The organism is Thalassotalea sp. G2M2-11 (genome assembly GCF_017168195.1).
Lineage (GTDB): Bacteria > Pseudomonadota > Gammaproteobacteria > Enterobacterales > Alteromonadaceae > Thalassotalea_E.
On record NZ_JADNYL010000005.1, the window covers coordinates 1 to 115343 of the forward strand.

A 115343-nucleotide genomic window follows, 5' to 3' on the forward strand; every position below is an offset into this window, starting at 1 on the left:
ATGATAAAGTAACTGATGACTGCTTCATCATTTACTTTATTTGTGCTTGTTAACATAACCTAGTTATGATCTTAACAAAACGCTCTTGCTAGTTTAAATCGAACAAAAGATTTCATAGGTTATTCAATGAATCGCATTATTAATTAATTTCATGATCTCGCTAGAGTTAGCGATATTTTTATTAAGAAATAAATAAACAGGCAGTGAGTCTATTTGATGGAAATAGAACTTAACATCTTGATGTATTGCCTTTTCAACAAGAAAGGGCCCCTCATAGCCTAAAACACAATCTGCTCTGTTGTGGATAAGTGCTTTAATAGCACTTTCATGGTTTTGTGCCTGTAAAACGACCTTATAGCCTTCTGTATTATCGATCTTTTTATCTAGACCGTATGTGTAGCCGGATAATAGGATGAGTTTTATCTCTTTTAGGTCATCGATAGTATTTATCTTGCTAATTTCATCAAGGCAAATTGCCCCTAATGTAATAGTGTAGATAGGCTTTGTACTCCTTAAATATAAAGAACTGTTTTTAACGAAGCTTTCTATTACGGTTGTGAAGCCTATTCTTCCTTGATCTACATAATACTTTGCTCTTTTATTGGGTAGTTTAACTGTTGAGTAGTTTAAGTTAGCATTAGTAAATATTTGCTCAACAGTTTCAGCGATTTTTCCTTGTACTTTGTTATTAACACTATAGTGATATGGCTTAAAATCTATGTAGCCCCAGCTAAGATCGGTAGTGAATTTCGCTGCCGCTACATTAATATTTAATATCACCATCAACAATATAGTGATCAAATTTGTACGCATGATTATAGGTTTGAATTTTGTATTATTATCTTCTTAGATCAATAGTTGCATAAATTTGAATATTTACAAGTTTTGTCAGACAAAGCGATGATTTACTCGTTCGATAAATAATAGTGATGATATATAAGCAGGTGTTACTTTGGAGTGGGTATATGGCTGAACTATAGAAAATATAATTAACTTAATTGTTTTTTTAAGATTTTTTAATTATTAAAATGATAAGAGTATAAAAAAGTGGTGGACGATACTGGGCTTGAACCAGTGACCCCCGCCTTGTAAGGGCGGTGCTCTCCCAACTGAGCTAATCGTCCATATTGGATAATTCTTTGGATTAAAATGACTGGTGGACGATACTGGGCTTGAACCAGTGACCCCCGCCTTGTAAGGGCGGTGCTCTCCCAACTGAGCTAATCGTCCAATCATTTTGTTACAGAGGACTTAAAAAAAGTGGTGGACGATACTGGGCTTGAACCAGTGACCCCCGCCTTGTAAGGGCGGTGCTCTCCCAACTGAGCTAATCGTCCGTCTCTGTGGGGGCGTATTATAGGTGGAACACAAAAACTGTCAACTAAAACTAAGCTATTTTTTCTTTTTTTTTCACTTATTTGTGTCGAATGATTATATTTCGTTCATCATGGTGTTTTTGTGAGCTTTTTATTATCAGACATTCAAAAAATATCGTTAATGATTTGATGTTTTCCGTGAAATAGCCTGATAAAATGCGTCTAATTTTTACATTTGATTATTAGTGATTATTCATTAATACATAATCTTTTATTACAGCGAGTTTTATATGAGTTTGACAACCCGTTTCGCACCAAGTCCAACAGGGTATCTGCATGTCGGTGGAGCGCGTACCGCTCTTTATAGTTGGTTATATGCCAAGAAGAATGGTGGAGACTTTATTTTACGTATTGAAGATACAGATCTTGAACGTTCAACTCAAGCATCAGTGGATGCCATTATGGATGGTATGAACTGGTTAAATTTAGCGTGGACTAAAGGGCCTTATTTTCAAACTGAGCGCTTTGACCGCTACAAGGAAGTTATTACACAACTTATTGAGTCAGGTCATGCATATCGTTGTTATTGTACTGCTGAAGAAGTTGAGGCAATGCGAGAAGAAGCTCGCGCAAAAGGGGAGAAGGAAAAATATAACGGCATGTGGCGTGAGCGCACTGATCACCCCGAAGGGAAACCTTATGTGATCCGTTTTAAAAACCCACAGTCAGGAAATGTTGTAATTAATGATATGGTTAAAGGCGATATTACCATTGCTAATGAGGAATTAGATGATTTGATTATTGCTCGTTCCGATGGTTCTCCAACATACAATTTAACCGTGGTGGTTGATGATTGGGATATGAAAGTAACCCATGTGGTTCGTGGTGATGATCATGTCAACAATACGCCCCGTCAAATTAATATTTTAAAAGCTTTAGGTGCTCCACTTCCCGAATATGCACATATCCCTATGATTTTAGGTGACGATGGCAAGCGTTTGTCAAAACGTCATGGTGCTGTCAGCGTGATGCAATATAGAGATGATGGTTACTTACCAGAAGCATTATTAAACTACCTAGTTCGTTTAGGTTGGTCGCATGGCGATCAAGAAATTTTCTCTCGCGAAGAAATGATCGAGTTATTTGATTTATCTGGGTGTAATCGTGCTCCATCGGCTTTTAATACCGAAAAGCTTATTTGGGTAAATCAACATTATATGAAGACGCTAGAGCCAAGTTATGTTGCTGAGCATTTAGCCTGGCATATGCAAGATCAAGGAATAGACGTAAGCAATGGCCCTGCACTAGAAGAAATAGTAAAAGTACAAGCAGATCGTGTTAAAACATTAAAAGAGATGGCGGACATTTCTCGTTATTTTTATCAAGAATACAGTGAGTTTGATGCGACTGCATTAAAAAAACATTTACGTCCAGTAGCACAGCAGCCGTTGGAAGTTGTTAAAGAAAAATTATCTCAATTGACAGAATGGAATGCAGAAGCTATTCATCATGCTATTAATCAAACTGCTGAAGAATTAGAAGTCGGTATGGGCAAGGTAGGTATGCCATTACGAGTTGCTGCAACAGGCGCAGGAAATTCACCGTCGCTGGATGTAACGCTTGCATTGCTAGCAAAAGAAGATGTGTTAAGCCGTATCGATAAAGCATTAGCTGCTATTGCAGAGAGAATTGCTAATAGTTAGTAGGTTAGTTTTTCGATAGGTTACAAATAATAAAAGGCATGTTAGATAGCTAACATGCCTTTTTGCTTTTAGTGCTAATAATTTTGTCAGTTTCGCTACATATTCGTTATTATTAAAAATGAATTTTCAATAACTTACTGATTATTAATGTTTTTATTTATGGTCTGAATTGTGCTTAATATACGCCGGTAAGGTTAATAAATAATAGAGGAGTGAAAGGATGCCAGTAGTCATTGAAGATAGGCCGATAGAAGCTGTTAGAGAAGAGGTGATAGATCAACTAATAATGAACTATAGCCATGGCAAGCTTTCTTTTGAAGCCTTTGAGAGGCGCTTAGATTGCGCTATGGCGAGTCAAGATAACAAAGAGATAGCTGCGCTGGCCGAAGATCTCGAGCTTGATGTTGATCAGGATTTTGTCGAAAGTAAAAGAAAGGACTTTCATGCAAATGTTTCTCCGTCAAATTTTCAAGAAATCGATTATTTAGTGAATATTTTCGGTGGTAGTGATCGCAGTGGCTATTGGACTGTAGCTAAGGAAATACGTTCAATTAGTATTTTTGGTGGTAGTACTATCGATTTTTCTGAAGCAAAATTTTCACAACTTGAAACGACAATAAAAGTATTGTGCTTATTTGGTGGTGATGATATTTACGTTCCTGAAAATGTGAATGTAGTGTCTAAAGCGTTTTGTATTTTTGGTGGTGTTAATAATAAAGCACCTTCTATTGCTGATAGAAATGCACCTACCATTATTATCGAAGGGGTTTGTATCTTTGGAGGCTTAAATATAAAGCTGAAGCGGACGATAAAAGAAAAGTTTGTTGCTTTTGCTGATAGCATGAAGAAGATGTTCAATTAGCTTAAACACATTACTAGCGGCAAATAGACACTCTGGCGAGTGTCTATTTGCTACTTTATTATTAAAACATTTTTCTGTGGATCACTCTGCCGAGTATAATAATAGTAAATAAAGCTGTATATAAGCCATAAACTACGACCATCCATTGAGGCATGCTCAACCCTAAAAATTGCCAATTAATCTCACCGCAATCTCCAGTTGCTGCAAATAATGCGGGTATCCATTCATGGAGGGGAGCCCATTGTGGAAAGTTAGGGACAAATTCACAGCTGAACAAAAATGACATGGTAGAGGTTTGCATTTCTACATGTTCTAAGGCGATCAATAACCCCCAAATAGCTCCTGTTGCCCAAAAGCTATAGGAAAATAGCCGGCCTAAAATAAATTGATTACTGAAATATCCGATGAGCCCAGCAAAGAAGATAGCCCAAATTGCAACACGTTGATAAATACACATAATGCATGGCTTCAAGTCCATTACATATTGAAAAAATAGGGCGGCAAGCTCTAATCCTAAAGCACTCGCTGCTAATAAAAACCAAGCATTCTTGTTGGTTGAAAGGTCACTAATAAATTTCACTGCTAGTCCTAAAATGTTGTTATTCTTGTGAGTAAGATTATAAAAGTAAGAAAAGAATTACACTATTGTTTTTGTCACTAAAGGTTAATTTTAACATTAAAAAAGCGCCTTAAGTATTGCAATTTAAGGCGCTGTTTAACGATTAGTTATTTTTAATGGTGAGAGGGCTCTGGAGCTCCTTTACCATCAGTAACACTATGATGCTGGATAACTCCTGAATCATAATAATCCGCTGTTTTAGATTCAAGGAAACCCGTTGAAATCGCGATCAAACCTACAATCGTTAAAACAATTGTATAAGGCAGCGCCATAAAGACCATTCTACCATAGGACAAGCGAATTAACGGAGCAAGTGCAGAGGTTAATAAGAATAAAAATGCTGCCTGACCATTTGGAGTTGCAACACTAGGCAAGTTAGTACCTGTATTAATCGCTACCGCTAATAAATCAAATTGATCACGAGATATTGTGCCTGCTGCTAAGGCTTTTTGAATTTCAGTAATATAGACAGTACCAACAAACACGTTATCACTTACCATAGATAATAACCCGTTAGCTAGATAGAACATAACAAGTTGCATATTCCCTTCGTAGGTTAATACCCAAGTTATCACAGGTGTAAATAGTTGTTGGTCAACAATGACGGCAACAACAGCAAAAAATACAGCAAGTAATGCCGTAAATGGCAATGCCTCTTCGAAGGCGTGCCCGATTTGATGTTCTTCGGTTATACCAGTAAAAGTTGTCGCTAAAATGATAACCGATAAACCTATCATACCAACAGGCGCTAAATGTAGGGCTAAGCCAATGATGAGCCATACAGCAATAAAACCTTGCATCACTAGTTTTACATTATCGCGAGTATTGCGCTTTTTACTTTCTTCTACATCAAATTCATGAAGAATATGATGAACATTTTCGGGTAATTGAACGCCATAGCTGAACCACTTCATTTTCTCCAAAAACACACAAGTTAACATGCCGCAAATAAACACAGGGATAGTGACAGGTGACATCCGAATGGCAAATTCTACAAATTCCCAGCCCGCCTGTTGTCCAATGATTAAGTTTTGTGGTTCACCGACAATGGTACAAACACCACCCAAAGCGGTACCAACACCAGCATGCATTAATAAGTTGCGTAAATAACCACGAAATTGTTGTAAATCATTGCGTGAGTATTCAGTCACTTCGTTATCGGATGTATGATCATGATCATGGTGAGTTTCTTTACCAGAAGCTACTTTGTGATAGACAGAGTAGAACCCAACGGCAACACTGATGATAACGGCGATAACGGTTAATGCATCTAAAAAGGCAGACAAAAATGCACCTGAGAAACAAAAGAGTAGAGATACTAGAGTTTTAGAGCGAATTTTTGTGACTATCTTCGCAAATAAAAACAGTAACAAGCCTTTCATAAAATAAATACCCGCGACCATAAATATCAGCAGTAGTATTACTTCAAAGTTGATCACCATTTCATGCATCACTTGACCAGGTGAAGTCATGCCGATAGCTACGGCTTCAATGGCGAGTAAACCGCCAGGCTGCAAAGGGTAACATTTAAGTGCCATTGCGAGGGTAAAGATAAATTCTATTACTAACGCCCAGCCTGCAACGTAGGGGTTAATAAAGAAAAATATAATCGGGTTAATAATAAGAAACGCGATTATGGCCAATTTATACCATTCTGGTGAATTACCCAGAAAGTTTTTATAAAATGCACTGGTAAATGATTGTTGCATAAAGAACCTTTTGGTTTAGTACGACAATGTTTAACTAAGATGTTGTCATTGTTATTAATTATTAAACAATAGTCTTTAGTGTAAGCATTAAATGGAACCTTGTAAATTAGAATAGAGTGATCGTGATCACAGCAAATGCAAATTTTTCCAAAAAGCTTAAAAATTAATTAAAAATATAAGATGATACTTATGTGCAAAGTTTATTCAAACGTGCTTGTACCAAATAAATCTTCTGGTACAATCAGTTTCAATTTCCCATTATCTAAAGAGTCTCGTGGAGCCATATGGTTATTAAAGCACAAAGTCCTGCAGGGTTTGCAGAACAGTACATAGTTGAGTCTATTTGGAATGGCGGTTTTCCTCCAGGCTCTATTTTGCCTGCTGAACGAGAACTGTCTGAATTAATTGGTGTTACACGAACAACCCTAAGAGAAGTATTGCAAAGGTTGGCTCGCGATGGTTGGTTAACCATTAAACATGGTAAACCGACTAAGGTGAACAACTTTTGGGAAACTTCAGGTTTGAACATTCTTGAAACATTGGCGCAGCTAGACCAAGAAGGGATCCCTGATCTTGTTGACAACCTGATGTCTGCTCGCACCAATATCAGTGCAATATATGTACGCGGTGCAATAAAAAATAATCCTGAGAAAACCATAGAGCTGTTAAAAGCGTATGAAGAGATTGCCGATACAGGGGAAGCTTTTGCAGAGTTTGATTATCAATTAAATAAAGAGCTTGTCGTTGCTTCTGGTAACTCTATTTATTTGTTGATTTTAAACGGTTTTAGAGGATTATATTCTCGTTTAGGTGCTTTGTATTTTTCTCACCCTACAGGTCGTGAAATATCTCGCCAATATTATCAGAAGTTGATTGAACTTGCGCAAGCGGGTAAACATGACGAATCCGTATTAACTGTACGTAAATATGGTATTGAATCTGGTAAATTATGGGCTGAATTGAAAGATGATGTATTGAAAGAATTATCTGAGTAGCATTTTTGTGTTTAGTAATATTCTTACTTATAAGGCAAGCAGTTAGCTTGCCTTTTCTTTATCTTCTGCTGGTGGTGGACATTGCGCAATAATTTCATCATGACCATTTTGGTCTTCTTGGATCAGTTTTACCTCAAATTGCCATAGATAATACAAATGTTTTAAAACCTCATCTTTCGACTCTGCTAATGGTACCTCGTTGTGCGGTGTATACTTAAGTGTTAATGAACGATCTCCATTAATATCTGCTTTAGTAATTTGAATATTTGCTTCTAGATTACTTAGATTATATTGGTTTGATAGTGTTGAGCGAATATTTTGGTAGCCTTTTTTATTATGTATGTCAGAGATTTCGATAAAGTTCTCTTTTTCATCATCATGAATATGAAAGAGTTTAAAGTCTCTGATCAGTTTGGGTGATAAAAACTGGCTAATAAAACTCTCATCTTTAAAGTTTTCCATGGCAAAATGAACGGTATCTAACCAATTACTGCCTGCAATATCAGGAAACCATTGTTTATCTTCTTCAGTAGGGGATTGGCAAATACGTTTGATATCAATAAACATATTAAAGCCTAAAGCATAGGGATTGATCCCTGAATAATACGGACTATTGTAGTCAGGCTGAGCAACAACATTTGTGTGGTTATGTAAAAACTCTAACATGAACTGATCACTGACTAGGCCTTCATCATACATATGATTTAAAATGGTGTAATGCCAAAAACAGGCCCAACCTTCATTCATTACCTGGGTTTGTTTTTGTGGGTAGAAGTATTGAGAGACTTTACGCACAATTCGTACAATTTCTCTTTGCCAGGGCTTGAGCAATGGCGCATTTTTCTCGATGAAATAGAGCAGGTTTTCTTGTGGTTCATTTGGAAAGTTATCTTGCTTCAAAGCACCTTTTTTTTGGCTTTTTGGAATAGTTCGCCACAGGGAATTTACTTGTGATTGTAAATATTCCTCACGTGCTTTTTGACGTTCTAATTCTTGTTCAAGAGATATTTTCTGTGGGCGTTTATAACGATCAACACCATGATTCATTAATGCATGACAAGCATCCAAACACGCTTCTACTTCATCGATGCCATATTTATGTTCACATTTAGCGATATAGTTTTTGGCAAATAGCAAATAGTCAATAATGGAACTTGCATCTGTCCATGACTTGAATAAATAGTTGCTCTTAAAAAATGAATTATGACCGTAACAAGCATGGGCCATCACTAATGCTTGCATAGCCATCGAGTTTTCTTCCATCAAATAGGAAATACAAGGGTCGGAATTAATGACAATTTCATACGCTAATCCCATTTGTCCACGTTTATAAGTTTGCTCTGTCTGAATAAACTTTTTACCAAATGTCCAGTGGTTATAACCAATCGGCATGCCTACACTGGCATACGCATCCATCATTTGTTCAGCCGTAATGACTTCTATTTGGTTAGTGTAAGTATCTAGGCGATAATGTTCAGCAATACGGGCAATTTCGTGCTGATATTGCTCGAGTAATTCAAACGTCCAATCAGGACCATCAGACAACATTTTATTTTTTTTTGCCATATTAACTCCCTAAGCGCTGTGCTAAGCAACTTGCTTTTGGTTCTTTTTAAACAGTTCTCTAAATACCGGATAGATATCTTCAACCGATTTGATGTGTTGCATGGCAAAGTGCTCATGAGTACTTGCAACTTGTGAATAATATTGCCACAGCGTTTGATGGGCGCGTTGGGTTATTTCTATATAGGCAAAGTAGCGCGTGATGGGTAATATTTTTTCTACCATTAATTCGCTACAGTGAGGTGAATCATCAGCCCAATTATCACCATCTGAAGCTTGTGCACCGTAGATATTCCACTCTCTGGGGTTATAGCGGTCATTCATAATTTTTACCATTAACTCCAGCGCACTTGATGCGATCGTGCCGCCTGTTTCTTGAGAATAGAAAAACTCCTGCTCATCTACCTCTTTAGCTTGAGTGTGATGGCGAATATAGACTACATCGATGGTTTTATAAGTACGCGTAAGGAAAAGGTATAATAAGATATAAAAACGTTTAGCTATGTCTTTAGTGGCTTGGTCCATCGAACCAGAAACATCCATCAAACAGAACATCACCGCTTTTGATGTTGGCACAGGCTGTTTGGCGTAATTTCGAAACTGTAGATCAAAGGTATCAATAAAAGGCACTTTTTTGATTTTCTCTTTCAGTGCTTTGATTTCTTTTTTTAGGCCTTTTATTTCTTTGATGTGTTCATGTGTATCTTGTTCTAAGGCTAGAAGTTGTTGTTCTAACTCTTTGAGGTGCTTTCGTTTCCCTGACGTCATGGCAATGCGTCTGGCGATAGACCCTTGCAACGATTTTACAATATCAATATTGGCAGGCATGCCTTCGGCACAATAACCGGAACGTACGGTTTTATAATCAATCAACTTGTCTAGCTGGTTTTTTTCTAAGTTTGGTAATTCAAGATCTTCAAACAATAAGTTCAAATATTCATCCTTTGATATAGAAAAAACGAAATCATCTTCTCCTTCACCAGAGTCACTTGCTTCACCTTGTCCACTACCTTGACCTTGTTGTTGCGGTGGGCGTTTAATTTTATCTCCTTCACTGTATTGATCATTACCTGGATGAACGCGATCTTTTATGCCTCCTTTTCCTTGATGGAAGATTGGCTCACTAAGATCTTTTTTTGTAATGGTAATACTTTCACCACTGTCAACATCAGTAACGCCACGCTTATTCACCGCTTGTTCAACTGACTTTTTTATCTGTTGCTTATAGCGTCGAATAAAGCGCTGTCGATTAACGGTGCTTTTATTCTTACTGTTTAACCTTCTATCGATAAAATTGGCCATGTAGTTACCTCAAATTAACCAGGTTAACGCGTATCATTAAGAAGATTTTCGAACACGTAAGTACCATTCAGATAATAAACGTACTTGTTTTTTGGTATACCCTTTGCTCATCATACGTTCAACAAAATCATCGTGTTTTTGTTGATCGTCATTGGATGTTTTGGTGTTAAAAGAAATAACTGGCAATAAGTCTTCAGTATTAGAAAACATTTTTTTCTCGATCACTGTCCGTAGTTTTTCATAACTGGTCCAGAGTGGATTTTTGCCGTTATTATTGGCTTTCGCCCGTAAGACAAAATTGACAATCTCGTTGCGAAAATCTTTTGGATTACTAATACCAGCGGGCTTTTCAATTTTTTCCAACTCGTTATTCAGTGCTTCACGGTCGAATAATTGCCCGGTTTCAGCATCACGGTACTCTTGATCTTGGATCCAAAAGTCTGCGTAAGTGACGTAGCGATCAAAGATGTTTTGCCCGTATTCTGAGTATGACTCTAAGTAGGCGGTTTGAATCTCTTTACCGATAAATTCAATGTATTGTGGAGATAGATAGCCTTTAATAAATTCTAAGTAACGTTCTGCTGTTTCTTTTGGTAATTGCTCGCGTTCAATTTGTTGTTCTAACACATAGAATAAATGAACAGGGTTTGCGGCTACCTCCATATGATCGAAGTTGAATACCCTTGATAGAATTTTGAAAGCAAAACGAGTTGAAAGCCCTGACATGCCTTCGTCTACTCCTGCATAATCTCGATATTCTTGATAAGATTTTGCTTTGGGATCTGTATCTTTTAAGCTTTCACCGTCATAGACGCGCATTTTAGAATAAATGCTTGAGTTCTCAGGCGCTTTTAATCGCGATAATACAGAAAATTGCGCGAGTGTTTCTAAGGTGTCTGGGGCGCATTGTGCACCAGCTAATTCACTATTTTTTAATAGTTTTTGATAAATTTTAACTTCTTCCGAAACACGCATGCAATAAGGCACTTTTACAATATACACCCGATCTAAAAAGGCTTCGTTGTTTTTGTTATTTCGAAACGTTTGCCATTCGGATTCATTGGAATGAGCTAGTAATATACCGTCAAAAGGTAAAGCTGAAAGTCCTTCGGTTGGGTTGTAATTACCTTCTTGAGTTGCCGTTAACAAAGGGTGTAAGACCTTAATAGGGGCTTTGAACATCTCGACAAATTCCATCAGCCCTTGATTAGCCCGACATAAAGCGCCTGAGTAACTGTAAGCATCTGGATCATTTTGTGCAAAATGTTCTAACTGCCTTATATCAACTTTACCAACGAGCGCTGAAATATCTTGGTTATTATCGTCACCAGGTTCAGTTTTTGCGATGGCGATTTGATCTAGAATTGACGGAAAGACTTTCACCACATCAAATTTGGTGATATCACCTTTAAATTCATGTAATCGTTTAGCCACCCAAGGCGACATAATAGTATTAAGATAACGTTCAGGAATGTTGTATTCATCCATTAATATTTTTCCATCAGAATGTTTATCAAACAGACAGAAAGGGTGGTCATTTACTGGGCTTCGTTGACCATTTGCACTTAATACATAAATAGGCTCTTGTTGCATCAATGATTTTAATTTTTCAGCTAAAGAGGATTTACCGCCACCAACAGGGCCGAGTAAGTAAAGAATTTGTTTCTTTTCTTCTAAGCCTTGTGAAGCGTGTTTGAGGTATGAAACGATTTGTTCAATCGCTTCTTCCATGCCGTAAAAGTCTTTAAATGCAGGATATCGTGCAATAATACGGTTAGAGAAAATACGACTTAAGCGAGGCTCTGTTGATGTGTCGATCATCTCTGGATCGCCAATCGCATGTAAAAGACGCTCAGCTGCACTGGCATAGGCAAAGCGATCTTTTTGACAAATGGTTAAAAAGTCCTGTACTGAGCAAGTTTCTTCTTGCGCTTGATCATATCGTGATTGATAGTGCTGAAAAATACTCATAACCGCCTCCACAGCAAAATTGACTATCGGAAGAATAAGAGTGAAATATAGTGTTGTATTACATTGTGAGCTATCTTATTCAACCTGATTAATCATATAGACCGAAAATTTAACTTATCTATTTATAAGCTTAGTCTTTATTTTTTATTATGGTGAAATTATTAGTAAATATTTTTTACAACGGCAGTTTAAGGTTAAGTGAAATATCTAATTGATTTTTATTAATAAGGCATAAAAAAAACCAGAGCAAATGCTCTGGTTTTTTCATTTATTTACTGGTGAGAATTAAGCGAAATTTGCTGATGCAAAATCCCAGTTCGCTAATGCCCAAAATGCTTCCATGTAGCTTGGACGTAAATTACGGTAGTCAATGTAGTATGCATGCTCCCATAAATCTACTGTTAAAAGAGGAGTTACTCCCTCATCTGTCAGTGGTGTTGCCGCATTTGAGGTATTAACAATGGCTAAACTGCCATCATTTTTCTTCACTAACCATGTCCAGCTTGAACCGAAGTTATTTACTGCGCTGTCGGTAAATTTCGCTTTGAATTCAGCAAATGAACCGAAGCTTGCGTTAATAGCTTCAGCTAAAGCGCCAGTTGGTTCGCCGCCACCATTAGGGCTTAAGCTGTTCCAATAAAATGTGTGGTTCCAAATTTGTGCTGCGTTATTGAATACACCACCTTCAGATGACTTGACGATTTCTTCTAATGATTTACCTTCAAAGTCTGTACCTTCGATTAAACCATTAAGCTTAACCACATAAGTGTTGTGGTGTTTGCCGTAATGGTACTCCAAAGTTTCTGCTGAAATGTGCGGTGCTAAAGCGTCTTGTGCATAAGGTAACGCTGGTAATTCAATAGCCATTATATTCTCCAGGAATTGATTAGAAATATTTATTTTGCCCAAAATAAAAGAAGTTGTTTGATTTTATAAAAATCCGAGTAAAATACTCAGGTATTAACAACTTTGCATAGTTTACCCAAATATATAGGTATTGCCAGCGTAATTATCAAGGTTAATATCTTTTAACATAGAACGAAATATTAATTAGTTAATGGTAATTGCATTGAATAATGTATTGGTTGTCTCCATTATTCAATGCAATGGCTATTAAAATAGAGGTTTATATGGATACTATTGAACGTATTAAACAACAAATTGCAGAAAACAATATCTTATTATATATGAAAGGTTCTCCTAAGCTGCCAAGTTGTGGTTTTTCTTCTCAAGCATCTCAAGCATTAATGGCTTGTGGTGAAAAGTTTGCTTATGTTGATATTTTGCAAAACCCGGATATCCGTGCAGAGTTACCTAAATATGCAGATTGGCCAACATTTCCGCAATTGTGGGTGGAAGGAGAGCTAATTGGCGGTTGTGATATTATCATGGAAATGTATCAGCAAGGTGAATTACAACCTTTAGTAAAAGAGGCTGCAGTGAAAAACACGACTGAAGAGTAAATTTATTTTACTTTTTGGTTGAAAAAACAAGTAATGCCTCAATACTTATTGAGGTAAAAATAATATATTAATCACGACAACAATCGGAGAAAAAAATGAGTGTATTAGTGGGTCGTCCAGCACCGGATTTTACCGCAGCAGCAGTACTAGGAAGTGGTGAAATTGTAGATGGTTTTAACCTATCTGAAGCAATTAAAGGTAAAAAAGCGGTTATCTTTTTCTATCCATTGGACTTCACATTTGTTTGTCCTTCTGAGTTATTAGCATTTGATCATCGTTTTGAAGAATTCAAAAGCCGTGGTGTTGAAGTGATCGGTGTTTCTATCGATTCTCAATTCTCACATAATGCATGGCGAAATACTCCAGTAAATGAAGGCGGTATTGGTCCAGTTCAATATACTTTAGTTGCTGATACTAAACATGAAATCTGTCAAGCATATGATGTTGAACATCCAGAAGCTGGCGTTGCATTCCGTGGTTCATTCTTAATTGATGAAGAAGGAAATGTACGTCACCAAGTAGTGAATGATTTACCATTAGGTCGTAATGTTGATGAAATGCTTCGTATGGTTGATGCATTACAATTCCACCAAGAGCACGGTGAAGTTTGCCCAGCAGGTTGGAACAAAGGTGATAAAGGTATGACAGCTTCTCCAGAAGGTGTTGCTTCATACTTAACAGACAATGCTGACAAGTTATAATTGTTGAGTAATTGTGTCCTGTAAAAGCCGCTTGTGCGGCTTTTTTATTGCTTATAAAAAATAAGTGATTGAATAGTACAGAACAGAATAAAATTTAATTATTACACTTTTCAGACTACACTGAGATTTATCAATAAGGAGATGGTTATTGTGGTGTTGCCTAAACCGATTTATGAAAACTTACCTTATCTGTACTTTTTAATAAGCGGTGCTTTACTCGCTTATGGAAAAAGTTGGCACTTTATATTTTCAGCGTCAATTTTTTATATTGTGGCTTGTGTTGTCCTTGTCACTCGCTCTGCGCATCGACGGTTAGATAAAACCCCCCATCTTAAAACAAAACATGTCATCCCTGAACTGATATACGAATACTTACCATACTGTTATGGTGCGATCGGAATTTTTATCTTAATGAGTACCGTACAACCGATATTACAGTTTATTGCATTTGCGTTATTCGTCTTGGCTTTTCGTAATTTAATGTGTCGAAGAGCGAATAGAAGTAAAGGTAAAACGCTTTTTTAATTATCTTGATCTGTGTCTGTTATCAGAGGCCAACCACCAAGTGTTTGCCATTTATTAACAATATGGCAAAACAACTCAGCCGTTTTTTCTGTGTCATATAACGCTGAGTGAGCTTCTTTATTGTCGAAATCTAATTGAGCAACCTGGCATGCTTTGGCCAATACGGTTTGTCCAAGTGCTAAGCCTGATAAAGTTGTGGTGTCGAAGCTGACAAAAGGGTGAAAGGGGGAACGTTTAATTGAGCAGCGCTCGGTTGCTGCATTGACAAAGCCCAAGTCAAATGCTGCATTATGGGCCACCATAATGGCTCGTTGGCAACCTACCGCTTTCATTTTTTTTCTGATCAGTTTAAAAATCGCTTTTAATGCTTCTGCTTCAGGGACAGCTCCTCGCAGCGGGTTATTAGGATCTATGCCGGTAAATTCTAGCGCAGCAGGCTCTAAGTTAGCGCCTTCAAAGGGCTCTACATGAAAGTGAATCGTTTCATCTAAACTAAATAATCCTGAATGCTCATCAAGTGTTAATGTGGTTGCTGCAATCTCTAATAATGCATCCGTGTTGGCATTAAAACCAGCTGTTTCTACATCAACAACTACGGGAAAATAGCCTCTAAATCGCTTTGCATATTGGTGTAGATTTTTCGTTTGTTCGCTGGCGTTAGTGTTTACTTCTGTCATTTTGTTTTAAGGTAGATAATTTTTGTTAGCTGAACTGGAAAGGCATTATCGCAGATTTTTACTAGTAAAACTAAAGCGTTTCAGTAAAAATAATTAATAATGAGTAAATTTAAAAAAAATGCTTAAGTTATTGGCTGATTTGTCGATAGTTATAATGAAGTTCTTAAATGTAGATAAGATCGTGATGAAAAAAACTCTAATAGCTTTATCGTTATGTGCATTCGTTAGTCAAAGTCATGCAGGGATCAGACAGTATCAAGCCGATCTTGGTAGTGCTAAGTGGCAATTAACCAATGACTCTCGTCTTGAGTGTACTTTATCGCACCAAATTCCAAATTATGGTGAAGCCAAGTTCTATAGCCGTGCTAACCGCAATACCAACATGGAATTTGAGCTAGACATGCTTCGTCTGCCAGATAACTATTCCCTTGCTCAGGTAAAATCGGTTGCCCCTAATTGGAAACCCGGTGTTGCAGGGCGAACTCTCGCTGATATGAAGTTGCATAAGCAGTTCTCCCCAGATCTGCCGAAAAAAGTCGCTTGGACTATGTTATCAGAGCTAGAACAAGGGATGAGCCCAACTTTTTATTATGATGATTGGTACAATGATAACGATCAAATTACCGTTGGGTTATCAACTTCGCGTTTTCATAAAGCGTATCAAGATTTTGTTGCTTGTGTGGGTAATCTACTCGATTATAGTTTTGATGACATTGCCTATACGGTACTTAATTTTAAATTTAACAGTGATGAATTCACTAAAGCGTCCAAGCGCCGTATCGCCATGATACGTGAGTATTTAAGCTTAGATACCGAGTTGGAGTTAGTGTTGGTTGATGGCTTTACTGATAGCTACGGTTGGAAGTCAACTAACCAGAAAACTTCAGAAAAACGTGCCAATAAAATACGTGATTATTTTATCAAGTATGGTATTGATGCGGGTCGCATTGAAGCGAAAGGTTATGGTGAAAAACGCCATATAGCCTCAAATGAAACGGTACTTGGTCGAGCGAAAAACCGAAGAGTGGTTATTCGTATGGATAAAGAGTAACGCGAGTGATAAAAAGCCAATTTACTCTTTGGCTTTTTTATTGTCACCTTGTTGGCTGGGAGCTACTGAATCAATTCGATTGCTTATGACGAAGAAATAGCAGATACCGGCAATCACTCCCCAAAGATGTGCATCTATGGCTACATTTGCATTAATCAAAGCGGCTACTTCTTTGCTGGCGCCAAAATACTGCTCATGGGCGACTTTTAGCAATACCCCAGCGAGTAATAAATAGCCGGTTTTTTCTTTCGCTTTGATATCTTGCAGTGCTCCCCAAATAAAAAGCGAATGTAATACCCCCGATAGTCCGACATACTCTTCCATCTGGGGATCAAATATGAAAATAGCGCCGCTGATCATTAAAGCACTAAACAACAGTAAAGTAAGATATTGTGTTAGCGAATAATATTGACCGTGAATGCTCCACAGTAAAATGATTGCTGCACCATTAAGTAATAAATGGACATTGTTGGTGTGAAATAGGTGCCCAGTGAGCAATCGCCATAATTGAAATTGTTCGATAGTGTTTCGTTGATAGATGAAAAGTTGGCTGAATTGGTCATTAAAAACATGGCAGCCTAAGGCTAATACCAGTAAAATTAATGGACCAGCGTAGGCGCTGCTTTTTGTTGGTAATGATTTTATTTGTAGCATTATTATTTAGGTCATCAAAGTCCATGTCACGTCCGTATTGTAACTCATGTCATCGCCCCGAAGTTAGTTGTATTTGCCATTTAATGACAAGGGTAAATAATGATATTGAAGTGGTGGTGTTACAACACCCAAGTGAAGTGAAACAAGCGAAAGGAACGGTTACGTTATTATCGCAATCATTGAGTTTATCACATGTGTTTGTCGGGGAAACTTTTGGATCAGACCCTAAGTTACAGCAATTATTGACCAAATATCATGGTAAAACTGCGTTACTGTATCCGTCAGCACAGGCTAAGCTTATTGATGGTAATTATCAGGCAAGTGTTGATGAGCTGGATGTTCGTTGTTTGATCTTGCTTGATGGTACGTGGAAAAAAGCATACCGTTTATTCATGGTTAATCATTTTTTACAGCAATTGCCGCATATTGTGCTAGCTGACACGTTTGAAAGTCGATATCAAATTAGAAGTACCAAAAAGCAGGGGGCACTTTCAACATTAGAAGCTTGTTGTCATGCATTGTCTTTACTAGAGTCAGCACCTGCAAAATATCAGCAGTTGTTGGAAAATTTTGATAAATTTAACCAATTACATTTGTCGTATCATTCTCAAAATTAATCAAGGAGTTTTATGTTAGGTCCTGTTTGGCAAAAAATTGTTATCACTCTGCTGTTGATTATATTGCAACCAAAGGGGTTAGCGCAGCCAGTAAAACAAATTCAAGAAATCCGTGAACCTGAAGCTGCAACAGGAATTGAGCAAAAGCAAGGTGTTAAAACGAAAGAGTTTATGGTCGTTGCTGCTAATCCATATGCCAGCCAAGCGGGTTATAATATTTTGCAGCAAGGAGGTAGTGCCGTAGATGCAGCAATAGCTGTGCAGATGGTATTAACGCTGGTTGAACCTCAATCTTCAGGTATTGGAGGCGGTGCTTTTATTCTTCATTGGAATCGTAGTGAGCATCAGTTAACCACTTTTGATGGTCGAGAAACCGCTCCTAAAAAAGCAGACTCTCGGCTGTTTCTTGATGAAAATGGTCAAACTATTCCTTGGATAAAAGCGGTTGTTGGTGGTCGATCTGTCGGTGTGCCTGGGGTACTGTCTGCATTAAAAATGGCGCACCAAAAATATGGCAAACTTGCGTGGGAGACACTATTTCAAGATGCGATCAAGCTGGCTGAACAGGGTTTTATTGTATCACCGCGTTTAGCGAAATTAGTGAGTTTAAGGTTTAATCCTGGTATCACAGAACTTCCTGCGATTAGGGATTACTTTTTCCCAAATGGTCAGGCGGTTAAAGCGGGCGATACGTTAAAAAACCCTCAACTAGCTAATGTACTGAAAAGTATTGCTAAGCAAGGTACGGCACCTTTTTATCAAGGCTGGATAGCAAAAAAAATTGTCAACGCAGTACAATCATCACCAGTGGCGCCTGGCAAATTATCGCTTAACGATATGGCAAGTTATGCTGCTGTTGAGCGACCTGCTGTTTGTGGCCCGTATCGTCATTATCAAGTCTGTGGCATGGGACCTCCTAGTTCAGGTGGTATTGCTGTGTTGCAAATATTAAAACAATTAGCGCCTTTTAAGATGTTTGAGCGCAAATTTGATGATGCCCAAACCTTGCACCTTTTTACCCAAAGTTCCCGTTTAGCTTTTGCTGATCGTGCCCGCTATTTGGCTGACAATGATTTTGTATCTGTGCCAGTTGCCGGCTTATTAGATGATAACTATTTGAAGCAAAGGGCGAGCTTAATTGATGTCAATCATGATGTTCAGCCTGCTTTAGCTGGTCATCCTAAAGGTGCTGTCGCCTTAGCTGATGATTCTGCAATGGAGTTACCCTCAACCAGTCATCTTTCTATCGTTGATGCTCAAGGGAATGGCGTGTCTATGACTTCAAGTATTGAGATGGGCTTTGGTTCAGCAGTTATGGTTGAAGGGTTTATTTTGAATAATCAACTGACAGATTTTTCATTAGCTCCTCAGGTTAATGGAAAATGGGTTGCCAACCGGTTAGAACCGTTAAAAAGGCCGAGAAGTTCCATGGCGCCTATGATGGTATTTCAAGACGGTAAGTTGGATATTTTACTTGGATCACCTGGTGGTAGCCGAATTATTAACTATGTTGCGCAGACTTTATTCGCCTTGCTTGATTGGCAATTGACACCACAACAAGCAATAAACCTTCCTAAGATCACGAATCGTAATAAAGTGACGACCTTAGAAAAAGGCACATTGCTTGAGCAATATAAACCTGCACTAGAAGCAAAAGGTCATCAGGTTAAAATTCGAGATCTGAATAGTGGTTTGCATGCCATTAAGATCACCCAAGACGGTTTACTTGGTGGGGCCGATCCGAGACGAGAAGGAAAAGTGATGGGAAACTAAGTATCAATCCACTCGTCACTTTACCCCATAAAAATAGGTGTTATACCATTTTTATGGGGGATAGCTAAAACGGGTCTTTTAATATTTTGTTTATTACCCAATGATCATCAAGCTGGATCAGGGATATGCGTTTTACATCTTTTAGTCGTTCTTCGTTGTAATATCCATCGAAATAGATGGTGATCACTGCTTTGTTCTTAAATTGTTCTCGAACTTTGACACCAGTTGAATCTGGTTCAATGACGACATTGTCGTACGGCATGTTAAATATGTGTCTCGCTACGGCATTGGGAGACTTATAATGCAATAGGATCCTAGACAGTTTGGGGCTACAAACAGAAGCAGCCTTTTCTAAGTCTTTTTCATTATATAAAGCGTGAAAAAATGCTACAGCGACTTTTTCTGGGTTATCAATGTCTTTAATTTTATTTTCATCTTGACCACAAGCGGTTAGTAGTATGAGTAAAGGGGCAAGGATAAGGTAACGGATGCTTTTCATAAAATTATTCTGTAACGGCAAAGATATCGACATAATACATGATTTTAGTGAATAAAAAAGGCGCATAAAGCGCCTTTTGTCGTTTGGCTATCAAAGCCAGCTTTTGTGTTTAATTACTGTACAAGTTCTTTGTCAGAAAAGGTATCAGTAAATAAGGCACTGGATAAATAACGCTCAGCTGAACTTGGTAAAATGACCACAATATTCTTTTCGGCATTTTCAGGTTTTTCGGCTAAACGTTTGGCTGCAACAACTGCTGCGCCGGAAGAAATACCAGCAAGAATACCTTCTTCTTTCATTAGACGATGTGCCATTTCCATCGCTTCTTCATTAGATACTTGCTCAACGGCATCGATAATGTCGAGATCTAGGTTACCAGGAATGAAACCAGCTCCTATGCCTTGTATCTTATGAGGCCCAGGGGTTAATTCTTGACCAGCTAGTTTTTGAGAAATAACCGGCGAATCTGTTGGTTCTACCGCTACTGATAGTACATCTTTACCTGCAGTGTGCTTCAAGTAACGACTCACACCAGTAATTGTACCGCCAGTGCCGACACCAGCAACAAAAATATCAATATTGCCATCAGTGTCTTGTAAAATCTCAGGCCCAGTGGTTTTTTCATGAATTTCTGGGTTTGCAGGGTTATCAAATTGACCGAGTAACACATATTTATCAGGATCTGAATCTTTGATTTCTTGTGCTTTTGCGATGGCACCGCCCATACCTTTCGCACCATCGGTTAATTCTAACTTTGCACCAAGTGCAGCAAGAAGTTTTCTGCGTTCAAGGCTCATTGTTGCTGGCATGGTTAACGTGATTGCATAGCCACGTGCTGCGGCGACAAATGCTAAGGCAATACCTGTGTTACCACTGGTTGGTTCAATGATTTCTTTACCCGCTGAAAGTTCACCTTTTTTTTCAGCATCCCAAATCATATTTGCACCAATGCGACATTTCACGCTAAAGCTTGGGTTTCTTGCTTCTACTTTAGCAAAGACATTACCACCAGTGACACGATTTAGTTTAACCAATGGCGTTTTACCAATAGAGGTCGAGTTATCTTCAAAAATATTTGGCATGTGCAAATCCTTTGATAATTAAATTAGTTAACATTCGCGAGTAATTAACGTTTAATCATTATTATTCTCACGATATAGTGATAATAGTAATTCTTATTTCTATAAAAAGAAGTTCCGATTCGTTATATCTTATATTACAAAAAGTAATAAGAAGCTAAACTAATGCTACCTTTTAGCAAGTATGGTGAATTTTATTACAAGAAGATCAGCTTTTGAGGATAGTTTGTGTTGGAGAAAAAGCAAATAACGGCCGAGCCCGATCGTGGCGATGTAAATAGGCTGACTAAAGAAGAAACTAAAAAAATTCTTACTCCTTTTGCATTTGAAATTGATAAATCATTGTTTGGCTTACCACTAGCTGTCCCTTGGAAAAGAGCCGTTGCTATCAGCGTTGATTTTATGTTGATCGCTTTGCTGGCAGAAGCGCCTGGTGAATTACTTGCGTTTGTTGTTGCGCTGACATTTTTCCGCCTGGGTAGTAAAAAGCGACTAGAAAAACTTGGTAAACCGTATGGCATTAGAAGGCGAATGTTACGTTACTTAGGTGGTGTGATGTTATTTGTTATTTTGGTGGATTTCCTCTCAGAGGTTAATTTCGAACTGTCAACTCCCATAGCTGATACAAGCGGTGGAAAACCTGAACTTATTATTGACAACTCGAAGCAAGTTAAGGTTATTACTGAGCATTTACCTTTACTTGATGAGCAGAAGCAAAAGCAGGAACAGGAGCATGCTCAGGCTAGCTCATCGTATTATAAAGGTGTTCAGTGGCTCAAGGGGATTATTGACGATCTCGGTTTAAGTTTTGGCTGGGCGGCATTTTATTTTAGTGTCTTAACTGCAGTATGGAATGGTCAGACGCCGGGCAAAAAGTTAATGAAAATTAGGGTAGTGCAGCTTGATGGTACGCCGTTATCCGTTTGGGATAGTTTTGGGCGTTATGGCGGTTACGGCGCTGGATTAGCAACAGGTTTATTAGGGTTTTTGCAAATTTACTGGGATCCAAATCGACAAGCTATTCATGATAAAATTTCAGCAACTGTTGTTACCGATTTAACTAAGCAAGTGCATCAGTAAGGCTGCACTTGTCAAGCAGGCTAATGATAATGTCTATGCCTGCTGCACTTGCTGCAACAGGCACATTTGTTATTTTATAAAAGGAACCTGAGTTTTCTGCCTTTTGTTAAGGCATCCAAGCATAGCTTATTTTAGTAAAAAAGGTGCGCTGCTCTCTGGTTAAATCATTAAGGTAATCATCTTGATAACTGCTATCAGAGTAACCTAAATAAAATACGGTTTGAGGGTTTAATTTATACGCGTAAATAAGCTGTGTTGATAAACTTTTGTTGGTGTTTGATACTGCTGAGTATGGATTGTTGTTGGGGTTTCTATCCACATCACTGTGTACTAAATTCAGTTTTAAATAACTGTGCACATCGAATTGATAGGAGACTCTTAGCTCAGATAAATTAGCCTTATAAACATAAGCATGGTCTGCTGATAACTGACTATGAGTAAAGTTTAAATCGGCTTGTAGATGCCGAGTGATGTTATATGAAACGCTCGCATAAAGTTCGTCATAATCACCTAAACGATCATTGCGATAGTCAATTTTATCACCCGTTCTAATTTCTGCTTCAGCGAAAATACCTGGGGTTAATTGTATACCACCATAGACAGTCAATATTTTTTCATTGAATAACCTAGTGTTGTTATCGATTGCTAACAAGGATTCATCATGTCTTAAACCCACTTTGTCGGCAAAAGTCGTAGAGGCTTCAAAATATGATTGCATTGGGCCATCGATACCAAAGCTTGATGTTAATGATTTCTCGAGTAATTCACCTTGTTGATTATGTTTGATTTGCCATTGCCCTGATATTTTCATTTCTTGCCATAAAGAATCCCGCTCACCATAAAAAAGGCGATCAACTAATAGGCGGTTTGAGCGAAAATCTGCTCGCGGCATAAAGCCTAAATCAGCGCGAAAGCCTTGATTAATACTTTGATGCTCAGCAGTAAAGTTCCAAAACTCAGAGCTATGTAGGTAACTGGCTTTTAGGGCATTACCTGAAAATTCATCTTGCTCACGTGTTCTATGCACTTGTTCACTATAGGGGCAATTACCAAATAAACAGTCTTTGCTTTGGCTTTGATCGCATGAGGTTAATTCATCGCCGTAGCAAAAGTCCTGGTAAAGCGTATTAGGGTATTGAGTTGATGAATTCAATACTTGCCCGGTAAGGGTATTTGACTCATCGATCCGATACTTTGAATCTAAACCAAAAACATAATTATGGTAATCATCGGCTTGTCGTAAGGTGCTGATGGCGCCAATGGAAAAGTCATCATTAAAATCATAACGGTATTTCAATGCTGCGGAATGACTTTCGGTATTGAGCGAGGCAATTTCTGAGCCTGTATTGCCTGGAACAATAAAGTTTGTTTCGGTATCGTTAGTAATGAAAAAAGCATAATTATGCGCATTTTGAGTGCCAGTTAACTTCGCGCCATAGTCTGGATCGGCAATATTTCGGGTATATACCAGATCATAATTACTTGAGAAATAGTCGGCATTATCAAGGAAAAAAGGTCGTTTTTCTTGGTAAAATAACGAATAGGTTTTGTTGACACTTAATTGACCCGCATCACTTTCCACGGTGGAAAAATCAGGATTAAGCGTGACATTGAGTAGCGTATTAGCGTTAATGCCCCAGCGAAGATCAACGCCAGCTTCAACTTCTTTATCGCTGTGCCAATCATCTTGTGGTAAATATATATCTCTGGTGTCATTTTTATTGGCGACTATCGCGGGAGTCACTGTAATATTTTTGCCTGTTTTGGCTTGCTTAAAGCCTTTAAATTCAGGAATTTGACATAACCAACAATCATTATCTCTATCTAGGGCGATATGTGAGATACGTAATCGCGTATCACGAGGGTATAGGCGGATCAGTTCCAAAGCCCAGATTTTATCTTTATTGTTATCTTTAAAATTAAGCATACGATAAGGCAGTGCCATTTCCACCTGATAACCTTGCTTAGTAATTTTACCAAATGAATCCCAAATGCCGTCCCAAGAGTCATTGGTTGTCCCTTTCATCACATTTTTGATGCTGTCCATTTGCACACCAAACGGATTGACAAAAAGTTCATAATTTAACCGACGATTGTTATAAGTATCTAGCTTAATGCCAACGATATCGTCTGCCCAGCGACTATCGCGATCGCCTAAGAATGCTTGTATCTGTTCTGGGTTAGGATCGTGAGCCAAAAAACTGATATAAATGTATTCACCGTTTTCGATAATTTTGGCGGTGGTTTTCACTGGACTTGGTTCATTATTCCACGGGTAGTTAACTGTCTGTAGTGAAAATGATTTAGCGTGCAGCCAAATTTCATCATCAAGCTCCCCGTCTATGGTGGCTGATAATTTACTGTGTGGCATCTGTAATTGAGCAACTGATGAGGCACTTCCTGCATGTGAGATGCTTGTAAAAAACAGGGAGAGCAGTGTCAATAACGAAGATAATAGCTGGTAGCAGTAACAGCGTTTTAACTGCATAGGGGGCTCCAAATAGGTTATTATTATTCTCTGCAAAGCTGCAGTACATCCTTTGGGCGTGAATTTTTACAAATTTTATAACTGATTACAATTTATTCTACTGCTTTTAGCATAAAAAAACCGCGAAATATCGCGGCTTTATGTCTTGCTGTTCATTATAACGAAGAAGAATTTATTTTATCCAGGCATAGCTAAACTTCATAAAAACACTACGTTGATTACGCTCTAAATCACTAAAATTACGCTCAGCATCCTGATTATCAGAGTAACCTAAGTAGAAGACAGTTTGAGGATTGATTTTATATGCGTAAAGCAATTCAGAAGAGAGGTTCTTGCTGTGAACAGTAATATCTTCAGGTGCCGTATATAAATAATTATAAGGGTTTCTGTTGGTGTTGTTGTACACCATAGTTAAACGTAGGAAGCTATTGATATTAAATTGATAGGTTGCTCTGATATCAGATAATCGGGCGTTAAAGACATTGGCACCATCGGCATTTAATTGTCTAAAAATTTGTTTAACCCTGAACTCTAAATGCTTATTAATGTTCCAATTTGCTCCAAGGCGTAAAGAATTACTCTCCCCTAAACGGTTGCTACTATAATCAATAGCATCGCCAGTGTTAATGCGGGCGTTAAGATTGACTCCTAACAGAGGTTTGCTGTTTAGAGAAAGGTGCCATTGCTTTTCTGTAAATAACGTGGTGTTGCCATCAATGGCCAGAGAAGATTTATCGTGTCTGCTACCCACTTTATTTCGGTGAGAATAGCCTAAACGTAGATAAGTACCATAAAGGGCGTTCAGTTGGGCATTTATATCGAATTCTTTTTCTATTAATTCATTGTTATCGTTATGGAAAATGTCCCAATCAGAGTAAATTTTAAATTGACTCCACCACTGGCCTGGCTTGGCGTACCACTTTCTATCTCCTCCGATAGAAAATTTATTCTGGTCTACGCGAGAGATAAATCCTAGATCACCACGAAAGCCTGCATTTTGTCGGTCGTAGGTCGCTCGATAGAACCACTTACTATCATTGTGATAATAACCCACTTTGAATGCATTACCACTAAAGCTATCGCTTCCTATCGTTCTTAATAAAGGCTCATTGTATTGACAATCAGCATACTGGCATTCAATTTCACTAGGGTTTTGGCAGTTTTCAATATCATCAGCGCCGCAAAATTGCTGAAACATGTCATCTGGGTATTGGGTATTTGAGTATAATGACTGAAATTTAAATACATCGTATTGATTGAGGCGAAAGCGTGCATCAATACCATGAACACCATTATGATAGCCATCGGCGCTGCGTAGAGTTGAAATCCAGCCTAAGGTGATATCGTCATTGTAATTATAGCGATAACGAAATGCCGTTGCTTTTGATTCACCATCAATTTCAGCGATTGCTGAAGCGCGGTTACCTGGGATCAACACACTTGTACTGCTGTCATCGGTCACAAACAACCCGAAGGAATGATTATTCTGACGGCCCGTTAGCTTTGCACCATAATTGGGAGCATTAATATTGCGGGTATAAACCAGATTATAATTTGAATCGAAGTAATCCGCGTTATCTAAAAAGAAAGGACGTTTTTCTTGAAAGTATAAGGCAAAGTTATTGTTGATATTTAGTTGGGCATTATCGGTTTCAACGGTTGAAAAGTCAGGGTTGATCGTAGCGTTAAGCAATAAATCAGGTGTGATACCCCATCGCAAATCTAGGCTGGCTTCGGTATTGTTTGATGAATGCCAATCGCTATTATCACTGTCTTTTTCTTCATTTTTGCCGGTAACCACTGACGGTGTTATTGTTAAATTATCACCTTGTTTAGCGCCGCTAAAGCCTTCTGCGGTATGGAGTTGGCAAAGTTCACAATTATTGGCGCGATCAAGGTAAACATTTGAGAGTCTTAGTCGTTCATCGCGTGGATATAATCTAAGTAATTCAATGCCCCAATCCTGAAGCCCTTTTTTTTCAGTAAAGTTGAGCATACGCAAGGGTAACGCTAATTCGACCACATAACCCTCATCGTTAATCTCACCGGCACTGTCCCATATGCCGTCCCATGAATCACTTTCTTTTTTAGTGATTTCACTTTCAATACCATCAATTTGAGAGCCAAGCGGGTTGACTAGAAAACGATAAGCGGTGCGTTGATCATTATAGGTATCTATTTTTATGCCAACGACATCGTCGCCCCACGACTTATCTCGATCTCGTAAAAATGCGCGTATTTGCTCGGGGTTTGGATCATGTGCGATAAAGGCAAGATAAAAGGTTTCGCCATCTTCCATTAATAGTGCTTCAGTATTGACAGGGCTAGGAATATTATCGTGTGGTCGAGTGACATTATTCACTAATACTTTTTGAGCGTTTTGCCATTGGGGTTCATCAAGTTTTGCATCTATGGTGATATCACCACTCATGCGGGGAATCATAATATTTGTCTGTTCGGCAGCTTGTTGAGCGAAAGAGAGTGATGATGCTAAGAAAGCAATAATAAAAAAAATACTGTGAGTAAAAAGGAAGCGTGTTTTTACTGCAAACATGAATGCTCCAATTAGCGCTATAAGAAAAATGTGCGTCATTGTAGAAAAGGGTTAATTAGTGTCAATCAAATATCGATAAGCGGCGCTATTCATAGGATTAATGGTATATCACAATGATTTTGTTATATATTTGTTATCATAGTGACAGAAAAAGTTAACATTAATTGCAGCATTAGCCGTGGAATTGTCGTATTATATTTCACCTTATCAATGAAGGTGTTGGGTGTGTTTTTATGGAATTTCCCTTACTTAATATTGTCGCGCTTGCTTGTTTTATTGCGTGTTGGATGGGCTATACCGAATTTGCCCGCCGAAAAGCCAAAACCACTAATTGTATTGCAAGGTGTTTACACCAACATCGAATTCATTGGATGTATGAGGTGGTTACCCGAGATATTAAAGTGGGTGAAGCAGCATTGCTAGCAAACTTAGAGCGAAATATTGCATTTTTTGCATCATCAACCTTATTAGTGTTGGCGGGGGTTTTAACCTTATTCGCTCAAGTTGAAAAACTTGAAGCGGTGATTGCTTCGATACCTTTTACCGAAACGCCATATCATGGTGTAGTACAATTTAAATTAGGCGTACTTGCCTGTATTTTTGTATTGGCATTTTTCCAGTTTACTTGGTCTATGCGTCAATACGGTTTTGTCAATGTCATGGTAGGTGCTGCGCCGATCGGTGATCCCAATAAAAATGACAACTTAAAAAAATATGCTAAACAAATGGCGATTGTGCAGGATCAAGCGGCGCATTCATATAACTACGGCTTACGTTCTTATTACTTTTCCATGGCGGCAATATGTTGGTTCTTTCATCCCGCCTTATTGATAATTGCCAGTATGATCGTGGTATATACCTTATTTATTAGAGAGTTTAAGTCTAAGTCAGTGAAAGCAATTACCGTTGGCCAAGAATTATTATCGGTTGAGCGCCAAACACACCATTAATATTGTTTTTTTATGAGTCATCGATACGCTAATTATACACCGAGTGATTTTGATCATTTTGATTGTGTTAAAATATCTAAAGGAATTTATCTTTTATTGGCATTTGTCTTGCGTGGCTATTTGGTATGGATCATGTCGGTGACAAATATGAAAGACAGGGTGGGTGTTATTCAATGGGTTTATCCTGATCCGACATTATTTTATTTAAGTTTATTATCTGGTGCTGTTGGTTTATTTGTCGTGTTACTATTGAGTTTACGACGACCTGATGCGAGACCATGGGTGAAAATGAGTTGGCGGCAATTACGTCCTCTTTTATTATCGGCGTTATTATTTGATTTTATTGTCAATATATTTGGCTATATTTATTGGCATCATGTCTCGTCATCTTGGTTGATTACAAACTTAGTGATCATGTGCGGCTTTGTTTTATTTTTATTAACAAGCCAACGAGTAACCGTCAATATTGAAGAATTTCCAACAAAACTGCCTGAAAAGTAAAACAGAAAAGGTCATTAATTGTGAGTGAAGCGCAAGGTATACAACAAGAAGAAAGATTAATCATACTTGATACTGAGACTACAGGTATTAACCCCAAAGAAGGGCACCGCATTGTTGAAATTGGCTGTGTTGAAATGGTTAACCGACAGCTAACCGGCCGATCTTATCATGTTTATATTAAGCCGATGCAACATGGTCAGCAGATGGTGATGGAGCAAGAGGTCATTGATGTTCATGGATTAACGGATGAATTTCTCAGTGATAAGCCTAAGTTTGAGGAAGTAGCTCAAGAGTTTATTGATTTTATCAAAGGCGCTGAATTGGTTATCCATAATGCGAAATTCGATGTTGGCTTTATGGATCATGAGTTTATGTTGGCAAGACGCGGCTTACCAAAAACCGAGGATATTTGCACCATAACCGATACCTTAAAGGTATCAAAAGATGAGTTTGGTTCGCCCAAAACACTCGATTATTTAGCTCGATTTTATAAGGTAGATAAATTAGTCGATCGTACCTATCACGGGGCTTTGATTGATGCGCAACTGTTAGCTTTTGTCTACATTGAAATGACCCGAAAACAAGCGGCGCTAAATTTGACTGTAGGAGAGGGACATCAAGAAGGACAAGACGCTAATGCCATTAGGCGCTTACCTGATTCACGACAAAAATTAAAGGTTATACATGCAACTGCCGATGAAGAACTAGCACATAAAAAAAGATTGGCAATTATTGCTGAAGAAGGGGGCGAGCCAATATGGCAAAGTTGAGGTTGTTATCGTTATTATTGATAAGCGTTTTTGCTTTTTCAAACGAGTCATACGCCTATAGTGAAACCCCAAAAGTTAAATATTACGATCAGGATGACATCACGAATCAAATTCCTTTTTTTGATAATCGTTTTCACATTGATGCTCAATTAGAAGAAGTCACTTTGGTGTTTTATCGCAACAGAGGTTCCCAACCCGTTATTTTAGTGCGTCCTGATGGTAGTAAGCTTAAGATCAATACGGTACCTAAGGATAAGGTTAAGTGGTTTGATGATCAAACGTTTGACATGATACAAATTAAGCGGCCAATGCCGGGTCCTTGGCAAGCGGTAGGCGACATTTTACCGAATAGTAAAATTATGTTGGTAACAGATGTAAGATTAGAGGTAGAACCGCTTGCGGAAATTTTATTGTCTGGAGAGACATTAAAAGTTGAGGCGCAAATATACAATAGCGAAAAAGTTATCGACGATCCCTTGTTTAATGACGTGATAGAACTCGATATTGATTTTTATAGCACCAATAATTCTAGCTATGATAATTTTGGCGCAGAACCTATCGATATAGGTGCGTTTCGCGATGATGGCTATGACCTAGATGAGTACGCACGCGATAGTCTATTCACCGCTGAGTTTACCTTAGATTTTGCACCAGGAGAATGGATACCTATCTATCGCGTTAAAATGCCTATGGCTACGCGTGAGTTAAGACAAAAGCCTGTTATTGTTCACTCTAACCCTGTGAGTTTAGTGATTGAGACCTCAAAAGATGGTGAAAGTGAGCATCGATTGTTAATTAACATTGATGATAGTTATGTTGATGCGGATAGTTTGATCTTCCAAGGCAAAGTGACCTTCCCCGACAGACAAAGTGAGCCTTTTGCAATTATGGAGGGTAAGGGGAAGCAACGTATTAAAATGATCCGCTATACCGAAGGTGGCATTCATCGTATTCGTTTAAATGCATTTGGAAAAACGAAAAATGGTAGAGAGTTTCGTTTAGTGGTACCTGATTTTACTTTTAATGTTGAGCGAGTAGATGGGCCATTAGTTCCAACGTTGGACGGTGAAAATCAGGAAACTAAAGAAAGTGAAGCCATGCTAGCAGCTAAAAAAAGGGCAGAAGAAATTGCCCAAGAAAAAGCAAAATTTGAAATGCAGTTAGCACAAGCGAAAGCGGAACAAGAAGCTATCGCACAAGCGGAGCAACAACAAACACTGATCATGATAGCTATTGCTAATGGCATCATTGTTCTTTTTGGTATTGGTATGTTTATCTATTTACGTCGCAAAAATTAGGGCATGATAATTTCATCTAGCCATAATATTTAGCTTTAAGCATTTCTATAACGGGCTGGTGATATTAGCTTTAAGCGGCATTAATAGAGTGAATTGATACAATATTAGAAAAGTACAGGCTCTTTAGTTAGCTTCATGTAAAAAAGGCCTGAACATATAGTGAAACTTTTTAAGCGCTATCTTTTATTACTATTAGCTACTTTTTTATGTCGCTGCATTACATCACAAAGACGATACTTTATAAAAAAGGGTGAATTTTTGCTGTGTTTTTCTACTTATTGCTCACCAAATGCTCATATAGTTAATTATCGTAAAAAAGTGGTTGACGCATTCGATTGTTAACCGTATTATTCCCGCCGCATTCAACGACTTGTTGTTGAAAGCAGTAATTATACAGCGGAGTGGTAGTTCAGTTGGTTAGAATACCGGCCTGTCACGCCGGGGGTCGCGGGTTCGAGTCCCGTCCACTCCGCCAAATAATTATTGCATTGTATCTCTGCGGAGTGGTAGTTCAGTTGGTTAGAATACCGGCCTGTCACGCCGGGGGTCGCGGGTTCGAGTCCCGTCCACTCCGCCACTAGATACAAACAAGTTGCTGTATGAAATATTGCGGAGTGGTAGTTCAGTTGGTTAGAATACCGGCCTGTCACGCCGGGGGTCGCGGGTTCGAGTCCCGTCCACTCCGCCACTATTTCATTTGATTGCTCGAGTGTTTCACTCATAAGAAAAATACAGCGGAGTGGTAGTTCAGTTGGTTAGAATACCGGCCTGTCACGCCGGGGGTCGCGGGTTCGAGTCCCGTCCACTCCGCCACATTTTTCTCTTTCTTAAAATTTCTCAAACCCTTTATCTGTTTTACACCTGATATAAATGCAAAATCACTGGTATTTTGCTATTCACGGTAATGTTTAATCAATGCATTAAGTTCACTACGGGTATTGATCCCCAGTTTTAAATAAATGCGGTAGACATGGTTCGATACTGTTGATGGGGAAAGTTCAAGCGATTTGGCAACTTCCTTAAATGTCTTGCTTTGACAAACCAATGTTGCAACTTGTCGCTCTCTGTCAGTGAGCTCATCTAATTGATTCCTAGCTCGCACCGAAATTTTATATAGCTCACCACAGGGTACCACCTCAAATTGCAAATTCTTATGGCTAAAATTGCCTTCAAATGTTCGAAAATCCAGCGGAAAGCGCTGTGTCGGTGTCGGAGTAAAATTAGCGTCTAAAATATCAAGAAACTTTTGCGTGACACTATGATAAATGCCTTTCTCATCACAGAGGGCACAACGGTTTTCCTGGCTATACGGGATAGTCTTTTGGGTGATTTCATTAAATTGTCGATGCGATGCACTACTGAGTAAATGATAGAGCAAACGATTTTGTAGTGATTGTTCTTGCTCGGTAAAGCAGTGTTCACGATTAAAACGATATAAGGTCAATAAAGTAAATATACCACTGCGCTCGTCAAGATGAATTGAGCTTAAAATTCGCTCAATACCAAAAGGTTTAAAGCATTTTAAATATAATGCTGAGCGGTAAAACTCACTATCTTTTACCACACTACTCATATCGATAGCTTGCCCTTTATTTTGGGTTAATTTATCAAAGATAGGGTTTATATCGAGGTGCTTAATTAACTGACAAAAGATTTCATCAGACACATCAACGGATGTTTGTGTGTGAAAGTTTTGGCTCGAAATGTGACCGGTTCCCCAAATAGCACCATCAAAAGGGATCACTTGTCGTAATTGCTCTAATGCCCAGGTAGGGAATTCTTTAAGCGAAACATTGGGCCCTTCTTTATACAGTTGGCTGATCAGGTGTTCAGCCGATAAGTTAATCATAGAACTACGTTTAATTGTGAGCTATTGGGTCATTTTTACTATATTCAACCAAAGATAACTACTACAAAATGATGATAGTTAACAGCAATAATTCGTGGAGAGAGCATGAAACAAGTGCCAAATTACGATTGTGATACTGTGATTGCCGGTGGTGGGATCGCAGGTTTAGTCTGTGCGTTAGAGCTATTAAAACAGCAACAACAGGTGATTATTGTTGATCGTGATACACCTGAAAGGCTTGGAGGACTAGCTCGTTGGGCATTTGGTGGCATGGCGTTATGTCAAACAAATGAACAACAACGGATGAAAATTGCTGATAATAGCCAAAGGTTATATCAAGATTGGCTGAGCTTTGCGCAATTCTCTGCAAATGATTATTGGCCTAAAGCATGGGCTAAGGAATATGCAGAACATAATTATCAAAAGGTGTATTTGTGGCTAAAGCAGTTAGGCATAAAGTTTTTACCTGCGGTTAATTGGGTCGAACGGGGCTTATATACGCCGGGTAATTCACTTCCTAGGTATCATGTGATTTGGGGAACAGGTTGGCATCTTATTGAAACCATTATTGAGCAGTTAACCCCATTTATTGACAATGGCCAACTCAATATTTTGTATCAACACAAGGCGATTGAACCCGTGTTATCACAGGAGGCTCATAGTTTAAAAGTGCTCAATGAAGTCAATGATGCTGTTATCGACATCATTGCAACAAACATAGTGATCGCTTGTGGTGGTATCAACGGTTCACTTAAAAATGCAAAGAGTAATTGGTTAAGCCAATTTAATAACCCTAATGCTGCAATGCTAAATGGAGCAAATCCTATTTCAGATGGCCAGTTGCATCAGCAGCTAGCTAGCCAAGGTGTTAAATTGACTCATATTGAAAAAATGTGGAATTACGCTGCAGGCATTCCTCATCCGCAAGCAGAATTTGATGATCATGGTTTAAGTTTGATCCCGTGTAAATCTGCTTTGTGGTTGGATCATCAAGGGAAACGGATCGGTCCAGAGCCCTTAGTGACTGGTTTTGATACCCATTTTTTGTGTCAAAAAGTTGCCAAATTAGAGAAACCTTGGACATGGCAAATATTGAATTGGAATATTGCAAAAAAAGAACTGGCAGTGTCAGGCTCTGCGCACAATCCGTCGATTCGAGATAGAAAACTATTACAATTCTTACAAGAATTAGTGTTTGGCAATCAGCGCTTAGTTAATCAATTAATCGATGAAAGTGATCAGGTGCTTTGCGCAGATTCAGTAGAAGCTTTGGCGGCTAAGATGAATCAATTAACGGATAAAGATTATGTTGATTCAGCGCAATTGTCACAAGCTATTCAACAATATGATCAACAGTTTACCAAAGAGTTAGCATTGGAAAATGATGATCAGTTGCGTCGTATTCATCACGCAAGGCAATGGCGGCCCGATAAATTGAGAACCTGTAAGCCAGCTGCTATTTTGGCAAATCCTCAATCCAATAAGTTAATTGCTATTCGTTTACAGCTAATTGCGCGTAAAAGTTTAGGTGGTATACAAACAAACCTTGATAGTCAGGTGCTTGATCAACAAGGAAATGTCATTCCAAGATTGTATTGTATTGGTGAAGCAGCAGGCTTTGGTGGCGGTGGTTCTAATGGTGAAAAATCCTTAGAGGGCACGTTTTTATCCGGTTGTATTTTAACCGCGCGAAATGCCGCTGATGCCATGATTAAAAAAGAAAACAATAAATAAAACTAAAATGGGATATCAATTATGAATAAAACAGCTGCTTGGTTAGTACGCTATGCACTTGAACAACTTAATGTGCGCTTTACTTTTGGCATTCCTGGCGTACATAACACAGAAATTTACGATGAATTAGCTAAATCATCACTGATTGAGCCTATTTTAGTCACCCATGAAGGCTACGGTGCCTTTATGGCAGACGCGGTAAGTCGCAGCAGTGACAGTATAGGTACTTTAGTGATAGTACCAGCTGCTGGCGCGACACACGCAGCGAGTGGTATTGGTGAGGCATACTTAGATGGTATTCCTATGCTAGTAATATGTGGAGGTGTCAGAAATGACTCTCAATTTGATTACCAGCTTCATGATATGGATCAGCATAAAATGCTTGAGCCGATTACTAAGAAAACTTACAAAGTACATAAGCACAGCGAGGTGGTGGGGACTATCTATGATGCCTATCGTGTGGCAAATGAAGGAGAGCCTGGCCCAGTATTTGTTGAAATTCCTGTCAATTTACAGTTGGATAAAGGCAAGGTTGATGATTTACCCTTATACCAATCGACAAAACCTGAGTTAACTAACGAAGCTAAGCGGGCGATTTCTCATGCGGCCAAACTCCTCGCGCAAGCAAATAACCCTGGCATATTTCTTGGTTGGGGGGCGGTGCAAGCTTCAGAAAGCAGCATTTTGATAGCTGAGCAGTTGAACGCGCCTGTCTCAACAACATTACAAGGTTTAAGCGCTTTTCCTGCCGATCATCCTTTACATACTGGCATGGGCTTTGGTCCGGCGGCAGTACCCGCTGCAACCAATGCATTTAAGTCATGTGATTGTTTACTGGCGGTTGGAACGCGTTTTGCGGAGATTGCCACCGGTAGTTTTGGTGTTACTGTGCCTGAAAATTTAGTCCACATTGATATTAATAAACAAGTCTTTAATGCTAATTATCGTGCAAAAGTCACCATCGAAGCTGATGCAACGTTGGCGCTTGAAGCCTTAGCTACAGAGTTATCAAAACAATTGTGCCAAGCTAAAGCCGGTGATGTGATAAAGTCAGCTATTAAGCAGGATAAGCAAACTTACTTGGATGAATGGTTAGCCCATGACAGTGGTGAAAGAGTCAATCCGGCACTTTTTTTTCAGCAATTACGTCAACAGATCGATCAAGATGCATTTGTCATTGCCGATGATGGAAATCACACCTTTTTAACGGCTGAGTTAATGCCATGTTTTCAAGCACGACATTTTTTCAGTCCTACAGACTTTAATTGTATGGGCTATGCAATACCGGCGGTGATTGGTGCTAAATTGGCGAATCCAACCCATCAAGTTATTGGTATCATTGGGGATGGGGCGTTCTTAATGAGTCAAACTGAGCTCTTTACAGCTGCGCAAAGAAAATTAGGCGGTATTTTTGTTATTTTTAACGATGGAGAGCTCGCTCAAATATCACAAGCACAATCAACACCTTATAATAAAAAAACTTGTACTGTTTTACCTAATACTCAATTCAAAGCTATTGTGCAAGCAAGTGGCTGCCAATATTTGTCGTTAGAAAACAATGAGCAAATTGCTGAGAGGATTAACCAAGCACTGGCAATTGCCAAGCAAGATCAGCCAGTGGTGATTGATGTTAATATTGATTACTCGAAAAAAACACGTTTTACCAAAGGTATTATCGCAACAAACCTCTCTCGGATGAAGCTACCGACGAAGGTACGAATGATTTCTCGTGCCTTATGGCGTCGCATATAAATTTTCTTACGGGTAAACTGTTTAATAAAATAAGTGGTTAGACCAGTTGATTTTATCGCAATTCTGCCATAGTATGGCTATATTATAACAGGTCGTACCATTATGGAGTGTAGCTATGCTGACGTACAAAGCGCCGATTGCTGATATTAAATTTTTACTAGAAGACGTGTTAGGTTATTACCAACACTATGAAAAATATCCTGAATTTGAAGAAGCAACCCCAGACTTGGTGGATGCAATTATGCAAGAATGCGCCAAGTTTAGTGAGAATGAATTATTACCGCTTAACCAAAGTGGTGATAAAGAAGGTTGTACCTTTAATGATGGTGAAGTAAAAACACCAAAAGGTTTTAAAGAAGCTTATCAACAATATGTTGAAGGTGGCTGGCCGTCGTTATCTCATGGCTTGGAGTATGGTGGACAAGGTTTACCTTCTTCGTTAGGTATGATCAAATCTGAAATGATGGGTACGGCTAACTGGTCTTGGGCGATGTATCCAGGTTTAAGTCATGGTGCAATGAACACCATTGATGTACACGGTACAGAAGAGCAAAAGCAGTTATATTTAACTAAGCTGACTGAAGGTACTTGGACCGGCACCATGTGTTTAACTGAACCACAATGTGGTACCGATTTAGGACAAGTAAAAACTAAAGCTGTGCCTAATGGTGATGGCACTTATGCGATTTCAGGCACTAAAATATTTATTTCGGCTGGTGAGCACGATATGACAGATAATATCGTTCATATTGTATTGGCTCGCTTACCAGATGCTCCCGCTGGCACAAAAGGGATCTCATTATTTATCGTTCCTAAAATGGACGTGGATAGTGAAGGTAATATCCTTGGGCCAAACAATGTGAACTGTGGCTCTATAGAAGATAAAATGGGCATTAAAGCTTCTGTCACTGCGGTATTAAACTTTGATAATGCGAAAGGGGTTTTAATCGGCCCTGAAAATAAAGGCTTAGAATGTATGTTCACCTTTATGAACACTGCACGTGTAGGTACTGCATTGCAAGGTGTTTGTGCGTCAGAATTGTCGTATCAAAATGCGCTAACTTATGCAAAAGAGCGTTTATCCATGCGTTCACTCTCAGGTGTTAAACAACCTGATAAAGTCGCTGATCCAATCATTGTCCACCCTGATGTCAGAAAAATGTTATTGACGCAAAAAGCCTTTACTGAAGGTGGACGTGCGATGATTTATTATGCATCTAAGCTTGTTGATGTTATTGAAACGTCTAAAGATGAAAAAGAACGTAAACGTGCCGATTATCGTTTAGGTTTTATTACCCCTATTTTAAAAGCGTTTTTAACGGAAGTTGGTTCAGAAAGTGCTAATTTAGGGGTACAAGTTTTTGGTGGTCATGGTTTTATTAAAGAATGGGGGATGGAGCAGATTGTACGTGATACTCGTATCTCGACGCTCTATGAAGGAACTACTGGCATTCAAGCGCTAGATTTACTAGGACGAAAAATTCTATTAAGCCGTGGTAAATCATTAAAAAGCTTTACCATGGAAATTTTAGGTTTCTGTAAAGACAAGAGTATGCTTTCAAGTAACCCTCATAAGCGCCAAATGAATAAGTTTATTTGGCCGCTAAGTAAAGCCGTGGCAAATTGGCAACAATACACGCTTCGTTTGATGCTAAAAGCGAAAAAAGATCGCGATATGGTTGGTTCCGCATCAGTGGATTATCTGATGTATTCCGGTTATATCACCATGGGCTATTTTTGGGCACAAATGGCGCAAGCAGCCTATGAGAAACTTGCTGGTGAAGTAGAAAATCGTGATTTTTACCGCGCTAAAATTAAAACGGCTGAATTTTACTTTGAGCGTATCCTACCAAGAATTAAAGGACATGCCGCCACTATGATGGCTGATCCTAAATCCTTGATGCAGCTAGATGAAGAGTTATTATCATTCTTGTAATTTAGCCGGGTAGTTCGCAAAGAAAAGGCATTCAATTGAATGCCTTTTTTGTTCTGATAATTGATGCTTAATTAAAGGTGTCGAATCAACCGTAAAAATTTAAACTTTAATTTTGTATAAGGCGCAAACCTTACCGGTAAGTCTTTTAAAAATGGGCGTGTTAAAACGGACTTTAAGTGACTAAAATTATCAAAGCCCGCTTTGCCACTATATTGCCCCATGCCACTAGGGCCGACACCACCAAAGGGTAAATCGGGAACGGCATTGAACATGATAACATCATTAATACACTGATTTCCGGCACTGATCTCTTGCTGCCATTGCGTTAATTGCGTTTTATCTTTGGTAAAAATATAAGCTGATAGTGGCTTTTCTCGTTGCTTGATAAAGCTTTTCGCTTGCTCGAAATTTTCGATCGGCAAAATTGGCAAGATAGCGCCAAAAATTTCATCTGTCATTAACGGACTATCAATAGCTGGATTAGTAATGATGGTTGGTTCAATATATTTTGCGTCGATATCAACCGTGCCACCATGGGCGATTTCACCAGTATCTAGATATGATGCAATCCGTGTTGCATGTCGTTCGTTGATGATCCTACCGTAAGATTCGCTTTTACTCGCATCTTCACCAAACATATTTTTCAGTTGCTGTTTTAACGCAGTCACCAGTGCAGGAATAAGCTGCTTGTCAATTAATACATAATCAGGCGCAATACATGTTTGACCCGCATTCATCCATTTACCCCAAGCTAATCGTTGTGCTGTAATGTTGAGATCTGCCGATTGATCTATATACACAGGACTTTTTCCCCCCAACTCAAGTGTCACAGGGGTCAAGTGTTTAGCTGCGGCTGTCATCACAATGCGAGCAACTTGTCCGTTGCCTGTATACATAATATGGTCAAAGGGTTGAGTTAATAATGCGGTAGTTTCTTCAACACCGCCTTCAACAACTGAAATAGCTTGAGGATCTAAATATTGGGGAACTAACTTAGCTAATAGTGCAGATGTCGCTGGCGCTAACTCTGAAGGCTTAATGATGGCACAGTTTCCAGCAGATACGACCGCGACCAATGGTGCTAAAACTAACTGTAATGGATAATTCCATGCGCCAATAATCAGTACTGTACCTAATGGTTCTGGCAGAATATAGGAACGGCCTGGTTGAGCGACGACTGGAGTCGCTACTTTACGCTTCTTCACCCATTTATTTAGGCGCTTAAGTACATGGTCTACATCACCAGATAAATAAGAAACTTCGGTGATCCAAGCTTCAACAGCGGGTTTACCTAGATCTTGATGGAGCGCATCAAGCCAAGCTTGTTCATTTTCTTCAACTAATTTTTTTATTTGCTTAAGTTGCGATTTGCGCCAATTAATATCGTGAGTAATATGACGATTAAAATAATCTTTATGGCATTCTACCTGTTGTTCGAAATTCACAAACTTCCTCTGCGCGTTCAATGGTCGGATGAGATAATTTACCTCAAACAGTATTGATGTACAAAAAAATTTTGTTATTAGCGTGCTTGGGCTGAGTATGATGGATCAGTTATTGTCATAAGGTTCACTAGAGGGGGATACCTAGCCTATTAACAAAGTGGGATTAATAGGCATATTACTTGGTTTAGTATTTGACTTGTAAGATCCAGTAAATGAGACGCTGGACGCTGGCATGAATGGCTTTACTATCTAGCTCGTCTTCAGGTAACAAAATGTTGCGAAATTCCAGCTGCGTGAAAATCGTTAACATGATATCGGCATCGATAGTCGCGGTCTCCTTATTAAAGTACCGGCATAATTTTATGCAAGGCTCTAACAGTGTACTTTGGTGACTGGTTGATAATTCACGTAACTGTGGTGTATTTTGACTTTCTGAGAATAATAATTGCTTTACCGCTAACTCAGTTGCATTGTGTTTAATGTTGTCGACGATGTACTTTGTTGCCATATCGATCAATTTATCAGCAACTTCAGTACGAATGGCACTTTTTCTAAGTTCTGATTTCTTATATGACTCAACTAATTCAAATGCGGGTAACCATGCGGTATTTGCCTTAGAAATTGTCTTAGAAGCATTCAAAGTAAAGGCTTGATTCACTAACTCTTGTATATCTTTAAAGTAATATGTCGTTAACGATAATTGTAATTGAGCATGATCCGCAATAGCTCTGTGAGTGGTTTTTTTTATTCCTTGAGAAGCGAGTACTTCAATCGCTGCTTGTAAAATTTGATTGCGTGTCTGCTCTCCTTTAGAGCGGCGTTTAACGGGACGGTATGTTGATACTACTGACATAATAGAAACCTTGTTAAATATTAACAATAAATTAACGCAATTTTAAATTCTTTACAATAAGCGAAACTGATTGGAAGCGCTTACTTTGTAAGATATTTTGTAATTTTCTGATCGTTTCTTTGCCAGGTATTTGTTAACCAACGATGAAATCGCTTTTTATATTCGGTATCCTTGCTGTAGTCCCCTTGAAGTTGTTTAACATCATCAATTTGTTCAACATCAATAATAATCTCTTGTAACTTGCCTTTAAGCATGTCTTTCATTACGTGACCGGGGTTTTTCGGGTAGATTAATGTGATGTTTAAAATTTTATCAAATTGCTCACCCATCGTTGCTAAGGTAAAGGCGATACCGCCTGCTTTGGGGCTTAATAAATGATTGAATTGACTATTTTGTTGTTGATGTTTTTCTTTGGTGAATCGCGTACCTTCAACAAAATTAATGATAGTCGTAGGCTGATATTTGTATTTTTCACAGCTTCGTTTGGTTGTTTCAAGATCTGTCCCAATAAGGTGGGGGTTTTTCTTTAAAAATGACTTACTGTAACGCTTCATAAATGGCATATCTAATGCCCAACAGCCCATACCAATAAATGGGACTTTTTTTAGTGATTCTTTGAGAAAGTACTTGGGCTCTGGAATGCGAGTACGGCAAAAGTTGGATAAGACAAAAATATCTAACCAACTTTGATGGTTGGCAATTAACAAGTACCAAGAGTTTTTATTCAGGTTTTCATCACCTCTGATGGTCCATTTGATTCGATTAAACAAGCACATGATCAAAAAGTTATTTAACGCCCATAAACGGTAAAAAGCATGCATTGGTTTATATAAAATGCGATGAAAGGCTGACACAGGGACTAAAAATTTTAATAAGCCACCTAAAAAGATCAAGGAACCACAAACAGCCAGGTTTAAACAAAATAAAATAAAGGAAATTGGCATTAAGACAAAACTGGGAAGTACGGACAACATAAAAACAGGTTAACATTATAATTTATTACGATATTTTACGGGTTTTTAGCGCAATTTGGTATTGCTTTATTGGTTACACCTGTACGCTGAGTACTTGATAAATATCGAAATACTTCAAGAAAGTCCAATGCTAGAGTACCGAGGTGTTGCAAGATATAGAGTCAATGTTTGTTCGGTATACTTTTTAAGGGTTTTGTTGGTTTGCGGTAAATTAAGGTGACTTGCCATCCTCGCTTTCAATTGTTTGAAGTTTGGGGCGAAAAACTCTCTATTACCGCGCCATTTGTTGACCTTAATACTTAAATAAAAAAAGCAAGCCAATTGGCTTGCTTTTCTGTCATGCGGTGCATGCCTTAAGTGGAAGATTGAGCAAAATTTGCTGAAATTAATTCATCATTGTCAAAGTCATCAACATTTATCACGGCGAGCCTTTGTTTTTCGGTCACGGTGAGTAACTGTGCTTCTTCTTCAGTGATAATGTCAGCGGCTAAGCCTTTTTCTGCAACTTTATCTAACTGATAAAATGGCAGTTTTTCATCCAATGCTTGGCATATTTTATTAAATATAGGTTCGCACGCGAGAGTATTTGTTAACGCAGTCTCTAGTTGTCCTAAGACATTTTTGCCGTCATCAGTTAAGTATTGACCTTTTCCTAACCGTGCTCTGGCATCACTTGGTGTTTGCAATAATTTAGCTACCTGATGATCGGTTTTATCTGATGGTTTAGTTAACCATGTGCCAAGTGGGAAAATAACCGCGCGTAGGGCAATCGCAATCATTTTATTCGGGAAATTACTGAGTAATTCATCGATGGCTTGTTGCATTCGATACAATGAATCTTCAACGGCCCAAGCAACCAAGGGTAAATCACTACTTTGACGTCCTTCATCATTAAAGCGCTTAAGTGTTGCACTTGCTAAATATAAATAACTTAGCACATCACCTAAACGGGCTGAAATACGTTCTCTACGTTTGAGATCGCCACCAAGAGTTAGCATGGCAATATCTGATAGCATTGCTAGGTTAGCACTAAAGCGCGTTAATAATTGATAATAACGCTTAGTACCATCGTTGTATGGCGCATTAACAAAACGAGAGCCAGTAAATGCCATCCATTTGCTACGGACAATGTTACTGATGGCAAAACCAATATGACCAAATAATGCATGATCAAAGTCTTCTAAAGCTTGCTGGCTGTCATTATTACTTGCTGCTTCAAGCTCAGCTAATACGTAAGGGTGACAACGAATAGCACCTTGACCATAGATGATCATACTACGGGTTAAAATATTTGCCCCTTCAACGGTGATTGCAACGGGGGCTCCTTGATAGCCTCTGGCAAGGTAATTATTCGGGCCCATACAGATCCCTTTACCGCCATGAATATCCATCGCATCAGTAATTGATTGACGCATTTTTTCGGTTAGATGGTATTTTGAGATAGCAGAAACAACCGAAGGTTTTTCACCTAAGTCGATAGCTCCGGTTGATAACGTTGTAACCGCATCCATTAAATATGCATTACCACCAATACGCGCGAGTGCTTCTTCGACCCCCTCCATTTTACCAATAGGTAATTTAAATTGACGGCGAATGCGACTATATGCTCCAGTGGCTAAGGCAACCGACTTGATCCCTCCGGCACTGTTTGATGGTAAGGTGATTGCTCGACCGACTGATAAACATTCTACTAACATGCGCCAGCCTTGACCGGCCATTTTAGGGCCACCAATAATAAAGTCTAACGGCACAAAGACTTCATTTCCCTGTGTTGGACCATTTTGAAAAGGCACATTCAGTGGAAAATGACGACGTCCGGTGATCACACCGTCAATGTCTGTTGGGATCAAGGCACAAGTAATGCCTAAATCTTTAGTATCACCGAGTAAACCATCAGGATCGGTTAATTTAAATGCTAGCCCTAGTACAGTTGCAATAGGCGCTAGTGTGATATAACGCTTATTCCAGGTTAACTTCATTCCTAATACTTCTTCACCATTGAAAGTGCCATGACAGACAACGCCAAAGTCAGGAATAGCACCAGCATCTGAGCCAGCTTCAGGGCTAGTTAATGCAAAGCATGGAATTTCTTCGCCTTTTGCCAGGCGAGGTAGGTAATGGTCTTGTTGTTCTTTGGTGCCATAGTGTTGTAATAGTTCACCAGGGCCTAAAGAGTTTGGTACGCCAACTGTACTTGATAAAACAGTGCTCACCCCCGATAATTTTTGCAATACGCGTGATTGGGCAAATGCACTAAATTCAAGGCCGCCATATTGTTTTTTGATGATCATTGCAAAGAACTTATTGTCTTTGAGATATTGCCAAACTTCCGGTGACATATCAGCACGATCGTGAGTGGTATGCCAGTCATCCACCATGCGGCAAACTTCTTCTACCGGACCATCAAGAAACGCTTTTTCTTCTGCACTTAACCTTGGTTGCGGGTAGTTATGTAATTTTTGCCAATCAGGATCTCCACGGAATAAATCTGCTTCAAACCAGGTTGTTCCTGCATCGAGCGCTTCTTTCTCTGTCGTTGACATTTCCGGCATAATTTTTTGGAAAGCCGTGAGTAATGGGAGACTAATATATTTTTTGCGAACTTCAGATAAGTTAAAGGGCAGGGCGAGAATAGCAAAAATTAACCAACCAAAAAAAGATACAGCATTAAAAAAAGTACCAATTATCATTAAGATAGTAAATGATACGGTAAAGCTTACTAATGATGCCCGTTGATAAGACATAAAGCCTATTAAGGCGATGGCGCAAAGCCACCAAGTTAATATTTCCACAGTTATTCCTTTTTATTTAGAGGTCAGACCACTAGGTTAAGCTTAATGCGATTTTAGAAAATATTCAATCTAGTTTTAGTGTAATTGAAAATTTTCAAATAAACAGGATAGTGCTTTCTCGCGCTTTAAGCACTAACTAAGTTTTGTTGGACTGTTGTTTCTTTCTTTACCGATAACCTAGTTACTGATATAAGTATTAACGATAAATTTTAATTCTTTTATAGGTATACTCAATGATTAAGCTGAGGGATTTAGAATATTTAGATGCCATCGCTAAGTATCGTCACTTTGGCAAAGCCGCTCAAGCATGCTTTGTTAGTCAGCCTACGTTAAGTGGCCAAATCATGAAACTGGAACAGCAACTTGGTTTAACATTGATTGAACGGCAAACGCGCAACGTTATGTTAACGCCTATGGGGGAGCAACTGATTGTACAAGCTAGGAAAGTACTACAAGAGGCGCAAAACTTTGAACTCTCTGCAAAAGCGTTATTAGATCCATTATCTGGTGATTTACATTTAGGGTTGATCCCGACATTAGCGCCTTATTTGTTGCCTCATATTATGAAGGATTTAAATAACGCACTACCTAAAATTGATTTTTATTTATACGAAGATAAGACACAACATCTGTTGGAGCAACTTGCTCAAGGGCAGTTAGATGCGTTAATTTTGCCCTGGCTTGATGGTATGAATAAATTTGAACGCTATGATTTATTTGATGAAGCCTTTGTTATGGCGGCGCCTATAAATCATGAGTTTAGTCAAAAGCAGTCGATGCATCTCAATGATTTAGTGGATCATAAAATTCTAACGCTCGAAGATGGTCATTGTTTGCGCGATCAAGCGATGGGATATTGTTTCAGTGCGGGAGCAAATGAAGATCAAAGTTTTCGGGCAACTAGCTTAGAAACATTACGATATATGGTGTCGAGTAATCGTGGAGTGACATTAATGCCTGAATTGGCTGTTTATGGTCGCGTTAATGATGACATCAGTTATATTGAGTTTTCTTCACCTAAACCTAGTCGAAAAATTTCGCTATTAATACGTAGTGGTTATTCACGTATGGCCTGTATCCGAGAGGTGGTCAGTACAGTAAAGCAATCCGTTGCCAGTTTAGGATTGAATTTGTATTAGTAAGGGATAAAACTTAGATTAAAGTTTTATCCCATGCGTTGAGCTAAGTATTTAAGCCGCTTTGGAGCTTTGTTTTGTGCTCTGTGGTGTTCTGATCAGGTAATCAAATGCCCCTAAGGCGGCGTTTGCACCGCTACCCATGGCAATAATTATTTGTTTATATGGGCTATGGGTAACATCGCCAGCTGCAAACACTCCAGGCATGCTCGTTTGCCCATTCATTTGCGTGATAATTTCACCTTGTGCTGATAACTCAACATCACCTTGAAGAAATTGACTATTTGGCACTAAGCCAATTTGCACAAAGACGCCTGCAAGCGCAATATGATGATCGGTCTTGGTTTTACGACAAGTATAGTTCAGACCCGATACGCGTTTGCCATTGCCGACAATTTCAGTGGTTTGAGCATGCGTTACTATCGTTATATTTGGCATTTTATTCGCTTTATCTTGTAAAACTGCATCAGCTCTTAGTTTTTCATCAAATTCAAGTACAGTAACATGTTCAACAATACCGGCTAAATCAATGGCAGCTTCAATCCCTGAGTTTCCTCCACCAATTACTGCGACGGATTTGCCTTTAAATAACGGTCCATCACAATGTGGGCAATAGGCAACTCCCTTACCACGATAAGTTTGTTCGCCGGGAACGTTAATTTCACGCCAGCTAGCTCCTGTAGCAATTAACACTGAGCGACTTTGCAATTGAGCACCACTCTCTAACTCTATGGTGATCAATTCACCTATCGCTTGAGCTTCGATGATTTTTTTGACGCGTTGGTTATTAATAATATCGATATCATAATCTTTAACATGTTCTTCAAGGCTAGCGACAAGTTTAGGCCCTTCAGTGGCTTTTACTGAAATAAAGTTTTCAATTGCCATGGTGTCTTGTACTTGCCCGCCAAAACGATCTGCCACTAACGCTGTTTTAATGCCTTTTCGCGCACTATAAATGGCTGCTGATGCCCCCGCAGGGCCACCACCTACGACTAGAAAGTCAAACGGTGTTTTCTGTTCGAGTTGCTCTGCTTGGCGTTGTTTAGCATTAACATCAACCTTAGTGAGTATGTCATTTAAAGTTACCCGCCCTTGAGCAAATGGTTTTCCGTTAAGATAAACTGAAGGCACGGCTAAAATATTACGTTGTTCGACTTCATCGTTAAATAGCGCACCATCTATCATGGTATGACTGATGTTTGGGTTGATGGCTGCCATCATATTAAGTGCTTGAACGACCTCAGGGCAGTTTTGACAACTTAATGAAATATAACTTTCAAATTGAAAGTGGCCAGATAAGTTTTTGACTTGTTCAATGGTTTCTGCACTTAACTTTATTGGATGACCTCCACTGTGTAAAAGCGCTAGCACAAGTGAGGTAAATTCATGTCCCATAGGAATACCAGCAAAGTGCATATTACTGTTATTGGCAACAGAATGTACTCGCATAGAAGGAATGCGTATTTGTTCGTCACTCGCCGCTTCACTGGTTGTTAATGTGATCAAGGATGACAATTGTGCAATTTCTTGTGCAAGTTGTTTAAGCTCGGTTGATTTGGCGCTATTATCAATAAAGATAGTAAGCTCAACGGCGGTTTTTAATTGTTGTAAATACTGAGTTAATTGAGTTTTTAAATTTGCATCTAGCATAGTGAACTACCTTTAATATGATGTTATTGATCACATAGGTGATGATGGAGTGCTCAACACCGAGCTGGGTGTTGAGCGAATTAACTTGCCAAAGCGTTAGATTTTGCCAACAAGATCTAATGAAGGGGCAAGTGTTTTTTCACCTGGTTGCCATGCTGCAGGGCAAACTTCACCGTCGTGAGTGGCAACATACTGAGCAGCTTGAATTTTTCGTACTAACTCTGTTGCTGAGCGACCAATACCTAGATCATGTATTTCAGCTACTTTGATTTCGCCTTCAGGGTTTACTACAAAGGTACCGCGTAATGCTAAGCCGTCTTCTTCTATCATGACACCAAAGTTGCGAGTAAGGGTACCGGTTGGATCACCTATCATTGGGTAATTGATTTTACCGATAGTATCTGAACTGTCATGCCATGCTTTATGAGTAAAGTGGGTGTCGGTTGATACTGAGTAAACCTCAACCCCCATTTCTTGTAACTGCGCATAATGCTCTGCAAGATCACCGAGCTCAGTAGGGCATACGAAAGTAAAATCTGCAGGATAAAAGAAAAATACTGCCCATTTGCCAGCAATATCAGCGTCACTAACTTCAATGAAATCGCCATTATGAAATGCGGTGGCTTTAAATGGTAATAGTTTGCTATTGATAATAGATTGAGTCATGGTTTTCTCCGTTTGTGATTTATATGGTTTGGTGAAATTCACCGTTGTTTAACTTGGGGTTATCTTATAAAGCTTCTGTCGATTGGTTAAATTGTTTTTATTTATAAATTTAATAGTTAGTTCCTATTAATGTGTATAAAGTGAATCATTTCATTTATTTAACACTCCACAGTCAGGCGATCCTATGTATAATTAGCGTATGTTGAGTGAATAAAAGACAGTGTGAATGTGTGAATTACTGGCGATGAGTGCCAATGTACCTACAGATATTTGCTTTAGCTTTAGTGGTTTAATGCAACGTGGCGGTAATACAGGGCCACATAAAGATGGTTGGGGCATCACTTTTTATGAAGGGAAGGGCTGTCGAAGTTTCAAAGATCCGCTGCCTAGTGCACATTCTCCTATCGCTACGTTAGTCACTGAATACCCAATAAAAAGTGAAGCGGTGATTTGTCATATTCGTCAAGCTAACTCAGGTGAGATTTGTTTGGAGAACACCCATCCTTTTACGCGACAAATGTGGGGAAAAAACTGGACTTATGCCCATAATGGTCAGTTAAAAGACTTTAGCAACGAGTTGCCGGTTAAGTATCATATCCCGATTGGCACGACAGACAGTGAACACGCTTTTTGTTGGATATTAGATCAATTACATAGCAAGTTTGCTCAGCAACAACCTGCAGATGATGTCTTGTTTAGCTTTGTTGCGCAACTATGCGAGCGCATTCATCAATTAGGGGTGTTTAACTTATTGGTTTCTGATGGTGATTGTGTGTTTGCTTTTTGTTCTACAAAGCTGCATTGGATAACGCGTCGGGCGCCGTTTGGTGAAGCAAGTTTAATTGATGCTGAAATGGTGGTTGATTTTCAACAAGTGACCACTGATAAAGACGTGGTTACTGTGATCGCTACGCAGCCATTAACCGATGATGAGACCTGGCATAAAATGCAGCCGGGGCAATGGCAGTTGTTTCGCTTAGGGGAGTCTATTGCTCAAGGACAAACACAAGCGATCTCACCGGCTCCAAGTTCTGTTTAATTAGTCAGGTATTTTTGCTGATGTTGTTGTTTGCTCATCGCTAATGCTTAGTTTTGATAGTTGCGCTTCGAACTGTTCTACCCCACCTTTGACTTGATATAACTTAACTAAAAGATAGTTAAGTTCAGGGGCAAACCATGCATAAGTGATGCGTTTTTTCTCAACCACTTCGCGTTTTAATTTTACTGCTTTGACTAAACCATAAGGCAACATCACATCTTCTATACCTTCGTACTGATAGACGTAGTTTTTAATTGAGCCAGAAGTGCTTATTACAGGGTAAACAAAGAGCTTTTGCTCAGGGTTAGCAATTAAATTGAGACGATTTTGTAAATGATAACTTAATTTATCTTGAATATTTTCAGGAAAATTAACCGTCATTTTTCGATTTTTTTTCAGATCTTTTGCTAAGTTTTTCTCAATATCGTACTGCCAGTCATAGGCTTTATCGCGTCCAGTGCCTTCACGAGTAAACTGATATTGTAAAGGAGTTACATGATTATCATTGAGTTTGACTCGAGTGCTTTCTTTGCGTACATCAGAAAAAATTAACCACTCGATTTCTGTTTGGTAACTATATTGCACCTGATCATCGTTTAAATACTTTAAGGTTCTAATGCCTGTACCGACAGGCGATGATTTATGCAAAATGTTGTAGTGTGCCGTAAAAGGTTTGATCACTGTGCCGGTTTCTTTTTGCTGTGCTTGCGCTGTGTTATCTAGGGTTAAAAAAGCGACAAAAACGAAACAAAAATGACACAGTGATTTATTCATAGATTTTCCTTTCACACAATTATTTGAAGTTATTCTTCGTTAGCATAGCCATGTTCTGGCAGTATTTTACCGTCTAATACGGCGCTTTCATCTTGCATTGTCAAACGTCCATCACAGAACCATTTTACCACTAAAGGGTAAATACGGTGTTCTTGCTGATGAATTCGACTAGCTAAGATATCAGCATTGTCTTCTGCAAAAATGGGCACCTTAGCTTGTAAAACAACAGGACCACCATCAAGCTCTTCAGTGACAAAGTGCACACTAACACCATGTTCAGTGTCACCGGCATCAATTGCGCGTTGATGAGTATTAAGTCCTTGATACTTTGGCAACAAAGAAGGGTGAATGTTCAATAATTTTCCAGAAAAATGTTGTACAAAGGCAGGGGTTAAAATTCGCATAAAACCGGCAAGTACGACAAGGTCTGGTTGGTAAGCATCTATTTGTTTAATCAATGCTTGATCGTATTGCTCTCTACTATCAAACAGTTTGTGAGAAATTGCGTGATTGGCAATATTAGCATCAGCGGCACGTGTTAAACCATAGGCATCTGCTTTATTTGAAATTACAGCGACAACTTCTCCCGGATAGTCTGGTGTTTTGCAGGCGTCAATAATCGCCTGCAAATTTGAACCGCTACCCGAAATTAAAACGACAATTCGGCGTGGCATAGCAATTAACCTTGGTTGATGATAACTTGCTCTTGACCTGATTGCATTTGGGCAATTTCACCAATATGCCAAGCTTTTTCACCGTGTTCAGTTAAAATAGCGATGCTGTTATCAACTTGATCGGCTGGCACAGCTATCACCATGCCAACACCACAGTTAAAGGTGCGATACATTTCATGAGTAGTGATATTTCCATTTTCTTGTAACCAGTTAAATATTTCTGGCCATTGCCAGCTATTACCGTTAATCACAGCTTGAGCACTTTCAGGTAAAACACGTGGAATGTTTTCCCAGAAGCCGCCTCCAGTGATGTGTGATAATGCGTGTACGTCTACTTGCTTTAATAACGCTAATACTGATTTTACGTAAATTTTTGTCGGTTCAATTAAATGATCGGCGATTGATTTACCATTGAGTAACTCATTGGTATCGGTGTTATTGACTTCAAGTACTTTACGAATGAGTGAATAACCGTTTGAATGGGCGCCGGAAGAGCCTAAAGCAATTAATTGATCGCCAGCAGCAACTTTGCTGCCATCTAGCAAACGTGACTTTTCAGCAACACCAACACAGAAACCAGCGATATCGTAATCACCTTGATGATACATTCCTGGCATTTCTGCGGTTTCACCACCGACTAGGGCACATGCTGATTGTACACAACCTTCAGCAATACCTGAAACTACAGCAGAAGCAACATCTACATCGAGTTTTGCTGTGGCATAATAATCTAAGAAAAATAACGGCTCTGCGCCTTGGACGATAAGATCGTTAACACACATAGCCACTAAATCGATACCGACGGTATCATGCTTACCTAAATCAATAGCAAGACGAAGCTTAGTACCAACACCATCTGTACCTGCGACTAATACGGGTTCTTCATATCCAGTTGGAAGTTGGCAAACAGAGCCAAAACCACCTAAGCCACCCATAACTTCTGGGCGAGTTGTACGTTTTACTGCACCTTTGATATTTTCTACTAGGGCATTACCTGCATCAATATCAACGCCAGCATCTTTATAGCTTAGAGATTGCTTTTCTTCACTCACGGGGGGACCTCTGTTTGTTACTCACTATTAATTGAATTTACCAGAACACAAGCTATTTACTGGTAATAAAGGCGCATATTCTACCAGCGCAATTGGCTGGTGAAAATCTTTAAAGCTAAATATTTTATTTTAATTATTTTTAGTAACTTATTTCATAAAGAGTTATGATAATATTCACTTTATTAAATAATTATTTTTATCGATATTAATGATATATAGGTTTGTTTTTACAGTCGTTTTATTGATGTTCGCTGTTCAGCCTGTTGTGAATGCAGTAGAAGTCAAAGATTTATACCTTGCAAAGGTAAAAGTTGACTCGCAAAGTCAAAACGATCGTAATAAGGCGTTAAAACAAGCATTACGTGCGGTTTTAGTCAAGGTTGGTGGTCAACAACAAGTACTGTCACACCCAGAAATTAAGGCGCATTTGAACCGTTACAATCGATTTGTGACAAACTATCGGTATGAACGAGAACAAGATCAACAATTTCTGAGCGCTAGCTTTGATCAGGCTAAAATTAACGCGTTATTTGTCAATGCAAATTTACCTTTATGGGGCAGCTTACGACCTCAGATTGTTCTTTGGTTAGTGAATGAGCAAGGTTTGGTGCGAGAATTGGCCACTGAAGAATCGAGCCAAGCATTAATTCGCTCAGTCGACGAGCTTGCTGAGCTTAGAGGGTTGCCAATTGTGTTACCTAAAGGAAATGTTACTCAGCAAACCGTTAATATTTCTGATCTTTGGGGGCGCTTTCAACAACCAATTTATCAAGCATCTATTCCTTATTTACCTGAAGCAATCTTAGTGATTCGGATCTCGGATAATACCTTATTGTCTGAAGAGCAGCTATTAGTAGCAGAGCAATGTCAATTATTATGTCAGCCGAATATCGCACTCGATTGGAGTTTTATTTCAACTGCAACTCAAGAAGAAACACAACGTTTTAGTGAACGTTATTATGGTACGTCACGTAATGAACTAGTGTCTCAAGCATTAAATGAGATCGCTGACGATTTATACCAGCGCTACGCGCTGACCACCGATGTGAATAATCAATTTACCCTAGAAGTGGCAAATGTAGATTCGTTAACGGGGTATGTAAAAATTAAAGCCTTTTTAGAACAATTATCGGCGGTACAATCAGTTCAGTTAACCCATGTCAAAGGTACGGTTCGTCGTTTTAAATTAACTTTGTTGGGTTCTAAACAAGCGTTATTAGCGTCGTTACAGCTTAACAAAGCTCTGAATCAATATATCGATCCACTTGCACCTGTTGAACCTGATGCTGTGCCAATATTTTATTGGGAGCAGCAGTGAGTCATACTTCTCAACTAACTTTGTCTGTGCAACTACCAGATGATGAGACATTTTTAAGCTATCAGAGTATCACCAATCATACGGTGACAGATTTACTCAAGTCTTATATAGATGCTGCTCAGGCTAAGCCGCAATCAGGTGATATTCATGGTTTTTATTTATTTGGTTTAACTGGGGTAGGGAAAACACATTTACTACATGCCAGCTGTGCGTATGCTCAGGAACTTGGTTTATCATCGCTATGTTTATCTTTTTCTGAACTGCAACATTTGTCGGTCGAGGTATTTGATGGCTTAGAAACCATTGATTTAATCTGTTTAGATGATGTGCAACTAATTGCTAATGATCCGCAATGGCAACAAGCGGTATTTGATTTGTTTAATCGGGTGATTGAACATGATAAACGCATTATCATTACCGGAGATAAAAGTGTTAATCAACTTGGTTTAACTTTACCCGATCTGGGCTCACGTTTATCGTGGGGCTATGTTGAACAAGTGAAACCGTTATCGGATGAAGAAAAGCTAACGGCGATCCAATTTCGTGCTCAGCAACGAGGTTTATTGCTTTCAGAAGACGTGGCGCGCTTTTTAATGACGCGACTCTCTCGAGAAATGACTGATTTGTTGTTTGCACTGGATAAACTCGATAAAGCTTCAATAAGGGAACAGCGTAAAATTACTATTCCCTTTATCAAACAAGTACTGCTTGATTAAAGTTCAACAGCCCCTAGTTTTCGTTCTCTTTTTTCTTGCGAATACTTAACCCTAATTCTTGTCCACGATATTTAGCGTAATAGGTGCCTGAAATAAACATCATACTGGCAAATAATAACTCTAAACTGGCCCAAATAAGATCAGAAGCTGAGACCCATAACGTGGTTAAACTGTGTAAAAAATAGATCATCACAATAAAGTTTGACCAAGCGTAGGTATATGGATTGCCTTGAATTAATCCTTTGAGCGGGAATAGTAAAGGTAAAGTAAACAAGATCAGGCTCAGTATCGGTGGCAAGGCACTTGTTGGATTGATGACCAATAACCATAACGGCATAAAAATTAATAAAGAAAAATAGCCCGTTAAGGCTATTTTTCGATGACTGCTGGTGGAGAATATTCTTTTCATTACGTTCGACTTAGTTGAATAACGCTAGCACATTTTCTGGTGGACGACCGATCACTGCGTTTTTATCTTTAACAACAATTGGTCTTTCAATTAACTTAGGTGTATTTGCCATGGCATTGATTAAGGTTTCATCATCAGCGCCTTTTAAATTTTGTTCTTTAAATTCAGCCTCTTTGGTCCGCATCATTTCAACCGGCGACACTGATAAGTAGCTTAATAATTGTTTAATATCATCAACAGACAAAGGTGTTTTAAGGTATTCAACCACTTGTACATCTTGATTATGCTCTTCAATCAGCGAAAGAGTTTGACGGCTTTTTGAACAACGAGGGTTATGATAAATTGTTAACATAAATGAGCTTCTCTTTAAATGGTAAAGGGGGTTAATTTAATCGTTTGAGCTTTTGCTCTTGTTCCTGAAATTGTAGGATCCGAGCTTTGATCCGCTTTTTAATTAATGGCATATCGTTTGCAAAAGTATAGCCAGTTTGTAATTCGTCAACGGCGCGAGGAAAAGCACCTAATAAAGCATAAACTTCTGCTTTAGATGCGTGCATCATGGCTTTATTATTCTGTGCTCGGTACACCTGAGTCAGTAAATCATTGGCAAGGTAATTGGACTTATCAAGTAATAAGTAATCTTGTAAAATTTGCTCTGCCTGAGCATATTTTTCGGCTTTGATTAACGTATTGGCATAGTTAAGAGCCACCACTTGATTTTTCGGCATTAGCTTTTCTATTTCTGCTAGCATAGCAATGGCACGGTCAAATTGTTCTGTGGCAATTAACGTATCGGTTAATACATCAATATAAAACAAGTTATTGTTATCGTCTTTTAGTAGTCGCTCTAACAGGTCTTGCGCTTGTTGGTATTGTTTATTTTCAAAATATGAGATTGCTAAGCCATATTGCGTTGCGGCTTTAAAGCGATATTGTTGTTTGGCTATTTTATATTTTATTCGCTTAATATTGTCTCTTGGATTACCTTGATAACGTGCGTTTATTCGTGCTTTAGCCAGTTCGAATGTTAGACTTGGTGCTATGGTGCGAGGGCTATAGTTTTGCGCGCGTGTTCTAGCATCGGTAATCCGTGAGTCTGGTAACGGGTGAGTCAGCAACATCGCAGGCGGCTTACTTTTATAGCGAAATCGCTCAGACATTTTAGTAAAAAAGTTAGGCGCACCCATAGGATCAAAGCCGCTGTTTGCCAATAATTGAATCCCCACTCTGTCCGCCTCTTTTTCATTACCTCGGGTATAATTAATACCTGCTTGTTGAGACGCCGCCATACTTGTGCTTAATGCCGCCATACCTACCGTTGGGTTTACTAAAGAGAGCAATACGCCAGAAATCATGCCTGCCATGGTTAAAGGTTGGTTGCGACTGCCAGCTTCCATACGCCGAGCTAAATGCCGTTGAGTAACATGGGATATTTCATGGGCGATAACCGAGGCTAATTCACTTTCATTATCAGCGGTAATTAGCAGGCCAGTGTGAATGACAATATGACCACCGAAAAATGCGAATGCATTAAGTTCGTTGTTGTTAATTAAGAAAAATTTGAAGTTGTAATTAACATCATTCGCGTGTCGCACCATACGGTTACCAATGTCATTAATGTATTCCGTTAATACTGGATCGTGGACAATTGGTTGAGATGCACGTAAGTGACGCATCATGGCATCACCAATCTGACGTTCTTTATCGATCGATAACACACTGAGACCAGCGCCGCCAATTTCTGGCAGTTTATTTTTATTATCCTGCTGAGCATAACTATAGAATGATGAAATCAGCAGAGAGAATAGCGCCGCGGATGAAAATGAAATAATTTGAGAAAATTTATTAGTTTTTATAGTCATCGAGATGAGTTCAACTTTAGCTGTTGTTTTTTAATCGTAAATTGGGGAATTAAATTGTGCAATGTTGTAACCTTTGACGTCTACAATATCAAATGATTCAGTTAAATTTTCAATTAATTGTATTATTTTTTATTTATATGAGTCTGAATCACGTACATCAATGAAAAGGTAGTGTGAGTGACTTAGCGAGATTATTGTATCATGTTTGACTCAATCGCTCGTTTTGCCATACCACAGATACAAATGCTCACAAATAAACTGAATAACTTTATTGTAATCAATTGTCGCAGAATAGATAATTAAACAAAAGCGCTTAAATAGTTTTCTTTTATGATTTACGAGTATGACGCAACGGGTGATAAGTGTCCGCTCCCTTTAGTTAAAATGCGATTAATTTTGAAAAAGATGACAACCCTTGATAGTTTCGTGCTTCGTATAGCGGATAAAGGTTCAAAATCTGATATTCCTAAATATCTACAAGATAAAGGATTTCAATATTCAATAGCCAATATTACTGCTCAAGTGCAAGAGCTAGTGATCACAACAGGTAAATAACAGTATGGTGTCATTTTTTTCCCAATGGTATAAACAAAAGTTTTCAGATCCTAACGCGGTAACCCTTGTCTTTATTTTAGTGGTCGCATTTTTAGCGATTTATTTCCTTAGTGGCTTGTTAATGCCTGTTTTTGTCGCTATTGCGATAGCATTCTTATTAGATTTACCTGTTAACCGTTTAGGTCAATATGGCATTTCCAGAGCATGGTCAACAGTGATAGTGGTGACTTTATTTGTCAGTATTGCCTTAATGACCATGCTTGGTTTGTTACCCGTTATTTGGCAGCAAAGTAGTAACTTATTGCAAGAAGTTCCTAATATGGTAAGTGAAGGGCAGAGCTATTTACTGACCTTGCCGGAAAAGTACCCGCAATTTGTTAAAGCTGAACAGATCCAATCGGTGATTACATTAGTGAATGAGAAGATCATTGAATGGGGACAGGCAGCGTTAAGAGCGTCATTGGGATCTATTTCTGATCTGGTGGCATTGTTGGTTTACCTTATTTTAGTGCCTTTAATGGTGTTTTTCTTTCTTAAAGATAAAAAAGCTCTGTTGACGAGTTTTACAACGTTTTTACCTAAAGAGCGTCGTATGGCTAGCCAAGTGGGTGATGAAATGAACCGTCAGATCATGAATTATATTCGCGGTAAAGTTATTGAGATTTTAATTATTGGTGTGATCTCTACCGTCACCTTTATTGCTTTAGGATTAAACTACGCGGTGTTACTTGGTGTCTTAGTTGGCTTATCTGTACTGGTGCCGTATGTTGGGGCAACTATTGTGACATTTCCTGTATTATTAGTGGCGTTATTTCAATGGGGCGTTGGTGCAGAATTTGGTTATGTGATGATCGCTTACGGTATTATTCAAGCACTTGATGGTAATTTGTTAGTGCCGCTATTATTTTCTGAAGCCGTTAACTTACACCCAGTCACTATTATCATTGCTGTGATTTTATTTGGTGGTTTATGGGGTTTTTGGGGCGTGTTTTTTGCTATTCCATTAGCCACCTTAGTGAAGGCGGTATTAAATGCTTGGCCATCAACGTCTGAAGCAAATATTACTACGTAATTCCAAGTAACTTATCAATACAAAAAAGCCAATATTGCAGTATATTGGCTTTTTTGTTTATCTTGACCCGTCGTCACTTAGACGGGTAACTATTAGATATATTAACTATTGCTTAAAACATCTAATACAACTTGATGGTGATCTTTCGTTTTAAACTTATTAAAAACATGGCTAATTTTACCATCTAAGCCAATTAAAAAGCTTAAGCGATGAATACCATCATATTCTCGGCCCATAAATTTCTTCAAGCCCCACACTCCAAACTCGTCGGCAACTTTATGATCTTCATCGGAGAGTAAAGTAAAGTTGAGTTCATCGCGTTGACAAAACTTTGCTAAACGCTTTGGAGCATCCGGGCTAATGCCAAAAACAACGGTGTTATGTGTATTTAATGCGTCTTTACTATCTCGTAATCCTTGTGCTTGCACCGTACAACCTGGGGTCATTGCTTTAGGGTAGAAATAAACAAGCACCTGTTTTTTACCAAGGTAATCAGCTAAAGAAACGGTATTTTCGTTTTCATCTAATAAAGAAAATAATGGCGCGTTATCACCCACTTTAAGTGTATTCATATTCATCCTTCTTTAAATTAAATTTGAGTTGCACTTTGTGATAGTGCCTTGAACATCAATTTGCTCACACAATTCAAAGTAGTCTTTTTCAAGTTCTTCTATTGGTGTTTCTGCTGTTAAGCCAATACGAATGACGGCCCTAGTTTGATCATTTTCAGGATCAATTTCAGATTTCAATGACGATATATCGATATTACGCGTGGCAAAAAAAGCCGTGATCGCCTTTAAAATGCCAGGTTGATCAACACCTGCATATTCAACTAAGTAATGGTCAGTGACATTTTGCAAAGTATAACCTGAGGTGCGCTTCATCATAGTGATCAGTTCACGTTTGAGTGCGACAGCAGGAATTTTACTTTCAATTTGATTGATCGCCTTAGCGCTACCTTTTAGTAGCATAATCATGGTAAATTCGAGACCAAATATTGCCATTCGACTGTCGACAATATTACAGCCACATTCACTCGCAAGCTTAGTTAGGCTACTGACGCTTCCCGTTCTGTCTGCTCCCATTACTGTAACAACTAGGTATTGAGACATTATTTAACCTTCGAGTCTTAAAAAAAGGCGGTATTGTAACGTAAATAAACCGATATGGCATTAGCAATTATTCTTGTGTTTGTTTTTGCAGGGCAGTACCATGTGCCATCAAAATGGTAACGAGTGTGAACTTTTCCAATAATTTAGCGTCTATGTATCCACTTGAGACAATTACTATAATGACAAAATTTGTATTTTCACAATAAGAAAGATTCAGATGTTATCCGCGGGAGTTTTAATGAATCGTAAGGTGTTTTATTTTTCATTGCTTAGCATGGCTGTAGCAGGGTGTAGTTCGATTAACAATAAGCAGGCAAGCGGCGATTTCGATTACGCAAGTCAACAAGAAGCACAATTACTGGTTATTCCTGCTGGACTAGATAAACCAAAACAAGCGTCTGACTATTATATTACGGATAAAATTAATCACAAAGGGCCGATCGGTAGCGAGGTGGACGTCAGAGCGCCATCGTTAGTATTGCCTATTGCTGCTTCTTCGCGCGTTGAATCAAATAATGAATTAGCCAAAATTTGGTTTGATCAAGTATTAGATGATGTTGATTTACAATCATTTATTTATCAGGCACTTGAACAGCAGTTAGCTTCTGATGGTGTGTCGATGGACACAATAGATGCAGAAAACAATATTTATGAATCACAATGGTATAACAAAGAGAAAAAATCTGGTTTTTGGTTGTTTGAAGAAGTAGATTCTACAGAGAGTTTACGCTTTCGTTTTCAATTTGAAACTAAACCTCATGGCAGAAGTGTCGCGTTGATGGTTTCATTAGTGGACTATTTGCGCTCAGATGAGAGCGGTGAAAGCGCAGAAATGAACTTACTTGATAAACAACGTGCTGAAATGGCAATGCTGAATGAAATTGTTGCCCAAGTTGATTATGAATATCGTAAACTTCAACAAGAAAACAGGTTGCTAAGAGCAAATCAAAAATTGGTCAGTATCGGTCAAAATGCTGATCAACAGCCTGCTTATATTGTGCAAATGCCAATTGATTTATTATGGGCGAATATGCCGATATTTTTTGAAGACTTTGGTTTTACTGTCGCTGACTTAAATGAGACTAAGAAAATTTATTATGTTGATTTTGTCAAACCAAGTATGGGCTTATGGGATCGCATTTGGGGCGATGAAGTACCTGTTATCGACATTGCTGAACAACGCTATCAGTTTGTCTTAGCTGCTGATGAAAATAATATCAATAAGACCTCGTTAACTATTGTAGATGCACAAGGTGAACCATTATCCAATGAAACACTGACGAATATTTTTAAAGTCATAGAACCTGGCTTATCATTTAGAGAAGTGTATTAGCCGGTATTTCATTGTAAAAAGCCAGCGGATGAGCAAAATGTTGTTCTGGCTTTAACTCATGTATTAGAAACCCTGCGATTGCAGGGTTTTCTTTTTAGCAAAGTAATTTCAATGCTAATCGAGTTGAAAGCTTGATGAACAAAGCACTTTAGCAGTATTAGCTCCCCCAACGCGTAACATCATCTCAAATACTAACTTTTATTATGAACCGCTACATTATAGAGCGGCTGAGTTGCGTTATTTTCGAGTCAAGCGCCAAAAGGCGAAGCTGGCAACAAATAATAATATCATCGGGTAATATGCGCTAGAGACCACCTCGATAGGCGATATTTTCAATGTTGTCCCCAATAATAAGGCTTGTGCGCCATAAGGTAATAAACCTTGGTTAATACAAGCAAATATATCTAAAAGGCTAGCAGAGTGTGCGGGGCTTAGTTCGCCATCACGAGCTAAATCTTTCGCGGTTTCACCCGTGACTATGATTGATACTGTGTTATTGGCGGTAAAAAAATTACAGATAAATGCTAAGCTGGCAATACCTAAACCCGCTGCACGTTTATTGTTATTTGGATTTATTTTACGAGCAAATTTCTCTACTGAATGGGTTAACGCTGCTAAGCCTCCTTGGCGCTTGATCAGTTCACTTAAGCCGCCAATAAATAATGCCAAAATGAAGATATCTTGCATATTCGCAAAGCCTTGATTGATATCAGCGACCCAGTTAGCTAGTTGGTAACCATTGGTCAGCATGCCAACAGTGGCAGCTAAGGCAATACCGATCAATAAAACTAAAAAGACATTCACGCCTAATAATGCCAATATTAAAATAACCATATAAGGTACTAGGCCAATGATGTTGGTTTGTTGTGCTTCAGCAATAGGGATTGTCACCCCCATGCTGGTAAAAATTGCGATGCTGATCAGTGCCGCAGGAATGGCAAATTTAAAGTTGACCTTAAACTTGTCTTTCATGTGGGCGCCTTGGCTTCTGGTCGATGCAATGGTCGTATCAGAAATAATAGAAAGGTTATCACCAAAAATGGCCCCTGAAATGATCACTCCAGCGACTACACTGGCATCTAAATTGGCTGATTCAATAAAGCCCAGCGCTATGGGGGCAATTGCCGCAATGGTGCCCATTGATGTCCCCATAGCAGTAGAAATAAACGCGGCAACTAAAAATAACCCCGGCAATAGTAAATAATCGGGAAAAAGTGATAGGCCTAATTGCACACTGGCATCAACACTACCCGTCGCTTTAGCTACAACAGCAAAAGCTCCGGCTAATAGGTAAATAATGCACATGGTGATGATATTTTGATGACCTGCGCCTTGAATAAATTGAGATATTTGCTCATTAATGCTGTCTTTACCTAACCAAATAGCCACTAATATTGCGGGAATAATGGCAATACTGGCGGGTAGCTGGTAAAAAGCAAAATCAACTCCTTGCAGGCTTAAGACAACGCCAGTGCCAAGAAATAAACCCAGAAAAATGGCGAAGGGAAACAAACTGATCAAGCGTTGCGGAGTTTGATTTTTGTTATTATCTATTGAAGTCATGTAATTGTTATTAAACGTGTAAATATAGTTATAATGCCCAACAATAAAGTAATTTAAAAAAATGTCTATGAAGTTTTTCTTTTAACCTATGGCATTTTTAACTAGTAAGAGGTTTTATGCATTTTTTGATTGTGGGCAGTGGAGCTGTTGGTGGTTATTTTGGTGCCAGATTAGCGCAATCTGGTGAGCAAGTGACCTTTATTGCACGTAATCAACAACTTCAAGCAATGAAAACCCGCGGCTTAGTGGTTAAAAGTATTAATGGTGATGTGACATTAAAAAATCCTCAAGTTGTTGAACATTATGAGCAAGATGCAACTGTTGATGTCATTCTTATTGCCGTTAAAACTTTTCAGTTGGATCAGGCATTAGTGCAAATTAAACCTGTGGTAAAGCCGCAGACTCGCATTATTCCATTATTAAATGGCGTTGACGCAACCCAGCGAATCATAGATTTTGGTATTCATCCTCAGCAGGTTTATGGCGGTGTTGCTAAAATTATCAGTCAATTAACTGAGCCGGGCGTGATCACACACAGTGGCGCTGAACCCCATGTTACCTTAGGACTGTTAGCACACCAGCAACAATCTGAACAAGACTTGCAAAGAGAAGGGGAACTGCTTGAAAAAATTGCACAATGCTTTGTGAAGGCTAAGGTTAGTATTGGTATCACCCAAAATATTGAACAAGCATTATGGCGCAAGTTTATCTTTGTGGCTGCATGGGGGGCATTAGCATCAGCTAAGTCTTTGTCTGTCGGCGAACTACGTTCAGGCAAGCATCGACATGAATTAATTAGTATTATTGAAGAATATGCGCAAATTGCCCAAGCGAAAGACGTGACGATAACATCAAAACTCATTATGCAAACTATTCAGTTTATTGATGCCTTACCCGAGGCAAGTCAAACTTCTATGCAAAGAGATATCGCAAACGGGCAATCATCAGAATTTGATAGTTTAGTGAGGTATCCATATCAACTTGCAGAGCAGCAACAACTTAATACCCCTGTGCTGGATAATTGCTATCAGTTTTTGCAAACTATGTTAAAAACATAAGCCCCTAGTGCGTGTTGATCTTTCAAGTTTGTTTTTACAGCAGTTTGTTGGGCATTTATACAAGATAGTGCTTTTGATGTGTGGTTGTTCCACATGATAAAGCACTAAAGATTTTATGCTCCGGCAAAATCACCTTACCCCACATCCATGTGGGGCAACATAGTAGAAATGACAACAAAGGCTGCCTGCCTGATAGGTTCGGTTAAAAGCGTTTTACTCTTTGTTGTGAGGAGATTTGCTTAGATGACTAAGCGTCATTTCTCACGCCGCGTTTAAAACGCTTTTATCTCAAACAAAAATTAAACAACAAAGTTCAACACGCCCTAGTTAGCCAATTAATTATATTAAATAACAATTTGTCTTTGTTCAGCACTACAGACTTACTGCGCTTTATGATATCCTTGCGCGAATTTTTTATCACTCACCAAAATGCACAATATGTGCGGTGAAAACAAAAGTGAATAATATGTCTGAAAATACATTTAAAACTATTGAACAACGTGTAAGTTATGGTGTTGGTCGTCAATTAGGTGATCAATTACGTAATAACCCATTTAAAGATTTTGACGTTAACGCTATTCAAGCGGGTTTAGCTGATGCTATTGCCAATGCTGCAAGTCAAGTATCTGATGAAGATTTAAATGAAGCTTTCTCTGTTGTTTCTAAAAAATTGCAAGAGCAAGAACAAGCAGTAGCCAAAGAAAAAGCGGCAGAAGGTGAAGCTTATTTAGCTGAAAATGCTAAACGTGAAGAAGTGACTGTTTTAGAGTCAGGCTTACAATATGAAGTGATTTCCACAGGCGACGGTGAAAAACCAACTGCACAGAGCACAGTTCGTACCCATTACCACGGCACATTTATTAATGGTGATGTTTTTGACAGCTCTTACGATCGCGGTCAACCAGCTGAGTTCCCTGTTGGCGGTGTGATTGCCGGTTGGACAGAAGCATTACAAATGATGACTGAAGGTTCAAAATGGCGCTTATACGTACCATATAACTTAGCTTATGGTGAGCGCGGTTCACAAGGTGCAATTCCTCCTTATGCTACCTTGGTCTTCGATGTTGAATTATTAGCTGTTGTTAGCTAATCAATATCCAATAAAGCCCTCAGTAGAGGGCTTTTTTTTGAGGTTTTTTTGTGAATACAGAGCAATTAACGCATTTTATCCAAGATTATATTGCCGGATTTTTACACTATAATCTTGAACAGGTTGCTGCTTGTTATGCATTGCCTTGTTGTTTAAGTACACCCGATAAAATGTTAGTGGTGCAAACTAATGCGGAATTTACTGATGAATTTAATGCTATTTTTAATCAGTTAGCCGAAGCAAGAACGCAAAAAATAACCGTATTGAAGGCAAGTGTTGATAACATCGATGACCATACTATTTTAATGTGTATCGATTGGGCTTTTAGTGATGATAACGATCAAGTGTTTGCTGATTTTTCTGCTTTCTATCATCTAAACAAGCAACTAAATGCTTATAAAATTATTAGTGTCAGTTCACATGATTTGTCACAATCGAAGTTATTAGCGCAGCCATTATCTTTAAATAATACTGTGTTTATTAAAAATTAAAGGAACAAAGAAAGAATGAAAGTAAAGGTGGCTATTTTAGGTTGTAGCGGTCGTATGGGACGAAACTTAATTCAGGCAGCAATAGAACATCAGTCTGTTGAATTAGTTGGCGGGAGTGTGCGAGCGTCATCCAGTTTTGACAATGTGGATTTAGGGGAGTTGGCAGGCGTAGGTCATTACGGCATTAAAACAACGTCAGATCTCTCTCAGCTTGAAGCTGCGGATGTACTTATTGACTTTACTTCAATCGATTCAACCTTTGAACATCTCAAATGGTGCCAACAACACAACAAAGCTTTGGTGATAGGCACAACGGGCTTTGATGATGAGCAGGTGGCTAAGATCCAACATTTTGCTAACGAAATACCGATCGTGCTTGCTCCTAACACCAGCGTAGGCGTTAATTTGCTATTTAAGTTGTTAGAAGTTACCGCAAAAGCAATTGGCGACTATACTGATATTGAAATTTTTGAAGCGCACCACAGGTTTAAAAAAGATGCGCCTTCAGGCACCGCAATGAAAATGGGGCAGGTAATCGCAGACACCTTAGGGCGAGACTTAAGTAAAGTTGCTGTATATGGCCGTGAGGGGATCAGCGATGAACGGACATCAGAGACTATAGGTTTTGCGACTGTCAGAGCCGGTGACATTATTGGTGAGCATACAGCATTCTTTGCTGATTTAGGTGAACGAATAGAATTAACTCATAGAGCCACATCTCGAATGACTTTTGCTTTAGGAGCAATGCGAGCCGCTTTTTGGTTAAAAGAAGCACCGAAAGGTTTTTATGATATGCAAGACGTATTAGGCCTTAAAGAGTAAATACTTAGGGTTAACGGATAGAAAAGTGCTACTTTTAGTGCTTTTATATCGAAAATGAATTTTATTAATGATTTTTACATTTTTTACTAGACGAAATTAAGCTTTAAGCGTAAAATAAGTGGATTTTGTCAAAAATTTATTCGTTCAAAGGAAATGGGTGATATTTTTGGCATTTTTTATGCGCGCTTTTTGCGCATTACGAAACTAGCTTTTGCGCTTAGTGATGAATTCTTTAGTTGATCCATCATTAAGTTTCTTTCTTCTTAACGGAGGTTAAATTGACTAAATCTGCCATTTTAGTGCTTGAAGACGGCACTGTATTTAAAGGCACCGCAATTGGTGCAGAAGGGGCGGCTGTTGGTGAAGTAGTGTTTAATACTTCTATGACAGGTTACCAAGAAATTCTTACCGACCCATCATACGCGGAACAAATAGTAACACTAACATACCCGCACATCGGCAATACAGGTACCAATAGTGAAGATGAAGAGTCATCGACTATTTGGGCGAAAGGTTTAGTTATTAGAGATTTACCGCTTCTAGCGAGTAATTTTAGAAATGAACAGAGTTTAAGCGATTACCTTAAGGCGAATAATATCTTAGGGATTGCTGATATCGATACTCGTAAATTAACCCGACTTTTACGTGAAAAAGGTGCCCAGAATGGTTGCATTTTAGCGGGTGATAACTTGGATGAAAACAATGCCTTAGCGCAAGCAAAAGCATTTCCAGGTTTGAAAGGCATGGACTTAGCTAAAGTGGTATCTACCAAAGAGAAATACCAATGGACAGAAGGTAGCTGGGTGCTAGGACAAGGTCATGTAACACCAGAAAACAGTGAGTTTCATGTGGTTGCATACGATTTTGGTGCGAAACATAATATTTTACGTATGTTAGTTGACCGTGGTTGTAAGTTAACTGTTGTACCTGCACAAACGTCAGCCGAAGAAGTATTAGCATTAAATCCTGATGGAATTTTCTTATCAAACGGACCTGGTGATCCAGAACCTTGTGACTATGCTATTAGTGCGATTAAAACCTTTTTAACGACGGATATTCCGGTGTTCGGTATTTGTCTTGGTCACCAATTATTAGCGTTAGCCAGTGGCGCCAACACAATGAAAATGAAGTTTGGTCATCATGGTGGCAACCATCCTGTCAAAGATCATCAGCGAAATGTCGTGATGATCACTGCGCAAAACCATGGTTTTGCTGTGGATGAAGCAAATATACCTGAAAACTTAAAAGTAACGCATAATTCGCTATTTGATGGCACGATTCAAGGGATACATCGTACTGACAAACCAGCATTCAGTTTCCAAGGTCACCCTGAAGCAAGCCCCGGTCCGCATGATGCCGCGCCATTATTTGACCACTTCATTGACTTAATTAAACAGCATAACGCTTAATCACCCAAAAGAGAGACGAAATACTATGCCAAAACGTAATGACATAAAAAGTATCTTAATTTTAGGTGCTGGTCCAATTGTTATCGGTCAAGCCTGTGAGTTTGACTATTCAGGTGCTCAAGCTTGTAAAGCACTTCGTGAAGAAGGTTATCGAGTTATATTGGTTAACTCAAATCCTGCGACCATCATGACAGATCCCGAGATGGCGGATGCAACCTATATAGAGCCAATTCATTGGGAAGTGGTACGTAAGATCATCGAAAAAGAACGCCCAGATGCAGTGTTACCGACTATGGGTGGCCAAACGGCATTGAACTGTGCGCTTGAGCTAGAAGCTCAAGGCGTATTGAAAGAGTTTGATGTTGAAATGATTGGTGCTACTGCCGATGCAATAGATAAAGCGGAAAACCGTGAACGTTTTGACCAAGCGATGAAAAATATTGGTTTAGAATGTCCTCGCGCTGAAATTGTTCATTCAATGGATGAAGCGCGTGAAACAGCTAAACGTATTGGTTTCCCTTGTATCATTCGCCCATCATTTACCATGGGTGGAACTGGTGGCGGTATCGCTTATAACCAAGAAGAATTTGAAACCATTTGTACTCGAGGTTTAGATCTTTCGCCAACTAATGAGTTATTAATTGATGAATCATTAATTGGTTGGAAAGAATATGAAATGGAAGTGGTTCGAGACAAAAATGATAACTGTATCATTATTTGTTCGATTGAAAACTTCGACCCTATGGGGATTCACACAGGTGATTCAATCACGGTCGCTCCAGCACAAACGCTAACAGATAAAGAATACCAAATCATGCGTAACGCTTCATTAGCCGTGTTACGTGAGATTGGTGTGGAAACGGGTGGCTCAAACGTACAGTTTGGTGTTTGTCCTAATACGGGTCGTATGGTGATTATCGAGATGAACCCTCGTGTTTCTCGCTCATCAGCGTTAGCTTCAAAAGCAACGGGCTTCCCTATTGCTAAAATAGCAGCAAAACTTGCTGTAGGTTACACATTAGATGAGTTATCAAATGATATTACCGGCGGAGCTACTCCTGCATCATTTGAGCCTACAATCGATTATGTTGTTACTAAAATTCCACGTTTTAATTTTGAAAAGTTTGCCGGCTCTGAAGATAGATTAACCACGCAAATGAAGTCTGTTGGTGAAGTGATGGCCATTGGCCGTAACCAACAAGAGTCAATGCAAAAAGCGCTACGTGGTTTAGAAGTAGGTGCAACAGGCTTTGATCCACAAGTGGACGTATCTCAGCCAGGCGCTAAAACAAAAATTATGCATGAACTTCAAGAAGCTGGTGCAGAGCGTATTTGGTATGTTGCAGATGCATTTCGTCTTGGTTTGTCGGTGGATGAAGTATTCCGTTTAACTAAGATTGATCGTTGGTTCTTAGTTCAAATTGAAGACATAGTTTTACATGAAGCGAAAGTAGCTGAAGGTGGTATGGCAGGATTGACACCTGAGTATTTACGTCAATTAAAACGTAAAGGTTTTGCTGATGCTCGTTTAGCTGACATCATAGGTGTTGGTGAATCTGAAATTCGTAAAAAACGTCATAATGCTGAAATTTTCCCTGTCTATAAGCGTGTAGATACTTGTGCGGCTGAGTTTAGTTCTGATACGGCTTACATGTACTCTAGCTATGATGAAGAGTGCGAAGCTGCGCCGTCAAATCGTGAAAAAATAATGATTTTAGGTGGTGGTCCAAACCGTATTGGTCAAGGTATCGAGTTTGACTATTGCTGTGTTCATGCGGCTTTAGCGCTACGTGAAGATGGCTATGAAACCATTATGGTTAACTGTAACCCAGAAACTGTTTCAACCGATTATGACACATCAGATCGTTTATATTTTGAGCCTATTACGTTTGAAGATGTACTAGAAATTGTTCGTATTGAACAGCCCAAAGGGGTGATCGTGCAATATGGTGGTCAAACGCCATTGAAATTAGCGCGTGCACTTGAAGCGGCTGGCGTACCTATTATTGGTACCTCACCTGATGCCATTGACCGAGCAGAAGATCGCGAGCGTTTTCAGCAAGCGGTTGACCGTTTAGGTTTATTACAGCCTGAAAATGCAACGGTAACATCGCTTGATGAAGCATTAGTGAAAGCAGAAGCGATTGGTTTCCCATTAGTTGTTCGTCCATCGTATGTGTTGGGTGGTCGTGCAATGGAAATTGTTTATGACATCGAAGATTTACGCCGCTACATGAATGAAGCCGTTAGTGTTTCTAATGAAGCGCCGGTATTACTCGACCACTTCCTAGACGACGCTATTGAAGTTGATATTGATGTAGTGTGTGATGGTGAAAATGTGGTTGTTGGTGGTATTATGCAACACATTGAGCAAGCAGGTGTTCACTCTGGTGACTCAGCGTGTTCATTACCGGCGTATAGTTTGAGCCAAGAAGTTCAGGATGTTATGCGTAAGCAAGTCACTGATTTAGCATTTGAGCTAGGTGTAGTTGGTTTAATGAATACGCAAATGGCTGTAAAAGATGGTAAAGTGTACCTCATTGAAGTGAATCCTCGTGCAGCGCGTACAGTACCATTTGTATCGAAAGCAACTTCAGTACCTTTAGCTAAGGTAGGCGCTCGTGTTATGGCTGGCAAAAAGCTGGTTGAGTTAGGTATAACCAAAGAAACCATTCCTCCTTACTTCTCAGTGAAAGAAGTGGTTATTCCATTTAATAAATTTCATGGAAGTGACCCACTTGTAGGGCCTGAAATGCGCTCTACTGGTGAAGTGATGGGCGTTGGTCAAACGTTTGAAGAAGCCTATGCAAAAGCGAATTTAGGTGCTGGCGTGTCCGTTCCTAAGTCTGGTCGAGCACTTATTTCTGTGCGTAATAGTGATAAAGAAAGAGTGGTTGATTTAGCTAGACAAATGGTGGATTTAGGCTATCAACTTGATGCGACCCATGGCACTGCCGTGGTGTTAGGTGAAGCCGATATCCCTGTACGTTTAGTGAATAAAGTACACGAAGGGCGCCCACATATTCTCGATAGAATTAAGAATGAAGAATACAGCTATATTATTAATACAACAGAAGGTCGTAAAGCGATTGAAGATTCTAAAGTATTACGTGGCGGTGCACTTCGATACAAAGTGACTTATACTACTACCTTAAATGCTGCATTTGCCGCTTGCCAAGCACATGCCGCTGATGATAGAAATATAGTCACGTCTATTCAAGAGTTACACGAGAAGTGTCAATAATAGTCACTAATATGTTAGGCTTGCTAGATAAAGTTATTTAATTGGCTTAGCAAGCCTAAATACAAAAATTGATCCTCGTAAAGTGAAATAAAGTTGTTTTTATAAACAACTTTTTTGTTTTATAGCATTAGAAGAAGATAAATAATGAACCAATACCCAATGACAGTGCACGGAGCAGATGCACTACGTGATGAATTACATCACTTAAAAACCGTAAAGCGTCCTGAAATTGTTCAAGCCATTGCTGAGGCACGTGAGCATGGTGATTTAAAAGAAAATGCTGAATATCATGCTGCCCGTGAACAGCAAGGTTTTTGTGAAGGACGCATTCAAGATATTGAAGGTAAACTTAGTAATGCTCAAGTGATTGATGTCACTAAGATGCCAAATACTGGCAAAGTCATATTTGGTGTGACTGTAACATTATTGAATATAGAAACGGACGAAGAAGTTAAATATCAAATTGTTGGTGACGATGAAGCGGATATTAAAAATAATCGTATTTCGATTAATTCACCAATTGCTCGAGGCCTGATCGGTAAACAAGTTGATTCTGAAATTGAAATCAACACACCAGGTGGGCAAGTGGAATATGAAATTATCGCCGTAGAGCATGTTTAATCATCAATAAACATTTTAAAAGAGTCACACTTTTTCTATGTGACTCTTCATTTCTGATCTGAATTAATATTTACCTACCTTTATGTATCCAAGCGTTAATTATTTGAGCTAGAGTACAACTACCTCTATTTCAGTATCTTGAATTTGCTCAAGGTGAAGCTGAGCCAAAGCGATAGAAACAAAGTGCGTTTTTATCTTTTTATGGGCAAGAAACTTTGCATGCGCAAGGCTATCATCAGTTGATTGCGCCAGAAATAACCAAGTTTTAAGAAGGGATGGAGAAATTCCACACATTGATTGCTTCCTTGCAATTTGTCTATAGATTAGTGTGGATTATAGTGGAAGATTTATCTGTCTGCTAGGGCGTGTTGATCTTTCAAGTTTGTTTTTGCAGCAGTTTGTTGGAAATTTTTACAAGGCAATGCTTTTGATATTTGTTCCACATGATAAAGCACTAAAGATTTTATGCTCTTGCAAAATCACCTTACCCCACATCCATGTGGGGCAACATAGTAGAAATGACAACAAACGCAGCCTGAAAGGTTCGGTTAAAAGCGTTTTACTCTTTGTTGTGAGAAGATTTGCTTAGATGGCTAAGCAAATCTTCTCACGCCGCGTTTAAAACGCTTTTATCTCGAACAAAAATGAAACAGCAAAGTTCAACACCCCTAGTATTCTTAATCACGAACCGGACGCGTTTTATTTTTCCACCCCTGATAAACACCAAAGGTTTTCATTGATGCTTCAACATCAAACTTGTCAATTAACGCTTCAACTTGTTGTTGGTTTTGTTTTTGCCAAGGGATGTGCTGAGTATTCGCAAAACCTAGTACCATTGCTGCCATGATAGTGGCATTGTGTTTTAACTGTACTTGATCAACTTTATCAAAGGTATCTGATTCTGCATGGTAATTTGATGCGTAGTTCGAGTCTTGTTGATTGGCGACTAAATTTGCGACACCATTGACCATAAAGTCATAATTATCGGTACCTACCACGGGGACATTGACTTGTTCAAAGGGGCCCAATGTTTGAACTGGCGCTAATATTTTATTGAGCAGTGGAATAACCTCAGCTCGGCCATTAGTAAAGAAGCCGGTAATTTTACCCGTTCCTATATCTATGGTTGAAGTAATAACATGTTTATCAAGTTCGTTTAAATGTTGTTTTGTATATGCCCACGAACCAAATAAGCCTTGCTCTTCACCATTAAATAGCGCGAACCTGATTGTGCGTTTAGGTTTGATATTCAATTTAGCTATTTGACGCGCGATATCAATTACTAAGACAACATTAGAGCCATTGTCTAACGCACCTGTTCCCATATCGAAAGAATCGATGTGGGCACCAATTAATACAATTTCATCTGCATGGGTTGAACCGGGTATTTCTGCGATGACATTCGCTGTTTGATAGGCGTCATCATTGGAGATATTCAGCTGAGCATTGAAGTTGAGAGTATGGTTATTGGCAAGCAAACGTTTAATTTTTAGTGCTTTTTCACGCTCGATAACAATAATAGGCAGTTTATTGTCGGCACCCGTACTGGGTAAATGTCGATATAATAAGTTTTTGGCGCGAGATGACATATAGATGATCCCTGTCGCCTGAGCATCTAATGCTTGTCGTTCAATTTCGGCAAAGTCGATATATTCTTGAAAGAGTCCATGAATGCCTGCCTTATCGTCAAGAATTGCAGTCTCCACGAGTAACCATTTATTTTTTAATTTTTCTGGTGCAGCAAAAGCTGATGGCTGTGCTCGACCTAGATCGACGATTTCTGCATTAAGCCCACTTTCAGCTGTCGTATAAGTAAAAGGCATAGTGGCTATTTGCATGGTAAATTCAATACCTTGACCCGTTACTTTACCTTTGGCTTGATGCTCAATCCATGCTCTTGGCATTTGGAAATATTCTTTATTTGCAGTGACTTTCGCTTGTTTAAATTTAGATAGCGCCCAATCGACAGAGTGGTTATTTGCTTCACTACCTGTAAGTCGCCCACCAATTTCATCTGTTAATTGTTGAAGATCATTAATTAATGGTGTATTACTTTGCATTGTGCTAATTAATCTTTGTATATCATTAGCATAGCTAGGTGTTGAAACGAGAGCAGACAATAAAATGACGCGAAAAAATTTCATGTTATATCCTTATTGTTTATTGCCATGATTACTAATTGACCAATTTGAGTCAAGGTGATTTCAAAAACACTGCACAGCAGTCATTGTCAAAAATGGTGATTATTGTTAATGAAATCAGTAAATTTTTGGCTAAGAAGGCAATTGTTGCATACACTTATTTGAGTTAATGAATACAACAACGAAAAGCATCTAGGGTAATGCTTTTTATAAAACGATTATTAGCAGGTATGTTAGAAGTAACATTAACAACTTGTGTCAATATCTTTACATGAAAAGGTTTTGTAACAAATTGGATTCACTTAATTTATTTTCTTTATGAAATCTATTGAGTAGTCTAAATAAGTCTGCCGTGAATTTAATTGTGTAAATACTAGGGAATATTTACAGCAATCATTAAGTTCAATAAATGGAATGTAGGCAGAATAATTATAATAAATATGAGGAATAAAACATGGTTAAACCATCTCCGCTTGCGAAAGCAATTAAGTTTGCTATAGCAGCTAGTGTATCAGCTTCATTTATTTCATTACCTGTATTCGCTGAAGAGGCGAGTGCAGAGGAAGAAGTAGAACGTATTGCCGTTACTGGTTCACGTATCAAGAAAGCCGAATTTTCGAATGCCGCGCCTATTCATGTCATTAAAGCGGATGACGCGTTAAAAGCAGGCATTCGTACCGTTAGCGAACTGCTACAAAACACATCTATGGCAAATGGCCAACAGTTCGATGCGACATTTAACTCTAACTCTGGTAACTCAAATGCATCTGAGCCACCGCCAAGTGGTGGTGTAGGCTCGTCTAATGTTGGCTTACGAGGCTTAGGTCCTGAACGTACCTTAATTTTAATTAATGGTCGCCGATTAGGTGCATCAGGGGTACGTGGTGCGCCTTCACAACCTGATTTAAGCTTATTACCAGTGAACATGGTAGAACGTGTTGAAGTGATCACCGAGGGTGCGTCGTCAATTTATGGTGCCGATGCGGTAGCCGGTGTTATAAACGTTATCTTAAAAGAAAGCTTTGATGGCTTTGAAGTATCTGGTGCTCTATCTGATACTGCTGAAGGTGGCGGTGAAGAAACCGATTTTTCATTTATTACTGGCTTTGAGGGTGATAAAGCGAAATTTGCTTTATCTGGTTCCTTCTATAGCCGTGAGCGAGTTGCGGTAGGTGACAGAACAGATTGTATACGCAAGATTTGGCAAAAAGAGGATGGAGACAGAGTCTCTGTATGTTCGAGTCGTTTCTGGGATAACTCTATTTTAGAGCTGAGCGGACGTTATGATAATCCGAATGGCTTTGCTATGTTTTATAACCCTGGTCAAATTGATAGTTTAGGCGTGATGGATTACACCTCGTCAACAGGTATTCCGGTACCAACGGATCCTAATATTGCAATTACGGGTGATGGCCAATTAAACCGTCGTGTATACAATGATATGTATCATGATGGTAAAGATCGTATGAATGCTGATTTAATTCAGCCTGTTACACGCTTTACACTTGCAGCTAATGGTTCATATTTACCTGATTGGTGGGGGGGAGATGAAGAAATTTTTTATGAAGCTTATTACTTCCATCGTCACTTAACGTCATTAGCATCAACTGAGCAAATTTTCCCCACTATTCCAGGGATGATCCCGCATGAAGACGAAAACGGCAATATTGTAGTTAATGATGATGGTTCTCCTCATTTAGTACAGAACCCGCTAAGCCCATTTGATGTTGAAGTGTCCAATATTGTGACACTAGAAGATTTACCTCAGCGACGTGAAGTAGAGCTTAATCATTTTAGATTCGTCACGGGCTTACGTGGTGACTTTACTGGTGGCTTCTTAGAAGATGGTGGTTGGTCATATGAAATGTTTGCTTCTTATGATCGTGGTATCGGTAAACAGCATCAACCTATTATGAACGAAACTAACTTGGCATTAACGCTAGGGACACTTCGTTTAGATGTTGACGGTAACCCAATCTGTGGTGTTAATGCACCTGCAGGGATTGGTTTTATTACGCCACAAGAATGTGTGCCAGTTAATTTCTTTGCACCGTCAATTTTCACTGGTGGTGAATACGGTGGTGGTACCTTTGCTACGCAAGCAGAAAAAGATTTCTTAATTGGTACTCGAATGAATAGCACCACGGTTGAACAGTTAATGGCTTCCGCATTTATGACGGGTGATTTATTTGATTTTGAAAATGGTGGCGTTACTACCGCAGCCTTTGGTATGGAATTTAGACGTGATCGTATCCAATCAGAAGCTGATACTTTAGGTGCGAATGGGCTAGTTGCCGCTGAAAACCCGTTGAGTGAAGGTGCGACCATGGGTGATCGTGATGTTACCGATGTCTTTGGTGAGATTTCAATGCCAATTGCTGTCGATCAAGATTGGGCGAGTTTATTCGAAGTTGAAGCTGCACTTCGTTATACCGATGAATCTAACTTCGGTAGTGAGTTAACGAAACGTGCTCGTGTCACTTATAAACCAACTGATTCGTTATTATTCACTACATCGTATGGTACTTCGTTCCGCGCGCCTAATTTACGTGAGCAGTTCTTAGCCAGTCAATTTGGTGGCGTAAGTGGTAGTGCAGATCCTTGTTCGGTACCTGGTTCTTTAACAACAGATGGTCAGTATGATCCGTCAAAAGAAGACCGCTCACAAACTATCTTGGATAACTGTACTGCTCAAGGTGCTGACTATACCCAAATTGGTTTAAGTGGCGTACCAACCATTCCAACGGTTTCTCAAGGTAATGCGCGTGAATTAAAACCTGAAACATCAGAAAATATTACTGCGTCATTTAAGTGGACACCGGTATTCGATGATGATTATGAATTTGATTTTGGTGTGACGTACTGGAGCTTAGAAGTTGAAAACACCATTCAAACAATCAGTGGCTCAACCATGCTTAAGCGTTGTTTTGATTCACCAAACTTTAGCAGCCCGTTCTGTTCACGTATTGAACGTAACCGTAACTCTGCTGATGCTCGTTTGAATTTCCCAAGCTTAGTCGATATATCGTTTATTAACATTGGTGAGGAAACTTCAAAAGGTGTTGATATTAACACGCACTTTTCAACAGGGTTAGGTGATGTATTTGGTATGCCTGTCCATATGGTATGGATCAACCAATATACTTTACAAACAGAGCGTGAGCTAACTATCTTTAAGGGTGAAGAAGCTGAAGATATGTTAGAAGATTTTGGTACACCTGAGCATCGTTTAGTATCGACCTTTAACTTTGTTAGTGGCGATTGGAACTGGATGTTAATGGCAAATTACTTCTCAGGTACTCATGCTGCTGATGATGTTGAAGATAATGCCCGTTGTAATGAGTTCCAAACGAATGAAGACTTAGTGGGTAAGCCGCAAACTGTGCCAGTATGTTCGGCAGATTCAGCGATATATATGGATACTTCGTTAACTTATAACGCTGATAACTTTGCAGTGACTTTCGGTATCTCTAATTTATTTGATAAAGCCCCAGATATGGTAGACATTTCTGCTGGTTCTAACCGTGGAAATATGGTGACTTCATCAGGTTATGATTTATTCGGTCGTAGTTACTTCTTAAATGCATCTTATCGTTTTTAAACGTTAATATTTAAGTGTGTTGAAAAGCTAGTTGCTTAGGCAACTGGCTTTTTTTTATGCTAAAGGGAGCAAAATATCGGTGATGGCTGAAGATTCTGCAACTTGTGGATACATTGCTATCCGTTGTAGTACGCAGGGGAAGTCTCTTAATTCATAGCCGCTGTAAGGTAGCCATTGTCCGTATAGTTTTTCTAAGCTAGCTCCCAGTAACTGGTCTGAGCCAATATGGCGAAATTTAGCATATTTTCCCGCAGGAATAGATTGATTGATGATGCCATAGTCATTCTTTGGAATATCGTTAGTTGTTTGCGCACAGATATCAAAACGATACTCATCTTCAGCTACGGTATTAGGATCATGGTAAATCAAGTTAAAGGTTGCCGATTGGCTCGGTGGAGTATGATGGTTCATCCGCCAAGTGATAAAGTGCTTTACGCTTTGCATTACTTTACTTGGGCTACCGTGATGTTGATAAACAGCGAGTTTAATTTGTGGTAGTTCAATGATTGACACTTCAAGTTCGTTGTCTGCCATGTGATATTCCCTCATTTTTGTGAGTAATTGTGGGGTGGATAGCAAGTCATCAATGACTGATGTATCAACAGCTTGCTTTCTAAACGCTCTCGGACTTTGCGCGACAAGATGTTTAAATGCCCGTGAAAATGATTCACTGTTGGCAAAACCTGCTTGATAAGCAATCTCTCCAATACTCAGCTGAGGGTGAAAGACTAATTGATTGGCTGCACGTTTAAGCTTTAATTGTTGGCTATATTGTTTCGGGCTTAAGCCAAAATACGCACTAAACTGGCGTTGAAAGTGAAATTTTGAACAATGGGCGGCAGTGCTTAATTGCGCAAGTGAAAGGTTATGCTCAATATTTTCATCGAGTAGTTGGATCACCTTGAACATGCGTTTTTGATACAAAGTCATAACTTTTTTAGTTAATTGATGAATGTGCTTACTATAAAAGTATTAATAATGAATTACCTGACATTTGTTGCGCAATTTGGTGTGATTGTGATTAAAAAAAGCTAAACAATGTTTAGCTTTTTTGGGTTTGAAACGTTCAATCGTTAGCTATTGATTAACGTTTGTGTGCTAAAAATTTAAACATGGTTTTCGCAATGTCGGTATTGTCAATCTTGCCTGAGAATTGCTGATGACCTGCACCAAAACTATAAACAGGAACATCAACAGCCGTATGGCCGCCACCCGTCCAGCCAGTATTAGTTTTTGCATCGATAAGCTTATTTAGTGCTTGATAGATAGCTTTTTCTACAATTGGTTTAGCTTGAGACTGTTGTTGTTCTTTGCTCATTGATAAGTAGGCATTAAGCTTTTCTTGAGCATTTTTCTTGGCAGCAACGATCTTGTCAGCCTCCTGTGCTGAAATGCTGATATTGGCCATGTGCTTACTTAATGACTCTGCGGTGATTTGATTCATGCTGAAATATTCAGCGATAGTTTGAGTCGATTGTGTCATTTCTCTTAATAATTGTGGACGCCATTCATAGAGGCCATTTGCACCAATTGTTAAGCCACCCGTACTATGATCTGCGGTTAAAACAACTAGAGTGTCTGGAGATTGTTTAACATACGACTCTAAATATTCAATGGTTGCAGCAAGATCGGCAACTTCTGCCATCGCGCTATTAATGTCATTACTGTGGCCCGCCCAATCTACTTGACTGGCTTCAATTAGCATAAAGTAGCCTTGCTCGTTTTCTAATTGCTTAATCGCAGCTTTGGTCATAGTGGATAAGCGGTTTTTATCGCTGTCATCGATTGCCCAAGGCAAACCTTTATCAGCAAATAAGCCAATAATAGGCTGGTTAGCGGGTAGGGAAGACAGCTGTTGATAATTATCGAGATAATAAAAACCTTGTTGTTGAAACTCTTTAACCAAGTTTCTGTTTTCTCGTATGAAATATTGCCAGCCACCACCTAAGTAAACGTCAGCCTTGATGCCATTGTCAAAATAGCTGTCAGCAATTTCATTATAATTTCGACGACTGACATTGTGTGATAAGTAAGCAGCGGGTGTTGCATGATTAATTTGTGAGGTCACCACAACCCCGGTTTTCTTATCAAGGGATTTTGCGCGTTCTAAAACCGTTTCTACCGGCTTTTTGTTTACATCGACACTGATTGCCCCATTATAAGTTTTTACTCCACTCGCTAATGCGCTCGCTGCAGCAGCCGAATCAGTTACATAGCCGGAAACATGGGCAGGATATGTGCTGGCAGCGCCCACTAAATGGCGATCAAATACGGTTTGTTCAATATTTAGCGTGCTAGGATCATCTGCAAAATAGCGATATGCCGTGGTGTAAGCAGGGCCCATACCATCAGCCACTATCATGATGATGTTTTTGGGAGTATTCTCTGTGGCTGTGTCAGCTGAAACTCGTTGTTCTGAGGTCGTTTGGCATGCAGCTAACAATGTACATGACAACAAAATGCAAAGCTTTTTCATTAAGTTATATCCAGTAGTAAATTTATTCTGTGAAGGCTAAATCGACCCACACTAAACGGTGATCAGATGATGCTTGTCTGTCTTTAATCAAACGATATTGCTCTGAATCTTCAGTAGGCCAATATACACCAGATTTAATGATATTAAAGCCGAATTTTGATGGCAGTACGTAATCGGCACGCATCCCCCAATATGCAGTATGGTGCTTAGCAAGAGGATTGTCTTTTTTGTGTTGCTTGGCTCCAAGACTCTGAGGTTGAGCATCTTGTACGTTTGGATGAGAAAGCAACGACTGTATGGCTTGTCGTTTCGCATCGCCTTCAGTGGCTGACGCATTTTGATCACCTAAGATAACAAACCGCTGATTTGAAGCTAAACCACCGACATTTTGCTGATCATCGTAAATGTAGTTGCTTAATTTTGGCGTAATGTAATCGTGCCAAAATCTGATTTCATCGTGGTTCCGGTTACCGTTTCTATCTTCTGGGCCGTCAAATACTGGAGGAGTAGGGTGGCTAGCAAGCACGTGCACGCGAGTGTTATTGACGATCACTGGGATATCCCAATGTGACTTTGAGGATAATCGCAGTTCTTGCCAAGCTTGCTCATTGTACCAGGGTTGATTAGTACTCGGATCCACAGGGCGGAGTGCATTAGGCATATCATGCCACTTAAACTGCTGAAACGTACGTATCGCATTGCTGTCTATCGGGTATTTGGAGAATAACACCATAGCGAAATGACCAGGAAAATAACCAAAACCGTGACTATCATTGGGGAGGGTAATTTTGCCATCACCATTTAAATCGACCGTAGTTTTCACGCCTGTATTGACCGGTGCGCGGTAAAAGTAAGGGTAGTTAATCGCTTTTTGTCCGTTTTGCGCTTTATTAAGGTATTGCTCGATAAATGTAGTCACTGTTTGATTGTTATTGCCTGGCTTGACCTGTTCGGCAAAATCAAATTCATTCAATAGAATAATATCAGGATCAATACGCTGGATAATTTCAGCAATATTTTTTATTTGTTGATGATTGGTGTTAAGTGCTTGCGAAAGTTCATTACCGCTAACGTTTTGTTTGCGCTTATTGGATTTATCCTGCGGGGAATAATTTAACGCCTCCATACTAACGTTAAAGGTTGCCACTCGCAGAGTTTGCTTGGTAGGACTTGCTATAAGTTGATTCGAATTCATCAATAACGTTAAAAACAGTAGTTTAATAAAAGTAGTATGCTTCATTATTCGTCTATTGCTAGCCCACGTAAAATAAAATCAGTTAAGAATTGAATGACATGCTCGGCATCTTCTTCTTCGTAATCTGCTCGGTTCATAATGGTGAGAATTTGTGTTTCAAAATCAGCATAATGTTGTGTTGAAGACCAAATTAAAAAGATCAAGCTTACTGGATCAACGTTAGCCATGCGTCCTTCATTAATCCACTGCTGGAATACTTTCGCTTTTTCACGCACCCATTGACGTAGGTATGTGCGAGCAAATTCTTTTAAATGTTGCGCGCCTTGGATAATTTCCATGGCATAGATTTTAGAGGACTTTGGATGATCAAACGACATTCGTACTTTTGACGTGACAAACTTTTCTATTGCGCGTTTAGGACCATCTTCATAAATAATATCACCTATGCCTTGATCCCACATATCTAATGTTTGTTCGAGTACTGCATGATAAATGTTTTCTTTGTTCTTAAAGTAATACAGTACGTTGGCTTTGGGTAAACCGGCAATGTCGGCGATTGATTGTACTGTCGCACCTTTATAACCATGGGTGATGAACTCATCTAGCGCGGCATCAAGTATTTTCTCTTGACTTTTAACTCGTATTTTTCCTTGTTTTTTATCTGTCATAGGATTCTTTGTTGTTAGTTGAAGTTATATAGGTAAGTGTCTCTTTTTATCAAGATACTCAGATAAAGTCACGATATAGCTTAAAACTACCTGTGCATTTGGTCAGGTAATAGAGTTAAATATTAGCAGAGCTTAATGTTTATTTTCAATGATAAACCATTATTTTAGTAAGTTTTCTAGTAGTATTTTGCTAAATACAATGTTTTTTTTAACGGTTTATGTTGGATGCCTACGCGAATGCAGAGTATTAGCTGTTTTTACTAGTAGTTTTTTGGTGGTTACTGTCTAGTTGAATATTTGGTTGTTTTTGTGTAGTTTGTAACTCGTTGTTATTTAATTGTTATTTGCTTATTTTGTTTCTGGTTGACCATTTGGTTATATTAAATCGTTATTTTTCTGTTATCTGATATTAAATAATATTATATGTAAGTTGCTTATTTGTTATTCATGTTATTTTAGCTAGAATGGTTGCTTTAAGTTTTTGTTATTTAAGGTTATATTTTATTTTGTTGGTTGTGTGTGTTTTATAAAGATGAAATGCGTAAACTTGTATTTTTGATTGAAATCCAATAGTGTAATAAAAATGTAAAAATTGTTTGGTTTAATACAATCAAATTACACTGATAAAAACGAATAATAAAAACTGACTAAGATAAATTTTATTGAAAGTTACATTAAAAAATATACAAACATATACCAAGGGAAACTACTTAACATGAAAACCCAACGCCTCTCTCGTATTTCAGGTGCAGTGATACTTGCGCTTGGATTAACTACTTCTTCTATGGCGACAGAAACGTCATCTGCCATTAGAGGTAAAATTATTGGTCCTCAAGGAAATGCCGCTAGTAACGTAGTGATTAAGGTGGTTCATGAACCAACTGGCACAATCAGTACATTTACTACTAATGACAGTGGTGTTTTTGTTGCAAAAGGGTTGCGTGTCGGTGGTCCTTACAAAGTATTAGTTGATTCTGATATTCATAATGATGCCGAACTTGAAAATATCTTTTTATCGTTAGGTGATACTTATCGTTTAAATGCTCAACTTGAAGCACAAGATATTGAAACAATTCAAGTAACTGGTACACGCTTCTTGCAAGATGTCGGTGGTTCAAGCAGTGTTTTCAATGCAGATACCATTGGAAATACGCCAAGTTTTAATCGTGATATTAAAGATATCGCTCGTTTAAACCCATTGGCTAGCATCAATGGCGGTGGCGAGTTAACCATTGCGGGTGGTAACCCTAGAACCAATAGCCTCACCGTCGACGGTATTGGCCAGAATGATGATTTTGGTTTGAATTTCGGTGGCTATCCTACCGAACAACCGCCAGTAGCGTTAGATGCGATTGAGCAAATTTCTGTTGATGTTTCTCCTTTTTCAGCGAAAAAAGGCAACTTTGGTGGCGGTACTATTAATGCTGTGACTAAATCAGGTACCAACGAAGTTAAGTTCTCAGGTTACTATGAAACGTCAACGCCAAGTATGGCCGGTGATGTGAAAAATATTTCACAAGTATTTGAAAATGGTCGGGCTGTACTTGATGAAAATGGTCATCGTACATTTGAAGTAAAAGAAGTAGCACCTATAGTCACTGAAAACAGATTTGGCTTAAGTGTTGGCGGACCAATTATTGAAGATAAGTTGTTCTACTTTGTTAACTATGCTTCATGGTCAAAAGAATTAGAGATGGATTACGGCTTCGCTGGTAGTGGTGCAACTCATGAATATACCAGTGCCTCAGAAGAAGGTTTCCAACAGTTCCTTGATATTTTAGACAACACTTACGGATTTCAAGATTCTCTAGGTGGTGATCCAAAAGATACCAATGAAACATTATTAGCCAAGTTAAGTTGGAATATTAACAACGATCATCGTTTAGATTTTACTTATCAATGGCAAGATGACCAAGATGAGCGAAATTTTGGTACGGGTGGTTCAACCGTCATGTTAAATTCGGCTCGCTATACTTATGTAACGAAATTTAATAACTTCTCTTCAAAACTATATTCTGATTGGTCAAGCGATTTTACCACTGAACTAGGCATCAGTTACAAAGATGTTAGCTCAGAAAGTGATACTAATTCTGATTTTGGTAGTGTGAAAGTGGAAGAGTTTTTCCGTGGTCCAGCATACCAATTTGGTACGGATATTTATCGTCATGCTAACAGTTCTGAAACAGAGAACTTCACTTTATCATTAGATGCTACCTACTTACTTGATGAGCATGAAATCAATTTCGGTGCACAATATGAGCGTTTACGTTTGTATAACTTATTTGCTGAAAACTCGTTAGGTTCATGGGAGTTTGATAACTTCTGGGGCTTTGAAAACCGTGAGGTTGGTAACTTCCGAGGTCGTTACGATTTTACTTACGGTAACGCCTATACAAATAATTCAGATGATACTGCTTATGATGCTGTACGTAGCCAAATATCAGTGTATGTAGAAGATAAGTTTTACCTAACTGATGATATTGAAGTTGTTGCAGGTGTTCGTTATGAGCGTTTATCGTCTGATGACAAACCTGTATTAAACCAAGCGTTTGTTGACACTTATGATTTCTCGAACCAAGAAAACTTAGATGGTTTAGATATCATTTTACCGCGTGTTAATTTAACTTGGTTTGCTGCTGAAGATTTAATTGTCAGAGCCGGTATTGGCCGTTTCCAAGGTGGCATTCCAAATGTTTGGTATAATAACCCGTTCCAAAAAGATGGTATTACACTGGTTTCTGCCCCTAGCCAAGTGATCAATGATTACTATGCAAATAACCCAGCAGATATCACTTCTATTCCTCAAGAAATTCAAAATTCGTTAACTCAAGGTGCTGGTAGCACAAACTATACGGATCCAAACTTTGAACTTCCTTCTAGCTGGCGTGCTCAAGTAGGCTTTGACTATACCTTAGATATTCCATATTTAGGCGAAGGCTTTAAATGGCAGTCTGAATTGATGTATCACAAAAAAGAAAATGAAGCGGTTTGGCAAAATACTTCATTGCGTCCAGTGGGTGTAGCCGCAGATGGTGAACGTGTGATTAATGAAAGCATCTACAGTGGTGACCTTTCAGATAACTTCGATATCATGATGACCAATGCGAAAAAAGATGGTCGTTCGGTTATCTTCTCAACGGCATTAGCTAAAGAGTGGGATAATGGTATTAGCATGACCATGAGTTATGCCCATCAAGATGTCACTGAAAACCATGTGGGTTCATCTTCTCGTGCACAGAGTAACTACAAGCACAATATCATCAAAAACCGTAATGAAGAACTTGTTGCTCGTGGTCATTATGAAGTTGAGCATAGTTTAAAGTTAACCCTAGGTTATGAAACAGAGTTTTTTGAAGGCTATCAAACACGCTTTAATATGTATTTTGAACGTCGTTCTGGTCGTCCATATAGCACAGTGATGGGTATGTACCGAGATGATGACTTAGGTGATACTTATGATTTTGAAAGTAACTCTGCTTACTTAGCTTATATCCCATCTGGGGCTGATGATCCTAATGTAAACTGGGATGAATCAGATTTATCTTGGCAGGAGCTCAGCGTATTACTTGATCAAGCGGGCATTTCACCAAGTGGCAGTATTATCAACCGTAATACAGGGACACAACCTTGGGTGACTAAGATGGACATTAGTATTAAACAAGAAATCCCTGGTTTCGTTGATGGTCATAAAGGGCAAATTTTCTTTATGGTCGACAATTTTGCTAACTTGTTAAATGATGACTGGGGTATTGAGAAGCGATTAAATTATCCAAATCAGGCGATTTATGATTTTGGTGGTTTAGATTCAGAAGGTCGTTACATTATCGACCCAAGATTTAATGGTGCAGATACACGTAATTACAATGGTATCACATCATCATCATCTTCTTGGCAAGCTAAAATTGGCATTAACTATAAATTTTAATGTTAATCACTTCTAGTTAAAGCCGAGCTATTGCTCGGCTTTTTTTATGGCTAAATTTGATGGCTGTCAAACACCTAACATGAAAAGTTAACTAAGATTTAATATACAAATTCTATTAGATATACTATAGTTGACCAATTGGTTAGTTTTTTGAGGTTGTCTATGATGCCGCTTAAAGAAGAACAAGAAAAAGTATTAATAACTGCAGCGAAAAAAGCGTTTGATAATGCTTATGCACCTTACAGTCAATTTCATGTTGGGGCGGCTGCATTTACAGCAAACGGGCAGTTGGTTTCAGGTTGTAATGTTGAGAATGCCTCTTATGGCCTAACCGTGTGTGCAGAACGTAATTGTATTGCACAAGCGGTTGTTAACGGAGAGCAACGTTTTTCAGTCATATTGATCTACACCGAGCAGGAAAAACTGACACCGCCTTGTGGTGCTTGTCGACAAGTGATTGTTGAGTTTTTTCAAGATGACGCGGTCGTTATCGCGGCAAACCATTTAGGAAAGAGCAAAACTTGGCAAGTAAATGAATTACTGCCGAATGCTTTTACCCCAAAAGATCTGATATAAAAGGACGTATAATGTATTTACCTCAAGAAATTATTCGTAAAAAAAGAGATGGTCACAGTTTATCTCAAACAGAAATAGCTCAATTTGTGGATGGCCTAGTAAGCGGCAATTTTAATGATGCTCAGGTTGGCGCTATGGCTATGGCGATATTTCAGCAAGGCATGCAAACGCAAGAAACGGTGAGTTTAACTGAGCAAATGATGCATTCCGGTGATGTGCTTAGTTGGCCTGAGTTGGATGGTCCGATTGTTGATAAGCATTCCACTGGTGGTGTCGGTGATAAAGTGAGCTTCATGCTTGCTGCTATTGTGGCAAGTTGTGGTGCGTATGTCCCGATGATTTCTGGTCGTGGTTTAGGTCATACCGGAGGAACATCAGATAAGCTTGAAAGTATTAGAGGCTTTAATGTACAGCCTTCAATCAATGAGTTTAAACGTGTTACGCAATCCTTAGGCATGGCGATAATCTCACAAACGGATAACTTAGCGCCAGCAGATAAGCGTTTATATGGTATTCGAGATATTTCATCGACGGTTGAATCAATTCCATTGATCACCGCGTCTATTTTATCAAAAAAACTGGCCGCGGGATTAGATGCTCTGGTGATGGATGTTAAAGTAGGCAATGGTGCTATGATGCAACAATTACCTGATGCCATTGCTTTAGCACAATCGATTGTCAATGTTGCAAATGGTGCAGGGGTGAAAACTCAAGCCATTATTACCGATATGAATCAAGTGTTGGGCTCTACTGCCGGTAATGCGTTAGAAATGAAAGAAACGGTTGATTACTTAACGGGTAAACAGCGCGAACCTCGCCTTCATCAGGTGACTTGCCAACTTGCCAGTGCAATGCTGATCAATACCAATATTGTCAATGATCATCAACAAGCTATGGTAAAAATTGAACAAGTATTGCAATCGGGTCAAGCGGCTGAATTATTCAATCGTATGATTGCTGCATTAGGTGGTCCGAATGATTTTATTGAAAATCCTTGGGATTCTATGACCCGAGCTAATGTAGTGATGGATGTTGTTGCTAGTAAACATGGTTATATCAATGGCATGCAAACACGCGATATTGGTATGGCTATCGTGGCCATGAAAGGAGGGCGCACCGCAAATGGTCAAGTAATTGATCATAGTGTTGGCTTTGACCGTATTTTACCTGTTGGCACAGTAGTTAACAAAGGTGATGTGATCGCGCGGGTACATGCAGACAATAACGACAGCGCAATGCAGGCAAAACAAGCATTTCTTGATGCGATAACAGTAGCTGACACAGCCGCAGAACAACCACCATTAATCTATCAATCAGTGACGGTCGATTAACTGTCCTCGTACTATGATTAGCTGGGTAAGGTGAACAGAGCTTCATCACACCAGCTAATCGATCATTGTCTACATTTTTTCAAATAAATCATTTATTGTATTAAAGTTTTTAAGTACAGCGTCGATATATAATTATCTCAAGACATACGAAAGATAATCTGTGCTTAATACCTTACATGCTGACATTCTTGTTGAAGAGTTACAATTAGGCGATAAGCTTAATAGCTGTGTTCATCAAAACAGGCATAGCGATTTTTCGTTGATGTTAGCCATGCTGACTGATGATGTCAGAGCGCACAGTCAGTTTCATTTGCCCGAAACGGTTGATAAAAAGCCCCTCATAGATAGTGAACTTTTACGTAAACGTTTTGACTTGCCGCCAGAGCAACGTTTAGCGTTGACTAACCTTGAAGAAATTAGTGAATATGCACAAGCTTCTTTAGTTGAGAACAAGCAGCTTACAGCGATGCATTTACAACAAGCGATGCACCCAAAACCTTTGGCTTTTCGTGACGACAAAGCCCATATTAATCATTCGGTGATGTCTAATACCAGTTTATATTGTCAGAAAAAACATCAGCAGAAAACTGCTGATAATACGAAACATTTAGATTTTAATGTCAATGAATGGTTAAAAGCGGTTCAAACGACTATTGTTAAGTCGCCTTTAATTAATGTCGCAGCTTAATGACACTATAGTTTTGAAATAGCACTGTTTGCTAGTTTATCGACTGTTGATGAGCAAGACTCAAGAAATGTTGATAAAAAGTATTCCACTTCGGGCATATCTGCTTTTATCTGTTCAAGCTTTTTCTCAAGTCGTACTTTCACGTGATCAAATTCATGGTTATGATGATTTAGCTCATCAAGTGCTTTGATATAAGCAACTAAGATATCAGCGGCTTTGACAATTTTCTTATACTGTTGCTCGACATTATCTTGCACGATAATAGCAGAGAAGATGTTCTGAAACTCTTCTGGTAGTGATGATAAACATTCTTGTTCGGCCAAGGTTTCTATTTTTTTAAATTCACGCGCAATTTCTTTATTCGCGTATTTTGTTGGGCTAACTATATCACCATAGCGGGTTTCACTTGCTTCGTGATAGAGCGCAATAGTGGCGACACGATCTGCGTTAATATTACCAGCAAACTTTTGATTTTTGATCACCGCCAATAAATGGGCAACAATAGCCACTTGATGAGAGTGCTCGGCGACGTTTTCTGGCTTTACACAAAACATCAATGCCCAGCGTTTGATCAATGGCATGCGAAATAACCAAGCTAAAAAAGTACTTTGTTTTGCTGTTTTATTTGCCATTTATTACCCCTTATCCTTTAAGGCTTATTCTTGGCGGTAGGTTTTGAAAAAGTTAGCAATTTTTTCAATAGCAGGGCGCAATTCATCTTCATGCGGTAAGAATACCAGTCGAAAATAATTTTTTTCTTTAATATTAAAGCCACTACCATGTACCACAAGAATTTTTTCTTGTTTGAGTAAGTCCAAGACCATCTTTTCATCGTCGGTGATATTGAATTTTTCAGCATCAACCTTAACAAAAAGATAAAGTGCCCCCATCGCTTTATTGCAGGAGATACCATCAATTTTATTGAGTAACTCGTAGGCAAGGTTACGCTGTTTAATGAGTCTACCATCATTTTTGATCAACTCATTGATGCTTTGGTAACCGCCTAATGCGGTTTGTATTGCATGTTGACAAGGTACATTGGCACATAACCTCATAGAAGAGAGCATGTTAAGCCCTTCAATATAGTCTTCGGCATGTAACTTAGGACCAGATAACACCATCCATCCGGCGCGAAAGCCTGCAATTCGATAGTTTTTCGATAATCCACCCATAGTGATCACCAAGACATCATTGGTTAAACTTGCGGTGGGAATATGTTTGGCATCGTCGTATAAAATTTTATCGTAAATTTCGTCACTAAAAATAATTAACTGGTGTTGTTTAGCTAATGCAATGATACTTCTTAATACTTCTTCGGAATAGACGGCACCTGTTGGGTTGTTAGGATTGATCAATACTATGGCTTTAGTTTTCTCATTAATTTTGCTAGCAATATCATCAAGGTCTGGAAACCATTGGTTTTGCTCATCACAACGATAATGTACCGGCACACCACCGGATAGAGAAACTGATGCTGTCCAAAGGGGGTAATCCGGAGCAGGGATCAAAACTTCATCATCATTATTAAGTAAGCCTTGCATTGCCATCACGATCAATTCGCTTACTCCGTTACCGATGAAGATGTCATCGACATTGACGCCCAAAATGCCATTTTGTTGGAAATATTGCATTACCGCGACACGTGCAGGGTAGATCCCTTTTGACTCACAGTAACCTTGTGCGGTGGGCAAATTATGGATGACATCTTTTAAGATATCATCGGGTGCTTCAAAACCAAAAGGTGCCGGATTACCAATATTAAGTTTTAAAATTTTGTGACCTTCATCTTCTAAACGACGGGCTTCTGCTGCAATCTGTCCTCTAATTTCGTAACAGACATTATTGAGCTTGGAAGATTTTTTGACGTTTTTCATGATAGACCACTTAAAGTTATAAAATATATTGTAATTACTTGTATTTGTTGAGCCATTGTTGCGGAAATTCGAAGCCATTGAAACAGTTACTTGCATTTTTTTTATAGCAATTCGTCAATTTATGATTAATCTAGTTATTAATGAGTATATGATTCACAAGAAGGGTACTTATGCCGTTACCGTTATTATGGATTGGTGCTGCTGCGGTCTCTGCGCTTGCGGCAAAAAGTTTAAGTGATGATCGTAAAACACAACAACAAAAGCGTAGACGTTTTTATCGTGCACAAACCTTAACTGATTTACAGCGACATGAGTCTCCTGTTGCTATTTATCCCTCAGACTTTATGTCAACTGAGCAAAAAGTAAAACCTAAGGTTGGTGCTGTGGTGTGTTGTGGCATTGGTGGAGTTCTTGAGCATACGGGGATCTGGGTGGATGACAATACTATTGTTGAGTTAGATGGAAACGGTATGATCAAACCAATTTCAGTGCAACGGTTCACCAAAGAGCGTTCTGGAAAGTATGTGTTTATCGCCTGTGACTCTCATGGCATTCCTCTCGCTTGTGAAGAGGCTGCTACAAGGGCTTTAGCCCAAATATTTCAAGTAAGAGACTATCATTTGATTGAATATAATTGTCATCAATTTATTTGGCAGTGTTTTGAAGCTGATGCTAAGGCGATCACCACATTTAAAGCGTTAAATATGAACCTGGCAGCGCGATTTAATCGAAGAATATATTGGGATCTTTGTGATTGTTAATGTTTGTATAAATTCACGTGTGAGCACTCGTGTTATACATTATGCCAACGCGACTGAAAAACGGACACCATAGAACAGCTCGTGCTTTATCTAGCTTTATATTTTTAACCATTTTGTTACTGAAAAGAGCGAAAAAACACAGTATGATCATCGTTATAATAAATAAACTATCTCGTAACTTTTGAAAAAATTTTTTGCCGCGTTAATCTATCTTGTCATCACCTTATTATTGCTAATGTCTTTAGCGATTTACTTGGTATTGAGTGCACAGCCTCAGGTAGAACAAACTCAACCAATTAGTGCTCAATCGGCAAAAAAGAGCCAACAATTAGCCAGACGAATCGTGGCGACGCTGAAACAAGAAAACTCAATAAAATCGATAACTACCAAACAGCATGAAATAGATGGTTTAACTGCGTTGTTTCATCGCGCGTTTCCACAGGCGCACCTAGCTGTCACCTTATCTGAGCAGGGGGCATCAGCGGATGCTTCGTTAGCTTTGCCTTTGCTAGGTTTTATCCGTTATTTAAATGTTCATGCGTTTATTCTACCGTCAAATCAAGGGTTGCAATTATCGCAGGTGCATATCGGTGATATTAGCCTTGATGGTGAATTGTTTTTGTCTATTGTCACTTGGTTGACGGATCGCATTATTCAACCTCAGTTAGTTGAAAAAGTGTTAAAGATGATCACAGCGATTGAAATTAACCAAAAGCAAATGACCACACATTTAGCCTTAGGTGCGGTGTCGATGGATCAAAATGGTCAAAACTCATTATTGCTGAAGTTACGTGATGATTTAGCATTATTTGGTGATGTCAATGTGATACGTTTTTACTATCAGTCATTAAGTGATTTTGCCGAGCAGCAAGGTGAGCCTTCATCTATCGCAACGTTTATCGCTTATTTATTTGAGCTGGCTGCTACTCGACAAAGTATTTCTGAACAATATATGGCGGTTAATGAAAATCAGGCAGCCTTGATGGCATTAGTGATTTATTTTGGCGCCGATCGGTTTGAAACGTTAGTCGGCGATATTATTATCCGGGAAAAACAGCAGCTAGCGTTGAGAAATAGAATGCGACATCAAGTTACCTTACAAGGGCGGGTTGATCTGCAAAAGCATTTTATTTATTCAATTGCTCTACAATTATTTAGTACCCATAGTGCCAGCGATGCTATGGGAGAATTTAAAGAGTTTCTTGATACAAATGCTGGTGGCAGTGGCTTTAGTTTTGCCGATTTACAAGCCGATAGAGCCGGTACTCGGTTAGCTATGATTGTCACTAAGTCTGAACTAAATGCTATTCGAGCGCAGAAATTATTATCACAGGTGACCGATGATCAACTTTTACCTAGCATCAATGGTTTACAAGAAGGCTTGACTGAACAAAGCTTTGAACAACAATTTTCACATGCTAATTCAGCACAATATAAACGCACTTTAAAAGAAATTGATAACCGCTTACGGTCATCACCTGTTTATCAGCTAGGTTGGGAATAATTAAGCTGGTAGATACAAAAAAGCTTGGCTGATGCACCAAGCTTTTAATTAAGAAGTTGCTTAATTAAACAACTCAAGCACTTTATCAATTGCAATTAAAGATTTCTCGCCACTGATACGATCTTTAACTTCAATTTCTTGATTGTCGAGATTGCGTTCTCCGACCACCAATAATACCGGTGTACCAATAAGTTCATGATCGGCAAACATAACACCAGGACGTTCTTTTCTATCATCGAATAACACTTCAATTCCTGCTTGTGTTAATTGTTGATAGAGTCGTTCTGCGGTTTCTTTTACACGCGCTGATTTAGCCATGTTCATCGGTACAATTGCAGCTTGGAACGGGGCAATGGCTTTTGGCCAACGAATACCGTATTCATCATGGTTTTGCTCAATTGCTGCGGCAACAATACGTGATACGCCGATACCGTAACATCCCATGGTCAGAATTTGATTCTTACCTGATTCGGTTAGCACACTGCATTTCATCGCCTGGGCATATTTATCGCCTAACTGGAAAATATGACCTACTTCAATACCACGTTTGATTTCAATCTTGCCTTTGCCGCATGGGCTTGGATCACCAGCTACCACATTACGGATATCTGCAATGGTGTAATTTTGACAATCTCTGTCCCAGTTAGCGCCAGTAAAGTGAATATCTGTTTTGTTGGCACCACAGGTAAAATTGGCGAGATGTGCCGCAGAGCGATCAACAATGACTGGAATATCGAGACCAAACGGACCGACAGATGCAGCATTACAACCAAGAGCGTCATTAATTTGCTCATCTGTTGCTAAGGTCAATGGGCTAGCTATTTGCGCTAAATTTTCAGCTTTAACTTCATTAAGGGTATGATCACCTCGTACGACTAGAGCGATTAAACCATTTGCTTCGCCAGCTTCATCGGCACCAACAACTAAGTGGGTTTTCACCGTTTGCTTTGCATCAATCTCTGTAAGATTAGTAGCTTCGGTTAATGCTTGTGTCGCCTCAGGGCGAGTGCCTTTTGGCGCTAGTGCTTCAGCTTTTTCTATATTGGCAGCGTAGTCACTTTCGTCACTAAAGGCGATCGCATCTTCACCAGATTTGGCTAAGACATGAAATTCATGTGAGCCTTCACCACCAATAGAACCGTTGTCTGCGATCACCGGGCGATAGTCAAGACCTAAGCGCTCAAAAATACGGCAATAGGCGTCAAACATCACTTGGTAGGTTTTCTTCAAACATTCATCCGTTAGGTGGAAAGAGTAGGCATCTTTCATTAAGAATTCGCGGCCACGCATGACACCAAATCTTGGGCGGATCTCATCCCTAAATTTAGTTTGCACTTGAAACAAGGTCAGTGGTAACTGCTTATAGCTGTTTATTTCGTTACTGACTAGCTTTGTGATCACTTCTTCGTGAGTTGGGCCTAAAACAAACGGGCGTTTGTGACGGTCATTGAGACGTAATAATTCAGGACCATAATCATCCCAGCGGCCTGATTCTTGCCATAAGTCTGCTGGCTGAACCATTGGCATTAAGGTTTCAATAGCACCGGCTTTTTCCATTTCTTCACGGACTATGTTTTCAACTTTACGAAGAACTTTTAGGCCGGTTGGTAACCAAGTGTATAAGCCTGAGGCTACATTACGCACAAGACCGGCACGTAACATTAGCTGATGACTAATGACTTCAGCGTGCGCAGGAGTCTCTTTCAGAGTGGAAAGCATATATTGGCTAGTATGCATGGATGAGTATTCCGAAAACTGTTAAGTGAATTTTAATGGCGCCATTCTATCAGGGCATTAGAGGATCAAAAAGAAAAAAAAAGAAGGATTTATCATTTATTTGATATTTACTTTTATCTTATTGTTATCTAGTCATTTTTTTTACAAATACCACAACGAAAAGAGCGATGGTAAAACTGCCGCTAAAAGCTTCAATGGCGGCAATTGCTCGTGATAAACCTACGGGGGTAAAGTCGCCATAGCCAAGTGTGGTGAAAGTCACTACAGAATATTATAAACAAGAAAAGAACAGCGTGATGTTCTCTTTTAGTGAATTAGCGCTATCCCACGCAAGTACCTGACCTTGATAACTTAATCCTGTTATCGTATAAAGCGCAGCGCAAAGTGTAATTAATATTAAAGAAATGCCGACGATACGCACAGGGTCTTCACCATAACCGCAGAATAAATCAACTACTTTCGAACTAAAGCGTCTAAAACTCATTTGAGGCATTTGCAAGCGACGCATGGTAAGTTCTCTTTGGATTAATCGCCCAGACATACTAAAAATACCTTCATGTTCGGCATGCTTTCTTAAGTCTCGGTATATTTCTTCAGCCTGTTCGAAATAATCTAAGGCGGCATGCTTATTGTTTTCTTTGACTAGTTGACGGGCCTTTTGTTCTTGGATTAACTTTTTACCTATCATTAAGTGCTCAATTTTACAGCCTTTCCATTTCACACCTAGCAAGTTTGCCATGGTTAAATTAGCACAATTTAGGTTGGCATAGCGAAGATCGCACTTCATTAAGCTGGCTTGAGTTAAATTGATATTAAATAAATGCGCGCCGGATAGATCTGCACGGTAGAAGTCGGTATAAGAAAAATCAAAACCTTGCTTATGGTAATGATTCACTAAATCAATGTTTTTTAAATTAGCCCCTTTTAAGCAGATACCACGAGTCATTCCTCCGGAGCGAGTATATTCGAGCAGGGCTTCTTTAACTTCTTCTCCTGATTTATCAACACTTGTATCATGCCAATAACAGTAGTGCGAGTGTCTACCGCTTTCCTCGGTGCATTTGATCCCTTCGGGGTCATCGTATTGGCAAAGTCGACTAGTTTTATCCATAAAACCAGTATAGTCAGGGGCTGCTAAATTGCCTAATTGGCTATGTTAGAAGGATATTTTTTTCCGTCTGCCTACTTTAGCTGCTGATTTTTCACTCGTTTTACTTTTCACATTTTTCTTAGGGCTTGCCGCTGTTGGTTGTTGGCGCTTTTTTATCGGAGTCTCGATAACTGGCGCATGACAAATCACTTCGATAAAGTCACTGTTAAACTCTATGACGTCATTATTATAGATTTTCTTACGCTTTTGGTATTCTATTTCGCCATTTACGGCAACATAACCTTCACTGATCACTACTTTAGCTTCACCACCACCGCCAACAAGGTTAGCTACTTTTAGTAGTTTGCATAATTCTATCGGTTGGCTATCTAGTTCAACGCTAATGGTTTGACTCAAATTTGGCTCCTTAGCCTGTTCACTTGTTGCTCACAGTGTACGGTAGATTTTATCTTGACAGGTGGGTCACATACAAGAAAATTTATGCTGGTCGCTTCTTGAGCGATAAATATCTAACTTCATCAATTTAAAGTGTTTATTTTTGATGAAGGGGATAAAAAAATAATTGTACAGTTGTTCATTTTGTGTATAATGCGCGCAACTAGAAACGGCAACATGCTTGAAAAAGTATTACGCAAAGCTTCCGGTCTAAGGGCTTGAGCCTATGATAGCGGGGTTACCTCGGATAATACACTGTCAATTTGAAGTGTATGCCTTTTGGTATAAACGTTTCTGTCTTTAACTCGGTTATTACTTATAAGGTTATACATGAAAAACATCATTATTTCTGCATCAATTATTGTTTTATCTCTAACATTTGCACCACAAAGCAACGCATCATCTATTGCGCAAAGTTTATGTGAATTTGTTAATGTTGATAATAAAGTGAGACTACGCTCTTTTTTAAAAGCCAATAAATTGAAAGTACGTAACGTATTTAACAGCACTTCATGTAATGGTCAAAATTTACTTGAGTTTGCTGCACAACGTAATGCGACAGAAACAGGTACTATGATTATCCGTAAATTATCGAAGACAATTGTTAAAAATAACTTAGCGGTATTGAGTTCAACAAGCTTATCTTCTGTTGCAGAGCAACGAGTTAACGGTTAATTTAATCGCGTTTTATTTTAATGTATTATTGTTTAGGGAGTTAGCGTGAGCTAACTCCTTTTTTCATTCCCTGTATGTACCAATCACATTTTCAATGGTCATAATGCCAAACATGACTTTGCGAATAAATGATTCTGAACGGCCGACTAGATTAAAATTTGGATGTTGAGACCAAACTTTTTTTAGTTTGTTATCTAAGTCAACCGCAGCTTGCTCCGATTCATTACGGACAGGATTATTACTTTTTATACTTGCCCCTGACATTGCCGCAGTTTCGAAGAAAATTACCGCATCGTATCTTGCCAGCTCTAGTTCCAGAGAAGTATTCATTGTTTCGAAAAAGTGTTGTTCACTCTCGGGCCAATAGGCTAATCCATCTAATGAACCACGATCACATAAAATCAAGCAGTCAGGGTGGGCGGCTCGCTGAATATCTTCTAGATGTTTTTGTAAATTAAATATAGCGGTTTGCTGAGCTTTGAGTACTTCAGGATCCATTGAACGATTAATGCCGCCACTGAAGATCATGGTTGCAGCTTCAGGTACAGAGGCAATTTTACCGCAAAACTCACGACGGATCAGATCCAGTGCTGTGGTTTTACCGCCGCCGGGACCACCCGTTAAAACTATGCGTTTTCTAATGTTTGTAATGTTCATAATTGGATGAAATGCCTTAAATTCACTTGGCAAAATATAACGAGGTTTTAATCGTGTATTAACCTACAGCTTAGCACTTTAAGGGAGTGATTGAATACAACCACTTAATATAATTTTGTTAATTTTGAAAGACCTGCAATTTGGGCTGGGATTTTTTATATGCTAAATAGCGTAAATACAGTTCAGGGGAGAGTTGCTGTTCTATCTGTGCTAGCGTTAATGTTGCCATCGCTACTGATTGATATAATGGCGCAAGGAAAGGTTGTGCAAAACATATGATTGTTCCATGATGCTTGAAAACATGTTGAAGTAACTTGGTTGCAAGACCTTGACGTTGATACGCCTTATCAACAACGAGAGCATGTAGTAAGGAAACATTAGCATTGGGTTTGATGTTAGAGACCATCACAGCAGCAATGATGTTATTGTCATACTCAATGATATAAACATGATCAAAGCCTAAGTAACGAGCAGAGTAATGTTGCTGCTTATAAAAGCGTAATACAGATTTTTTATCTGTTTTATCTGCCAGTATTATTTTCATGCGAGTGTAAAGTACATTATTGCTTAATAAAAAAGCGCCGGATGGGCGCTTTAATATGTTTGTTATTTCACCCGCATGCCAGGCTGTGCACCGTCATCAGGGTTAAGTATCCATAAATCTTTTCCGCCAGGACCTGCCGCTAACACCATACCTTCACTGAGACCAAAGCGCATTTTTCGTGGTGCAAGGTTGGCCACCATCACAGTTAGCTTACCAGTTAAATCTTCAGGCTGATAAGCGGATTTGATCCCCGCAAACACTTGTCGAGTTTCTTTTCCTTCATTATCAAGGGCTAACTCTAAGCGTAGAAGTTTGTCGGCTTTTTCAACATGTTCAGCTTTAACGATTTTCGCTATACGCAGATCGATTTTAGCAAAGTCATCAAACTGAATTTCTGGTGAAATTGGATCATCAGCTAGAGGGCCTGTTGTTTTTACTTCTGCTTTTGCTTGAGTAAGTGATTCTTTTGACGCTTCTGTCATGGCTTCAATTTTCTCCATATCAACACGTTGTAACAAGGCTTTAAACTTATTGATTTTATGATCTGTTAATAATGTTTTATGACCATCCCACAATAACTCATCGTTTAAAAATACCTCGGTATTTTCAGCAAGTTTAGGTAATACAGGCTTTAAATAGATCATTAAGGTTCTAAATAAATTAATGCCTAATGAGCAAATATCTTGTACTGCTTGTTGTTGGCTCTCATCTTTAACTAAGACCCATGGCTCTTTTACCGCGATATATTCATTGACTTTATCCGCAAGTGCCATAATTTCACGCATTGCTTTAGCAAATTCGCGCTTTTCATATAACTCGGCTAAACGATCACCCGCAGAGGTGACTTCTTCAGCGAGTGCTGGATTCTCAATATGGCTTGATAACATGCCGTCAAAGCGTTTGGTGATAAAGCTTGCGCAGCGAGAAGCAATATTTACCACTTTACCAACTAAATCAGAATTAACACGTTGGGCAAAATCTTCTAAATTTAGATCTAAATCATCAATACGGTTGGTTAATTTTGCCGCATAATAATAGCGTAAATACTCAGGGTTTAAGTGGTCTAAATAAGTACGACCTTTGATAAAGGTGCCTTTTGATTTAGACATTTTAGCGCCATTTACGGTAACAAAACCGTGGGCAAATACCGATGTTGGTTTGCGATAACCCGCGCCTTCTAACATGGCTGGCCAGAACAAACTATGGAAATAGATGATGTCTTTGCCAATAAAGTGATAAAGCTCTGCGTCTGAGTTCTCATGCCAGTAGCTATCAAAATCAATGTTTTGTTTGTCGCATAAGTTTTTAAAACTGCCCATGTAACCAATTGGCGCATCTAACCATACATAGAAAAACTTACCGGGTGCATTCGGAATTTCAAAGCCAAAATAAGGAGCATCTCGACTGATATCCCATTGTTGTAAGCCCGATTCGAACCACTCATTGAGCTTATTGGCCATTTCTTCTTGTAATGAACCGCTGGTCGTCCAGTCTTTTAGCATTTGCTCGAATGTCGGTAAATCAAAGAAATAGTGCTCAGAATCTTTTAATACAGGGGTTGCACCTGAGACCACAGAACGAGGGTTAATCACTTCGGTGGGTGAATAGGTAGCGCCACAGCTATCGCAGCTATCGCCATTTTCGTCTTCGCTTTTACATTTAGGGCATGTACCTTTAACAAAACGATCCGGCAAAAACATGCCTTTTTCTGGATCATATAGTTGTGAAATAGTACGTGTTTTTATGTGACCATTGGCATTAAGCTTGTTATAAATATCTTCAGCGAACGCTTTGTTTTCTTCACTATGGGTTGAATGATAGTTATCAAAGCTGATCATAAAATCATTAAAGTCGGCCATATGCTCTTCACGAACACCTGCGATCATTTGCTCAGGTTTGATGCCTAACTCTTGTGCTTTAAGCATAATAGGGGTGCCGTGGGCATCATCAGCACAAACAAAATAAGTTTCATGACCTCGCATTCGTTGAAAGCGCACCCAAATATCAGTTTGAATGTGTTCAAGCAAGTGACCTAGATGGATTGAGCCATTGGCATAAGGTAGGGCACAGGTAACGAGTATTTTACGTTTATTTGATGATGGGATCTCTGAATGCATAAGTGTCTTCAATAATGAAAAATAAGTTTACTAAAATTTGGTGGTAATTAGGCAGGGAATGGTACAGAATTTATCATATATTTTCATTAAGAAATGTCGACATTTAATCAATTCTGTGTCGATCTAGTAAAAATTATCATGTTTTCTAAATTTTTTTCCAAAAAAATGCTCAACAAAGAGCAAGTTGAAGCGATTGAAACTTTTTATCAACACTACCAAAGTGAGATATTTCCCGAAGGAATTGCCGCTGTTTGTCAATTGATCGATGTAGACTTAGTTGACGATACTATTACCGTAACCTTGAAAGTACCCTTTGCCTGTCATAGTGAACTCAACCGCTTTGCGGAGTTACTGCTGGAAAAACATAATATATCCATTGTTATTGATGGTCAGCTAGAGATGATTAATATTAAAAAACATGACATTCGAGGGATCAAAAACATTATTGCTATTGCTTCTGGCAAAGGAGGAGTAGGTAAATCGACGACTGCTGTAAATTTGGCTTATGCTCTTCAAGCAGAAGGAGCAAGTGTCGGTATTTTAGATGCCGATATCTATGGACCATCGATCCCTAAAATGCTGGGAAAAGATGGTGCTAAAGTCACTTCAAAAGATGGTAAATTGATGGATCCTATCGAAGTCAATGAACTTTCGGCCATGTCGATAGGTTTTTTGGTTGATGAGAAAGATGCCACAGTATGGCGTGGTCCTATGGCAAGCCGTGCTTTTGGTCAGTTATTGAATGAAACTGCATGGCCAGATATTGATTATTTATTGGTTGATATGCCGCCAGGTACCGGTGATATTCAATTAACGTTAGCGCAACAAGTACCCGTTTCTGCCGCTGTTATTGTTACCACACCACAAGATGTTGCTTTAGCTGACGCTGCCAAAGGTATTGCTATGTTCAACAAGGTAGATGTTCCTGTTTTAGGTGTTATTGAAAATATGAGCTACCACTTATGCGAGCATTGTGGTGAAAAATCTCACCTGTTTGGCAAAGGGGGAGGTGAAATGCTTTGTGGTGATTATAACACCCAATTACTAGGTCAATTACCGTTAGATATTTCGATTTGTCAGCACGCTGATCAAGGTAAGTCAAGTTTACTCGAAAATAGCGCTGGTGATATTGCCCAACAATACCGTAAAATAGCGAGCAAAATAGCGGCTGATTTGTTTCGTCAATTTGATGCTCGTAGTCCAACAACTAGTGAAATAATGATCAAGCAAGTTGATTAATTATTATAATAATGTGAAGAAAAATAAATGAGACTTTGTGATAAAGATATAGAAATATTACTTGAGCAAAAGAAAATAGAGATTGTTCCTCAACCAGATAACAGCATGATTTCAGGTGTGAGTGTTGATATACGTTTAGGTAATGAATTTAGAGTGTTTCAGGATCATACCGCAGCGTATATTGATTTAAGTGGTCCAAGAGAACAAGTACAACACGCGATGAATTCAGTGATGAGTGAAGAGATCATCATTCCTGATGGTGAAGCCTTTTTTCTTCACCCAGGAGAGCTAGCATTAGCGGTAACCTATGAGTCTGTTACCTTACCTGACGATATTGTCGGCTGGTTAGATGGGCGCTCTTCGTTAGCTCGATTAGGCTTGATGGTGCATGTCACTGCGCATCGTATTGATCCAGGTTGGTCTGGGCAAATCGTGCTAGAGTTTTATAATAGCGGTAAATTACCTTTAGCTTTGCGTCCTAAAATGAAAATAGCCGCATTAAACTTTGAAACCATGTCAGCTAGTGCCTTAAGACCTTACAACAAACGTGATGATTCAAAATATAAAGGGCAAAAGGGCGCTGTTGCTAGCCGAATTAGCGAAGATTAATCGGGATTTCAATCAGAGCACAAGGTAAAATAATGAACTAAGAATTGATTATTTTACCAAGACTTTCGTTGATAACAGGCGTTTGGGGATTAATGGCTAAACATTGCTCCAATGCTGCAATCAGTTTTTTCCTGTCATGATGATGGCTATTGTTTTTACTTACTAGATCACAATTGATCACCGGGAGAATATTTGATGTTACTTGCTCACCATGGGCGATCACACTATCTATTGGTAAACAATTAATATTCTCTTTTATCCATAATAATTTTTCATCGAGTGAAAGGTTTGATGCCGGACTTGCTTCTGGGGCAATATTTTCTATAAATACACAATGTCCCTGACTTTTGTTAATGCTTTTAACTATATCTCTAACTAACAATGGTGGGATAACGCTAGTGAGAAAACTTCCTGGGCCTAAAATGATCAAATCAGCAGCAACAATAGCATCTTTACAAGAGTCTAACGTTTTAACTAATGGTGCTAGCATAAGGTTTTTAGGCATTACAGGCATATCATCAACGGATAACTCACCTACACGGCAACGTCCTTCTGGATAAAAGGCCATTAAATCGGTCGGTGTTTCAGACATTGGTAATACTGGGGTTTTTACTCGTAATAAGCGACGTACTAATTTAATTGAATCTAACGGGCGAGATTGTAATTGTCCTAAAGCAAATAAGATCAAATTGCCTAGGTTATGACCACCAAGTTCGTCTTGTCCATCAAATCGAAAGTTAAAAAGTTGGTTTCCTATCGATTCACTATCAACTAATTGTGTTAAACAATTTCGTAAATCGCCCCATGCTATTGAACTACTTCGTTTTCTTAAACGACCTGTAGAACCACCGTTATCTGTTGTTGTGACTATGCCTGTTAATTGTTTTTCTAAAAAAGAAAGCGTAGATAATACGCGTCCTAAGCCATGACCTCCGCCAATCGCAACAACTTTTTTATTTTCTAATTGCATGTAGGATTCTTATTGCTCGAGAAGGGTAAACAATACCGCTTTTTGCGTTAAAAATAAAGTAATAGCCCCGCGATATTTGGCCTAGCGCTTTGTTTAAGTCAAAGGCCACTTAATAAAAGTACCTTCTGGTAGGAAGTTATATTACTTCATTGATAACACTAGTGATAAGAAACAAATAACACTGTCTTTTATTTAACCATTTGAATACACAAAAAATAATCAAGTTGACGCATATATAAACACTTAGCCTTTTCGCCCTAAAAAAATCAATGATTATCTAAAATAAGTGTTGACAGTATCATGACCTCTGCTTAGAATGCGCCTCGCTTTCGACGAGTAGTCAACGACTCGTTGATGTCACAGTAAAGATACTAGGCCATCATTATTGTGAGATAAGCGGGGCTATAGCTCAGCTGGGAGAGCGCTTCGCTGGCAGCGAAGAGGTCTGCGGTTCGATCCCGCATAGCTCCACCAAATTCTTGGAACGGTTCAATGCAACGGTTCCAAAATGTATTATCCTTACTAAGGTAATACAATGCGAGGTTTAGCAACCTTGTAGGAATTAGTTTTAGTAGTGCAAGTTTGTAGTTGTTTGCTTTTATAAACACAAGGCTAATTTCACACTAAAATAGCGATAAGGTCGCGCAGTTAAATTTTTTTACTGTTCACCTTACGCTGAAAGAGAAAAGCATGCTTTTCTAATCGATTTCAGCGTCCCTATCGTCTAGAGGCCTAGGACACCGCCCTTTCACGGCGGTAACAGGGGTTCGAATCCCCTTAGGGATGCCACATTTAGCTGCTCAGTAAAATGAGTAGTGCAGGGTAAAGCAATCTAGGTCTTGTTTTATACCTTGGTGAGAGCCAGAAACGGAATGTTATTGAGTTAATATTCAAAGATACTAATCAGTTTTGGTGTAAGAGTAATGTCGCTCGCTTTCGCAAGCTCAAGACTCACCTTACACTAAAACAGCGAAACATGTTTCGCTAAATAGTTTTAGTGTCCCTATCGTCTAGAGGCCTAGGACACCGCCCTTTCACGGCGGTAACAGGGGTTCGAATCCCCTTAGGGATGCCACTTATTGCAAGTATAAAATAGCCGACGTTATGTCGGCTTTTTTATGCCCGTCTTTTAAGTTTTGTTTCACTCACTTAGTTGTAGTCAATTAAACCATTAACCATTAACCATTAAGCGCACTACACAGTTAGTGCGCAAGAATAAACTTTTAGCATGCTGATTAGCTAGCAGCAACTTTGCCGCTTGTGAATAATTTGCTGCTTTCTTCTGCAAAACCAACACCGGCTTCACTATAAAAGTTAAATACTTTATCTACGCCTAGCTTTTCAATTTCCATCCTTTCATCATCATAACGTGCAATGGCAGCAATCTTTCCATTGTATTTGCTGTATCTTATTTGCTCGGTAATGCTGATAATATCTTGCACGGATGGCAGGGCTAGCATGATTAATTCAATTTGAGAAAGATCAATGTTCTCCCAGAGATCTATATCTTCAGCATCACCATGGATAACGTTAATTCCCTGTTGTTGCAGTTGTTCTATTTTATGTTTATCGGTGTCCAAACCCCATACTTGATGCCCAGATTGTTCACTTAGGGCACGATACGCACCAATTCCCACTCGGCCCATGCCAACAATAACAATGGGCGCTTTTTCCGGCTGAATAAACTCATCTTCAGCTAATTTGCGTGGGTGTTCAAATTGCTTAAACCATGCTTTGTGTTGACTGTAAAAGCTATGAGCAAAGTTGTAGCAAATGTTGGTGGTAATAAATGAAATTGATACTGCTAAAGATAATATAACTAACCATTCTTTAGATAACCAACCATATTCTGTGCTAAGAGCAGCGACAATTAAGCCAAATTCACTAAAATTTGTTAATGCTAAGGCTGATAAAAAAGCACTGCGAGCTCTAAGCTTAAGTTTTACCGACAAGAAAAAGAAAAAGATAAATTTAATGGGCAGTAATAATGTCAGTAACGCAGCAATTGACAGCATTTCCCAAGTTGGTAGTGCCGTAAAGCCAATCGATAAGAAAAAGCCAATTAAAAAGATGTCTTTAAAGTTTAGCAATGACTTTGTTAATTCGGTTGCTTTACTGTGCGATGCTAAATACATACCCGCCAGAAGCGCTCCTAAATCACCTTTGATACCGACTAACTCAAATAATTCGTAGCTGCCAAATGCCATAAAAAATCCGGTCAATGGTAATAATTCACCGTGACCGACTTTATCGACTATGAGCCTGAACAGCGGTTTAACCGCAAAGGCTAATAATAAGCCAAAGGCATATACGTTTGGAGTTTTACCCGTAGCTAATACCAGATAGAGTACCGCAACAATATCTTGCATTACCAAAATACCCACGGCTAATTTACCGTGGCGAGTTTTCATTTCACCATGATCTTCCATCAGTTTTACGACACAAACGGTGCTGCTAAAAGATAAAGCAAAGACGATAATGGCACTGGATTGCCAAGTAAGATCGCTAATAAAAGGTATCGCACCGATCATTAATACTTTTAAAATCACCAAGCCAGCTATTAACCAAACAAATGTATGGCTCAGACTTGTTGCCCACACTTCTGTTTTCATAATATCACTGAGGTTAAGCTTTAAACCTATGGTAAATAGCATTAACGTGATACCGATATTAGCTAACTCCAGCACCATAGAATCGGCTTCAAAGCCTAAAAAGTGCAAAGTAAACCCTGCAATTAAATAACCAATAGATGGTGGCAAAGTGATTAGTTTAGTGGCTAAGCCACAAACGAAAGCAAATAAAATCCAGATAAATTCCATATAAATACGATTACTTCATTAGTTGAGAAAGTTGTTGTTCGACATAGTCGGCAATAATGGGTTGTGCTTTAACATTCGGATGAATACCATCAGCTTGCATCAAGGAATTATCTAAGGCAATTTTTTCCATAAAAAATGGCAGTAAATTGACGTTTTCTTCTTGTGCTAGCTCATCAAAAACTTGTTCGAACATCTGATTATATCGCGCGCCATAATTTGGTGTAATTTTAATTTTCATTAACGAAACCGGTACCTGATGCTGGTTTGCGATGGCGATCATTTGTAACAAATTATTTTTAATTGATTTAGGTGAGTAACCTCTTAAACCGTCATTACCACCTAATTCAATGATCAAGTGTTGATAATCACCTTGGCTTAATATGCCAGAAAGCCTTGCTAAACCGCCACTTGTGGTTTCACCGCTGATACTGGCATTCACGATTTTATAAGGGGCGTTTTGTTGTTTAAGTCGTTGGTTAATTAGGTGTACCCAGCCTTGATTTTCTTGCATACCATAACTTGCACTGACACTATCACCTAGTAGTAAAATGGAACTACTTGCCCAACTGTGTGTCACTAGGGTTAAATAAGACAATAATATTAATGCAATTAATGGGTATTTCTTCATGAAGTTAAATTCCGACATTATTTTAAAAGTTCGATCATTGACTAAGTCTGTACAATTAGAAGATAAAACCCTCGAGTTATTACAGCCAATTGAATTAGACGTAAACAGCGGGGAGTCACTTGCTATTGTTGGCTCATCAGGCTCAGGTAAAACGACATTGCTGTCAATTTTAGCGGGGCTTGATTTACCATCTTCTGGTGAAGTTTATCTTAAAAGCCATGCATTACACCAGTTAAATGAAGAGCAAAGAAGCCAAGTACGTGCTAATCATGTTGGCTTTATTTTTCAACAATTTCTGTTAGTTAATAGCTTAACGGCATTAGAAAATGTCATGCTTCCTGCTGAGTTAGCTAATATTGATGATGCAGAGGCTCGAGGAAAAGAACTCCTTGAGCAGGTAGGGTTAAGTGATCGCCTTGCGCATTACCCATCACAGCTATCGGGTGGTGAGCAGCAACGCGTTGCCATAGCGCGGGCATTTATTACCAAACCTGATATTTTATTTGCTGATGAACCGACAGGTAATCTTGATAAAAAGACAGGGTTAAATGTCACTGACTTGTTGTTTCAATTAAATAAAAAGCTTGGTACGACACTGGTATTGGTGACTCATGATCCGAAGTTAGCGGCTCGCTGTCAGCGTCAAGTTGAAATGGATGGCGGCAAATTAATACAAATTAGTGAAGACAGTGAGTTAGTTGAGCAAGACCCGTCAGCCATTAGTCAGGTGGGTTAATAATGCGTGATAATGTAGCAGCACCAGCTCGCCATACAACAAATAAAAGCTCTATTTGGTTTACTCAGTCATTACGGTTATTACATCATGAATTAAGACGTGGTGAACTTACCATTGTTTTTTTAGCTATTGTGTTAGCTGTCGCAACAGTTTTTTCACTTACGGGCTTTTCAGGGCAGATAAAACAGGCGATTTTAACCAATAGTACTAATACTATTGCTGCCGATAGGGTACTTAGCGGTAGCTCAGAAGTTAGTGATGAAATTTTAAGCCAAAGTCAAAAAACTAATCTGACACTTGCACGTAAAATAGAAACTGAAACCATGGTGTTCGCTGATGACAATATGTTGATCAGTGAACTATCGGCGGTATCAAATACCTATCCATTGCGTGGTGAATTGTTAATTAACACCTCCTTAGCGCAAGAAACACCGGTGGTAGCCAATGCACCCGATGAGGGAAGTGCATGGGTTGAGCGCAGTGTCTTGAGCCGTTTAGGCGTGGAAATAGGTGACTTAATTGAGATTGGTGTGGCGAAGTTTACCATTGCTGGCGTGATTGCTGATTTTCCTGACAAAAGCTATCGCATGTTGATTGCCGGCCCAAAAATCTTCATTAACATCAATGATATTGCGAAAACTGAATTGATAAAACCTGGTAGCCGCATGTGGTACATGTATTTGTTTGCTGGTGAGCAGGAAGACATTGAAGCATTTGAACAATGGCTAGAACCGAAAGTTAATGAATCGCAAAATTGGTACGATGCTAAAAGAGCTCAAAACCGATTATCGACCACGCTAGATACAGCAGAGCGCTTTTTATCATTAGCTAGTATGCTCGGTATCGTGTTGGCGGCTGTTGCCGTTGCCGTTGCGAGCCGGCGCTATGGGCAACGTCATCAATCGGTTGTTGCTGTGTTTCGAGCCTTGGGCGCGACAATAAGCCATGTTCGTAAATTATATTGTTTGCATTGGGGGCTGCTGAGCCTGATCAGTATTAGTGTTGGTTTAATTCTCGGTTACCTATTAATGACGTTAGGCGCGATGGCAATTAAAAATTATTTATCGCTAGCGCAAACAAATATCAGTGTTATACCGTTTATCACAGCGATTTTAACTGGTTTATTGTGTGCGATTGCTTTTGCTATTCATCCAATAAAATCACTTGTGCATACCACGCCTTTATCGGTGATCCGAGGTTTTGAACATCAATCAGTCAAGCGCTTTGGATGGCATCAAGTCCCGCCATTACTGGCTTTACTCGCATTGTTATTACTGTTTAGTCGCGATGTTGTCATGAGTGTTTCCTTGCTCGGTGGCGGGCTTATTGTCTCGTTTTTATTATTATTATTTGGTCGTGGCATTATGAGCGCTGGGCGAACCGTTGGCACGAAAGCGGGGCAATCGTGGCATCTAGCCATAGCAAACTTAAAACGCCGTGCCAGTGAAAATAGTGTGCAATTGGTGAGTTTTACCATCGCAATTAAGCTATTGCTGCTGATCACTGTGATGAAGTCTTCCATTATCGATGAATGGCAAGCGCAGTTTCCCGCGGATACGCCAAATCAGTATTTAATTAATATTGCACCGCATCAGGTGGATGACTTAAAACGTTTCACCGAAACACATGAAATACCGAATCGCGGCTTTTTCTCTGTCTATCGTGGCAGGTTATCTGCCATCAATGGCGAAAAGACTATCTCTCGGGAAGAATTAGAAAAAAGAGCTGCATCAAAAGAGCATGAGCAAGCCGATAAGCCAAAGGGACGCCGCGGAATGGGGCGAGAACTAGGACTTACTTGGTTGAATGAGTTACCGCAAGAAAATAAAATTATTGAAGGCAGTTGGTGGCAACCTGATGATTTGACGCCGCAAGTGTCGGTTGAAAGTGGTGTTGCTGAGCGTTTAGATATAAAGCTGGGGGATGAATTAACGTTTCGTATTGGCGCTCAAGAGATTACGGTACCTGTTACTAGCTTACGAAAGCTTAATTGGAAGACTCGTCAATTAAACTTCATTATGATTTTTAATGAGCCAGTGTTGAAAAACTTTCCTGCTACTGCTATTTCTGCATGGAATGTACCTGAGCAGAAAAAACAGGATTTTTACCGATTACTTGCTGAACATCCAACGGTGACCTTTATCGATTTTGAAAACATCATGAAGCAATTACGCAACATGATAGAGCAAGTATCGATAGCCATAGAGTTAATCTTGATCTTAGTGGTACTTGCTGGCAGCTTAGTGTTGGTGGCGCAAGTGCAAGCGAGTATGGAAGAGCGAGAAAGAGAATTAGCCATTTTAAGAACACTTGGCGCTAAAGGACGCTTATTACGCAACAGTGTGTTATTTGAGTTTGTTGCACTGGGAGCGATCGCCGGATTAATGGCGAGTATCGGTATGGAAATAGGCGTCTATGTTCTGCAAACACAAACTTTCGAGATGCAGGGAAGCTTTCACTTTAGTTACTGGTTAGTGGGGATTTTGTCTGGCGCGGGCTTTGTTGGCTTGATTGGTATGCTAAGTTGCTGGCGATTACTTAATATGACAAGTGTCACTTTGATCAGACGGACGATGTGATAAGGATAACCATAGCGTCCATCAATAAGAAAACTGCTGATCAGACAAAATCAATTAGCAGTTTTCTTTTTATTACCACTGTATTACTCTTTTAATTCAAACTAATAATAAGAACTTATATGACCGTTAATCAATATTCGACAGGTATTTTAAAAGCCTTGTTAGTTACTGCCGCGTTATTTATTGTCTTTGCTGGGGTAAAAACGGCAACTAACATAATCGTGCCATTTTTACTCTCCACTTTTATTGCCATTATATGTAACCCTTTAGTACTGAAAATAGAAAAATATAAAGTCCCGAAATCAATAGCTGTACTGTTAGTGATCATGTTGTTTGTTATTGTGGTGTTATCGGTTGCAGGCCTGGTGGGAAAATCACTCGGTGAGTTATCTACCTTGATGCCACAATATCGAGAACAGTTAAAAGAGCAGTTATCCTGGGTCGTTACGCGATTAGCAGAATTGAATATCGTATTATCGACAACATTGATCACTGAGTATGTTGATCCAGCTGCTGCGATGGGCTTAGCAGCTGATATGTTGAGTGGCCTGGGTAATGTGATGGCGAATCTGTTTTTGATCATTATCACTGTGATCTTTATGTTGTTTGAAGCGCCAGCGTTATCCAAAAAGTTACATCTCGCACTGGACGATCCGCAAATGCGTATTAATCAGATAGATCGCTTTTTATCTTCAGTGAATAATTATTTAGCAATTAAAACCTTAGTCAGTATCGCAACAGGCGCGTGTGTGTCTTTGATGTTATGGGCATTAGGCTTAGACTTTCCATTGCTTTGGGGAGTATTAGCCTTTTTACTTAATTATATTCCTAATATCGGTTCTATCATTGCTGCAGTGCCTGCTATGTCATTAGCAATTTTACAATTAGGCGCGCCACAAGCAGGTATTATTGGTTTGGGTTACTTAGCCATCAACACCGTGATGGGAAATGTGGTTGAGCCTAGATATTTAGGCCGTGGTTTGGGGTTATCCACCTTAGTGGTATTTTTGTCATTGATCTTTTGGGGCTGGTTGCTGGGCACTGTTGGTATGCTTTTGTCTGTGCCTTTAACCATGATCATTAAAATAGCACTGGAAAGCTCAAAAGAAGGGCGCTGGTTTGCGGTGTTGTTAGCGGGTGATGATTTATCGGATTATCAGAAAAAAATTGAGCAACAAACTGACTGATTTGAAGTTTACAAAATTTAACAATTTCCTAGGGTTAGCATTAGACTACTATGCTATTGTCTGATGGTGTAAAACGAATAAGTGAAGATGATGAAATACTGGTTACTCGCGCTGTTAATAGGTTTATTTATGACGTCACATGCTTATGCAAGCAATCAAGACAAGCTTGCTGTGTTTGTGAAAAATGAAATGAATGGCGATGATTACATCAATGGCGTAGGGGTTGAGGTCTGGTTGTCAGAACCCGATACAGAGCTTGCTTTGGCATTTAATACCTCGCTTGGCACGGCAGAAATTACCGATAGTCAACAATATCAACAGTCTTATGTTTCATGGGATTTTGGCGTTAAATTTGGCTACTTTTCTGATGTCTTCTTTTATGGTGAGATTGGCGTTGATATGGCAGAGCTCGTTTTGCAAGATCGTGATGAAGATGAGCATGATGATGTCTATGACAACGAGACGTTATTGCTTGAAATCGCTGATGCATTTTTATTTGATGAAAAGCGCAAGCGATATGATCAAGCAAACGATATTGATGCCTATCTTGGTGTTGGCGTCGGGATTAATATTGAACAATTTGCCATTGAAGCGTTTGCGCGTTCGCGCCAAATTGATGGTGAATATTGGAAAGCCGACAACCAAATATTTACTGGTATTAAGTTGTCAGTGATATTTTAGTCGGTTACTTTTTACCGACTTTAAAATGTCCATTCGATTTAAACTGGATCACTTCATCTCGCTTTTTACCTATCAATAAGGTGCCATCGTCTAAAAAGAGTAAGTTTTTCCAGCAAACTTTAAAGTTTTTCCAATTTGTTTCAATAACTTGTTTTCTATTAATACAATAATAGACAGTGGTATTGTCCTCCCATTGTATATAGTCATCAATCAGTGTAGGTAAGGCATTATCATCGCTCTCCCATATACCTTGCCATTTACCATGTTCACACCAAGTTTTGCTATCAAATGCCCAATCACCCTGTTTAAAAAAGTCAGGATGATCTGCTGTTCTACTGATAAAGCTATCCCATAACACTGCAGAACGTTGCTCTGACATTACTTTTATTTGTTCGAGTGAGACTTTATCAAGTGGGATACTTTTGTGGCGAAAAATCCAAGAAAATTTAACGGACTCAAGAGGAATATAATTCATTAATAAACAATATTAAGTTGATGAAAGGGTATTATATCAGTTAGAAAAGGGTTTGTTGACGTTTTTCTATGGCGCCAATAATGATTATTTGGCGCCATAAGATGGGGGATTAAATAGCCAATCGGTTGGCATTTTTGTTTAAAATGGCTTTGCCAATGCCTTTAACTTTGACTAAATCTTCGATAGAAGCAAAATTTCCATGCTGCTCTCGATAGTGAATAATTGCTTGTGCTTTTTTCTTACCAATGCCTTTAAGCGTTAACAAGGCTTCACTATCTGCTTGATTAATATTGACAATATTTTTAACCAGTTCAGACTTTTGCTTGGCCTTAGCGTTAGCATTTTCATTTAGCACTGATTTTGCTTTGGCTTCTTGCTCTCCATCATTGAAGGCGATACTTGTGTAGCTAGATAGAGAGAGTACGAGTGCGATGGCAATAGAGATACTATTTTTCATAGTTAATTTCCTTATTTGATTGATTCCATTAAGTTGAGTAATGCTTGATAGTAAAACAGCATTTACCTTCTAAGGTTTAGAAAAGGAAGTGATGTTTGTCAAATGTGTCTTAACGTAATTAGTCTCAGATTTGTATAAGAAATTCTATTATTCAGCTCTTAATGCATCAATGGGGGTAAGTTTTGCTGCATTTAATGCAGGGTAAATGCCAGCCAACAATCCAATGAAGGCCGAAAAACCGATGGCGATAAATAGCACTGAAAGGTTCATGGTAACTGGAACGTCAACGAGAATAATTTGTGCGCTTATAAGCAAGACAAACACAACCAAATAGCCAATAACGCCGCTGATCATGGCAAGTAGCATGGCTTCGGCTAAAAACAAGTTTCTAATGTGGCTTGACGAAAAACCTAGCGCACGTAGTAAACCAATTTCGCTGGTGCGTTCGGTGACTGTGATTGTCATAATGGTGGCAATACCGACAGCTCCAACAATTAATGAGATAACTCCTAAGCCAGAGCCTGCCATTTTGATAATAACTAGAATGTTATCTAGGCTTTTTAGCATGTCATCTTGGGTGATCAAGGTAAAATCTTCAAGACCGTGGCGTTGTATGAGTTTACGCTTCACTAATTGTGCCACTTGCTGTGTGGCTAGCCCTTGTTGATAAAATAAGTCGAGTTCCATTAAGCTTTCGCGGTTAAAAAGTTGCATGGCTTTTGCTGCGGGAATGTAAATCATGTCGTCTAGATCTTGGCCAATGAATTCCCCTTTTTCTGCTAAAACACCAACGACTCTAAATCGTTGGCCGCCAACGTGAACTTTTTGACCAATCGCTGAAGAAAAGCCAAAAAGTTCGTGTTTAAGCTTGGCTCCGAGCACAGCAAAATTTCTCGGCCGGATAGGATCATCAGCAGGTAAAAAATTACCTTGGGCAATGGTTAATTTCCATGCCTCGTTTGCTTTATTTCCCACACCTGCAACATCGGTATAGCGTGATTTTTTATCATGTTTGATTTTTGCTGTGCCCATCACCACAGGGACAGCATATTTGATGGCACGTAAATGACTTAACTGTTGACTATCTTCTATTGTGAGTGGGCGAACTGTGTTGAGTAAGCCACCAAAACCAAAAGTTTCGGTTTTTCCTGGTGTAATGGCGATAATATTAGTGCCAAACTGGGTAAACTCTTGTAATACATAATGGCGCATACTCTCGCCAATCGAGTTCATTAGTACGACCGCTGCCATACCTGTTGCAAAGCCTGCAATGGTCAGTATTGCCCGAACACGCTGGGCAAGAATAGATTTTTTCACCCATTGAAATACATCAAGCAACTGCACGTTAATACCCTCGAAGCGCAATAACAGGATCTTGTTTGGCTGCGATAGATGCAGGCAGCCATGAAAATAAGATCCCGACAATAAATGCCAGCAGGGCGCTGGATACTGTTGCCCACCACGGAATACTCAGGGGGAAGTTCGGCCAGACTTGTGTTGCAATAAACACTACACTGTAACCTAGGCTAATACCTATCATCACTCCAAGACCGACCAAAATACTCGACTCAGTTAAAAATAATCGTTTTACTTCACTTTGACTGGCGCCTAATGCTTTTAATAATCCTATCTCACTTTTACGGCGACTCACAGAGACATAGCTGACATTCATGATCAAAAAACCAGCAACAATTAAACTGATAGCTGCAATGGCGCCTATTGCCATAGTGACCAGTGAAATAATTTTATTAAATGATGTTAATAGGGCATTTTGACTGACGATTGAAATATCATCCTCGCCATCATGCCGTTTGGCAATAACGGCTCTGATCTGCTGTTCGGTATAGGCTTCACTTCCTGCTTGTTTGAGAGTCAGTAAAATTCGAAATAGACTGGGAGCATTGAATAAACTTTCAGCCGATCGTATGGGAATGATCACCATATCGCGCATATCAAGCCCCATTGATTCGCCACGCTCCTCAAGTAAGCCAATCACTCTGAACCTTTGACCACCGATCTTTAACCATTGGCCGATTGCTGTTTTATTGCCAAAGAGTTGTTGCTTTAATTTAAAACCCAGTACGCAAACAGCCGAGGCTCGCACATTACTTGTTTGTGGCAGCATTTGCCCTCGGCTTAAGGATAAATTCCTGATATGGAAAAATGCGGTGGAGCTGCCGATGGTGATCACTTCGCGACTTAATCCTTGATAACTAACTAAGGCGGTACCTGCAATGATAGGTGCTGTTTGCTCGATAGTGGATATTCGGCTTAACGCATCAGCATCTTCAATAGTCAGATCCCTTGGTGAGGTGCCATAGATAGGAACGGAGCCGCCAGTGGTTTCTTTTTTACCCGGTAAAACCACCATGACCTGATTACCCAAATTTGAAAATTCTTGAGTAATAAATAAACGAGCACCTTCTCCTAGACTGGTCAGTAACAGTACAGAAGTCACGCCAATCGCTACGGCAAGCAGAAGCAGTATGGTTCTGATCCTATGTCGGATGAGCGCCAAATAGCAATAATGGTAGTTATCCGATAAACGCATTATTCGTCACTTTTACTTGTTTGAGAGACAGTATCTGTCGTTATTTGCCCATCCACCATAGTCAATTGTCGTTTGGCCCGTTTTCCGATCGCTTTATCATGAGTTACAATCAACAAAGTGATACCTTGTTGATTGAGTTGTTCTAATAATTCGATGACTTCATGCCCTGACGCTTGATCTAGGTTACCTGTCGGTTCATCCGCCAATAAAATATTGGGTGACATCACTAAGGCACGTGCAATAGCCACTCGCTGGAGTTGCCCGCCAGATAATTGTTGAGGGAGATGATTTAAGCGGTGAGCTATGCCGAGTTGTTTAAAAATTGGCTCTACAATTTGATGTCGTTTAGAGAGAGTTTTTTCTGCCAGCATTAATGGTAATGATGCATTTTCAAACGCGGTTAGCCGTGGGATCAAATGAAAATTTTGAAAGATAAAACCAATATGTTGGCGTCTAAGCTGAGCTCGGCTTTCTTCACTTAGCGTGGTGGTTTCACTAGTAAGTAACTGATATGTACCGCTGTCGAGTTGATCTAACATGCCGATGATATTTAATAAGGTTGATTTTCCTGAGCCTGATGGCCCCATAATTGAAATATAATCACCACTCTCGATAGTTAAATTGATGTTATTTAACACATGTAAGGGCTGTTCACCCATCAGATAAGTTTTATTACCCTCTGTTATCTTGATTGCTGATTTTGCCATGTTCAGTGCCTTAATTACTCTGCACGACAGGTATTTTGGTCGTCACTTTAACGCCAGGACTCACGCCGGTTAAGCCGATAGAGGCGACTAGAATGTGTTGCCTAGTTAAGCCAGAGGTCACTTCGCTAAATTGCCAATTATTTAAGCCAATAGTGATAGCTTGGCGTTCAATGACATTATTTTGGTTAACCACTAAGACATATTCATTATTAATGATCAGATCTGAAGGGATCCTGAGTACTTCATCTTTAGCTGCGAGAATGACTTCGATATCTGCGCTATAGCCAGCGAGAAAATGCGGTGATTGGTGTTGGTCAATGTCGACTTCTACAGTGACAGTACGCGCTTGTTTTTCATAGTCTTGAATGTAAGGGGCGATCCGTCTTAACGTACCTGCAAATGTTTGCCCGCGAAAAGCATCTAAAGTAATGTTTACTGGGCGTCCAACAGTGAGGTTTGCAGCGTCAACTTCATCAATTGGGGCAGTGATGTAATGACAGTCATCAGTTAAAATATCTACAGCAGGAGGGGTAGCAACACCTGGTGGGGAAGGCGTGGTATATTCGCCTATTTCTCCAGTGACTTTCGCAATAATGCCATCAAATGGTGCGGTTAAATAGCTTTGCTCAAGATATGCGTCAATGTTTTTCACCGCGGCTTTATTTGCTAATAGTTCTGCTGTTGCGGCTTGGCAGTTCGCTTGTGCAACGTCAGCTTGCGCTTGAGCTTGTTCGAGATCTTCCTCAGAGGTGAGTTTTTGGGCCAGAAGGCGTGTTTGTCGCTGCGCATCTTTTGCTGCTTTATCAGCTAAGATACAGGCGCTATTTTTATGGCTTTCTCCTGCTGCAACCAAGGCAAGCATTTGCTGTTTTTTGGTGAGTTTATCTTTGTTCCACAAGGAAAGTAATAATTGTCCTTGTGTGACGTGCTGACCCTCTTTTACTTGTATATCTTCGATTTGTCCGCCAATGGGAAGAGACATGCGTGCACGTTGACATGCAGTGACTGTCCCTGCGCGAGTGTTAGCAATCGTTTGTTCTACCCGGCCGATAGATGGTTGAATAACGTTTACCGTGATCACTTTCTCTTGCGTCAGCCAAAGATAAAGTAAGGCGATTGTTAAGGTCAATATAATCCAGCGAAGCCAGTTCCACATGATTGTGATCCTTTAATGAGCTTACGCTAATATTAGGAGTAAATAACTTTGTTAACAATGATCTACATTAAGTTATCGTCACTAAGCTTTTGATCACTCACTGCGCTCTTTAAGATACTGTTGATAATCGGGAACCGTTTTTTGATAGCTTTGACTAAACAGAGGTGAGGTCACTAACAAGTCTGCGGTAGAACGGTTACAAGCAACAGGAATATTCCATACCGCTGCTAAGCGTAGCAATGCTTTCACATCTGGATCGTGAGGCTGCGCTTCTAATGGATCCCAAAAAAAGATCATGATATCGACTTTCTGTTCCGTGATCAGTGCACCAATTTGCTGATCGCCACCAAGTGGACCACTGATGAGTTTGTTAACCGATAATTGGGTGTTTTTCTCAATATGTAATCCGGTTGTGCCTGTGGTGAATAAAGTGTGTTGCTGTAAAGCTGATTGGTGATCCTGACACCACTGTATCAAGGCACTTTTCATATTATCATGAGCAACTAATGCCACTGATTTTTTTACTGGTGCTGAAATTGTTTTATATTGCATCACTGATGACCTAACCGTTACATTTATTGAAAAGATTAGCATAAAACAATCTTGATTCTTGACTATTTGTTTAGACTAAATATTTATAATATCAGTACTTTTTTGTATGGGCGTGTTCGACAAATGACTAAGTAGTTTGCAAAAGTGGTAAGACCTGATAGCCTTGAAAAAAAATACTAAGAAATTGTAATTATGTCGACACAAGTTAACTATACTGGCAAAACGAATAAAGGCTTTGCGTTATCACTAAGCAATGA

The 115343-nt window shown here is 39.1% G+C and carries 100 protein-coding genes, 10 tRNA genes and 1 riboswitch (1 of these 111 running past the window's edge); of the genes, 53 read left to right on the forward strand and 57 right to left on the reverse strand.

Annotated elements, in window-relative coordinates:
- Positions 1-123 precede the first annotated feature (123 nt).
- From IV514_RS15980 to IV514_RS15995, 4 genes are all read right to left on the reverse strand, one after another.
- Complete coding sequence (locus IV514_RS15980) at positions 124-813, reverse strand: transporter substrate-binding domain-containing protein (RefSeq protein ID WP_206486328.1); 690 nt, start codon at positions 811-813, stop codon at positions 124-126.
- A gap of 235 nt (positions 814-1048) precedes the next feature.
- Positions 1049-1124, reverse strand: a tRNA-Val gene (locus IV514_RS15985).
- A gap of 30 nt (positions 1125-1154) precedes the next feature.
- Positions 1155-1230: transfer RNA gene (locus IV514_RS15990), tRNA-Val, on the reverse strand.
- Between the two features lie 31 nt (positions 1231-1261).
- Positions 1262-1337, reverse strand: a tRNA-Val gene (locus IV514_RS15995).
- A gap of 269 nt (positions 1338-1606) precedes the next feature.
- On the opposite strand from IV514_RS15995, the gene gltX reads away from it, so the two are divergent.
- Together gltX and IV514_RS16005 are read left to right on the forward strand one after the other, a co-directional pair.
- On the forward strand, positions 1607-3019 hold the full coding sequence (gltX, locus tag IV514_RS16000) for a glutamate--tRNA ligase (protein ID WP_206486329.1): 1413 nt from the start codon (positions 1607-1609) through the stop codon (positions 3017-3019).
- A 220-nt stretch (positions 3020-3239) separates the two neighbouring features.
- Positions 3240-3881 (forward strand): LiaF domain-containing protein, encoded by a 642-nt coding sequence (locus IV514_RS16005; protein WP_206486330.1) that lies wholly within the window; start codon positions 3240-3242, stop codon positions 3879-3881.
- A gap of 61 nt (positions 3882-3942) precedes the next feature.
- Here the strand turns inward: IV514_RS16005 and dsbB are convergent, their stop codons facing one another.
- Both dsbB and nhaB read right to left on the reverse strand, forming a co-directional pair.
- Complete coding sequence (dsbB, locus tag IV514_RS16010; RefSeq protein ID WP_206486331.1) at positions 3943-4461, reverse strand: disulfide bond formation protein DsbB; 519 nt, start codon at positions 4459-4461, stop codon at positions 3943-3945.
- A 152-nt stretch (positions 4462-4613) separates the two neighbouring features.
- Entirely contained in the window at positions 4614-6209 is a 1596-nt protein-coding gene (nhaB, locus tag IV514_RS16015; protein WP_206486332.1) for a sodium/proton antiporter NhaB, read from the reverse strand.
- Between the two features lie 284 nt (positions 6210-6493).
- Here nhaB and fadR point away from each other — a divergent pair, with 284 nt between their 5' ends.
- Positions 6494-7204, forward strand: coding sequence for a fatty acid metabolism transcriptional regulator FadR (gene fadR / locus IV514_RS16020; protein ID WP_206486333.1), 711 nt, complete (start codon positions 6494-6496; stop codon positions 7202-7204).
- Positions 7205-7246: 42 nt separating this feature from the next.
- Here the strand turns inward: fadR and IV514_RS16025 are convergent, their stop codons facing one another.
- The 4 genes from IV514_RS16025 to sodB all read right to left on the reverse strand — a co-directional run bounded on the left by IV514_RS16025 (position 7247) and on the right by sodB (position 12907).
- Positions 7247-8770, reverse strand: coding sequence for a SpoVR family protein (locus tag IV514_RS16025; protein WP_206486334.1), 1524 nt, complete (start codon positions 8768-8770; stop codon positions 7247-7249).
- Positions 8771-8791: 21 nt separating this feature from the next.
- Positions 8792-10069 carry a YeaH/YhbH family protein gene (locus IV514_RS16030; protein WP_206486335.1) on the reverse strand — a complete coding sequence of 426 codons (1278 nt, stop codon included), beginning with the start codon at positions 10067-10069 and terminating at the stop codon, positions 8792-8794.
- A gap of 36 nt (positions 10070-10105) precedes the next feature.
- Positions 10106-12040, reverse strand: coding sequence for a PrkA family serine protein kinase (locus tag IV514_RS16035; RefSeq protein ID WP_206486336.1), 1935 nt, complete (start codon positions 12038-12040; stop codon positions 10106-10108).
- A 285-nt stretch (positions 12041-12325) separates the two neighbouring features.
- Positions 12326-12907: a superoxide dismutase [Fe] gene (gene sodB, locus IV514_RS16040; protein WP_206486337.1), complete on the reverse strand. Its 582-nt coding sequence runs from the start codon at positions 12905-12907 to the stop codon at positions 12326-12328.
- Between the two features lie 263 nt (positions 12908-13170).
- On the opposite strand from sodB, the gene IV514_RS16045 reads away from it, so the two are divergent.
- The 3 genes from IV514_RS16045 to IV514_RS16055 all read left to right on the forward strand — a co-directional run bounded on the left by IV514_RS16045 (position 13171) and on the right by IV514_RS16055 (position 14729).
- Complete coding sequence (locus IV514_RS16045) at positions 13171-13503, forward strand: Grx4 family monothiol glutaredoxin (protein ID WP_206486338.1); 333 nt, start codon at positions 13171-13173, stop codon at positions 13501-13503.
- A gap of 95 nt (positions 13504-13598) precedes the next feature.
- Positions 13599-14204, forward strand: a complete 606-nt coding sequence (locus tag IV514_RS16050) for a peroxiredoxin C (RefSeq protein WP_206486339.1) — start codon at positions 13599-13601, stop codon at positions 14202-14204.
- 150 nt (positions 14205-14354) lie between these two features.
- Positions 14355-14729 (forward strand): hypothetical protein, encoded by a 375-nt coding sequence (locus IV514_RS16055; protein WP_206486340.1) that lies wholly within the window; start codon positions 14355-14357, stop codon positions 14727-14729.
- On the opposite strand, the gene rnt is transcribed toward IV514_RS16055, so the two are convergent.
- On the reverse strand, positions 14726-15406 hold the full coding sequence (gene rnt / locus IV514_RS16060) for a ribonuclease T (RefSeq protein ID WP_206486341.1): 681 nt from the start codon (positions 15404-15406) through the stop codon (positions 14726-14728). The two genes, IV514_RS16055 and rnt, sit on opposite strands and share 4 nt — an antisense overlap.
- A gap of 184 nt (positions 15407-15590) precedes the next feature.
- Here rnt and IV514_RS16065 point away from each other — a divergent pair, with 184 nt between their 5' ends.
- Positions 15591-16457, forward strand: a complete 867-nt coding sequence (locus IV514_RS16065) for an OmpA family protein (protein WP_206486342.1) — start codon at positions 15591-15593, stop codon at positions 16455-16457.
- Between the two features lie 21 nt (positions 16458-16478).
- Here the strand turns inward: IV514_RS16065 and rrtA are convergent, their stop codons facing one another.
- The gene (gene rrtA / locus IV514_RS16070; protein WP_206486343.1) at positions 16479-17111 is read right to left on the reverse strand and encodes a rhombosortase; all 633 of its coding nucleotides are present in this window, start codon (positions 17109-17111) and stop codon (positions 16479-16481) included.
- A 23-nt stretch (positions 17112-17134) separates the two neighbouring features.
- Between rrtA and IV514_RS16075 the strand changes: the two genes are divergently transcribed.
- Together IV514_RS16075 and ggt are read left to right on the forward strand one after the other, a co-directional pair.
- On the forward strand, positions 17135-17728 hold the full coding sequence (locus IV514_RS16075) for a tRNA-uridine aminocarboxypropyltransferase (RefSeq protein WP_206486344.1): 594 nt from the start codon (positions 17135-17137) through the stop codon (positions 17726-17728).
- A gap of 12 nt (positions 17729-17740) precedes the next feature.
- Complete coding sequence (ggt, locus tag IV514_RS16080) at positions 17741-19501, forward strand: gamma-glutamyltransferase (protein ID WP_206486345.1); 1761 nt, start codon at positions 17741-17743, stop codon at positions 19499-19501.
- Positions 19502-19565: 64 nt separating this feature from the next.
- Here the strand turns inward: ggt and IV514_RS16085 are convergent, their stop codons facing one another.
- Together IV514_RS16085 and cysK are read right to left on the reverse strand one after the other, a co-directional pair.
- Complete coding sequence (locus IV514_RS16085) at positions 19566-20000, reverse strand: hypothetical protein (RefSeq protein WP_206486346.1); 435 nt, start codon at positions 19998-20000, stop codon at positions 19566-19568.
- 113 nt (positions 20001-20113) lie between these two features.
- Entirely contained in the window at positions 20114-21082 is a 969-nt protein-coding gene (gene cysK, locus IV514_RS16090; protein WP_206486347.1) for a cysteine synthase A, read from the reverse strand.
- 225 nt (positions 21083-21307) lie between these two features.
- Here cysK and IV514_RS16095 point away from each other — a divergent pair, with 225 nt between their 5' ends.
- The gene (locus IV514_RS16095) at positions 21308-22159 is read left to right on the forward strand and encodes an RDD family protein (RefSeq protein ID WP_346776938.1); all 852 of its coding nucleotides are present in this window, start codon (positions 21308-21310) and stop codon (positions 22157-22159) included.
- Positions 22160-22265: 106 nt separating this feature from the next.
- Here IV514_RS16095 and IV514_RS16100 read toward each other — a convergent pair whose 3' ends face one another.
- The gene (locus IV514_RS16100; RefSeq protein WP_206486348.1) at positions 22266-24647 is read right to left on the reverse strand and encodes a carbohydrate binding family 9 domain-containing protein; all 2382 of its coding nucleotides are present in this window, start codon (positions 24645-24647) and stop codon (positions 22266-22268) included.
- A 172-nt stretch (positions 24648-24819) separates the two neighbouring features.
- Positions 24820-27201 (reverse strand): carbohydrate binding family 9 domain-containing protein, encoded by a 2382-nt coding sequence (locus IV514_RS16105; protein WP_206486349.1) that lies wholly within the window; start codon positions 27199-27201, stop codon positions 24820-24822.
- Positions 27202-27434: 233 nt separating this feature from the next.
- Here IV514_RS16105 and IV514_RS16110 point away from each other — a divergent pair, with 233 nt between their 5' ends.
- From IV514_RS16110 to IV514_RS16145, 8 genes are all read left to right on the forward strand, one after another.
- The gene (locus IV514_RS16110) at positions 27435-28151 is read left to right on the forward strand and encodes a DUF599 domain-containing protein (RefSeq protein WP_206486350.1); all 717 of its coding nucleotides are present in this window, start codon (positions 27435-27437) and stop codon (positions 28149-28151) included.
- A gap of 12 nt (positions 28152-28163) precedes the next feature.
- Positions 28164-28652 carry a DUF2919 family protein gene (locus tag IV514_RS16115; RefSeq protein WP_206486351.1) on the forward strand — a complete coding sequence of 163 codons (489 nt, stop codon included), beginning with the start codon at positions 28164-28166 and terminating at the stop codon, positions 28650-28652.
- Positions 28653-28672: 20 nt separating this feature from the next.
- Positions 28673-29422 (forward strand): DNA polymerase III subunit epsilon, encoded by a 750-nt coding sequence (gene dnaQ / locus IV514_RS16120; protein ID WP_346776939.1) that lies wholly within the window; start codon positions 28673-28675, stop codon positions 29420-29422.
- Positions 29410-30720 (forward strand): TIGR03503 family protein, encoded by a 1311-nt coding sequence (locus tag IV514_RS16125; protein WP_206486352.1) that lies wholly within the window; start codon positions 29410-29412, stop codon positions 30718-30720. Before dnaQ ends, IV514_RS16125 begins: the two co-directional genes overlap by 13 nt.
- 398 nt (positions 30721-31118) lie before the next feature.
- Positions 31119-31195 (forward strand) — tRNA-Asp (locus IV514_RS16130).
- 25 nt (positions 31196-31220) lie between these two features.
- Positions 31221-31297 (forward strand) — tRNA-Asp (locus IV514_RS16135).
- A gap of 34 nt (positions 31298-31331) precedes the next feature.
- Positions 31332-31408 (forward strand) — tRNA-Asp (locus IV514_RS16140).
- A 48-nt stretch (positions 31409-31456) separates the two neighbouring features.
- Positions 31457-31533 (forward strand) — tRNA-Asp (locus tag IV514_RS16145).
- Positions 31534-31612: 79 nt separating this feature from the next.
- Here the strand turns inward: IV514_RS16145 and IV514_RS16150 are convergent.
- Positions 31613-32569 (reverse strand): helix-turn-helix transcriptional regulator, encoded by a 957-nt coding sequence (locus IV514_RS16150; RefSeq protein WP_206486353.1) that lies wholly within the window; start codon positions 32567-32569, stop codon positions 31613-31615.
- A gap of 105 nt (positions 32570-32674) precedes the next feature.
- On the opposite strand from IV514_RS16150, the gene IV514_RS16155 reads away from it, so the two are divergent.
- The 3 genes from IV514_RS16155 to IV514_RS16165 all read left to right on the forward strand — a co-directional run bounded on the left by IV514_RS16155 (position 32675) and on the right by IV514_RS16165 (position 37991).
- A complete protein-coding gene (locus tag IV514_RS16155; RefSeq protein WP_206486354.1) occupies positions 32675-34303 on the forward strand; it encodes an FAD-dependent oxidoreductase in 1629 nt (542 codons plus the stop codon).
- Positions 34304-34324: 21 nt separating this feature from the next.
- Positions 34325-36055, forward strand: a complete 1731-nt coding sequence (locus IV514_RS16160) for a thiamine pyrophosphate-binding protein (protein WP_206486355.1) — start codon at positions 34325-34327, stop codon at positions 36053-36055.
- Between the two features lie 115 nt (positions 36056-36170).
- Positions 36171-37991, forward strand: a complete 1821-nt coding sequence (locus IV514_RS16165; protein ID WP_206486356.1) for an acyl-CoA dehydrogenase C-terminal domain-containing protein — start codon at positions 36171-36173, stop codon at positions 37989-37991.
- A 71-nt stretch (positions 37992-38062) separates the two neighbouring features.
- Here the strand turns inward: IV514_RS16165 and IV514_RS16170 are convergent, their stop codons facing one another.
- The 4 genes from IV514_RS16170 to fadE form a co-directional block, all read right to left on the reverse strand.
- On the reverse strand, positions 38063-39436 hold the full coding sequence (locus tag IV514_RS16170; RefSeq protein WP_206486357.1) for an aldehyde dehydrogenase family protein: 1374 nt from the start codon (positions 39434-39436) through the stop codon (positions 38063-38065).
- Positions 39437-39620: 184 nt separating this feature from the next.
- Positions 39621-40289: a TetR family transcriptional regulator gene (locus IV514_RS16175; protein WP_206486358.1), complete on the reverse strand. Its 669-nt coding sequence runs from the start codon at positions 40287-40289 to the stop codon at positions 39621-39623.
- An 80-nt stretch (positions 40290-40369) separates the two neighbouring features.
- Positions 40370-41263 (reverse strand): acyltransferase, encoded by an 894-nt coding sequence (locus tag IV514_RS16180; protein ID WP_206486359.1) that lies wholly within the window; start codon positions 41261-41263, stop codon positions 40370-40372.
- Between the two features lie 353 nt (positions 41264-41616).
- Positions 41617-44055 (reverse strand): acyl-CoA dehydrogenase FadE, encoded by a 2439-nt coding sequence (gene fadE / locus IV514_RS16185; RefSeq protein ID WP_206486360.1) that lies wholly within the window; start codon positions 44053-44055, stop codon positions 41617-41619.
- A 233-nt stretch (positions 44056-44288) separates the two neighbouring features.
- On the opposite strand from fadE, the gene oxyR reads away from it, so the two are divergent.
- Complete coding sequence (gene oxyR, locus IV514_RS16190; protein WP_206486361.1) at positions 44289-45194, forward strand: DNA-binding transcriptional regulator OxyR; 906 nt, start codon at positions 44289-44291, stop codon at positions 45192-45194.
- A 51-nt stretch (positions 45195-45245) separates the two neighbouring features.
- On the opposite strand, the gene ahpF is transcribed toward oxyR, so the two are convergent.
- Entirely contained in the window at positions 45246-46844 is a 1599-nt protein-coding gene (gene ahpF, locus IV514_RS16195) for an alkyl hydroperoxide reductase subunit F (protein ID WP_206486362.1), read from the reverse strand.
- 96 nt (positions 46845-46940) lie between these two features.
- Positions 46941-47510: an alkyl hydroperoxide reductase subunit C gene (gene ahpC, locus IV514_RS16200; protein WP_206486363.1), complete on the reverse strand. Its 570-nt coding sequence runs from the start codon at positions 47508-47510 to the stop codon at positions 46941-46943.
- Between the two features lie 226 nt (positions 47511-47736).
- Between ahpC and IV514_RS16205 the strand changes: the two genes are divergently transcribed.
- Positions 47737-48549 carry a class II glutamine amidotransferase gene (locus IV514_RS16205; RefSeq protein WP_206486364.1) on the forward strand — a complete coding sequence of 271 codons (813 nt, stop codon included), beginning with the start codon at positions 47737-47739 and terminating at the stop codon, positions 48547-48549.
- Here IV514_RS16205 and IV514_RS16210 read toward each other — a convergent pair whose 3' ends face one another.
- Genes IV514_RS16210 through purM form a run of 3 tightly spaced genes read right to left on the reverse strand, consistent with a single transcriptional unit; the run spans position 48550 to position 51049 of the window.
- On the reverse strand, positions 48550-49323 hold the full coding sequence (locus IV514_RS16210) for a DUF3108 domain-containing protein (protein WP_206486365.1): 774 nt from the start codon (positions 49321-49323) through the stop codon (positions 48550-48552).
- Positions 49324-49352: 29 nt separating this feature from the next.
- Positions 49353-49997, reverse strand: a complete 645-nt coding sequence (purN, locus tag IV514_RS16215; protein WP_206486366.1) for a phosphoribosylglycinamide formyltransferase — start codon at positions 49995-49997, stop codon at positions 49353-49355.
- Positions 49998-50002: 5 nt separating this feature from the next.
- Positions 50003-51049, reverse strand: coding sequence for a phosphoribosylformylglycinamidine cyclo-ligase (gene purM / locus IV514_RS16220; protein ID WP_206486367.1), 1047 nt, complete (start codon positions 51047-51049; stop codon positions 50003-50005).
- A gap of 244 nt (positions 51050-51293) precedes the next feature.
- Between purM and IV514_RS16225 the strand changes: the two genes are divergently transcribed.
- Both IV514_RS16225 and hda read left to right on the forward strand, forming a co-directional pair.
- Positions 51294-52367: a DUF2066 domain-containing protein gene (locus IV514_RS16225; protein WP_206486368.1), complete on the forward strand. Its 1074-nt coding sequence runs from the start codon at positions 51294-51296 to the stop codon at positions 52365-52367.
- Positions 52364-53083 carry a DnaA regulatory inactivator Hda gene (hda, locus tag IV514_RS16230; RefSeq protein WP_206486369.1) on the forward strand — a complete coding sequence of 240 codons (720 nt, stop codon included), beginning with the start codon at positions 52364-52366 and terminating at the stop codon, positions 53081-53083. Before IV514_RS16225 ends, hda begins: the two co-directional genes overlap by 4 nt.
- A gap of 13 nt (positions 53084-53096) precedes the next feature.
- On the opposite strand, the gene IV514_RS16235 is transcribed toward hda, so the two are convergent.
- From IV514_RS16235 to IV514_RS16245, 3 genes are read right to left on the reverse strand one after another with little or no spacing between them, the layout of a single operon-like run.
- Positions 53097-53492: a DUF2069 domain-containing protein gene (locus IV514_RS16235; protein ID WP_206486370.1), complete on the reverse strand. Its 396-nt coding sequence runs from the start codon at positions 53490-53492 to the stop codon at positions 53097-53099.
- 10 nt (positions 53493-53502) lie between these two features.
- Complete coding sequence (gene arsC, locus IV514_RS16240; RefSeq protein WP_206486371.1) at positions 53503-53844, reverse strand: arsenate reductase (glutaredoxin); 342 nt, start codon at positions 53842-53844, stop codon at positions 53503-53505.
- Between the two features lie 31 nt (positions 53845-53875).
- Complete coding sequence (locus IV514_RS16245; protein WP_206486372.1) at positions 53876-55354, reverse strand: M48 family metalloprotease; 1479 nt, start codon at positions 55352-55354, stop codon at positions 53876-53878.
- A gap of 330 nt (positions 55355-55684) precedes the next feature.
- Between IV514_RS16245 and IV514_RS16250 the strand changes: the two genes are divergently transcribed.
- Together IV514_RS16250 and IV514_RS16255 are read left to right on the forward strand one after the other, a co-directional pair.
- Positions 55685-55909, forward strand: coding sequence for a sulfurtransferase TusA family protein (locus IV514_RS16250; protein ID WP_206486373.1), 225 nt, complete (start codon positions 55685-55687; stop codon positions 55907-55909).
- 4 nt (positions 55910-55913) lie between these two features.
- Positions 55914-56981, forward strand: a complete 1068-nt coding sequence (locus IV514_RS16255; protein ID WP_206486374.1) for an AI-2E family transporter — start codon at positions 55914-55916, stop codon at positions 56979-56981.
- 101 nt (positions 56982-57082) lie between these two features.
- Here the strand turns inward: IV514_RS16255 and bcp are convergent, their stop codons facing one another.
- Positions 57083-57553, reverse strand: a complete 471-nt coding sequence (gene bcp / locus IV514_RS16260; RefSeq protein WP_206486375.1) for a thioredoxin-dependent thiol peroxidase — start codon at positions 57551-57553, stop codon at positions 57083-57085.
- A gap of 12 nt (positions 57554-57565) precedes the next feature.
- Positions 57566-58093 (reverse strand): ACT domain-containing protein, encoded by a 528-nt coding sequence (locus IV514_RS16265; RefSeq protein ID WP_206486376.1) that lies wholly within the window; start codon positions 58091-58093, stop codon positions 57566-57568.
- Between the two features lie 238 nt (positions 58094-58331).
- Between IV514_RS16265 and bamC the strand changes: the two genes are divergently transcribed.
- Positions 58332-59426, forward strand: coding sequence for an outer membrane protein assembly factor BamC (gene bamC, locus IV514_RS16270; protein WP_206486377.1), 1095 nt, complete (start codon positions 58332-58334; stop codon positions 59424-59426).
- Positions 59427-59663: 237 nt separating this feature from the next.
- Here the strand turns inward: bamC and IV514_RS16275 are convergent, their stop codons facing one another.
- On the reverse strand, positions 59664-60989 hold the full coding sequence (locus IV514_RS16275; protein ID WP_206486378.1) for a Na+/H+ antiporter NhaC family protein: 1326 nt from the start codon (positions 60987-60989) through the stop codon (positions 59664-59666).
- A 116-nt stretch (positions 60990-61105) separates the two neighbouring features.
- Here IV514_RS16275 and IV514_RS16280 point away from each other — a divergent pair, with 116 nt between their 5' ends.
- The 7 genes from IV514_RS16280 to greA all read left to right on the forward strand — a co-directional run bounded on the left by IV514_RS16280 (position 61106) and on the right by greA (position 69724).
- On the forward strand, positions 61106-62047 hold the full coding sequence (locus IV514_RS16280; protein ID WP_206486379.1) for a 2-dehydropantoate 2-reductase: 942 nt from the start codon (positions 61106-61108) through the stop codon (positions 62045-62047).
- A 466-nt stretch (positions 62048-62513) separates the two neighbouring features.
- Positions 62514-63137, forward strand: a complete 624-nt coding sequence (locus IV514_RS16285; protein ID WP_206486380.1) for an FKBP-type peptidyl-prolyl cis-trans isomerase — start codon at positions 62514-62516, stop codon at positions 63135-63137.
- Positions 63138-63187: 50 nt separating this feature from the next.
- The gene (locus tag IV514_RS16290) at positions 63188-63628 is read left to right on the forward strand and encodes a hypothetical protein (protein WP_206486381.1); all 441 of its coding nucleotides are present in this window, start codon (positions 63188-63190) and stop codon (positions 63626-63628) included.
- Positions 63629-63643: 15 nt separating this feature from the next.
- A complete protein-coding gene (gene dapB / locus IV514_RS16295) occupies positions 63644-64450 on the forward strand; it encodes a 4-hydroxy-tetrahydrodipicolinate reductase (RefSeq protein WP_206486382.1) in 807 nt (268 codons plus the stop codon).
- 278 nt (positions 64451-64728) lie between these two features.
- Complete coding sequence (gene carA, locus IV514_RS16300; RefSeq protein WP_206486383.1) at positions 64729-65859, forward strand: glutamine-hydrolyzing carbamoyl-phosphate synthase small subunit; 1131 nt, start codon at positions 64729-64731, stop codon at positions 65857-65859.
- 25 nt (positions 65860-65884) lie between these two features.
- The gene (gene carB / locus IV514_RS16305) at positions 65885-69103 is read left to right on the forward strand and encodes a carbamoyl-phosphate synthase large subunit (RefSeq protein WP_206486384.1); all 3219 of its coding nucleotides are present in this window, start codon (positions 65885-65887) and stop codon (positions 69101-69103) included.
- Positions 69104-69247: 144 nt separating this feature from the next.
- Positions 69248-69724: a transcription elongation factor GreA gene (gene greA, locus IV514_RS16310; protein ID WP_206486385.1), complete on the forward strand. Its 477-nt coding sequence runs from the start codon at positions 69248-69250 to the stop codon at positions 69722-69724.
- 108 nt (positions 69725-69832) lie between these two features.
- Here greA and IV514_RS16315 read toward each other — a convergent pair whose 3' ends face one another.
- Positions 69833-70018 (reverse strand): hypothetical protein, encoded by a 186-nt coding sequence (locus tag IV514_RS16315; RefSeq protein ID WP_206486386.1) that lies wholly within the window; start codon positions 70016-70018, stop codon positions 69833-69835.
- Positions 70019-70401: 383 nt separating this feature from the next.
- Positions 70402-71868 carry a M28 family peptidase gene (locus IV514_RS16320; protein WP_206486387.1) on the reverse strand — a complete coding sequence of 489 codons (1467 nt, stop codon included), beginning with the start codon at positions 71866-71868 and terminating at the stop codon, positions 70402-70404.
- 451 nt (positions 71869-72319) lie between these two features.
- Between IV514_RS16320 and IV514_RS16325 the strand changes: the two genes are divergently transcribed.
- The gene (locus tag IV514_RS16325; protein WP_206486388.1) at positions 72320-75466 is read left to right on the forward strand and encodes a TonB-dependent receptor; all 3147 of its coding nucleotides are present in this window, start codon (positions 72320-72322) and stop codon (positions 75464-75466) included.
- Positions 75467-75520: 54 nt separating this feature from the next.
- Here IV514_RS16325 and IV514_RS16330 read toward each other — a convergent pair whose 3' ends face one another.
- From IV514_RS16330 to IV514_RS16345, 4 genes are all read right to left on the reverse strand, one after another.
- Positions 75521-76396: an AraC family transcriptional regulator gene (locus IV514_RS16330; RefSeq protein WP_206486389.1), complete on the reverse strand. Its 876-nt coding sequence runs from the start codon at positions 76394-76396 to the stop codon at positions 75521-75523.
- Between the two features lie 154 nt (positions 76397-76550).
- Positions 76551-77942, reverse strand: a complete 1392-nt coding sequence (locus IV514_RS16335) for an alkaline phosphatase (RefSeq protein WP_206486390.1) — start codon at positions 77940-77942, stop codon at positions 76551-76553.
- Positions 77943-77964: 22 nt separating this feature from the next.
- The gene (locus IV514_RS16340) at positions 77965-79182 is read right to left on the reverse strand and encodes an endonuclease/exonuclease/phosphatase family protein (RefSeq protein ID WP_206486391.1); all 1218 of its coding nucleotides are present in this window, start codon (positions 79180-79182) and stop codon (positions 77965-77967) included.
- Positions 79182-79805: a TetR/AcrR family transcriptional regulator gene (locus IV514_RS16345; protein ID WP_206486392.1), complete on the reverse strand. Its 624-nt coding sequence runs from the start codon at positions 79803-79805 to the stop codon at positions 79182-79184. Before IV514_RS16345 ends, IV514_RS16340 begins: the two co-directional genes overlap by 1 nt.
- 715 nt (positions 79806-80520) lie before the next feature.
- On the opposite strand from IV514_RS16345, the gene IV514_RS16350 reads away from it, so the two are divergent.
- From IV514_RS16350 to IV514_RS16365, 4 genes are all read left to right on the forward strand, one after another.
- Entirely contained in the window at positions 80521-83730 is a 3210-nt protein-coding gene (locus IV514_RS16350; protein WP_206486393.1) for a TonB-dependent receptor, read from the forward strand.
- A gap of 162 nt (positions 83731-83892) precedes the next feature.
- Positions 83893-84306, forward strand: coding sequence for a cytidine deaminase (locus IV514_RS16355; RefSeq protein WP_206486394.1), 414 nt, complete (start codon positions 83893-83895; stop codon positions 84304-84306).
- An 11-nt stretch (positions 84307-84317) separates the two neighbouring features.
- Positions 84318-85637, forward strand: coding sequence for a thymidine phosphorylase (gene deoA, locus IV514_RS16360; protein ID WP_206486395.1), 1320 nt, complete (start codon positions 84318-84320; stop codon positions 85635-85637).
- A gap of 160 nt (positions 85638-85797) precedes the next feature.
- Positions 85798-86325, forward strand: coding sequence for a VC2046/SO_2500 family protein (locus IV514_RS16365; protein WP_206486396.1), 528 nt, complete (start codon positions 85798-85800; stop codon positions 86323-86325).
- Between the two features lie 5 nt (positions 86326-86330).
- Here IV514_RS16365 and yfbR read toward each other — a convergent pair whose 3' ends face one another.
- Positions 86331-86957: a 5'-deoxynucleotidase gene (gene yfbR / locus IV514_RS16370; protein WP_206486397.1), complete on the reverse strand. Its 627-nt coding sequence runs from the start codon at positions 86955-86957 to the stop codon at positions 86331-86333.
- A 24-nt stretch (positions 86958-86981) separates the two neighbouring features.
- A complete protein-coding gene (locus IV514_RS16375) occupies positions 86982-88199 on the reverse strand; it encodes a pyridoxal phosphate-dependent aminotransferase (protein WP_206486398.1) in 1218 nt (405 codons plus the stop codon).
- 170 nt (positions 88200-88369) lie between these two features.
- Here IV514_RS16375 and IV514_RS16380 point away from each other — a divergent pair, with 170 nt between their 5' ends.
- A complete protein-coding gene (locus tag IV514_RS16380) occupies positions 88370-88960 on the forward strand; it encodes a hypothetical protein (RefSeq protein ID WP_206486399.1) in 591 nt (196 codons plus the stop codon).
- A gap of 181 nt (positions 88961-89141) precedes the next feature.
- On the forward strand, positions 89142-90464 hold the full coding sequence (locus tag IV514_RS16385; protein WP_206486400.1) for a hypothetical protein: 1323 nt from the start codon (positions 89142-89144) through the stop codon (positions 90462-90464).
- Between the two features lie 60 nt (positions 90465-90524).
- On the opposite strand, the gene IV514_RS16390 is transcribed toward IV514_RS16385, so the two are convergent.
- The 4 genes from IV514_RS16390 to IV514_RS16400 all read right to left on the reverse strand — a co-directional run bounded on the left by IV514_RS16390 (position 90525) and on the right by IV514_RS16400 (position 93708).
- A complete protein-coding gene (locus IV514_RS16390; RefSeq protein ID WP_206486401.1) occupies positions 90525-92201 on the reverse strand; it encodes a proline--tRNA ligase in 1677 nt (558 codons plus the stop codon).
- Positions 92202-92325: 124 nt separating this feature from the next.
- Positions 92326-92463: an ion channel gene (locus IV514_RS17730; RefSeq protein WP_346776940.1), complete on the reverse strand. Its 138-nt coding sequence runs from the start codon at positions 92461-92463 to the stop codon at positions 92326-92328.
- A gap of 9 nt (positions 92464-92472) precedes the next feature.
- Entirely contained in the window at positions 92473-93312 is an 840-nt protein-coding gene (locus tag IV514_RS16395; protein ID WP_346776941.1) for a pentapeptide repeat-containing protein, read from the reverse strand.
- Positions 93313-93357: 45 nt separating this feature from the next.
- Complete coding sequence (locus IV514_RS16400; RefSeq protein WP_206486402.1) at positions 93358-93708, reverse strand: RNA-binding S4 domain-containing protein; 351 nt, start codon at positions 93706-93708, stop codon at positions 93358-93360.
- 200 nt (positions 93709-93908) lie between these two features.
- A riboswitch (cyclic di-GMP riboswitch) is annotated at positions 93909-93993 on the forward strand.
- An 84-nt stretch (positions 93994-94077) separates the two neighbouring features.
- Between IV514_RS16400 and IV514_RS16405 the strand changes: the two genes are divergently transcribed.
- Entirely contained in the window at positions 94078-94422 is a 345-nt protein-coding gene (locus tag IV514_RS16405) for a DUF3718 domain-containing protein (RefSeq protein WP_206486403.1), read from the forward strand.
- 63 nt (positions 94423-94485) lie between these two features.
- Here IV514_RS16405 and IV514_RS16410 read toward each other — a convergent pair whose 3' ends face one another.
- The 3 genes from IV514_RS16410 to metG form a co-directional block, all read right to left on the reverse strand.
- A complete protein-coding gene (locus IV514_RS16410) occupies positions 94486-95079 on the reverse strand; it encodes an AAA family ATPase (RefSeq protein ID WP_206486404.1) in 594 nt (197 codons plus the stop codon).
- Positions 95080-95197: 118 nt separating this feature from the next.
- Positions 95198-95623, reverse strand: coding sequence for a GNAT family N-acetyltransferase (locus IV514_RS16415; protein WP_206486405.1), 426 nt, complete (start codon positions 95621-95623; stop codon positions 95198-95200).
- A gap of 62 nt (positions 95624-95685) precedes the next feature.
- A complete protein-coding gene (gene metG / locus IV514_RS16420; protein WP_206486406.1) occupies positions 95686-97740 on the reverse strand; it encodes a methionine--tRNA ligase in 2055 nt (684 codons plus the stop codon).
- 138 nt (positions 97741-97878) lie between these two features.
- Here metG and apbC point away from each other — a divergent pair, with 138 nt between their 5' ends.
- Positions 97879-98979 carry an iron-sulfur cluster carrier protein ApbC gene (gene apbC / locus IV514_RS16425; RefSeq protein ID WP_206486407.1) on the forward strand — a complete coding sequence of 367 codons (1101 nt, stop codon included), beginning with the start codon at positions 97879-97881 and terminating at the stop codon, positions 98977-98979.
- 27 nt (positions 98980-99006) lie between these two features.
- On the forward strand, positions 99007-99588 hold the full coding sequence (gene dcd, locus IV514_RS16430) for a dCTP deaminase (protein ID WP_206486408.1): 582 nt from the start codon (positions 99007-99009) through the stop codon (positions 99586-99588).
- 37 nt (positions 99589-99625) lie between these two features.
- On the opposite strand, the gene yvcK is transcribed toward dcd, so the two are convergent.
- Positions 99626-100558 (reverse strand): uridine diphosphate-N-acetylglucosamine-binding protein YvcK, encoded by a 933-nt coding sequence (gene yvcK / locus IV514_RS16435; RefSeq protein WP_206486409.1) that lies wholly within the window; start codon positions 100556-100558, stop codon positions 99626-99628.
- 398 nt (positions 100559-100956) lie between these two features.
- Between yvcK and IV514_RS16440 the strand changes: the two genes are divergently transcribed.
- The 3 genes from IV514_RS16440 (at position 100957) to IV514_RS16450 (ending at position 101633) form a co-directional block, all read left to right on the forward strand.
- Positions 100957-101032 (forward strand) — tRNA-Ala (locus IV514_RS16440).
- Positions 101033-101271: 239 nt separating this feature from the next.
- Positions 101272-101347, forward strand: a tRNA-Glu gene (locus IV514_RS16445).
- A 210-nt stretch (positions 101348-101557) separates the two neighbouring features.
- Positions 101558-101633, forward strand: a tRNA-Glu gene (locus tag IV514_RS16450).
- Positions 101634-101793: 160 nt separating this feature from the next.
- Here IV514_RS16450 and IV514_RS16455 read toward each other — a convergent pair.
- Together IV514_RS16455 and IV514_RS16460 are read right to left on the reverse strand one after the other, a co-directional pair.
- On the reverse strand, positions 101794-103377 hold the full coding sequence (locus tag IV514_RS16455; RefSeq protein WP_206486410.1) for a cation:proton antiporter family protein: 1584 nt from the start codon (positions 103375-103377) through the stop codon (positions 101794-101796).
- Between the two features lie 10 nt (positions 103378-103387).
- On the reverse strand, positions 103388-104005 hold the full coding sequence (locus IV514_RS16460) for an arylesterase (protein ID WP_206486411.1): 618 nt from the start codon (positions 104003-104005) through the stop codon (positions 103388-103390).
- Between IV514_RS16460 and IV514_RS16465 the strand changes: the two genes are divergently transcribed.
- The 4 genes from IV514_RS16465 (at position 104004) to IV514_RS16480 (ending at position 109188) form a co-directional block, all read left to right on the forward strand.
- Positions 104004-104741, forward strand: coding sequence for an ABC transporter ATP-binding protein (locus tag IV514_RS16465; protein WP_206486412.1), 738 nt, complete (start codon positions 104004-104006; stop codon positions 104739-104741). The genes IV514_RS16460 and IV514_RS16465 overlap by 2 nt on opposite strands.
- A gap of 2 nt (positions 104742-104743) precedes the next feature.
- Positions 104744-107320, forward strand: coding sequence for an FtsX-like permease family protein (locus tag IV514_RS16470; protein WP_206486413.1), 2577 nt, complete (start codon positions 104744-104746; stop codon positions 107318-107320).
- Between the two features lie 119 nt (positions 107321-107439).
- Positions 107440-108507 carry an AI-2E family transporter gene (locus IV514_RS16475; protein ID WP_206486414.1) on the forward strand — a complete coding sequence of 356 codons (1068 nt, stop codon included), beginning with the start codon at positions 107440-107442 and terminating at the stop codon, positions 108505-108507.
- 129 nt (positions 108508-108636) lie between these two features.
- Positions 108637-109188: a hypothetical protein gene (locus IV514_RS16480; RefSeq protein WP_206486415.1), complete on the forward strand. Its 552-nt coding sequence runs from the start codon at positions 108637-108639 to the stop codon at positions 109186-109188.
- Positions 109189-109192: 4 nt separating this feature from the next.
- Here IV514_RS16480 and IV514_RS16485 read toward each other — a convergent pair whose 3' ends face one another.
- The 7 genes from IV514_RS16485 to IV514_RS16515 form a co-directional block, all read right to left on the reverse strand.
- Positions 109193-109663 (reverse strand): DUF2947 family protein, encoded by a 471-nt coding sequence (locus IV514_RS16485; RefSeq protein WP_206486416.1) that lies wholly within the window; start codon positions 109661-109663, stop codon positions 109193-109195.
- Between the two features lie 109 nt (positions 109664-109772).
- On the reverse strand, positions 109773-110120 hold the full coding sequence (locus IV514_RS16490) for a ComEA family DNA-binding protein (RefSeq protein ID WP_206486417.1): 348 nt from the start codon (positions 110118-110120) through the stop codon (positions 109773-109775).
- Between the two features lie 147 nt (positions 110121-110267).
- On the reverse strand, positions 110268-111464 hold the full coding sequence (locus tag IV514_RS16495) for an ABC transporter permease (RefSeq protein ID WP_206486418.1): 1197 nt from the start codon (positions 111462-111464) through the stop codon (positions 110268-110270).
- 1 nt (position 111465) lies between these two features.
- A complete protein-coding gene (locus IV514_RS16500; protein WP_206486419.1) occupies positions 111466-112671 on the reverse strand; it encodes an ABC transporter permease in 1206 nt (401 codons plus the stop codon).
- Positions 112671-113378: an ABC transporter ATP-binding protein gene (locus IV514_RS16505; RefSeq protein ID WP_346776942.1), complete on the reverse strand. Its 708-nt coding sequence runs from the start codon at positions 113376-113378 to the stop codon at positions 112671-112673. Before IV514_RS16505 ends, IV514_RS16500 begins: the two co-directional genes overlap by 1 nt.
- A gap of 10 nt (positions 113379-113388) precedes the next feature.
- Complete coding sequence (locus IV514_RS16510; protein WP_206486420.1) at positions 113389-114534, reverse strand: efflux RND transporter periplasmic adaptor subunit; 1146 nt, start codon at positions 114532-114534, stop codon at positions 113389-113391.
- 93 nt (positions 114535-114627) lie between these two features.
- A complete protein-coding gene (locus IV514_RS16515) occupies positions 114628-115086 on the reverse strand; it encodes a methylglyoxal synthase (RefSeq protein WP_206486421.1) in 459 nt (152 codons plus the stop codon).
- Between the two features lie 192 nt (positions 115087-115278).
- Here IV514_RS16515 and IV514_RS16520 point away from each other — a divergent pair, with 192 nt between their 5' ends.
- Positions 115279-115343, forward strand: the beginning of a protein-coding gene (locus tag IV514_RS16520) for a zinc-binding dehydrogenase (RefSeq protein ID WP_206486422.1). It continues 991 nt past the right edge of the window; 65 of the gene's 1056 nt are visible here — the first part of the coding sequence; its start codon is at positions 115279-115281; its stop codon lies off the right edge, out of view.

Coding starts and splice junctions, on each gene's coding strand:
- IV514_RS16105 (WP_206486349.1), bottom strand. CDS start 27,201: ATGTTTGCAGTAAAAACACGCTTCCTTTTTACTCACAGTATTTTTTTT.
- IV514_RS16455 (WP_206486410.1), bottom strand. CDS start 103,377: ATGGAATTTATCTGGATTTTATTTGCTTTCGTTTGTGGCTTAGCCACT.
- dcd (WP_206486408.1), top strand. CDS start 99,007: ATGAGACTTTGTGATAAAGATATAGAAATATTACTTGAGCAAAAGAAA.
- IV514_RS16395 (WP_346776941.1), bottom strand. CDS start 93,312: ATGGATAAAACTAGTCGACTTTGCCAATACGATGACCCCGAAGGGATC.
- rnt (WP_206486341.1), bottom strand. CDS start 15,406: ATGACAGAAGTAAACACTAACGCCAGCGAACAAACGAAAAATCTACAC.
- IV514_RS16115 (WP_206486351.1), top strand. CDS start 28,164: ATGAGTCATCGATACGCTAATTATACACCGAGTGATTTTGATCATTTT.
- carB (WP_206486384.1), top strand. CDS start 65,885: ATGCCAAAACGTAATGACATAAAAAGTATCTTAATTTTAGGTGCTGGT.
- IV514_RS16205 (WP_206486364.1), top strand. CDS start 47,737: ATGTGTGAATTACTGGCGATGAGTGCCAATGTACCTACAGATATTTGC.
- rrtA (WP_206486343.1), bottom strand. CDS start 17,111: ATGCTACAAATAAAATCATTACCAACAAAAAGCAGCGCCTACGCTGGT.
- cysK (WP_206486347.1), bottom strand. CDS start 21,082: ATGCCAAATATTTTTGAAGATAACTCGACCTCTATTGGTAAAACGCCA.
- IV514_RS16350 (WP_206486393.1), top strand. CDS start 80,521: ATGAAAACCCAACGCCTCTCTCGTATTTCAGGTGCAGTGATACTTGCG.
- IV514_RS16285 (WP_206486380.1), top strand. CDS start 62,514: ATGTCTGAAAATACATTTAAAACTATTGAACAACGTGTAAGTTATGGT.
- IV514_RS16320 (WP_206486387.1), bottom strand. CDS start 71,868: ATGAAATTTTTTCGCGTCATTTTATTGTCTGCTCTCGTTTCAACACCT.
- IV514_RS16155 (WP_206486354.1), top strand. CDS start 32,675: ATGAAACAAGTGCCAAATTACGATTGTGATACTGTGATTGCCGGTGGT.
- IV514_RS16485 (WP_206486416.1), bottom strand. CDS start 109,663: ATGAATTATATTCCTCTTGAGTCCGTTAAATTTTCTTGGATTTTTCGC.
- sodB (WP_206486337.1), bottom strand. CDS start 12,907: ATGGCTATTGAATTACCAGCGTTACCTTATGCACAAGACGCTTTAGCA.
- IV514_RS16050 (WP_206486339.1), top strand. CDS start 13,599: ATGAGTGTATTAGTGGGTCGTCCAGCACCGGATTTTACCGCAGCAGCA.
- fadR (WP_206486333.1), top strand. CDS start 6,494: ATGGTTATTAAAGCACAAAGTCCTGCAGGGTTTGCAGAACAGTACATA.
- IV514_RS16475 (WP_206486414.1), top strand. CDS start 107,440: ATGACCGTTAATCAATATTCGACAGGTATTTTAAAAGCCTTGTTAGTT.
- oxyR (WP_206486361.1), top strand. CDS start 44,289: ATGATTAAGCTGAGGGATTTAGAATATTTAGATGCCATCGCTAAGTAT.
- bcp (WP_206486375.1), bottom strand. CDS start 57,553: ATGAATACACTTAAAGTGGGTGATAACGCGCCATTATTTTCTTTATTA.
- deoA (WP_206486395.1), top strand. CDS start 84,318: ATGTATTTACCTCAAGAAATTATTCGTAAAAAAAGAGATGGTCACAGT.
- IV514_RS16210 (WP_206486365.1), bottom strand. CDS start 49,323: ATGAATAAATCACTGTGTCATTTTTGTTTCGTTTTTGTCGCTTTTTTA.
- nhaB (WP_206486332.1), bottom strand. CDS start 6,209: ATGCAACAATCATTTACCAGTGCATTTTATAAAAACTTTCTGGGTAAT.
- apbC (WP_206486407.1), top strand. CDS start 97,879: ATGTTTTCTAAATTTTTTTCCAAAAAAATGCTCAACAAAGAGCAAGTT.
- IV514_RS16025 (WP_206486334.1), bottom strand. CDS start 8,770: ATGGCAAAAAAAAATAAAATGTTGTCTGATGGTCCTGATTGGACGTTT.
- IV514_RS16165 (WP_206486356.1), top strand. CDS start 36,171: ATGCTGACGTACAAAGCGCCGATTGCTGATATTAAATTTTTACTAGAA.
- IV514_RS16035 (WP_206486336.1), bottom strand. CDS start 12,040: ATGAGTATTTTTCAGCACTATCAATCACGATATGATCAAGCGCAAGAA.
- IV514_RS16335 (WP_206486390.1), bottom strand. CDS start 77,942: ATGAAAAAGCTTTGCATTTTGTTGTCATGTACATTGTTAGCTGCATGC.
- IV514_RS16500 (WP_206486419.1), bottom strand. CDS start 112,671: ATGCGTTTATCGGATAACTACCATTATTGCTATTTGGCGCTCATCCGA.
- IV514_RS16235 (WP_206486370.1), bottom strand. CDS start 53,492: ATGAAAAGAATATTCTCCACCAGCAGTCATCGAAAAATAGCCTTAACG.
- IV514_RS16275 (WP_206486378.1), bottom strand. CDS start 60,989: ATGACTTCAATAGATAATAACAAAAATCAAACTCCGCAACGCTTGATC.
- IV514_RS16225 (WP_206486368.1), top strand. CDS start 51,294: ATGTTCGCTGTTCAGCCTGTTGTGAATGCAGTAGAAGTCAAAGATTTA.
- IV514_RS16245 (WP_206486372.1), bottom strand. CDS start 55,354: ATGACTATAAAAACTAATAAATTTTCTCAAATTATTTCATTTTCATCC.
- IV514_RS16325 (WP_206486388.1), top strand. CDS start 72,320: ATGGTTAAACCATCTCCGCTTGCGAAAGCAATTAAGTTTGCTATAGCA.
- IV514_RS16045 (WP_206486338.1), top strand. CDS start 13,171: ATGGATACTATTGAACGTATTAAACAACAAATTGCAGAAAACAATATC.
- IV514_RS16380 (WP_206486399.1), top strand. CDS start 88,370: ATGCCGTTACCGTTATTATGGATTGGTGCTGCTGCGGTCTCTGCGCTT.
- IV514_RS16150 (WP_206486353.1), bottom strand. CDS start 32,569: ATGATTAACTTATCGGCTGAACACCTGATCAGCCAACTGTATAAAGAA.
- IV514_RS16085 (WP_206486346.1), bottom strand. CDS start 20,000: ATGAAAAGCATCCGTTACCTTATCCTTGCCCCTTTACTCATACTACTA.
- ahpF (WP_206486362.1), bottom strand. CDS start 46,844: ATGCTAGATGCAAATTTAAAAACTCAATTAACTCAGTATTTACAACAA.
- IV514_RS16405 (WP_206486403.1), top strand. CDS start 94,078: ATGAAAAACATCATTATTTCTGCATCAATTATTGTTTTATCTCTAACA.
- IV514_RS16490 (WP_206486417.1), bottom strand. CDS start 110,120: ATGAAAAATAGTATCTCTATTGCCATCGCACTCGTACTCTCTCTATCT.
- IV514_RS16460 (WP_206486411.1), bottom strand. CDS start 104,005: ATGAAGAAATACCCATTAATTGCATTAATATTATTGTCTTATTTAACC.
- IV514_RS16340 (WP_206486391.1), bottom strand. CDS start 79,182: ATGAAGCATACTACTTTTATTAAACTACTGTTTTTAACGTTATTGATG.
- ahpC (WP_206486363.1), bottom strand. CDS start 47,510: ATGACTCAATCTATTATCAATAGCAAACTATTACCATTTAAAGCCACC.
- arsC (WP_206486371.1), bottom strand. CDS start 53,844: ATGTTAACAATTTATCATAACCCTCGTTGTTCAAAAAGCCGTCAAACT.
- yfbR (WP_206486397.1), bottom strand. CDS start 86,957: ATGGCAAATAAAACAGCAAAACAAAGTACTTTTTTAGCTTGGTTATTT.
- IV514_RS16100 (WP_206486348.1), bottom strand. CDS start 24,647: ATGCAGTTAAAACGCTGTTACTGCTACCAGCTATTATCTTCGTTATTG.
- IV514_RS16265 (WP_206486376.1), bottom strand. CDS start 58,093: ATGTCTCAATACCTAGTTGTTACAGTAATGGGAGCAGACAGAACGGGA.
- greA (WP_206486385.1), top strand. CDS start 69,248: ATGAACCAATACCCAATGACAGTGCACGGAGCAGATGCACTACGTGAT.
- metG (WP_206486406.1), bottom strand. CDS start 97,740: ATGCATTCAGAGATCCCATCATCAAATAAACGTAAAATACTCGTTACC.
- IV514_RS16375 (WP_206486398.1), bottom strand. CDS start 88,199: ATGAAAAACGTCAAAAAATCTTCCAAGCTCAATAATGTCTGTTACGAA.
- IV514_RS16075 (WP_206486344.1), top strand. CDS start 17,135: ATGTCACGTCCGTATTGTAACTCATGTCATCGCCCCGAAGTTAGTTGT.
- IV514_RS16480 (WP_206486415.1), top strand. CDS start 108,637: ATGACGTCACATGCTTATGCAAGCAATCAAGACAAGCTTGCTGTGTTT.
- IV514_RS16355 (WP_206486394.1), top strand. CDS start 83,893: ATGATGCCGCTTAAAGAAGAACAAGAAAAAGTATTAATAACTGCAGCG.
- IV514_RS16125 (WP_206486352.1), top strand. CDS start 29,410: ATGGCAAAGTTGAGGTTGTTATCGTTATTATTGATAAGCGTTTTTGCT.
- yvcK (WP_206486409.1), bottom strand. CDS start 100,558: ATGCAATTAGAAAATAAAAAAGTTGTTGCGATTGGCGGAGGTCATGGC.
- IV514_RS16160 (WP_206486355.1), top strand. CDS start 34,325: ATGAATAAAACAGCTGCTTGGTTAGTACGCTATGCACTTGAACAACTT.
- IV514_RS16510 (WP_206486420.1), bottom strand. CDS start 114,534: ATGTGGAACTGGCTTCGCTGGATTATATTGACCTTAACAATCGCCTTA.
- IV514_RS16470 (WP_206486413.1), top strand. CDS start 104,744: ATGCGTGATAATGTAGCAGCACCAGCTCGCCATACAACAAATAAAAGC.
- IV514_RS16030 (WP_206486335.1), bottom strand. CDS start 10,069: ATGGCCAATTTTATCGATAGAAGGTTAAACAGTAAGAATAAAAGCACC.
- dapB (WP_206486382.1), top strand. CDS start 63,644: ATGAAAGTAAAGGTGGCTATTTTAGGTTGTAGCGGTCGTATGGGACGA.
- IV514_RS16410 (WP_206486404.1), bottom strand. CDS start 95,079: ATGAACATTACAAACATTAGAAAACGCATAGTTTTAACGGGTGGTCCC.
- IV514_RS16250 (WP_206486373.1), top strand. CDS start 55,685: ATGATTTACGAGTATGACGCAACGGGTGATAAGTGTCCGCTCCCTTTA.
- IV514_RS15980 (WP_206486328.1), bottom strand. CDS start 813: ATGCGTACAAATTTGATCACTATATTGTTGATGGTGATATTAAATATT.
- IV514_RS16330 (WP_206486389.1), bottom strand. CDS start 76,396: ATGACTTTGTATCAAAAACGCATGTTCAAGGTGATCCAACTACTCGAT.
- IV514_RS16465 (WP_206486412.1), top strand. CDS start 104,004: ATGAAGTTAAATTCCGACATTATTTTAAAAGTTCGATCATTGACTAAG.
- IV514_RS16515 (WP_206486421.1), bottom strand. CDS start 115,086: ATGCAATATAAAACAATTTCAGCACCAGTAAAAAAATCAGTGGCATTA.
- IV514_RS16315 (WP_206486386.1), bottom strand. CDS start 70,018: ATGTGTGGAATTTCTCCATCCCTTCTTAAAACTTGGTTATTTCTGGCG.
- IV514_RS16110 (WP_206486350.1), top strand. CDS start 27,435: ATGGAATTTCCCTTACTTAATATTGTCGCGCTTGCTTGTTTTATTGCG.
- IV514_RS16505 (WP_346776942.1), bottom strand. CDS start 113,378: ATGGCAAAATCAGCAATCAAGATAACAGAGGGTAATAAAACTTATCTG.
- IV514_RS16065 (WP_206486342.1), top strand. CDS start 15,591: ATGAAAAAAACTCTAATAGCTTTATCGTTATGTGCATTCGTTAGTCAA.
- gltX (WP_206486329.1), top strand. CDS start 1,607: ATGAGTTTGACAACCCGTTTCGCACCAAGTCCAACAGGGTATCTGCAT.
- ggt (WP_206486345.1), top strand. CDS start 17,741: ATGTTAGGTCCTGTTTGGCAAAAAATTGTTATCACTCTGCTGTTGATT.
- IV514_RS16415 (WP_206486405.1), bottom strand. CDS start 95,623: ATGAAAATAATACTGGCAGATAAAACAGATAAAAAATCTGTATTACGC.
- IV514_RS16180 (WP_206486359.1), bottom strand. CDS start 41,263: ATGTTGTCCGTACTTCCCAGTTTTGTCTTAATGCCAATTTCCTTTATT.
- purN (WP_206486366.1), bottom strand. CDS start 49,997: ATGCCACGCCGAATTGTCGTTTTAATTTCGGGTAGCGGTTCAAATTTG.
- bamC (WP_206486377.1), top strand. CDS start 58,332: ATGAATCGTAAGGTGTTTTATTTTTCATTGCTTAGCATGGCTGTAGCA.
- IV514_RS16255 (WP_206486374.1), top strand. CDS start 55,914: ATGGTGTCATTTTTTTCCCAATGGTATAAACAAAAGTTTTCAGATCCT.
- IV514_RS16175 (WP_206486358.1), bottom strand. CDS start 40,289: ATGTCAGTAGTATCAACATACCGTCCCGTTAAACGCCGCTCTAAAGGA.
- IV514_RS16280 (WP_206486379.1), top strand. CDS start 61,106: ATGCATTTTTTGATTGTGGGCAGTGGAGCTGTTGGTGGTTATTTTGGT.
- IV514_RS16005 (WP_206486330.1), top strand. CDS start 3,240: ATGCCAGTAGTCATTGAAGATAGGCCGATAGAAGCTGTTAGAGAAGAG.
- IV514_RS16390 (WP_206486401.1), bottom strand. CDS start 92,201: ATGCATACTAGCCAATATATGCTTTCCACTCTGAAAGAGACTCCTGCG.
- IV514_RS16345 (WP_206486392.1), bottom strand. CDS start 79,805: ATGACAGATAAAAAACAAGGAAAAATACGAGTTAAAAGTCAAGAGAAA.